General features: G+C 46.6%; 97 protein-coding genes and 3 tRNA genes (1 of these 100 only partly in view). 38 read left to right on the forward strand and 62 right to left on the reverse strand.

The features are described 5' to 3' along the window. From ABIE50_RS28490 to ABIE50_RS28510, 5 genes are all read left to right on the forward strand, one after another. Positions 1-756, forward strand: partial view of an ABC1 kinase family protein gene (locus ABIE50_RS28490; RefSeq protein WP_209861886.1) — the 3' portion only. It extends 576 nt beyond the left edge of the window; only the last 756 of its 1,332 coding nucleotides appear in the window; the start codon falls outside the window, past its left edge; the stop codon is at positions 754-756. A 120-nt stretch (positions 757-876) separates the two neighbouring features. Then, a complete protein-coding gene (locus tag ABIE50_RS28495; protein WP_209861889.1) occupies positions 877-1,917 on the forward strand; it encodes a sensor histidine kinase in 1,041 nt (346 codons plus the stop codon). Then, positions 1,917-2,627 carry a LytR/AlgR family response regulator transcription factor gene (locus ABIE50_RS28500; RefSeq protein ID WP_260607521.1) on the forward strand — a complete coding sequence of 237 codons (711 nt, stop codon included), beginning with the start codon at positions 1,917-1,919 and terminating at the stop codon, positions 2,625-2,627. Before ABIE50_RS28495 ends, ABIE50_RS28500 begins: the two co-directional genes overlap by 1 nt. Positions 2,628-2,725: 98 nt before the next feature. Further along, positions 2,726-5,275 (forward strand): TonB-dependent receptor, encoded by a 2,550-nt coding sequence (locus ABIE50_RS28505; protein ID WP_209861891.1) that lies wholly within the window; start codon positions 2,726-2,728, stop codon positions 5,273-5,275. A 128-nt stretch (positions 5,276-5,403) separates the two neighbouring features. Continuing rightward, the gene (locus ABIE50_RS28510; RefSeq protein WP_209861894.1) at positions 5,404-6,495 is read left to right on the forward strand and encodes a hypothetical protein; all 1,092 of its coding nucleotides are present in this window, start codon (positions 5,404-5,406) and stop codon (positions 6,493-6,495) included. 15 nt (positions 6,496-6,510) lie between these two features. Here the strand turns inward: ABIE50_RS28510 and ABIE50_RS28515 are convergent, their stop codons facing one another. The 26 genes from ABIE50_RS28515 to ABIE50_RS28640 form a co-directional block, all read right to left on the reverse strand. Next, the gene (locus ABIE50_RS28515) at positions 6,511-7,242 is read right to left on the reverse strand and encodes a metallophosphoesterase family protein (protein WP_209861898.1); all 732 of its coding nucleotides are present in this window, start codon (positions 7,240-7,242) and stop codon (positions 6,511-6,513) included. An 8-nt stretch (positions 7,243-7,250) separates the two neighbouring features. After that, complete coding sequence (locus ABIE50_RS28520) at positions 7,251-7,796, reverse strand: 2OG-Fe(II) oxygenase (RefSeq protein WP_209861900.1); 546 nt, start codon at positions 7,794-7,796, stop codon at positions 7,251-7,253. 4 nt (positions 7,797-7,800) lie between these two features. Beyond that, entirely contained in the window at positions 7,801-8,490 is a 690-nt protein-coding gene (locus tag ABIE50_RS28525) for an NUDIX hydrolase (RefSeq protein ID WP_209861913.1), read from the reverse strand. 246 nt (positions 8,491-8,736) lie between these two features. Beyond that, positions 8,737-9,402 carry a Rossmann-fold NAD(P)-binding domain-containing protein gene (locus ABIE50_RS28530; RefSeq protein ID WP_209861917.1) on the reverse strand — a complete coding sequence of 222 codons (666 nt, stop codon included), beginning with the start codon at positions 9,400-9,402 and terminating at the stop codon, positions 8,737-8,739. Positions 9,403-9,496: 94 nt separating this feature from the next. Next, the gene (locus tag ABIE50_RS28535) at positions 9,497-10,882 is read right to left on the reverse strand and encodes an undecaprenyl-phosphate glucose phosphotransferase (protein ID WP_142686445.1); all 1,386 of its coding nucleotides are present in this window, start codon (positions 10,880-10,882) and stop codon (positions 9,497-9,499) included. A gap of 30 nt (positions 10,883-10,912) precedes the next feature. Beyond that, complete coding sequence (locus ABIE50_RS28540) at positions 10,913-12,148, reverse strand: WcaI family glycosyltransferase (RefSeq protein WP_209861919.1); 1,236 nt, start codon at positions 12,146-12,148, stop codon at positions 10,913-10,915. A gap of 15 nt (positions 12,149-12,163) precedes the next feature. After that, positions 12,164-12,640, reverse strand: coding sequence for a hypothetical protein (locus ABIE50_RS28545; RefSeq protein ID WP_354028215.1), 477 nt, complete (start codon positions 12,638-12,640; stop codon positions 12,164-12,166). Next, entirely contained in the window at positions 12,612-13,598 is a 987-nt protein-coding gene (locus tag ABIE50_RS28550) for a capsule assembly Wzi family protein (protein ID WP_354028216.1), read from the reverse strand. Before ABIE50_RS28550 ends, ABIE50_RS28545 begins: the two co-directional genes overlap by 29 nt. Next, the gene (locus ABIE50_RS28555) at positions 13,595-14,176 is read right to left on the reverse strand and encodes a WcaF family extracellular polysaccharide biosynthesis acetyltransferase (RefSeq protein WP_209861926.1); all 582 of its coding nucleotides are present in this window, start codon (positions 14,174-14,176) and stop codon (positions 13,595-13,597) included. Before ABIE50_RS28555 ends, ABIE50_RS28550 begins: the two co-directional genes overlap by 4 nt. 6 nt (positions 14,177-14,182) lie before the next feature. Beyond that, entirely contained in the window at positions 14,183-15,088 is a 906-nt protein-coding gene (locus ABIE50_RS28560; protein ID WP_209861927.1) for a glycosyltransferase family 2 protein, read from the reverse strand. Then, positions 15,089-16,219, reverse strand: coding sequence for an XrtY-associated glycosyltransferase XYAG1 (locus ABIE50_RS28565; RefSeq protein WP_209861930.1), 1,131 nt, complete (start codon positions 16,217-16,219; stop codon positions 15,089-15,091). Between the two features lie 9 nt (positions 16,220-16,228). Continuing rightward, entirely contained in the window at positions 16,229-17,305 is a 1,077-nt protein-coding gene (locus ABIE50_RS28570) for a glycosyltransferase (protein WP_209861932.1), read from the reverse strand. Next, positions 17,302-18,660: a hypothetical protein gene (locus ABIE50_RS28575; protein WP_209861935.1), complete on the reverse strand. Its 1,359-nt coding sequence runs from the start codon at positions 18,658-18,660 to the stop codon at positions 17,302-17,304. Before ABIE50_RS28575 ends, ABIE50_RS28570 begins: the two co-directional genes overlap by 4 nt. 3 nt (positions 18,661-18,663) lie before the next feature. Beyond that, positions 18,664-19,590, reverse strand: a complete 927-nt coding sequence (locus ABIE50_RS28580; RefSeq protein WP_209861937.1) for a glycosyltransferase family protein — start codon at positions 19,588-19,590, stop codon at positions 18,664-18,666. Between the two features lie 11 nt (positions 19,591-19,601). After that, positions 19,602-20,747 carry a glycosyltransferase family 4 protein gene (locus ABIE50_RS28585; protein WP_209861940.1) on the reverse strand — a complete coding sequence of 382 codons (1,146 nt, stop codon included), beginning with the start codon at positions 20,745-20,747 and terminating at the stop codon, positions 19,602-19,604. 18 nt (positions 20,748-20,765) lie between these two features. After that, positions 20,766-22,031: an O-antigen ligase family protein gene (locus ABIE50_RS28590; RefSeq protein ID WP_142686435.1), complete on the reverse strand. Its 1,266-nt coding sequence runs from the start codon at positions 22,029-22,031 to the stop codon at positions 20,766-20,768. Then, positions 22,024-23,178, reverse strand: a complete 1,155-nt coding sequence (locus tag ABIE50_RS28595) for a glycosyltransferase family 4 protein (protein WP_209861942.1) — start codon at positions 23,176-23,178, stop codon at positions 22,024-22,026. Before ABIE50_RS28595 ends, ABIE50_RS28590 begins: the two co-directional genes overlap by 8 nt. A 3-nt stretch (positions 23,179-23,181) precedes the next feature. Then, a complete protein-coding gene (locus ABIE50_RS28600; RefSeq protein ID WP_209861946.1) occupies positions 23,182-24,735 on the reverse strand; it encodes a lipopolysaccharide biosynthesis protein in 1,554 nt (517 codons plus the stop codon). A 10-nt stretch (positions 24,736-24,745) separates the two neighbouring features. Further along, positions 24,746-25,843: a GDP-mannose 4,6-dehydratase gene (gene gmd / locus ABIE50_RS28605; protein ID WP_209861948.1), complete on the reverse strand. Its 1,098-nt coding sequence runs from the start codon at positions 25,841-25,843 to the stop codon at positions 24,746-24,748. Positions 25,844-25,873: 30 nt separating this feature from the next. Then, a complete protein-coding gene (locus ABIE50_RS28610; protein ID WP_209861951.1) occupies positions 25,874-27,220 on the reverse strand; it encodes a UDP-glucose dehydrogenase family protein in 1,347 nt (448 codons plus the stop codon). Positions 27,221-27,231: 11 nt separating this feature from the next. Then, on the reverse strand, positions 27,232-28,176 hold the full coding sequence (fcl, locus tag ABIE50_RS28615) for a GDP-L-fucose synthase (RefSeq protein WP_142686430.1): 945 nt from the start codon (positions 28,174-28,176) through the stop codon (positions 27,232-27,234). Between the two features lie 25 nt (positions 28,177-28,201). Next, positions 28,202-29,224 (reverse strand): mannose-1-phosphate guanylyltransferase, encoded by a 1,023-nt coding sequence (locus ABIE50_RS28620; protein WP_209861954.1) that lies wholly within the window; start codon positions 29,222-29,224, stop codon positions 28,202-28,204. A gap of 18 nt (positions 29,225-29,242) precedes the next feature. Then, positions 29,243-29,755 carry a transcription termination/antitermination NusG family protein gene (locus ABIE50_RS28625; protein WP_142686428.1) on the reverse strand — a complete coding sequence of 171 codons (513 nt, stop codon included), beginning with the start codon at positions 29,753-29,755 and terminating at the stop codon, positions 29,243-29,245. Between the two features lie 102 nt (positions 29,756-29,857). Beyond that, on the reverse strand, positions 29,858-32,209 hold the full coding sequence (locus tag ABIE50_RS28630; protein WP_209861957.1) for a GumC family protein: 2,352 nt from the start codon (positions 32,207-32,209) through the stop codon (positions 29,858-29,860). Between the two features lie 3 nt (positions 32,210-32,212). Beyond that, entirely contained in the window at positions 32,213-32,947 is a 735-nt protein-coding gene (locus tag ABIE50_RS28635) for a polysaccharide biosynthesis/export family protein (protein ID WP_354028217.1), read from the reverse strand. A 199-nt stretch (positions 32,948-33,146) separates the two neighbouring features. Continuing rightward, entirely contained in the window at positions 33,147-33,866 is a 720-nt protein-coding gene (locus ABIE50_RS28640) for a response regulator (protein ID WP_209861962.1), read from the reverse strand. A gap of 333 nt (positions 33,867-34,199) precedes the next feature. Here ABIE50_RS28640 and ABIE50_RS28645 point away from each other — a divergent pair, with 333 nt between their 5' ends. Further along, a complete protein-coding gene (locus ABIE50_RS28645; RefSeq protein WP_209861965.1) occupies positions 34,200-34,916 on the forward strand; it encodes a sensor histidine kinase in 717 nt (238 codons plus the stop codon). Here ABIE50_RS28645 and ABIE50_RS28650 read toward each other — a convergent pair. Continuing rightward, positions 34,913-36,013, reverse strand: coding sequence for a T9SS type B sorting domain-containing protein (locus ABIE50_RS28650; RefSeq protein WP_209861968.1), 1,101 nt, complete (start codon positions 36,011-36,013; stop codon positions 34,913-34,915). The two genes, ABIE50_RS28645 and ABIE50_RS28650, sit on opposite strands and share 4 nt — an antisense overlap. Before the next feature lie 175 nt (positions 36,014-36,188). Between ABIE50_RS28650 and ABIE50_RS28655 the strand changes: the two genes are divergently transcribed. Beyond that, a complete protein-coding gene (locus ABIE50_RS28655) occupies positions 36,189-37,139 on the forward strand; it encodes a DUF6845 domain-containing protein (protein WP_209861970.1) in 951 nt (316 codons plus the stop codon). A 63-nt stretch (positions 37,140-37,202) separates the two neighbouring features. Here the strand turns inward: ABIE50_RS28655 and ABIE50_RS28660 are convergent, their stop codons facing one another. Then, complete coding sequence (locus ABIE50_RS28660) at positions 37,203-38,147, reverse strand: DUF6607 family protein (protein ID WP_209861973.1); 945 nt, start codon at positions 38,145-38,147, stop codon at positions 37,203-37,205. Between the two features lie 263 nt (positions 38,148-38,410). On the opposite strand from ABIE50_RS28660, the gene ABIE50_RS28665 reads away from it, so the two are divergent. From ABIE50_RS28665 to ABIE50_RS28675, 3 genes are all read left to right on the forward strand, one after another. Then, the gene (locus ABIE50_RS28665; RefSeq protein ID WP_209861976.1) at positions 38,411-39,124 is read left to right on the forward strand and encodes a pirin family protein; all 714 of its coding nucleotides are present in this window, start codon (positions 38,411-38,413) and stop codon (positions 39,122-39,124) included. Between the two features lie 140 nt (positions 39,125-39,264). Then, positions 39,265-40,806 (forward strand): sensor histidine kinase, encoded by a 1,542-nt coding sequence (locus ABIE50_RS28670; protein ID WP_209861978.1) that lies wholly within the window; start codon positions 39,265-39,267, stop codon positions 40,804-40,806. Continuing rightward, positions 40,784-41,842 carry a response regulator gene (locus tag ABIE50_RS28675; protein ID WP_209861981.1) on the forward strand — a complete coding sequence of 353 codons (1,059 nt, stop codon included), beginning with the start codon at positions 40,784-40,786 and terminating at the stop codon, positions 41,840-41,842. The genes ABIE50_RS28670 and ABIE50_RS28675 overlap by 23 nt, the downstream gene beginning before the upstream one ends. 5 nt (positions 41,843-41,847) lie before the next feature. Here the strand turns inward: ABIE50_RS28675 and ABIE50_RS28680 are convergent, their stop codons facing one another. From ABIE50_RS28680 to ABIE50_RS28695, 4 genes are all read right to left on the reverse strand, one after another. Then, on the reverse strand, positions 41,848-42,228 hold the full coding sequence (locus ABIE50_RS28680) for a hypothetical protein (RefSeq protein WP_209861983.1): 381 nt from the start codon (positions 42,226-42,228) through the stop codon (positions 41,848-41,850). A gap of 11 nt (positions 42,229-42,239) precedes the next feature. Further along, positions 42,240-42,926 (reverse strand): hypothetical protein, encoded by a 687-nt coding sequence (locus ABIE50_RS28685; RefSeq protein ID WP_209861985.1) that lies wholly within the window; start codon positions 42,924-42,926, stop codon positions 42,240-42,242. A 183-nt stretch (positions 42,927-43,109) separates the two neighbouring features. Then, the gene (locus tag ABIE50_RS28690) at positions 43,110-44,633 is read right to left on the reverse strand and encodes an ArnT family glycosyltransferase (protein WP_209861987.1); all 1,524 of its coding nucleotides are present in this window, start codon (positions 44,631-44,633) and stop codon (positions 43,110-43,112) included. Between the two features lie 153 nt (positions 44,634-44,786). Next, positions 44,787-45,098: a hypothetical protein gene (locus ABIE50_RS28695; RefSeq protein WP_209861990.1), complete on the reverse strand. Its 312-nt coding sequence runs from the start codon at positions 45,096-45,098 to the stop codon at positions 44,787-44,789. A 184-nt stretch (positions 45,099-45,282) separates the two neighbouring features. Between ABIE50_RS28695 and ABIE50_RS28700 the strand changes: the two genes are divergently transcribed. The 3 genes from ABIE50_RS28700 to ABIE50_RS28710 are packed head-to-tail and all read left to right on the forward strand — an operon-like array spanning position 45,283 to position 50,080. Beyond that, on the forward strand, positions 45,283-47,784 hold the full coding sequence (locus ABIE50_RS28700; RefSeq protein ID WP_209861993.1) for a cation-translocating P-type ATPase: 2,502 nt from the start codon (positions 45,283-45,285) through the stop codon (positions 47,782-47,784). Between the two features lie 9 nt (positions 47,785-47,793). After that, a complete protein-coding gene (locus tag ABIE50_RS28705; RefSeq protein ID WP_209861995.1) occupies positions 47,794-48,768 on the forward strand; it encodes a 2-hydroxyacid dehydrogenase in 975 nt (324 codons plus the stop codon). A 49-nt stretch (positions 48,769-48,817) separates the two neighbouring features. Beyond that, positions 48,818-50,080 carry an acetyl-CoA C-acetyltransferase gene (locus ABIE50_RS28710; RefSeq protein ID WP_209861997.1) on the forward strand — a complete coding sequence of 421 codons (1,263 nt, stop codon included), beginning with the start codon at positions 48,818-48,820 and terminating at the stop codon, positions 50,078-50,080. A gap of 330 nt (positions 50,081-50,410) precedes the next feature. On the opposite strand, the gene ABIE50_RS28715 is transcribed toward ABIE50_RS28710, so the two are convergent. Further along, the gene (locus ABIE50_RS28715; protein WP_354028218.1) at positions 50,411-51,553 is read right to left on the reverse strand and encodes a redoxin domain-containing protein; all 1,143 of its coding nucleotides are present in this window, start codon (positions 51,551-51,553) and stop codon (positions 50,411-50,413) included. Positions 51,554-51,618: 65 nt separating this feature from the next. Here ABIE50_RS28715 and ABIE50_RS28720 point away from each other — a divergent pair, with 65 nt between their 5' ends. After that, positions 51,619-51,756, forward strand: coding sequence for a hypothetical protein (locus ABIE50_RS28720; protein WP_209861999.1), 138 nt, complete (start codon positions 51,619-51,621; stop codon positions 51,754-51,756). Between the two features lie 8 nt (positions 51,757-51,764). On the opposite strand, the gene ABIE50_RS28725 is transcribed toward ABIE50_RS28720, so the two are convergent. The 9 genes from ABIE50_RS28725 to lepB all read right to left on the reverse strand — a co-directional run bounded on the left by ABIE50_RS28725 (position 51,765) and on the right by lepB (position 66,307). After that, a complete protein-coding gene (locus ABIE50_RS28725; RefSeq protein ID WP_209862001.1) occupies positions 51,765-52,322 on the reverse strand; it encodes a DUF1543 domain-containing protein in 558 nt (185 codons plus the stop codon). Between the two features lie 164 nt (positions 52,323-52,486). Continuing rightward, complete coding sequence (locus tag ABIE50_RS28730) at positions 52,487-55,213, reverse strand: GH116 family glycosyl-hydrolase (protein ID WP_354028219.1); 2,727 nt, start codon at positions 55,211-55,213, stop codon at positions 52,487-52,489. 138 nt (positions 55,214-55,351) lie between these two features. After that, complete coding sequence (locus tag ABIE50_RS28735; protein ID WP_209862003.1) at positions 55,352-56,761, reverse strand: glycoside hydrolase family 30 protein; 1,410 nt, start codon at positions 56,759-56,761, stop codon at positions 55,352-55,354. Positions 56,762-56,897: 136 nt separating this feature from the next. Continuing rightward, positions 56,898-58,460, reverse strand: a complete 1,563-nt coding sequence (locus ABIE50_RS28740) for a RagB/SusD family nutrient uptake outer membrane protein (protein WP_209862005.1) — start codon at positions 58,458-58,460, stop codon at positions 56,898-56,900. A 20-nt stretch (positions 58,461-58,480) separates the two neighbouring features. After that, positions 58,481-61,834 (reverse strand): SusC/RagA family TonB-linked outer membrane protein, encoded by a 3,354-nt coding sequence (locus tag ABIE50_RS28745; protein ID WP_209862007.1) that lies wholly within the window; start codon positions 61,832-61,834, stop codon positions 58,481-58,483. 306 nt (positions 61,835-62,140) lie between these two features. Continuing rightward, positions 62,141-63,313 (reverse strand): FecR domain-containing protein, encoded by a 1,173-nt coding sequence (locus ABIE50_RS28750; protein WP_209862010.1) that lies wholly within the window; start codon positions 63,311-63,313, stop codon positions 62,141-62,143. Positions 63,314-63,396: 83 nt separating this feature from the next. Next, positions 63,397-63,987, reverse strand: a complete 591-nt coding sequence (locus ABIE50_RS28755; RefSeq protein ID WP_209862013.1) for an RNA polymerase sigma factor — start codon at positions 63,985-63,987, stop codon at positions 63,397-63,399. A gap of 100 nt (positions 63,988-64,087) precedes the next feature. Continuing rightward, positions 64,088-65,050 carry a YheT family hydrolase gene (locus ABIE50_RS28760; protein ID WP_209862018.1) on the reverse strand — a complete coding sequence of 321 codons (963 nt, stop codon included), beginning with the start codon at positions 65,048-65,050 and terminating at the stop codon, positions 64,088-64,090. Between the two features lie 69 nt (positions 65,051-65,119). Next, the gene (lepB, locus tag ABIE50_RS28765) at positions 65,120-66,307 is read right to left on the reverse strand and encodes a signal peptidase I (protein ID WP_209862021.1); all 1,188 of its coding nucleotides are present in this window, start codon (positions 66,305-66,307) and stop codon (positions 65,120-65,122) included. Between the two features lie 320 nt (positions 66,308-66,627). Between lepB and ABIE50_RS28770 the strand changes: the two genes are divergently transcribed. The 10 genes from ABIE50_RS28770 (at position 66,628) to ABIE50_RS28815 (ending at position 77,611) form a co-directional block, all read left to right on the forward strand. Beyond that, positions 66,628-67,605: a sugar phosphate isomerase/epimerase family protein gene (locus ABIE50_RS28770; protein WP_209862023.1), complete on the forward strand. Its 978-nt coding sequence runs from the start codon at positions 66,628-66,630 to the stop codon at positions 67,603-67,605. Between the two features lie 222 nt (positions 67,606-67,827). Next, positions 67,828-69,051, forward strand: coding sequence for a tetratricopeptide repeat protein (locus ABIE50_RS28775; RefSeq protein WP_209862026.1), 1,224 nt, complete (start codon positions 67,828-67,830; stop codon positions 69,049-69,051). Between the two features lie 139 nt (positions 69,052-69,190). Further along, on the forward strand, positions 69,191-69,826 hold the full coding sequence (locus tag ABIE50_RS28780; RefSeq protein WP_354028220.1) for a (2Fe-2S)-binding protein: 636 nt from the start codon (positions 69,191-69,193) through the stop codon (positions 69,824-69,826). Continuing rightward, positions 69,823-70,803, forward strand: a complete 981-nt coding sequence (locus ABIE50_RS28785; protein ID WP_209862029.1) for an FAD binding domain-containing protein — start codon at positions 69,823-69,825, stop codon at positions 70,801-70,803. The genes ABIE50_RS28780 and ABIE50_RS28785 overlap by 4 nt, the downstream gene beginning before the upstream one ends. Continuing rightward, on the forward strand, positions 70,800-73,037 hold the full coding sequence (locus ABIE50_RS28790) for a xanthine dehydrogenase family protein molybdopterin-binding subunit (RefSeq protein WP_209862032.1): 2,238 nt from the start codon (positions 70,800-70,802) through the stop codon (positions 73,035-73,037). Before ABIE50_RS28785 ends, ABIE50_RS28790 begins: the two co-directional genes overlap by 4 nt. Further along, positions 73,034-74,188, forward strand: coding sequence for an XdhC family protein (locus ABIE50_RS28795; protein ID WP_209862035.1), 1,155 nt, complete (start codon positions 73,034-73,036; stop codon positions 74,186-74,188). Before ABIE50_RS28790 ends, ABIE50_RS28795 begins: the two co-directional genes overlap by 4 nt. Next, positions 74,188-74,781, forward strand: a complete 594-nt coding sequence (locus ABIE50_RS28800; protein WP_209862038.1) for a nucleotidyltransferase family protein — start codon at positions 74,188-74,190, stop codon at positions 74,779-74,781. The genes ABIE50_RS28795 and ABIE50_RS28800 overlap by 1 nt, the downstream gene beginning before the upstream one ends. Positions 74,782-75,053: 272 nt before the next feature. Next, positions 75,054-75,947 carry a phytanoyl-CoA dioxygenase family protein gene (locus ABIE50_RS28805; protein WP_209862041.1) on the forward strand — a complete coding sequence of 298 codons (894 nt, stop codon included), beginning with the start codon at positions 75,054-75,056 and terminating at the stop codon, positions 75,945-75,947. A gap of 12 nt (positions 75,948-75,959) precedes the next feature. Then, the gene (locus ABIE50_RS28810; protein WP_209862043.1) at positions 75,960-76,772 is read left to right on the forward strand and encodes an SDR family NAD(P)-dependent oxidoreductase; all 813 of its coding nucleotides are present in this window, start codon (positions 75,960-75,962) and stop codon (positions 76,770-76,772) included. 98 nt (positions 76,773-76,870) lie between these two features. Further along, a complete protein-coding gene (locus tag ABIE50_RS28815) occupies positions 76,871-77,611 on the forward strand; it encodes a DUF72 domain-containing protein (protein ID WP_209862046.1) in 741 nt (246 codons plus the stop codon). 20 nt (positions 77,612-77,631) lie between these two features. Here the strand turns inward: ABIE50_RS28815 and ABIE50_RS28820 are convergent, their stop codons facing one another. Next, a complete protein-coding gene (locus tag ABIE50_RS28820; protein ID WP_209862049.1) occupies positions 77,632-78,411 on the reverse strand; it encodes an Fpg/Nei family DNA glycosylase in 780 nt (259 codons plus the stop codon). Between the two features lie 215 nt (positions 78,412-78,626). Between ABIE50_RS28820 and ABIE50_RS28825 the strand changes: the two genes are divergently transcribed. Then, complete coding sequence (locus ABIE50_RS28825) at positions 78,627-79,382, forward strand: murein L,D-transpeptidase catalytic domain family protein (protein ID WP_209862051.1); 756 nt, start codon at positions 78,627-78,629, stop codon at positions 79,380-79,382. A 1-nt stretch (position 79,383) separates the two neighbouring features. On the opposite strand, the gene ABIE50_RS28830 is transcribed toward ABIE50_RS28825, so the two are convergent. The 4 genes from ABIE50_RS28830 to ABIE50_RS28845 all read right to left on the reverse strand — a co-directional run bounded on the left by ABIE50_RS28830 (position 79,384) and on the right by ABIE50_RS28845 (position 85,318). Then, positions 79,384-80,943: a L,D-transpeptidase family protein gene (locus tag ABIE50_RS28830; RefSeq protein ID WP_209862054.1), complete on the reverse strand. Its 1,560-nt coding sequence runs from the start codon at positions 80,941-80,943 to the stop codon at positions 79,384-79,386. A gap of 225 nt (positions 80,944-81,168) precedes the next feature. After that, on the reverse strand, positions 81,169-81,750 hold the full coding sequence (locus tag ABIE50_RS28835; RefSeq protein ID WP_209862057.1) for a hypothetical protein: 582 nt from the start codon (positions 81,748-81,750) through the stop codon (positions 81,169-81,171). A gap of 416 nt (positions 81,751-82,166) precedes the next feature. Then, positions 82,167-84,704, reverse strand: coding sequence for a phosphocholine-specific phospholipase C (locus ABIE50_RS28840; protein ID WP_209862060.1), 2,538 nt, complete (start codon positions 84,702-84,704; stop codon positions 82,167-82,169). Between the two features lie 197 nt (positions 84,705-84,901). Further along, a complete protein-coding gene (locus tag ABIE50_RS28845) occupies positions 84,902-85,318 on the reverse strand; it encodes a hypothetical protein (protein ID WP_209862063.1) in 417 nt (138 codons plus the stop codon). 79 nt (positions 85,319-85,397) lie between these two features. Between ABIE50_RS28845 and ABIE50_RS28850 the strand changes: the two genes are divergently transcribed. Together ABIE50_RS28850 and ABIE50_RS28855 are read left to right on the forward strand one after the other, a co-directional pair. Then, positions 85,398-86,264, forward strand: coding sequence for a helix-turn-helix transcriptional regulator (locus tag ABIE50_RS28850; RefSeq protein WP_209862065.1), 867 nt, complete (start codon positions 85,398-85,400; stop codon positions 86,262-86,264). 62 nt (positions 86,265-86,326) lie between these two features. After that, entirely contained in the window at positions 86,327-87,196 is an 870-nt protein-coding gene (locus ABIE50_RS28855; protein WP_209862068.1) for a hypothetical protein, read from the forward strand. Positions 87,197-87,239: 43 nt separating this feature from the next. Here ABIE50_RS28855 and ABIE50_RS28860 read toward each other — a convergent pair whose 3' ends face one another. The 4 genes from ABIE50_RS28860 to ABIE50_RS28875 form a co-directional block, all read right to left on the reverse strand. Beyond that, on the reverse strand, positions 87,240-88,379 hold the full coding sequence (locus ABIE50_RS28860; RefSeq protein ID WP_209862070.1) for a hypothetical protein: 1,140 nt from the start codon (positions 88,377-88,379) through the stop codon (positions 87,240-87,242). 64 nt (positions 88,380-88,443) lie between these two features. Next, the gene (locus ABIE50_RS28865) at positions 88,444-90,252 is read right to left on the reverse strand and encodes an STN and carboxypeptidase regulatory-like domain-containing protein (protein WP_209862072.1); all 1,809 of its coding nucleotides are present in this window, start codon (positions 90,250-90,252) and stop codon (positions 88,444-88,446) included. A 15-nt stretch (positions 90,253-90,267) separates the two neighbouring features. Beyond that, a complete protein-coding gene (locus ABIE50_RS28870; RefSeq protein WP_209862075.1) occupies positions 90,268-91,245 on the reverse strand; it encodes a FecR family protein in 978 nt (325 codons plus the stop codon). Between the two features lie 10 nt (positions 91,246-91,255). Then, a complete protein-coding gene (locus tag ABIE50_RS28875) occupies positions 91,256-91,831 on the reverse strand; it encodes an RNA polymerase sigma-70 factor (RefSeq protein ID WP_209862078.1) in 576 nt (191 codons plus the stop codon). A gap of 429 nt (positions 91,832-92,260) precedes the next feature. Here ABIE50_RS28875 and ABIE50_RS28880 point away from each other — a divergent pair, with 429 nt between their 5' ends. Next, positions 92,261-92,710, forward strand: a complete 450-nt coding sequence (locus tag ABIE50_RS28880; protein ID WP_209862081.1) for an OmpH/Skp family outer membrane protein — start codon at positions 92,261-92,263, stop codon at positions 92,708-92,710. 139 nt (positions 92,711-92,849) lie between these two features. Here the strand turns inward: ABIE50_RS28880 and ABIE50_RS28885 are convergent, their stop codons facing one another. Continuing rightward, entirely contained in the window at positions 92,850-93,143 is a 294-nt protein-coding gene (locus tag ABIE50_RS28885; RefSeq protein WP_185937270.1) for a GNAT family N-acetyltransferase, read from the reverse strand. Positions 93,144-93,323: 180 nt separating this feature from the next. Continuing rightward, positions 93,324-94,196, reverse strand: coding sequence for an SMP-30/gluconolactonase/LRE family protein (locus ABIE50_RS28890; RefSeq protein ID WP_209862083.1), 873 nt, complete (start codon positions 94,194-94,196; stop codon positions 93,324-93,326). Positions 94,197-94,326: 130 nt separating this feature from the next. On the opposite strand from ABIE50_RS28890, the gene ABIE50_RS28895 reads away from it, so the two are divergent. Both ABIE50_RS28895 and ABIE50_RS28900 read left to right on the forward strand, forming a co-directional pair. Continuing rightward, entirely contained in the window at positions 94,327-95,307 is a 981-nt protein-coding gene (locus ABIE50_RS28895; RefSeq protein WP_209862087.1) for a DUF2157 domain-containing protein, read from the forward strand. After that, complete coding sequence (locus ABIE50_RS28900; RefSeq protein ID WP_209862090.1) at positions 95,294-96,466, forward strand: hypothetical protein; 1,173 nt, start codon at positions 95,294-95,296, stop codon at positions 96,464-96,466. Before ABIE50_RS28895 ends, ABIE50_RS28900 begins: the two co-directional genes overlap by 14 nt. 101 nt (positions 96,467-96,567) lie before the next feature. On the opposite strand, the gene ABIE50_RS28905 is transcribed toward ABIE50_RS28900, so the two are convergent. The 5 genes from ABIE50_RS28905 to ABIE50_RS28925 form a co-directional block, all read right to left on the reverse strand. Next, positions 96,568-96,640 (reverse strand) — tRNA-Gly (locus tag ABIE50_RS28905). A 27-nt stretch (positions 96,641-96,667) separates the two neighbouring features. Beyond that, positions 96,668-96,743 (reverse strand) — tRNA-Gly (locus tag ABIE50_RS28910). 227 nt (positions 96,744-96,970) lie between these two features. Further along, the gene (locus ABIE50_RS28915; RefSeq protein ID WP_209862093.1) at positions 96,971-98,197 is read right to left on the reverse strand and encodes a PepSY-associated TM helix domain-containing protein; all 1,227 of its coding nucleotides are present in this window, start codon (positions 98,195-98,197) and stop codon (positions 96,971-96,973) included. 163 nt (positions 98,198-98,360) lie between these two features. Further along, complete coding sequence (locus tag ABIE50_RS28920; protein WP_142686372.1) at positions 98,361-98,561, reverse strand: hypothetical protein; 201 nt, start codon at positions 98,559-98,561, stop codon at positions 98,361-98,363. A gap of 110 nt (positions 98,562-98,671) precedes the next feature. After that, complete coding sequence (locus ABIE50_RS28925) at positions 98,672-99,691, reverse strand: glycosyltransferase family 2 protein (protein WP_209862096.1); 1,020 nt, start codon at positions 99,689-99,691, stop codon at positions 98,672-98,674. A gap of 118 nt (positions 99,692-99,809) precedes the next feature. Between ABIE50_RS28925 and ABIE50_RS28930 the strand changes: the two genes are divergently transcribed. Both ABIE50_RS28930 and ABIE50_RS28935 read left to right on the forward strand, forming a co-directional pair. Continuing rightward, entirely contained in the window at positions 99,810-100,958 is a 1,149-nt protein-coding gene (locus tag ABIE50_RS28930; protein WP_209862099.1) for a sensor histidine kinase, read from the forward strand. Positions 100,959-101,039: 81 nt separating this feature from the next. Further along, positions 101,040-101,126 (forward strand) — tRNA-Leu (locus ABIE50_RS28935). Between the two features lie 371 nt (positions 101,127-101,497). Here the strand turns inward: ABIE50_RS28935 and ABIE50_RS28940 are convergent. Next, positions 101,498-102,661, reverse strand: a complete 1,164-nt coding sequence (locus ABIE50_RS28940) for an FAD-dependent oxidoreductase (RefSeq protein ID WP_209862101.1) — start codon at positions 102,659-102,661, stop codon at positions 101,498-101,500. A gap of 77 nt (positions 102,662-102,738) precedes the next feature. On the opposite strand from ABIE50_RS28940, the gene ABIE50_RS28945 reads away from it, so the two are divergent. Then, positions 102,739-103,698, forward strand: a complete 960-nt coding sequence (locus ABIE50_RS28945) for a helix-turn-helix transcriptional regulator (protein WP_209862103.1) — start codon at positions 102,739-102,741, stop codon at positions 103,696-103,698. Positions 103,699-103,771: 73 nt separating this feature from the next. Here the strand turns inward: ABIE50_RS28945 and ABIE50_RS28950 are convergent, their stop codons facing one another. Further along, the gene (locus ABIE50_RS28950) at positions 103,772-104,593 is read right to left on the reverse strand and encodes a DUF4249 domain-containing protein (protein ID WP_209862105.1); all 822 of its coding nucleotides are present in this window, start codon (positions 104,591-104,593) and stop codon (positions 103,772-103,774) included. Positions 104,594-104,609: 16 nt separating this feature from the next. After that, a complete protein-coding gene (locus ABIE50_RS28955; RefSeq protein ID WP_209862107.1) occupies positions 104,610-106,982 on the reverse strand; it encodes a TonB-dependent receptor in 2,373 nt (790 codons plus the stop codon). A 247-nt stretch (positions 106,983-107,229) separates the two neighbouring features. Between ABIE50_RS28955 and ABIE50_RS28960 the strand changes: the two genes are divergently transcribed. The 5 genes from ABIE50_RS28960 to ABIE50_RS28980 all read left to right on the forward strand — a co-directional run bounded on the left by ABIE50_RS28960 (position 107,230) and on the right by ABIE50_RS28980 (position 114,799). Continuing rightward, positions 107,230-108,237: a sensor histidine kinase gene (locus ABIE50_RS28960; RefSeq protein ID WP_209862110.1), complete on the forward strand. Its 1,008-nt coding sequence runs from the start codon at positions 107,230-107,232 to the stop codon at positions 108,235-108,237. 64 nt (positions 108,238-108,301) lie between these two features. After that, entirely contained in the window at positions 108,302-109,024 is a 723-nt protein-coding gene (locus tag ABIE50_RS28965; RefSeq protein WP_209862112.1) for a LytR/AlgR family response regulator transcription factor, read from the forward strand. A 251-nt stretch (positions 109,025-109,275) separates the two neighbouring features. Continuing rightward, a complete protein-coding gene (locus ABIE50_RS28970; protein ID WP_209862114.1) occupies positions 109,276-110,604 on the forward strand; it encodes a TolC family protein in 1,329 nt (442 codons plus the stop codon). A gap of 5 nt (positions 110,605-110,609) precedes the next feature. Continuing rightward, positions 110,610-111,674 (forward strand): efflux RND transporter periplasmic adaptor subunit, encoded by a 1,065-nt coding sequence (locus ABIE50_RS28975; protein WP_209862117.1) that lies wholly within the window; start codon positions 110,610-110,612, stop codon positions 111,672-111,674. Between the two features lie 5 nt (positions 111,675-111,679). After that, complete coding sequence (locus ABIE50_RS28980; RefSeq protein WP_209862120.1) at positions 111,680-114,799, forward strand: efflux RND transporter permease subunit; 3,120 nt, start codon at positions 111,680-111,682, stop codon at positions 114,797-114,799. A gap of 176 nt (positions 114,800-114,975) precedes the next feature. Here the strand turns inward: ABIE50_RS28980 and ABIE50_RS28985 are convergent, their stop codons facing one another. Then, on the reverse strand, positions 114,976-115,302 hold the full coding sequence (locus tag ABIE50_RS28985; RefSeq protein WP_142686357.1) for a DMT family transporter: 327 nt from the start codon (positions 115,300-115,302) through the stop codon (positions 114,976-114,978). Positions 115,303-115,343 lie beyond the last annotated feature (41 nt).

The raw sequence follows: 115,343 nt of genomic DNA on the forward strand, positions 1-115,343 counted from the left end.
GAGGAAACCGACTACCAGCTGGAGCTGCGCCGTTCCATGGACCTGTCCGGGGCATGCGCCCATATTCCCAACCTGAAATTTCCCGGGTACTACCCGGAAATGTCGTCGGACCGGATCATTACCATGGACTGGCTGGATGGGCAGCACCTGAAAGAGTTCCTGCTCACCAACCCTTCACAGGAAGTGCGGGATAAAATCGGCCAGGCCCTGTGGGATTTTTACCAGTTCCAGGTACATAGCCTGAAACAGGTACATGCAGATCCGCATCCCGGCAATTTCCTCATGCGCCCCGATGGCACAGTAGGTATCTTCGATTTTGGGTGCGTAAAGGAAATACCGGAAGATTTTTATGAAAATTATTTCCTGCTGGTAGATAAGGAAGTACTGAAAGATGAAAAACGCCGGCACCAGATCTATACCAACCTGGAAATGATCCACCCCACCGACAGTCCCAAAGAGGTGGAATTCTTTTCCGGCCTGTTCCAGCATATGATTGACCTGCTGACGCTCCCCTTCACACTGGATACCTTCGACTTCGGCAATGAGGCCTATTTTAACGAGATATATGCTTACATGGATGAGCTTTACAATATGAAAGAGATCCGTGATTCAAAGGTAGCACGCGGCTCCAGGCATAGTCTTTATATCAACCGAACCTATTTCGGGTTATACTCCATTCTCAGCGACCTGAAAGCAAATGTAATCACCGGCCCCGCCAGGATTCAGGAGCTGATGGCTGCAGGAAAAACTGCTTAACAGGCTTTCGGGGGCAAACCAGCCCCGGAAAGCGCTGTTTTTTCCGATGTTAGTCGTAGAATTACTGCAATTGGTCGCAACTCTTTCCCGATAATTACCCGATTGCCCTAATTTTGCGCCATGAAACAGGAATGGTACCAGCAGAAATGGGCAGTAGTAGCCAGGCATATCCTTGCATGGCTTATATTCTTCTCCCTTCCCTATTTGTTACATCCTACCAATGAAAAGTACGAGCAGGACCGCTTGAATGAAAAGCATGTCTGGTTACTGTATATGTATTTTTCCTACCTGGTGCTGGTGGTTTTCTTCTACCTGAACGCCTGGGTGCTGATTCCAAGACTCGTATATAAAAAGAAATTTTTCGACTATATCCTTTATATCGTCGGGATATTTATTTTCATGTGCAGCATGCGGTACGGGTTTGAAAAAACATTCCTGAAACCGCATGTCATAGATATAAAACCCGCCATCCTGTTCACCTTTTTTACCTTTTTCTTTGTGCTGTCTGCCAGCACCGCCTTCCAGATGATTGTGGATAAAATGAAGCTGGAGCGGCAAACCAGCGCCCGGGAAAACGAATTGCTGAAAACGGAATTATCACTTTTACGCTCGCAGGTAAGCCCGCATTTTATGTTCAATGTGCTCAATAACATGGTGGCGCTGGCACGTAAAAAATCGGATGTACTGGAGCCTTCCCTGATCAAGCTTTCCTCGCTGATGCGTTATATGCTGTACGAAGCTGATGAAGACAAAGTACCGCTGCAGAAGGAAACAGAGTACCTGCAAAGTTACATAGACCTGCAACAGCAACGGTTCGGGAAGAATGTCACCATCCTCGTATCCCTGGAAACAGCAGACTCCAGCTATGAAATCGAGCCCATGCTGCTGATCCCTTTTGTGGAAAATGCTTTTAAACACGGTACCGGCATGATTACGGACGCCACTATAGATATCCGGTTATACATAAGTTCAGGTATGCTGTTTTTCTCCGTGCGCAACCGGTTCAATAAAGATTCTTCCGAAATAAAGGATAAAACGAGCGGTATTGGCCTTACAAATGTAAAAAGGCGTTTAAATTTATTGTATGGAGATGATTATGTTTTGCACATCGATAAAAAAGATGACTGGTTTATAGTATCCTTACAATTAAATCTCCACTGATGATGAAATGTATTGCCATAGACGATGAACCGTTAGCGCTGGACCTGCTGGAAGATAATATCAGCATGGTGCCTTACCTGCAGCTCACCGGCAAATGCAACAACGCATTTGAGGCGATGGAGGTTTTGCGGCACCAGCAGGTAGACCTGATCTTCCTGGATATCCAGATGCCCGGACTTACAGGATTACAGTTCCTGGAATCGCTGCCCAACAAACCATTGGTGATACTTATTACCGCCTATGAAAAATATGCCCTTGAGGGTTTCAACCTGGCAGTAACGGATTATCTGGTAAAACCTGTATCGCTTGAGCGTTTCATCAAAGCCTGCAATAAAGCCCAGGAGCTTTTCCTGCTCAGAACCGGTGGAAAAACGGCGCGGGAAGAAGCTGATTTCTTTTTTGTAAATGTAGATTACAGCCTGCTGAAAGTGGTATTTTCCGACATCCGCTGGGTGGAAGGATTAAAAGATTATGTAAAAATTCACCTTAGCAGCAGCCCCAAACCGGTTATTACCCGTATGAGCATTAAAGGCCTGGAGGAGCAATTGCCCGGTTCCCGGTTTGTACGTGTGCATAAATCATATATTGTTTCCGTTGCCGCTATTACCACCATCCGAAAAAACAGTGTTTTCCTGGATACGCTGGAACTCCCTGTGGGCGATACATATCGTGATGCGGTATACGCCATTGCCGGTAAGGCCGGTCAGTGATCCCGACAGTTCGTAGCTGTTTTTTCCCCACTCATCTCATTTAATTCATTTTATCCATCTGGTGACTATACTTTTGCGTCATCTGAATTTATATTAAAATGCATAAGATTTATTTGTTTATCACCCTGTTTTTGCTTTCAATGAGTGCTGTAGCTCAACCGCCCGCAGGCGCCAAAATGCCGATGGGTATGGGTATGAGTGGCCATGTATATGGCAAAATTATTGACCCCGATGGAAAAGCTGTACCGTACGCATCTGTAATTATTCTCGGAAACCGGATGGACAGCGCCACAAAAAAAATGAAGGAGAAGCTGCTCAAAGGCGCACTTACCAAAGGTAATGGTGAGTTCAGCCTGGAAGACCTTCCCGGCAGAGGCCCGATGAAACTGCGGATCACCGCTACCGGGTACAAAACCATTGAGCAACCGGTCACCTTTCCTCCATTTGAAAAAGACCTGGGCAATATTAAGCTGGAAGTGAGCACCACCCAGCTCCAGGGCGTTACCGTAGCCGGTACCAAACCGCTGATGCAGATGGATATCGATAAAAAGGTGTTCAATGTGGAAAAAAACATCGTGAGCGCCGGTGGTACTGCGCTGGACGTGATGAAAAACGTGCCTTCCGTAAATGTGGATATTGACGGTAATGTAACCCTGCGTAACAGTGCCCCGCAACTGTACATCGACGGGCGACCCACTACCCTCACGCTGGAGCAGATTCCTGCGGATGCCATCGAAAATGTGGAAGTGATCACCAATCCTTCCGCCAAGTATGATGCTTCCGGTGGAAGCGCCGGTATCCTGAACATTGTGCTGAAAAAGAACCGCAAAACCGGTTACAACGGTAACATCCGTGCCGGCGTGGATAAACGCGGCGCTGTAAATGGCGGCGCAGACTTTAACCTGCGCCAGGATAAGGTAAATATTTCCGCCAGCGTAATGGGCAACCAGATGAAAGGACGTACCAATGGTACTACCGAGCGGAATAACTTTGCAGACGAACCACCTACCTTCATTAACCAATACAACGCCAATAAAACAGACGGAGGCTTCGTTTTTGGTAAACTTGGGCTCGACTGGTTTGTTACCAACCGTACTACTTTATCTGTTGCCGGTATTAAGGTGCATGGCTCCATGAATCCATCCGAAAGGATCGATATTAATACCGACACCCTGGATAAATCCGGTACCATACCGGCTTTCAGCCAGCGTAACTCCACTTCCCACAATAAGTTCAACGCAAACGGCGTGGTATTGGGGATGAAACACCTTTTCCCTAAAGAGGGAGAGGAACTGACGGCCGACTTTAACTACTTCGGTGGAAAGAGCGACAATAACTCCGACTACCGGACCGACCGGTACAACGGCAGCAATATCAGCGGCAGCGATATACAGCAGATCCTGGGTAATGGCTCCGTAAGCTTTATGACCATTCAAACGGATTATGTAAAACCATTTACAGGGAAACTAAAGCTGGAAACAGGTTTGAGAGCCTCTATCCGTAACACGAAGAGCAATTTCAACAACTATATACTGGACCAGGAAACACAGAAATATGTACTGATCCCGGCCGCCTCCAATAATTACAAGAACAGCGATAATGTATACGCAGCCTATGTTAGCGTATCCAATACCATTGGTAATTTCGGTTACAAGGTAGGCGTACGTGCTGAAAGCTCCAATTATACCGGCGATCTGCTGAACAACGGGCAGCACTTTTCAAATAAGTACCCGGTAAGCCTGTTCCCCTCCCTGTTTCTGAGCCAGAAGCTGAAACATGACCAGGAGCTGCAGCTGAGTTATACCCGTCGTATTAACCGGCCCAATTTCTTCCAGCTGATCCCTTTCACTGATTCTACCGACAAGCTGAATATCACGAAAGGTAACCCGGGCCTGGTACCGGAGTTCACTACTTCACTGGAAATGTCGTACCTGAAAACGCTGAAAGGTAACAATACTATATTGGCATCAATTTACTACAGGCATACCAACAACCTGATCACCCGTTACCTCATCAAGGAAACCGATCCGGTAAACGGCCAGGAGATGCTGGTAAATACATACATCAATGCGAATTCCAGCTATTCCGCCGGTGCGGAACTAACCGCTATGTATAATCTCACCAAATGGTGGAGCGCCACGGCCAATGTGAATGTGTATAATTCACAGATCAATACCGATAACGTTACACAGTCGCAGGATGCGCTCTGGAGCTGGTTTGGCAAGCTTAACAATACCTTTAAGCTGCCCGCTAATTTTGAAGTGCAGCTCACCGGCACCTACCAATCGAAAACCAACCTGCCGGTAAATGACAATAAAAACGTACAGGCCGGTCCGCCCATGCAGCAATCACAGAATGCGTCCCAGGGCTACATTGCTTCTTTTTATGGTGTAGATGCCGCTATCAAAAAGAGCTTCCTGAAAAACAATGCCGCTTCCGTGACGTTCAGCGTGAATGACATCTTCAGAACACGCTGGTCTGACCAGTATTCACAAAGCGATTATTTCACACAATATTATAGCCGCCTCCGCGACCCGCAGATGATGCGCCTGACCTTTGCTTACCGGTTTGGTAAAATTGACGCCAGCCTGTTTAAGAGAAAGAACATGGGCGCCGGTATGCAGGGAATGCAGGAAGTGATCCAGTAAGAGGTTGTCTTATAGTGTAAAGCACCGGAATGCGAGGGGGTACACCTGAGCGTTCCGGGCTTTTTTTTGTGTGAAATTTTTTACACCTTTGGATGATATTTGTAACCTGACTTTTATTATCCCTTATCATGAAAAGATTCTTTTTGTTAACTTCCTTTTGCTGTTTTACAACGATGATGAGTAATGCGCAGATCCTTAACCAGACTACATTACAGAGTGGTGCTAATTTTAATATAGATGGAATTGGCCGGGCGGGCATGTTCACGACTTCCCGTATAACCGGCGCCGGGCTTGGTTCAGGCCACTATATGTTAATGCAGAGCAATCTTTATCGGTGGGGCCTGGGAACCACCAATGTAGAAAGTGGCACTAACCTCCAGGGCAGTGATTTTGCATTATTTGCTTATAATAATGATGGGAGCCTCAAGACAAGGTATCTGACTGTTATGAGGAGTAATGGGTTTACAGGGGTTAATACAGCTTCTCCTACGGCTCAATTGCATGTTTCCGGTTTACCTGCCGCCGAAGGGGCCGAGCCAATACCACTGGCCAAATTTACTTACACTAATGTTGCTGAAACAGAAGCCGTACTCCGTTTTTCTAATGCCACTTATCAGACAGGCGCCTATATCCCGAGCATCATTGGCCGGTCCTATAGCCCTGGGAGGCCATATGGCATTTCTTTGAACGGAGAGGCTGAAGATGTTGCTCCTTCGGCATTGGAGCCATATTCCGCTGCTGTTATGTTAGATGGAAGAAGTAAAACCAATACAAAGCTTTCAAACGCCAACGTCTTTGCCATTAATTCTTACGGCACATCGTTACTTATGATCAAAGCCAATGGTAACGTAGGCATCGGCACCACTGCTCCCGGCACCAACAAGCTCGCTGTAGAAGGCACTATTGCAGCCAGAAGGGTTAAAGTAACACAAGCTACCACCTGGCCCGATTATGTTTTTGAGGAAAACTACCCATTGCTATCTCTCCAGAAAACCGAAGCTTTCATCCGGGAAAACAAACATTTACCGGAAGTTCCTTCCGCAAAAGAAGTGACTGAAAATGGCCAGGACCTGGGAGATATGAACGCTATACTCCTGAAAAAAGTGGAAGAGCTCACCTTACATCTGATCTCCATGCAAAAAGAAATAGCGGAGGTAAAAGCTACCAATAAAATATTGACAGATGAGTTAAAAACAGTTCGTACAGCTTTAGGCCAATAAATTAAAAGGCCGGGATCATGGATTCCGGCCATTCTCCCCCGGGTACAGCAAATACACCGCATCACTCTGCCACACCTCCTTTGTATCCACATTCATCGCGGAAATTTTGCCTCTAAAAGCGGCCCCGGTGTCGATATTATGTACGTTGCAGGCGATCATGGGGAGCTCCTGCCCATAATTAAGGCTGGGCGTATGACCAATATAGATCTCTTTAAACTGCAGCAGTCTTTTCGGGTAAAACTTTGAATCCCTGGGTATACTGCGATCCATCGCCAGGGCAAGTTCCCAGAGGCTCCGGTCCCAGTAAAGCATAGGCTCAAACCTTTCATGGGCAGGGCCATGCGTGGATGTAAAGCCTGCATGTATGTACAACCTGTTCTGGTCATCAATGTAGTACATAAGCATGCGGTTCAGGAACTGGCGATGGCATTCCAGCGCCTCAGGCGATAGTTTATTGAAGCTCTCCACGGTGGCTTTGCCACCGTTACGCTGCCAGGAAGCTTCCGGCATTATGCCATTCAGCCAGGACTCGCACCAGGCGTCGTGGTTTCCTTTGATAAAAATGCAGTGGTATTGCGATTCCAGTTCCATGAGCCAGGAAATCACTTCGGCTGACTCCGACCATCCATCCACATAGTCTCCTAAAAAAATCAATGTATCGGTTGTTTTCGGCGCGATACGCTCTACCAGCTGTTTCAAGGCCTTCAGCGCACCGTGTATGTCACCTATTACGTAGGTTGCGGGCATGTTTTGTTTTATTTGTACATAATATCTGTACGAAGCACATATTTCACACCGGCGGTAAGCAGGGAACCTTCATGCCGCAGCGGATGATGAAATACCAGGGCAGTACCGGTTTCTGGCCGGATAACCTCGCCGGAGGCAAAAATGGTTTCTCCGCCGGTATATGCTTCGTTCAGGTAAATCATAAAAGTATACTGGCTGGCTTCAAAACGGTTCCGCTCAAAACTGCCGTCCTTATGCATTTTAAAGCGCTGGCCCGTGCTGTATTTGTAAAAACGGAACAATTCATTTACTCCTGAGGCGTTCCTGTTATCTTTTCCTTCAGGGGCAAAATTTTTCAGCCTTTCCCAGATAAAGGTAGCATAAGCCTGGTCCTTATACAAGACCCGCTCATTATTCCGTACGCCTTTTATCATACGTTGTACGCCTCCGCCCACGTCTACAGTGGCTTCTTCATAACCTATTGCCTCGCTCTTTTCTATGAGGGCGGCGCATTCCTCTGTGCTGAAAAAATCTTTGATGATAAAGATCTCCGGGGCGTAGGTGATTTTTTCCATAACATCAGGTTTCGTTGGGAACATTGATCTGGAAACTATTTTTTTTCAGTTGTTTATTGAACTTATACAGTTCGGGATGCCTGTTCTTTAATCCCTCGCGTTTCAGACCAGTATTGATCACATAAGCGGCATCCAGTATTTTCCGGCGGAAATTGCGGCGGTCAATAGTGGTTTGCAGGATACATTCATAGAGCTCATGCAGCTCCGTAATGGTAAACAGCTCATCCAGCAGCTCAAATCCAACAGGATCATACTGTATCTTTGACCGCAGCCTCTGGAGCGCCTGCTTGAAAATATGTTTATGATCAAAACCCAGGGCAGGCATTTTCCTTACATTGAACCACTTTACGTCGTTGGCCATACTACCCGCTGCCACGCTGAATTTAGCAGGATTAATAAGCGCGTAATATCCTACTGCGATAACCCGCCCGCGTGGGTCCCTGCCTACCGCATCAAAAGAATAAAGCTGTTCCAGGAATACTTCTTTCATACCCAACTTGGTTTGCAGGATACGATAACAGGTATCCAGGAAGGTTTCTTCCATTTGCAGGAAACCGCCCGGTAAGGTCCAGCAGTCCTTAAAAGGCTCCTCCTTACGGTTCAGCAGCAATACCGACAGGGTATTGTCGTGGTAACCAAATACCACCAGGTCTATCGCCAGCGAAGGGTTCTTATACTCGTGGAACGGCTTCATATATTGTTTGCGTCAATTTAACGTGAAGTAAAGGATTTTTGGGGAGATAACCTAATAAAGTTGTCTTATGAGCAGATAAAACAAAAAGGCGGCGCCTGAGCACCGCCTTTTTTTATTTGGACCCGGGATAGGAATATTCCAGTCATCTCATAACCTACAACTGTTACACTGTTAAAGTAACAAGATGCAAATATACATCCCTTAGGCTATATAAAGTGAACTGCTATCCCCCAGGTTACCAGTATTTTACGGATGATGAGCCAAAGCCACAATATCCTTTACTTCCAATACTGTCCTGGGGTACCCATAACGGGTAACGTTGATCATGGCCTGTCCCACCTCCGCCAGGGTGCATACCCATTGTGGAAATACACGCCTGAAAAAAGGATAGGCCCAGCCTATATACTTGTAATATTTGCTGGTATTCTTCAATCCTTCCGTAGACCGCATAAAACCGGGTCTGAACATATACACCGCCTTAAACGGCTGTTTCTGCAAATCATTCTCCGTTTTACCTTTTACCCGCGCCCACATGATCCGTCCTTTCTCTGAGCTATCTGTACCCGCGCCGGATACAAAGCAAAAGGTCATATCTGAATTAAGGGCAGCCAGTGTACGGGCTACCTCCATCGTGATATCGTAAGTGACACGTTTATAGGCATCCTCTTTCATACCCACGGAAGAAACACCCAGGCAGAAGTAACAGGCGTTATAGCCATGCAGCTTCGTGGCGATGGGTAACATATCATTAAAGTTCTCATGAATGATTTCCTTCAACTTAGGATGTTGTACCCCGCAGGGCTTACGGTTAATGACCAGCACCTCCTTTACATCCGGATGCTGTAAACATTCATGTAACACCCCTTCCCCTACCATTCCGGTACTTCCTGTAATGATGGCTCTTATCTCCATAGGAATAATTTATATCAAGATAATCCTAATTTAGATCTTTGCCGGATATCTGCAAAATATCTACCAGGTTATCATTTACATAAACCATACCTGTTCAAAACGCATTTTCATCTCCTTTGATCGTATTCCGGATCGTTAAAAAAATAATCCTCAGATCAAGATATACCGACCAGTTTTCCATATACCAGATATCATGTTCTATCCTTCTGCGCAGATGCGATTCCTCTGTAATTTCCCCACGCAGGCCGCATACCTGCGCCCATCCCGTAATACCCGGCTTCAAAAAATGACGGATCATATACTGCTGGATTACCCTTGAAAATTCTTCGGTATGCCGGAGCATATGAGGCCGGGGACCTACTATAGACATATCGCCCATAAATACATTCAGAAATTGAGGCATTTCATCGAGATTGGTTTTCCGGAGGATACGCCCTATCCTTGTAAACCGGCTATCGTGCCGCGTGGCTTGCTTCGCATTCGCTTCATCGTTCACATACATGCTCCGTAGCTTCAGGCAGGGGAAATTCATATTATTCCGGCCCGTACGGTACTGTATAAAAAATACCGGCCCTTTGGATTCCAGCTTGATCAGCAGCGCCAGTAAAGGGATCAGCCAGGTAAGAATAAAAACAATCACAAGGCCGCTGAAAATAATATCAAACACCCGCTTACGGATGCGGTTGGCAATATCATCCAACGGTTCGGAGCGTAATGAAATAATAGGAATATTATTGAAGTAATCCACAAAGATCTGCCTGTTTACAAACAGTTTGAAATCCGGAACAAAACGGAAGTGGATCAAATTCAGCTCTGCTTCCCTTGCCAGTGTATACAGGTAAGGAAATTTTTCGGGAGATAATGTGGAATATATTTCACGGATGTTGTTAGACTGTGCATAGGGCACACAGGCTTCCAGGTTGCCGATCACCGGGTAGTAAGACAGCTCATGTACATTACTGTACTCCTCAAAATAGCCTTCAAATTTCAGGTTGCTGTTATCTTCTATCAACTGGTCGGCCAGTTGTTTGGAAAGATCGTTATACCCCAGGATCACCACTTTCTTTTCCACCCCGCTCCTTCGCAGGATGTGACGGGTCACCTTGTAAAAAAGCCAGCGCCCCAGCAATACCATGCAAAGAAAACTGGTACAATAACTCAGGATAAACAACCGGGAATATAACTGCTTTGTCAGGAACAACGACAATAACAGCAACAGCAGGTATAGCGCTATGCTCTGTATGGTTTTACGGGCAATACGGTCAAACGACAACTGCTGGCTGAGAAAATAGATACCGGTAGTGTACAGGGCGGCCAGCCAGGAAAGGTTTGATACCACAAGGAAAATATCCACATCAATGTCCTGCATACGGTCGTACCGCTGCAACCAGGAACTGGTTAAGAAAAACAATACATTCAGCCAGATAAAATCCAGCACAATCAACTGGATACTGCAAATTTTGAGATACCGGTTCAGCATAAAATAGAATATGGTTGATCAATAAAAACGCTACGCCACCTGTTCTTCAAAGCGCGTCATCACTCCTGAAATTGAAAGGTGGCCGGTGGCAAATTCGCGGGCATTTCTTGCAATGTCTGCTGTGTTTCCCCACACCGCCTTGCCTATGCCCGCCTGCAGGGCTTCCTGGTCTTCCGCATTTACCAGGATGCCCATTTGATAACGGCTAACCAGGTCATACAACCCGGTGCCTTCATTGGCCGTGATCAGGGCAATACCCCCCACTGCCAGTATGGTTGTTAACTTTGATGGCATCACAAGATCGCTGGCATGTGCCTTTTGTATAACGAGATGCACATCGGCCATGTTCAGGAAACGGTTAAACTCTGCAAGCGGTTGCAACGGGAAAAAGATCGTGTTCTTTAACTGCAGTTCCGCAGCGAGCTGCTCCAGCTTCTCTTTATAAGGCCCTGACCCGCAGATCAGGAATTTCATTTCCTTCCGGTGCTGCCATGCAGCGGCTGCGTGCAACAGGGCTTCCAGCCCCTGCTTTTCCCCGATAGCTCCTGAGTACAGCACAATTTTATCAGTAGGCGAAAAGCCAAACGACTGCTTTAACATATCCCTCTCCGTTAGTGGATGAAACTGCGTTACATCTACCCAGTTAGGAAAATAAAATACTTCCCTTCCGGCTTTGTCACTGATTTTCCGGATCATACCATCTGCAATACTGCTCACATGATCTGCCTGTCGCAGGATTATCTTCTCCAGCTTCAGCAGCCCGTTGATAAGCCCCCGGGAGCGGATCATTTGTAAGTCGCGCGCAGCTTCAATCTGCAGGTCCTGCACATGATACACAAAGCTGGCCCCTCTCAGCTTTTTATAAAGTACCGCCAGCAGCCCCAGGTGGAAGGGAGGCGCTACGGTAATAACAATATCATACTTCTTTTTCCACACCAGCTGCATTATCTTAATAAACGCAGCAGCAGCAAAAGAAGCATCCTGCAGCATCCTTTTTTTCCCGGAAGGCTCCGCCGGTACATACTGCGGACAACGGTACACAGTGAATGTTCCCTTTCCCTGCGGATGCACTTCCTTTTTGAACCAGTTCTTTGACCGTTCATAAGGCGGTTGCACCTGCCATTGCGGATAGTAAGGATAAGTTGTAACTACCGTACAGTCGTACCCGTTATTAGCCAGCCAACTGATCATCTCCCCGTTATACTTGCCTATACCCGTTGGCTCTGGTGAGAAATTGCCGCCTATCAGTAATATTCGTTTACCCATATACGTTATTTTTAATTATTTCCGCCAGTTCCATAATACACCCATCATAAACCCCACGTTATCGGACAATTGCCCCTGATCCACTGCCACTGAAGCTTTCAGGGACAGCCCCTGCGCGGTTACCTGGTACTGGAACTCCTGTAATGCATACCATTGCCGTTTCATGGGTTTAAAAAGTACGGTGTTGGTGTAGGTCCCATAATTCTGGGTGTAGGTAATTAATGTTCTGCCGGTAATTTTTTTGGGGAGATGATAAAGCGCCCCAATATGCACTCCCATGATACGGTTATTAATGATGTTTCCTCCTTTTGCCCGCAGTGAATCTTTTGGGGCATCCCAGTTGAATGGCTTCATGGAAGGGAAATAATGCTGCCCACGGTCCCTGTCAATAAACAGCGGTGTACCGATCACCCGCTCATGATAATCCCAACCTGTAAGATAAACCCCGTTATTGTAGTAGCTTTCACGCTGATGAAGCGGGAAAAAAATCATTCATTTGTTTGGTGTAGATAAACTCAGTTGTGATCTTTTGCAGCCAACCCCCTGTTTGCTTGTTAATATAAACAATGCCAAGGAGTCGGTCGATGTTACGGATATCTATTCCCTGCCCGGATTCAAACGGTGTTTGATTATACATACGAAGCAACAGCCGCTCATTCTCCCATTCAATACCTCCTTCTACTATACCCCGGTGATCGCCGGGCCTGTTAGGCTGTATATCAGTAGTGCCCACTGTACCATCATCTTTTGTTTTTACCAGCAGCACATCCATAAATCCCTGCCAGTCGGCGGTGATCCTGGGCAGGTCTTTCCTGTTCCCGCCCCATACGGCGTAATGCTGGATACCTCCAAATACCTTTAGTTTTCTTTTACCTATGCGGAGATAAAAATTCTTTTCGTGCAACCAGGCTTTTTTGATATACTGATCGTTTCCCATCCAACCATGGCTGATAAGCCCTTTAAACTGCAGCCACCCGTTTGTGTATGGAATATTGGTATAGTCTGTTACGGCAATACCAACTTTAGGTATAGGAAGCGCATTTCCACTGATACCCATAGAACCGCTGCTGAGATCTTTATCTGTTTCCCCTATGATCTCCTCATATCGCCCGGCCCTGATTTCCCAGTGCCGGTAACCGGCTTTCACATACCCTTGTTCGATAAATGTTTGATGGAACTGGTCATTGTTATAAACATCCAGACCATATCTTATATAGAAATCATCCTTCCATACGTGCCGGTTGCTGAAACCTATATGTGTGGATACATCGCCTTTCCGGTCGCTGATGGTACCAAAATGATTCGCCATGAGCCAGAGCGGTTGGTAGTCCTTTGATGCAATAGTACCGGTAAGGCCAGCGTGCACCTCCAGTGAATCCGCTATGTGGGTTTGTGCCCATGCGGTTGCACAACCACCTGTTAACGCGATATATAACCACCACTTTTTCATATAGCCGCCGTATTTAATAAGGTTACCGCATGCGCATTAATTTCCCGCTTGCGTACGGACATAGCAGGATTACCGGAATAAATCTGCCAGGGCTGCAAATCCTTTGAGGCTACACTGTTCACAGTAAGCACTGCATGGCTTCCACAGGTTACACCGGCGCAAACCACTGCCATGGCGCCAATCCATGCGCCGTTATCAATATGAATTGCACCCAGGCGATAGGGAAAGTCGGCCTGCTTATAGTCATGGTTACCTGTCAGCAGCAAGGCTCCCTGGGAGAGGCAAACATGATTGCCCAGCGTTACCGGGGCCAGGTTATCAATCCATACTGATTCTCCTATCCAGCAATGATCGCCTACGCTGAGTAACCAGGGGTACTTGATCCTCACCTTGGTCTTTATAACGAAGCCTTTACCTATACGGGCGCCAAACAGCCTCAGCAGCCTGCTTTTGAAGCCATAAGGCCAGGGAAAAGCACTGTTAAAAATATAATAGTTACAAAAGTACCATAACAGCACTTTCCACTTTGGGCCGGCATAATAATCGCCGGTATTAAATGCAGCAAGATTAGTGGTCATGTGACATCAGATATGAATGTTATAGTCTTGTTTCAACAACGCCATAATATCTTCCCTGCTTTCATTTCCATCCAGTTTCTGCTGGAATTCCTGCACGTTAACGTCTACGAGTAAACGATACCAGTATCCCTGCATAAAATGAAAAAGGAAACCCTTATACCCGTCAAGGAAACCCACCCGTACTACATAGCGGAACAGGAAATACAGCGAGGCGCGCATTCCCGGCGACATGGCCGCATAAACTTTTTCTTTCAGGAAGCGCTTGCGCTTTGCCTGCGTACCATTGGCCCGCAGCAGTCTTTCATCGGTTTGCCAGAAACCATAACGGATATTCAGCAGGTCTACCATTTCACGGATAGCGTAATTATTGTGTTTGTTTACCCACCAGTGAATGGAGTTCAGGTTATCATCTACAATATGCTCTTTAAACAGCATCGTAGCGCCGTTGGACAATACAATATGTTCATCCATCCAGCGCTGCTCGATGCTGCCTACCCCATTGCGCCATATCCGCAAAAGGGTATGCGGGTAGAAACCGCCGAAGCGGATCCATTTACCTTTGAATAACACCTTACGGCGTATATATATTCCCGTTATATCATCCGGCACTTTGTCTATACGTTGCTGGATCTCTTTTACCAGCCCGGGTTCCAGGTATTCATCCGCATCCATGCGCATTACCCACGGCGCTTCAATACCACAATGGTCCAACGCCCATTGAAACTGGTTGGCATAATTGATCCATTTCCGCTGAAAAACCTTTGCTCCATACTTCTCTGCTATTGCCACTGTATCATCTGTAGAAAAAGCATCGATTACATACAGCTCATCCGTTATTTGCCGGAGGTTATCCAGGCAGCGCGCCAGGTGCAACGATTCATTAAAAGTGAGTATAACTACCGCTATCTTCATCTAACTACATTTTTCATACAATGCTACATAAGACGATGCCAGTGTGGCATCATTGAAATCATTACGGATCTGTACAGGTGCAGAAGAGGTGATGCGTTGCCGTTGCTCCTTTTCCCGGTAAGCGGTGGTGAGCTTTGCTGCGATCATCTCCACACTATCAATTCCTGTGATCCAGCCCAGGCCATGCTGCTGCACATATGCCGCCAGTCCTACCTGGTCGCTGATCAGCACCGGCGTACCCGCGTACAGGGACTCAATCACCACGATGGCGAAATTTTCATTCCGCGAGGTAAGTGCAAAAAGGTCGGTGGCAGCGAGGAAATGAAATTTATCCTCACTGCCTTTCCAACCTACCCATTCGACGCTGTTATCCATATTAAGCGAAGCAATTAATTCCTTCAGTTCAGACACGTAAGCCGCATCGCCGCTACCTGCAATCTGCAGGCGATAAGGGAACGACACGTTAGCCAAAGCGCGGATCAGCAGGTCCAATCCCTTCTTTGGATCTACCCTTGAAAGAAAACTGATGGTAAACACTTCGTTCTCCTTCCGTATAAAACTTCCTTCCGGTAAATCCACCAGATTGAATACCTGCCCGCCTTCCCATTGACTGTTCACCTGCCGGCATTCCTTCCACTCCAGCTCCGACGATACATGGAGGTAAGTACTCTTTAATAACCGTTTACCCATTACCGTATGTAATAACTTCTTCTTCCTGTTGTTGCGTGCTGTAAGCACATAGTCACAGAACATACCATGTGGCGACAATACCGGTTTCAGGTTCTTCCATTTACAGATAAACGAAGCTCCCATTACAAGAAAATTCCACCAGGAATGTATGTGCACTTTATCAAACCGGCCGGCATTGGACCACACAGCCTTCCACAATGCAGGCGACACATGCGTATGATCACCGGTGATCCTTTTGAAATAGGTGACCTTTACCCCGTCTACCGTCACTGTGCTGTTAGCTGCTATATCCAGTTCCTTCACGCCGTTGGCCGTAGTGGTATACACTTCCACCTGGTGCCCCATTAACACCAGCTGCTCTGCCAGCCGTGCAATTACCACAATAGGGCCTCCATATACATAGGCCGGCTTGTAGGAAGGAACAATAAAAAGTATCTTCATAAACGAGCTTTATTTATTCATTGCATCCAAAGAGTGAAAAGCATTATCCACCATAGCCGTCATGGTAAGATGCGCTCCTACAAATTGTTTCGCATGTTGCCCAAGCCTGCTGATCTCCTCATCCGACAGCTGATCCAGCGTATACAAACACTCTTCCATGTTGTCGAAGATCAGTCCGTTGTAACCATCCCGGATATAGCTGTACTCCACACATTGCAACACTTCTTCACTCCGCTTAAATGTACATACCGGCTTGCCGTAAGCCATTGCTTCTACAACCGACAGGCCCACCCATCCCGGCTGGAAATACAGGTCGGCGATACCAAATAATTCCTGTTTGATAGTAGCGTCATACACAGCCCCGAAATCATGCACATGTGGATAACCACTGAAGTCGGGTTTATATTTACCGGCACCGATTATGATAAAGCCATACTGTTCAGGATCGGTTTCCTGCATCAGTTTTTCCAGCAGATCTATACGGCGACCGGTTTCATTAAACCTTGCACAATAGATCAACACACGTTTGGAACGGATCTTATACTTTTCACGAAGCGCTGCTTTATCGGGCACTTCCCGTTGTATAATCTTCTCTACTTCTGAAATAGTATTATTCAGGGCCACTGCTTTTAAGCCGGGCATTTCCTGTTGCCACAGGGCCATTTCCTTCGGCGTATAAAACCAGGTGGCATCTGCCAGCCGGATCATCCATTTCAACAGGCGACTGGGCCGCTGTTCTTCCTGTACATACCGCTTCACAGATATGCCATGGCCCCAGAGGATGATTTTCTGCCTCAGCAGGGGCTTCAGCAGCAGGATCATCCAGGTGGAAAGATGCGCGAAGTTGAGCATCAGCACCAGTATCTTATAATCCTTCCTGAAAAAGCGCAGCGGGTTATATAACACAAACGGGCCTACGTTAAAAGAAGGCAATTGCTTCACCACGGTATTACCCGCTGAAAGATTTTGTTGTTTAATGGCATCCGCCTGATCGTAGCAGTACAGATCGAAAGGCGCCTGCTCATGGAGCCGGTTAAAAAAATGCTCGCGGTAATGTGGTACCAATGGTTGCAGAATAGCAATCATACCAATACATTTTTATGTGCATGAATAATACTGCTCACATCATAACCGTAAATCATGCGCCGGCCTTCATGGATGGAATCAAATGCCACTACATTCCCGTCCCGCTTCCAGCGCGGATGCAGATCACAGTGCAGGCCACTGCGTGTAAAGGCCATCTGCTCCAGGGAAAAAGCTTTTAACACAGCCTCTTCCACACCGGCCAGCAAAGGATGCGACTGTTGCAGGTCTGGTTTATCATCGATCATTCGGTAAGTGCCGAGGTCAATTTTCTGCTGTGTGCTGAACTGGAAAAGAAACAATGTGCGTATTCCCTGCTGGTTGGGATAAGTATCACAGATCATCCAGTCGCGGTCTGCGGGGCAAAACATCGGATGCCCGTCTTCCGTAATAATATCTTTTGCCAGCATAGCCGGCGCCGCGTTATCCACATCTTCCAGTAACAACCAGTTAAAGGGCGCTACCGCTTTTGCACCTTTTTCCCTGGTATATAGCAATTTCTTCAGCATTTTCTTCCCACCGGCAATTAGCCCGGAAGGCATCATTTTATACAGGAGCGACCCACGCAATTTTTCAATGTTACTGCCGGTTCTGCCCCAGATGGCAATATGCGAATCATCCTTCCAGTCGAAATGGCTAAGAAATCCTGTAGCCAGACATTTCAGATCGCTGCCATCTATTCCTATGGTCATGAGCCGGGTAGTTTCTCCCCCGTCTTTCAACTTATAGCGATGGAGAAATGCAAGCCGCTGCTGAGAAGGATTCAACAAAAGGTGCGTAATATAATGATGCTGCCCCAACGCAGGATTCATTTTATAGTTGGCCGCAGCAGCGATAGACAGCAGCAAGGTTTGTTCACCTGTGTATACGTTGTGTTTTACAATACCGGAAGTATCCGGCGCGTGCATATGTGCATACTTATCAGGAAGACCGGTATATCCGTATCCACCTACGCGGTACAACCGCGCATAGTCGATGCCAAAGGCAATCCCATCATCCGTGATCACATGAGCCGGCTGATGCAATACGCTTACACATTTACCTGCATTCGCATCATAGATCCGTGAGCCCCATACCTCGTCTACACGGTCGTTCACGATAAAGGTATCCGTATCGCCGATCCATTGCTGCCGGGCGCCCTGCGGATAATTGTAGGCATAGGTATCCCCCATTTTCCTGAACTGTTGGGCTGCATCAAAATAGCCAACTCCGCAGGGAATACGGGGATCCGGAGGAACGGTGATATCGGGTGTTTGCAATGCAAGCAATTTATCACCTGCGGCATTCCAGGCTACCAGGTCATGAAAACCAAAAAAGAAATGCCCTGTTCCTGCTGATAAAATAAATTCCTGCTGCATATATTAATGTGTTGTGATGAAAGATGATTTACCCAGGCACTTTTCCTTTCTAAGTAAAAAAGCCTGATCATGAATTTTATTATCAATCCGCCTGATGACATCATCTTCAGATAAATAAAAACCTGTAACGCCCTGCAACATTTTCAGAAGCTCGGTTTTCACGATATCCCTGGCCATAAACTCAGCGCTGATGCGGTTACCGGAAAGACTTTTAATTTTTTGATGAAGAAAACTTTTACGGTAAAGTTTCACTTGTGTGGCATTGATGTTATACAACTGGATACCCGCCTGCCAGTCCATCCATTTGAATTCAGCCACGCCGCTGCCTTCCGTATATGGCGTAGACAAAATGAAACGGTGCCAGGGAACGCGCAGCGCATCAGCCAGGATAGCGCCGTGCATGGCTTCCGCAATCACATACTCTGATGCAGCAATTTCCTGTAGCGTATACTCCACCCCTTTTTCAGACCTCGGTGAGATATAGTTAAAACCCAGTTTTTTACAGAGTGCTTCCCAGTCGAAAAAGGGCACTGATTTAAAGTAAGGGATCACGCTCACCTTATGTTTCTTCGTCACCCTCGTGAACTTGTCGAACTCCGGCAACTGGCGGATGGCATAAGCAGCATCTGCGATATAGGGGAACTGGTTGTTAAAAGCATAAGCCGACAGCGGCCCACGGAGGAAACGGATATCCCAGCTGCTGTTAAGACTAAACGTTTGATAAGAAGGCCGTACACCTGTACCAAACACAATTTTGCTTTTATCCGGTATATCCCTGAATAACGGGGATCCGTCGAACAGGATAGAGCCAATACCCAGGAACACTTCCGGGTCGCTACTGCTGCCTTCTCCAAAAAGTTTGGGCCACAGCCATCCGTTCAGGTCATCGCCGAAATTTCCTTTTGGATCCTTGTAATAAACATAGTTCACGTTGTTGTCATTTACAGGTTAGCAATACGTAATAGTTTTACTGCATCATTACTGTTAATCCATGTTGTAAAATCAATGGCCCGTCGTTCCCAGCTGTGAGCTTCACTGTTCACTGTTCCCGGCTCCAGTCTTCCATTGGCCAGCTTGCTGATCAATACTGCCAGCGATGCCGGTGCGTTGTTATTGAAATAATATCCCTGCTCACCAAATATCTCCAGCGGCTCCCCGATAGCGCAGGTAAACACCGGTTTCTCAAATGGCAGGTACATATAAATTTTACTCGGGCAACGGGCCCAATCCTGCACGGTATCATTCAACGGGGAAATAAAGGCATCGGCAGCTGTAAACCAGGAGCTCAGCTCTTCTTCCGGCGCATAGCCCAGGAACTCTACCTGTGCCTCCAGCTGTTTCTCTTTTACATAAGCTTTTGCATCTGCCATATGACGTCCCTGACCCAGCAGCAGCAACACCACATCCTTTCTCTCCTTACTTACCATTTCCATTGCCTGCAACATGGTGAACAGGCCATAGTTACGGGTGAGCGTTCCCATGTAAATCAGCATTGTTTTACTATGATAGGTGTCCTGTATGTCCTGCAGGCGGATCCGGGGAGATTCGATCACCTCGTTGTTAAATGCATAGGGAGAGTATAACACCGGCAACTGCTTACGGAACAATTGCGCAGCTCTTTTCGCATAGGTGTTACAAAGATACCTGCTGGCACACAGCAATCCATCTGCATATAACACCGACCAATACTCCAGCGCCAGCATGGCCAGTTTACGCATCCCCTTATTATCAGGAATACCTGAAGGCAATTCAGAATGTTCTATAAGTATTTTAGGCTTTACTGTGAGTTTACTTTTGGAGATACGATTGCGGAAACTGAAGGAACAAAATAACACATAGTCCGGCGCCACCTGGTTTACCAGCTCTGTTTTAACGCGTACCTCTTCTGATGCAGTGCCTGGCTGATAATAATATACCTTCACCGCTTCACTGCATTCCATGGCTATACGCTTGCGGTTCTCTTCACTGTCCTGCGCAATAATGGACACTTCCCAACCCTGCGCCATGAGCGGTCCGGCCATGCCTATGGCCCTTTTCATAGTGGCAATGAACTTAATATCCCCTAGTGTGATGAAGCATATTTTCATAGCTGATGTTTTTACCGTTTATATTTTTCCTCCGGGAGATAGCATACCGGTTGTTTCCATAGTTTGGAGTGTAATTTCTTCTGTATCCACTTCTTCCTTAAAATCATAATACGCACGCAGCAATATTGCACCAATCGCAGGTATATTAAATCTTAGCTGCTGGATGGGAGAAAAGAGAAAGGTCCATATTACACCGATCGTCATCAATACCAGCACCGGGTATAAAGCAGTATCGGCGGCATTACGGATCATGTAAAAGCCCATTCTCAACAGGAGTATAAACACCATGAGCACCGCTGCAAACCCACCCACTCCGCAGTTTACCCAGGCGCCCAGCAGGATAGAGTGACTGGGGATCAGGTGATCTGTTGAAGTAGCCAGCTGCTCATTCATCTCTTCATTCTGGTATAGTAACAGGATACGGTAATACTTCAGGTTATCATCTTTTGCCCAGGAACCGTGGCCAAATAAGGGTTCATCACTGATGGCTGCCAGGGCTGCGAATGTTTCACCTCTTCCCGTCATTAGCAACGCCAGCGGATTATAAGGGTTATCGAGCCGGTCTATTTGTTCAGAAGCATGGTCTCCGCCAATCTCATGATTCATGACGGCATTTACATAACATACATAAGCAAACTGGAAAAGAACAGCGCCCGCAATACCAAACACCAGGAGCCTGTCGCGGGTAAGGTACATACCGCTGTTAAAGCAATAGATAATGATAGCGCCAATGAAAAAGACCATTCCTGTAGAACGGGAATCCCGCGCAAAGCACAAGAGGCTGTATCCTAACAGTAACGCCAGTACGGCTTTCCATTGCCCTCTCCTATATAACAGGAATGAACAGATGTACACTGCATATGAAAGGATGGGCACCATCTTAAATTTGAAATACGACATATCCGTGTCTGCATTCTCATCTGTCCAGATAATATTTTTAATAAGGGTCAGGCAAAGGAAAAAGAAGATCGCTTTATCATCTTCCAAAGTTTTAAACAGAAAAATAAAAGAGAGTATAGACATTACAATGGCTGCCCATCCGCGCATAAAATTCTCGGAAGAACTATGCACTACAAACAGATCAGTAACCGCCTGGCATACAAACAGCGCTACCAGTGCAAAAATGATCTTGCGGAACATGGGATAAGCTTTAAAATCCCGCAGGTCAAATACAAAGGGAGCAGATAGCAGCACCATGATCTCATTGAGCTTCAACTGTCCTACCATGGCTACATTTACGCCACTCAGCAATGTATACAGCGCTATTTTGATCCGGTTAAACATAGGCAGGCATTTTACCGCGCACAGCGTAATGAACAATTTGTTGTAACCGCTGCCGGTTTACATCCATGCTATATTCCTGCAAAAAATCCTCCCGTAACCGGGCGCCTTTATCTGTTTCGGGATCAAACCGAAGTAACGATTGCTTAAACGCCTGTGGTTCATCAGATACAATAAAGTGATGGCTTTTCACTCCTTCCACCCCTTTGCGGGTACTGATAATGGGCGTGCTGAGTGCCATGGCTTCCAGGCATTTGAGGCGTGTGCCGCTGCCATGTACCAGCGGAATGATCACCGCGCTCGCCACAGAAATATACCATTTCACATCGTCTACTTTTCCAAAGGCTACGATATTGCGATACTCTTCTTTACCGGTAAGCTGTTTCAGCGCTTCCTTTGATCCCCTGCCAACCAGCCACAGGTCGTACTTACTTGCCAGTTCGTCGTCCCATACATTTTCGATGAACCATTTCAAACCAGCAAAATTCATATATACGCCGAAGTTAGCCGTCATTACCAGCACCCGTTGCTGCTTTTTCCCGGAGAAGTGATAGTCTTTTTCATCAAGGAAGTTAGGAATGGTAAAAACTTTCTGCTTTGGCAGGAAGCGTGTATGATAGGCATTATCATCATCGCTAACTACCAGCACTGCAGCCGCTTTATTAAAGTACATGCGCTCATGCAGCTTTTCCATACTGAACAGCTGCCACTTACGCAGCTTATCTACCAGGCCCTTGGAAGGCAGCTGCCAAGTGATCATTGGTTGTGCATTGTGAGTGCCCAAAATAACCGGGATCTGCTTTTGCCGGAAATAGGAGATATAATGTCCAACATAGCCATAGTCCAATATTGCAGCTGCCAATGGATACTCCCGGCACACTTCTTCAAAAATGTTCATCACTGTGGCAGAGCGTTGAAAATATTGCTTACCGGTGATGCGGGTGAGCAGATCGAATGGTTTTGTTTCATAGGTATAAAAAGTAACATTTGGGAGATGGTATTTCTGTAAGTCTACCTTCTCCACGTTCCTCACCACGGCAATCACCTCATAGCCCAGCTGCGATAAAGCTTTGATCAGGTAATAGCTCCTGATCCTTTCTCCCCCGTTTTGCGGAAAAGGAGATATGTCTGTGAAGAAAAGAATGTTCATATGTTAATTCGCTTTTAATACCACCAGTCTCGCCTGTAGTTTTGTAAAAATCCTGTTGAGCAATTGTTCCACTTTTGCCGTTTCATCTGTTGTAAGCCCGATAAGCCGGATCAGGAACACAATACTTATAATACTTACCAATGTTGTTATACCCAGCCTTACAAACCCTTCCGCCATGAATAACTGCGGAATACAGGACAGTCCGGCTGCCAGCAGTACCGGCACTATTGCCTTAATGACCACCTGCCGTGTAAATACGGCCGGCGACAAACCCGTGATATTCTTCGCAGCCACCATACGGTAAACACCACTCACTACTTCTATTACGATAGCACTGATAAGCACTGATGATGCGGGATATCCTGCTTTCAGCAGCAGCCAGGCAATGGGTATATTGAACAGCACCATAGTGCTCACTATCACCTGGTACTTCCTTATTTTGCCCACCGACTGCACCGCCACCTGTATGCCCGATGATAACTGGTTGATCAATGTAGCGATGATGACAAGGCGGCACATCATTACCGTAAAAGCAGGTACTTGTTTTAACCAGCATTGCAATACAAAAGGCATTTCTATCATCATGGGGATAGCAAAGAAACTCAGCAGGTAGAAGGAAAACTTACTGGCAATCATGGCCAGGCGCAACATACGGGGACGGTCGCCACTGCCTTCACTTTTAATGATCTGCGGGTTCAACGCCCGCAGCATGGTAACAGAAAAGTAGCTGAGCTGTGCATTTACCTGGTTAGCGATGCCATAAGCGGCATTTACAATAGTGCCAAAGAAAATATTCAGCAAAAGGGCAAGCCCCTGGTTACGTGCTACAAAACTGCCCGCGCCAAACATATTCCATCCTGCATAGGCAAACATCTCTTTCAGCAGGTTGCGATCGAAATACTTCCGTATCCGGATACGGCTTTCTTCATATTTCACTGCACAGTACACCTGTTTGAATACGAGCAGTAATATAGTAAGCAGTGCCATCAGTCCCCCATACACAATCAGCCGGTCGTAAGAAGTATATTGCAGGCTGAGCGCAATGAGCAACTTGCCTACAGATTCTACAATACCCAATATAGCCACCATTACCATGTTCTCCTGTGCTATCAGCGTAGCATCATAAGGCACGGAAATGATGGTAAAGAAAGCGCTGACCACCATGAACTGGAAAATGAGTTTGGCTGCCGCTGTGCGGGATGCCGGGTAGTTAAGCACATGATCAAAAAGGTAACTCCCCATTACTTCAAACAACAGCACCAGGGCCAGTCCTAATACAAAGTGCAGCAATACGCTGGAATTAAACACCAGTCTCAGTTTATGCGCATCCCTGGTACCCAGGTGAAACGACATATACCGTTGCGTGCTGATAGTCATTGCCATGTTCAGGAAAGATAACATGGCAATGACCCCGCTGATCAGGTTAAACAATCCATAGTCTGCCGCGCCCAGGAGATTAAGTACCAGCCTGGTGGCGTACAGGGAAATAAAAACGGTGATCAGCATCCGTCCGTATAGCGCGCCTGTATTCAGTATAACCCTGTTTGCTACCTGCATGTTGCTTATATTATCCGATTAAATGTTCCAGTTGTGTAACTTCTTTTTTTGCAAACAATGCCACATCGCCGGCCATCATTTCCTTTACCAGTGCAGCCAGGTCGTAAGCGGGTTCCCATCCCAGCACTGTTTTGGACTTGGTGGGGTCGCCTATAAGCAGCTCTACTTCTGTAGGCCGGAAATAACGCGGATCAATAGCCACTACTTCCTTTCCTAACGGCAACGCATATACCTCATTTGTACAGGCCGTTACAGTGCCAATTTCTTCCACACCGGTACCGGAGAAAGTGATCTCAATACCCAATTCTGCAAAGGCCATGCGCACAAATTCCCTTACGGTGGTGGTGATGCCGGTGGCAATTACATAATCGTCCGGCGTTTCCTGCTGCAGGATACGCCACATTGCCTCCACATAGTCTTTCGCATGGCCCCAGTCGCGTTGTGCATCCAGGTTGCCCAGATACAGTTTATCCTGTAATCCCAGGGCAATAGCAGCCGCTCCCCTGGTGATTTTGCGGGTCACGAAAGTTTCGCCACGGAGGGGGCTCTCATGGTTAAAAAGGATCCCGTTGCAGGCATACATACCATATGCCTCGCGGTAGTTTACAGTGATCCAGTAGGCATATAATTTAGCAACGGCATAAGGGCTGCGGGGATAAAACGGCGTGGTTTCGCGTTGCGGTACTTCCTGTACCAGCCCGTATAACTCAGAGGTACTGGCCTGATAGATACGTGTTTTCTTTTCCATTTTCAGGATACGCAGCGCTTCCAGGAGCCGCAGGGTACCGATGCCGTCTGCGTTGGCAGTATATTCCGGCGTATCGAAGCTCACGCGCACATGGCTCATAGCCGCCAGGTTGTATATTTCGTCGGGTTGGGTTTCCTGTATAATGCGTATGAGGTTGGTGCTATCAGTCATATCGCCGTAATGCAAACGGAAACGCACATTCTCGCTGTGCATATCCTGGTAGAGATGATCAATTCTTTCTGTATTGATCAGTGAGGCGCGGCGTTTTACGCCATGTACCATATATCCTTTTCCCAGCAGCAGTTCTGCCAGATAAGCGCCATCCTGGCCGGTAATACCTGTTATCAGGGCTACTTTCATACGATTATTATTTTAGTGATAAAGAAATAGTTATTGCATGAGCGCATTTACTGCGGCAGCGGCATTATTACCGATACCATAATAGGTGAACCCGTGTTTTACCAGTTGTACATCATCATAGATATTCCTGCCATCGAACAGTAACGGCGTTTGCAGTAAACTGTGCAGGCGCGGCCAGTCGGGCATCCGGAAGGCATTCCATTCCGTTACCAGTAGTACAGCATCTGCACCTTCCGCCGCGGCATACATATCCTTTGCAAAGGTGACGCTGTTGCCCAGCAGCGGTAATGCTTCCTCCATGGCAACGGGATCGTATACACGAACCTGTGCGCCGGCATCCAGCAGGCTGTTGATCAGCACCAGGGATGGCGCTTCCCGCATATCGTCGGTATTGGGCTTAAACGACAACCCCCATATGGCAAATGTGCGGCCCCTGATATCCCCATCGAAATGACGGAGCACTTTATCTGATAATATTTTTTTCTGGTCTTCATTTACTGCTTCTACTGCTTCCAGGATACGAAGCTGGTAGCCATATTCGCGGCCGGTCTGGATCAGGGCTTTTACATCTTTAGGAAAACAGGAGCCTCCGTAACCAATACCCGGATACAGGAAATGTTTTCCTATACGGGGATCGCTGCCAATGCCTTTGCGCACCTGGTTCACATCTGCTCCAACCAGCGTGCATACATTGGCGATATCATTCATGTAGGAGATCCGCGTGGCCAACATGGCGTTGGCGGCATATTTGGTCATCTCTGCGGAAGCAATATCCATAAACAACAACGGGTGCCCGTTTAATACGAAAGGGCGGTATAGCTGCTCCAATACTTCACGGGCATGAGTGGTGCTCACACCGGCGACTATACGATCCGGTTTCAGGAAATCATTAACGGCTGCACCTTCCTTCAGGAATTCAGGGTTAGAAGCTACGTCGTATTCGATAAACTTTCCGCGGGCGGAAAGACTTTCCTTTACCGCGCGGTTCACACGGGCAGCGGTACCCACCGGCACCGTGCTTTTTGTGACCAGCAGCAGGTAATGCTCCATGTGCTGCCCTACTTCACGCGCCACCTGCAATACATATTTCAGATCAGCGCTGCCATCTTCTCCCGGCGGCGTTCCCACCGCGATGAATACCACTTCTGCACCGGGCAATGCACTGGCCAGTGAAGTAGTGAATGCAAGACGGCCGTCGGCCTGATTGCGCATCACCATTTCAGGCAAGCCTGGTTCGTAGATAGGCAATACCCCTTGCTGAAGCCTTGCTATCTTTCCTGCATCCACATCCACGCAGGTAACACTGGTTCCCACTTCGGCCAGGCATGCACCGGTAACCAGTCCTACATATCCTGTTCCTACAATGACTACTTTCATACCACTGGTTTTTAAGATTGTAATTTGAACTGATCCTGCTGCAGGAAATCGCGGTAAGCCATTACCAACCCTTCTTTCAGGCTGATACTGTGTTTCCATCCCAGGCGGTGCAGCTTCGATACATCCATGAGCTTACGGGGCGTGCCATCGGGTTTTGTGTCGTCAAAAATGATGTCTCCTTCGTAGCATACCACTTCCCGGATGTATTCTGCCAGTTGCCTGATAGTGATATCTTCTCCCTTCCCTATGTTCACCGGTTCTTTGTCGTTGTAATGCTGCATGAGATATACACAGGCATCTGCCAGGTCATCTGCAAAAAGAAATTCCCGTTTAGGCGTTCCCGTTCCCCATACGGTTACGGAAGGCTTCTGGTTTACTTTGGCTTCATGAAAGCGGCGGATCAGCGCCGGCAGCACATGTGCATTCTCCGGATGATAATTATCGCCGATACCAAACAGATTGGTAGGCATTACGCTGATAAAGTTGCAACCATACTGATCGCGGTAAGCTTCGCATAACTTGATGCCTGCGATCTTAGCGATGGCATAAGGCTCATTGGTTTGCTCCAGCAAACCTGTTAGCAGGAAGCTTTCCTTAATAGGCTGCGGGGCCATACGGGGATAGATGCAGGAACTCCCGAGGAACTGCAGCTTGGTAACATTATGTTTCCATGCTGCATGGATCACATTGGCGGCAATCATGAGGTTGTCGTAAAGGAACTCCGCACGATAGGTATTATTGGCATGGATACCACCTACTTTGGCGGCAGCCAGGAATACATACGCCGGTTTTTCCTTTGCAAAAAACTCGTCTACCGCAGCGGCATTCCTTAAATCCAGGCTGCCGGATGAGCGGGTGATAATGTGCTGGTAACCTAGTGTTTCCAGTCTTCTTTTAATAGCACTTCCTACCATTCCGCGGTGGCCGGCTACATATATAAGATCGTTTGCCTCCATACGTATTGATTGATTGTGTTTATGTTTAAAGCAATTCCGGGCGGTTTTCCCTTACCCATTGATGCAGTTGTTTAATATCCTGACCACTGCCTTTCTGCATGATGAGCAGTGCGCTTTCCGTGTTCACCACTACCATGTTCTCCACACCTACCAGGGCTACCAGTTTGTCTTTCCCGATCACCATGCTTTTGCGCGGATCGCTTTGAATAAATACTGCCTGGTGATTCCTGTACTGGTAATGATGTGAGAGGGCATCTGCCAGCGCTTCATAGCTGCCTACATCGCTCCAGTCCATTTTACTGGGCACTACTTTTACGATATCGCTTTTCTCCAATACGGCATAGTCGATGCTGTCAGCCGGTATGGCTTCCATGCTTTCCCTCGACAACACACCGGTCTGCTTCCATTCTTCCGCTGCAATGGCAGCAGCTTCATAAATGGCCGGTGCATGCTTTTGCAGTTCCTGCAGCATGATGCCTGCCTTACAACAGAAGATACCGCTGTTCCAGAGGAACCCGCCGGCCGCCAGCATAGCTTCCGCTACCGTGCGATCAGGTTTTTCCACGAAACGAAGTACATCGTGACCGGAATAACTGATGTAGCCGAACCCGGTATCAGGGCGCGTAGGCACCAGGCCAATGGTAACAATATGATTACCTGCAGCCAGCAGGCCGGCCGTTTCAATGGCCATGGCATATCTGTCTGGCGTACCAATAAGGTGATCTGCCGGTGTGATCAGCAATATGGTTTCCGGCGCCGTGGTAAAGGCTGCCAGGGCAATCGCTGCGGCGGTGTTACGGCCTACAGGTTCTGCCAGGCATACCGGGGCAGCCGCACCGGCCTGTTTCAGTTGTTCCTGCACAATGGCAGATTGTTGCTCATTAACAATTGCCATTACTTTACCACAGGCAAAACGGTTCCGCCGGAAGGCCAGCTGTAAAAGACTATAGCCATCAAACAGGGTAAGTAACTGCTTGGGCGTTTGCTGGTTAGACAATGGCCATAACCGCGTGCCGGAGCCACCGCAAAGGAGAATATGCTGCATCATGGAATGATTGGTTTATGGTCAGTAATGATGTCCGTTAACGGTTTTATGTCCTGTGATCACTGTCATTTCCCTGGATGGCACCGTTGCTACCAGCATGCAGCCCAGGGTGCTCAGTTCCACCTTTACACGATTGCGGCTGATCTGTAGTATTTTGGCTGAAGTGGCCGTACGTTGTTGCTGTTCTTCTTTCGCCTGTATGGGAAACTTCTCTACAGACACGTCTTCATAATCACGGATAAAATGACGGATCAGAGCTATTTCATGATCCGGTATCACTGCCGGTTGCCCCAGCCAGTACACAAAATTGATCACGTTGTCTGTTTCCTTTACCACCCAGCTCCTGCTTTCAGGAATATGCACAAATACGTAGGATGGAAAAAGAGGTTCCTGGATGATCTTACGGGCACGTACCACTGGTGTAGCGGGAACGTAGTGCTCCACCTTTTTTCGGGTGAAAAGGTCTGCCACTTTTTTTTCGCATTTGGGCCGGGTATATACCGCATACCAGACCGGAGGCTGTTCATTAAACATAGTAGCCGGTTTTAAGGTGATCGGATAGTTTTGTGGAGAATTTATAAAGGCAGGTGCAGGCAATGTATTGCCCTTTGGTTATTTTGAGTGATTACAGCGTTGTTATTTTACGCTGCGTCTGAATAATCCTGGTTTCTTTGTTACTTCCGTGTATCCGTATCCGTTAATATCTCCATATCCGGACCCATACCCGTATCCTGCCACTCCCTGCCGTTTGATACCGTTAAACACAATGTTCAGTTTTCCCAGTTCTTTATTCTGGTATAACTCCTCAATCAGTTTAAGGTAATTCTTCGGGGTACGCTGATGGCGCACCACATACAAGGTGGCATCACAATAGGGCGATATCAGGCGGGCATCGGTTACCAGCCCTACAGGGGCCGAGTCAATGATGATATAATCGAAACGTTCTTTCAGTTCATTCAGCAATCGTTCCAGCTCACCGTTGAGAATAAGCTCGCTGGGATTGGGCGGCATTATACCAGCAGACAGAAGATAGAGATACTCATTGTCTCCCACCGGCTGCAATATCTGCTGCAGGGTTGCCTTTCCAACAAGGTAGTTGCTGATGCCGGGGTCTGCACGCATGTTCAGCATTTTACTGACCATTGGCTTTCTCAGGTCAAACTCCAGCAATACTACTTTCTTTTTGGCAAGCGATAGGCTCATGGCCAGGTTAACGGATATAAAGCTCTTTCCCTCGCCTGATATGGAAGACGTGATCAGTAATGTTTTCCGGTCGCCGTTCAATCCTATGTAAGACAACGACGTTCTCAATGCCCTGAATTGTTCTGCCACAGCCGTTCTGCTGTTGTTGGACATTACTATCGCTTCTTTGCCGTCATGGTACATGATCTCTGATGCAATAGGCGCGGTTGTTACTTTCTCAATATCTGCACGGAACATTACTTCACGGTTCATCATATCTTTCACCGATACGCATCCTGCCACCAGTGCCAGTGCCAGTAGTACAGAGATGCCGACCACCATTGGTTTCTGCGGACTAAAAGCATATGCTGCCGCCTCCGCAGCATCTACCACACGGCTGTCTGATACTGCCGCTGCATATGCCAGTGCGGTTTCTTCTCTTTTCTCCAGCAGGAAGGTGTAGATATTATTTTTGATCACCTGCTGCCTGCTTACCTCCAGCAATGCTTTTTCTTTTCCCGGCACGCTGCGGATAATACCCATATTGCGGCTGTTCTCTGCCTGGAGGCGGGCCAGGCCAGCCTGAAGATTAGTGCGCAGGCTCCCGATATTCTCCATAATAGCGGGTTTCAGGCGATCTACCTGCCGGGTTAAACTTGCCAGCAACGGGCTGTTTTCACCGGTGGTTTTACGCAGCCTTTCCAGTTGCAGTTCCGTTTCAGAAAGCCTGCTTACCAGCTCCAGTAACACCGGATCAGATAAACCCAGTGTACCCGGAACAATATTACCACCGGGATTTTGGCTGGTAACGTATTTTTCAATGGCATCCAGTACAGATAGCTGCATATTGGCTTCACTGATCTTGCGGTCATTTTCCTGCACGCCGGCCAGGAATATTTTACTTTGCTCACTGATATCAACAATACCCTGCGCGGTTTTGAAATGCTCCACTTCTGTTTCCGCCTGCCCCAGCTCTGCACTGACAATGCGCAGGCGCTCTTCCACAAACCGCATGGTATTGGCGGAGGTCCTGTTCTTATCTTCCACAGCTGCCTGGCTATACACACGGATCAGTTCATTCACAATATCTTCTCCACGTTCCGGTGCGGCATCGGTATATTCAAGATCCACTACACTGCCGGCTTTTGCAGCAGGCATAATTTTCATGGTAGCGAGAATGATCTGCATCCACGTTTTTTCATTCATGATATGCAGTACATAACCGGCGGTCGTATCTGCATGTTTGCCCTGCGCTTTGATAAGCATTCTTCCCCAGCGCGTTTGTATGGTATCATTCAGCGGGTATTTCTTACCATCAATGGCTACACGTTTTTGCACAGGATCGTATGTAAAAGGCCAGTTGCCGGTAAATGCCAGCTGTATTGCTTCCGGCTCCAGGAAAATGAATTTCAGCGGACTATCTTTATAAAGAACCACATCTCTGATCTTTCCTTTTTCTATTACTTCTCCATAAAGATTAAGATTCCTTATCACTTCTTTTGTAAGGGTACGTGATTTTAGTATTTCAATTTCATTCTCCATTACCGTTTTGTTGCCACCCATAAGATCAAGCGATTGCAGCATATCACTGGCAGCAAGACCATTCGTAGCTTCCTGTACCAGGAGCACGCCGGAAATTTTATATAAAGGAGTAGCATAACGGATATAAAGAAAAGCAACTGCCAATGCTATTACTACCGCGCCTGCAAAGAAAGGCCAGTAAGGCAGATAGCGCGAGCGGATAATAGTAAGCAAACTCTGGGGAGTTTCCGCGTGCTGGATTTTATGTCCGTTAACTTTTTGCATAGCCTAATTATTAATAACCAACCGGTCGAGGATAATAACGAGTAAAGAGAGACTGCTGAGAATAATAGGCAGTATCTGCCGGGAACGGTCAGCCGTCGCTACTTTTGATTTATTGGGCTCCACATACAGGATATCATTTGGTTGCAGAAAGTAATAGGGAGAATTCAGGACACGCTTGTCGTTCAGATCTATGCGCCGTATAATCCGCTGCCCGTCTATCTCCCGGATCAACAGGATGTTATTGCGTTTACCAAACACTGTAATATCACCCGCCATTCCCAATGCTTCCAGCACTGATATTTTCTCGTTGGTTACATTTACCACGGTCGGTTTATTCACCTCGCCCAGTATAGTTACGCGATAGTTGAGAAACCGTATGCTCACCACCGGATCTACCAGGAGTTTTCGTTCAACGAGCTGATCATGCAGGTATACAGTGAGTGCTTTCTTTGTAAGGCCGGCTACTTTAACAGCGCCCAGTATCGGGTACTGTATATATCCCTGTTCGTCTACCAGGAAACCTCCCAGCATAGCGCCGGCTCCTGCATTTGCGCCACCTGCACCGGAAGCGGAGGTCATATTGGATACATTATAGATGATCACATCCTCCGGGTTCAGACTGCTTACATTGATCTGTAGTATATCGTTCTTCTGGATACGGGGGTCCAAACTGCTATCTGATGGTAATAGCACCGTATCTCTCACATCATTGAAATAAACAGCATTTTTGGTTGACACGCACGAAGTAAACAAACAACTTAAGCATAGCAATCCCAATCCCATCCAGGTTAAGCAGGTTTTCAATATCATCGTATGGCATTTAACATCATCACTTACACTGTCCGTTCACCGCAATACAATATTACTTCAGAAGCAGGTGGCATTCAATTACTCAACACAGTACAAATGAGGATGATCGGCATGACGTCCTTACTTATCAAAGTAAGTTAGCATCCACAGCCATGAACATATCAAATAAATTGAAATCTGAATAAATTGTTTGAAGTAAGATAAAAAAGAGAGTGGTGAATAAATTATTTGAAAGAATTTTTGATATTAATTCAGCTTTGGTTGAAACGTTTAGTTTAAAATACACTTTTTTCAGATGTTGGTTTACTGTAAACACGGTTACAAACAACTTGGCTGCCATTTCCTTATATGAGTAACCTTCCTTCAGAAGAGCCACCAATTCATATTCCCTGCGGGTAAGTTTGTCTTTGATACTTTCCAGCGGATCTTTATTAATATGAGTAATGAGTAAATGTGCAGCCCGTGGTGATAAAGAAGCGCCGCTTTGCACGGTATCCATCACCGACTGATAAATATCACTGAGGCGGCTGGATTTAATAACATAACCGCTGGCACCGTTCTTTATGGCTTCAATAATGTATTGCTGCTCTTCGTGACCCGACAATACAATCACCTTTGTATCAGGGTATAGCCGCTTTACTTCGCGGAGCCCTTCAATGCCCGATATCCCCGGCAGGGTAATATCAAGCAGGATTACTTTCACATCCGGATAAGTAATGGGCAAGGCCATAAATTCCTCTATTGATTTACAGGCAAACATCACCTTACATTCCTGGAAATCTTCCAGGAATTCACGGTAATTACTTAGCAGAAAATGGTTGTCTTCTATGATTCCAAGGTTGATCATGGCAAAAAGGGGATATGGTTCGAAATGATATGGCTTATTAAGATAATCTGATGGTAAATATAACTGTAAAAATGATAGCTAAACAGTATAAATTATTATTAATGTGTTTCGAGTTAGTAAACAATAAAGAACAGAACACAGGGTTCTCATCAATCAAATTATAAAATATCATATATACATAAATAAAGAGTCTATGTTAATTAAACAATACCAAATCATACTTTTTTAAAAATATAGATAAGTTTCGTATATTGTGTACATAACCAGTATTTGTCCGCTAACCCGATATCCTTCGAAATAGGAACCTTATTCAGAATCAACCAAAATAAAAGTATGCTGAACGATATCAACAGGCATGCAGAAGACCAGAGATCGTTACCCGAAATGCGATCGGACCTTATAGCAATGGCTACGCATGAATTTAAAACACCGATCACCGCCATCTCATCTTCCATAGAATTACTGGAAACGAAAATGCAGCGGGACGAGTTAATGCTACCGTTTTACGAGCGCAACCTATCCCGGATCAAGGAAGAAATAGGCATCCTGAGCAACATGGTAGACGATATACTTGCTACCGGCAGCATGGTGGCCGGCAACCAGGTAGCCCAACCGGAAGAAACAGATCTGCCCGTATTTGCTACCATGATCCGGCAACAATATTTCAGTCGCCGTGCCGATCAGCGGCAGCTTCGTATCAGGATATACGGGCGCCCCCGCACTATACTTATCGACAGAAGTCACCTCGCTGGCATTCTTACCAATCTCATTGGCAATGCTTTTAAATACTCTTCCGGTAATCCGTTACTCAGCATACATTACCGGAAAAATAACCTATGCATCAAAGTAAAAGACAATGGTATCGGTATACCGGAAGCGGATATACGTTTTTTATTCACACCTTACTTCCGTGCCGCAAATGCACGCAGTAAAGAAGGCACCGGCCTCGGGCTTGCCATTGTAAAATCCTATGTAGCAGCCAACAACGGGCATATTACGGTAAACAGCACTACTACCGGTTCTGTTTTCATAGTTACCTTTAATTATTAACGGATCAACGTTACTGTTCCTTTAAGCACATGCTGCCCACCCCGGCTGTCGGTATAGGTACATATATATACATAGGCCTGCACTCCTGCCGGCATTCCTTTATAACTTCCATCCCATCCTGCTTCAGGCGCCTCAGCTGAAAAGACCAGTGCCCCCCATCTGTCGTATACCCGTAACCGGTAGTCGTGTATGGCATCGTATACCTTTGGCCGGAATAAATCGTTTTGCCCGTCGCCGTTGGGACTGAATGCGCCGGGCATTACCACCATACAGTTTCTCCAGGGAGATTCCACTTTAATATTATCACCGGCGCTGTAATCATGCGCGTCTGCTATTTCCGCCATATGCATACCCGCTGCAAGCCCAGGGAAAGCGCTGTCCGTTTGCCATTGCCCGTTGTCCAGGCGATACCTGAATGGGGGCGCTCCCCCCGATACATGCAGCATGATCCGTCCGTCCGCCACATCACCACAACTGCATGGCTTCACACTGGCCTGTATCACCGGTGGTATGAGCGGATCAATAGCAGAAAGGTTGTCCATCAGCAGGGCAATACCATACATGCTTTTGTTACAGGGAGAAGTTGGATACGCCCAACAGGAAATATAAGCATAGTTATGATGTGGCCGGAGCACTGCATGGTACCGCCGCCAGTTTTCATGGGTAAAATTCCCCGACATCCATAACAGTTCCGCAGTATCACCAGGCGCATTACCTCCGAAAATGGCCATGTTGCCATAACAGGCCGGGTACAAATAATAAAGAGTATAGGCCAGATCCATGCTCAGTACATAGACGCTATCCTGCTTAAGCGGAACCGGTAATTGCTGTGCAATCCCCTCCAGGAAACCTTTCCCGCTATGCATACCTATATAACTGTTACCTGCTGAAGGAGCCAGCAGGATCTCAAAAACGCCCGGCTGCGTATCCGGCGTACCATCTGCCACCAGCCAGTGAGCCGGGATAAGGCCTTTCCCGGTACGGCCTTCCAGCGAAGGGTTATTCAAGGATATTCGCTGTGCCTCCGCAGGCACATACAACGCCAGAAACAGCCAGCAGCAAAGTATTCCGCCTATAATCGAGAGATCTGAAAACATGCCGCCTATTTACCACGATAAAATTACCGGTTATAAAAATGACAGCATATACTCATAAGAGTAGTTTGTTACCCTACTTTTTCTTTTGTTTTATGTGCCTGAAAAAATATCTTTGCCCACGTAAAAAACCCCGGCACGCCGTTGTGCCATTGTTTAATCCGAAAAAATCTTTATCATGAAAAGATCCGTACTGTATTTTGCCCTGGGAGTCTCCCTGCTCACCACTTTTGTGTCATGTAATGAAACCGGCAAAAAAGACGGTAACAGTGCTTACGCGGATAAATCCGCATCATCAGCAAATGACGTGATTGAGTACACCAACCTGATCGTAGACCTGTCGAACAAAAACTCCGATTATGTAGAGCGCCTCGTAAACAATGCCGACCGCGTTACCGAAATGTTATCAGGGAAAGGCAATCCTACATTTCTCAGCACTATTATCAAACCCGTAATGATCGGCATGATCAGTCATGGAAAGGTGAAAGTGGAAGAACCTGTAGATGCCTTAAATAAGGAAGATCAACAGTTCTTCAAAGAAAAAGTAGCCAGTTTTAAAGGCTCATTCGACAAATTAAAAACCACTTACACTCAGCTGGATGATTACCTGAGAGCACAGGACTATAAAGACGATAAAGGCGCAAAAGGCCTTGCACTGGCAGATTCTATCCGCAGCGGCGCCCAGGCGTTCTTCGAACAGAAAACCATCCTGATGAAAAGAGTGAGCGAAGTGGCAGACGCCAGTGAAGCCATCATCCTGAAAGACAGCCCTTTAAAAGATTATGTACTGGCCATGAAAGGTGATATGCAGGCAGTACGTGATTACATTAACCTGCTTGGAGAAAACGGTGCGGACTTTACAAAAATCAGCGACAAAGCACAGGCAGCCTATGATGCCCTGGAAAAAAATCAGGCTGCACATGCCGGACTCGATATGGCCAACGCTGCGAAAGAAAGCAAAGAAGGCTATTATAAGAGCTTCTACGACAGCTTCCACGACTTCCTCATCACTGCCAAAAGAATTATGCGCGATGCCAAAGAAAAAGGCCAGATGACGGACAGTCAGCTCGAAAGCCTTGACAGTGCGCTCGATAGTATGATCAGCAGGTATAACAGCTTTACTAAGTAAGTTTTCCGAAAAAATAAAAAACCGCAGCCAGGAATGGCTGCGGTGCTTTTCTTATCCACTCGTTTATCGTTGTAAACTCAACGCTGTATTATGCGAAAACTGTTGTAATGTAGCCGCTATGGTCTTTTCCAGTTCAGCGCCCGCCAGCTCTTTACGGAACGCTTTCTCCTCCAGTGCGGACATCACCTTATATAACGGTTCATTATTTACTTTCTTCTGCAGGTTAATTTCACTGCTCTCCCCATAGATCTTATCCCAGCCTTTACGTACTACTGCCCAGAAAGATTTATGTTGCTCCCACCACTCTTTCGCCTGCTGGCATCTGCTTTCACCGGTGCGGTTGTAGGTGTTCAACCCCTTTTCTCCTACTATCACCTTATCCACACCATTGGCGCGAACCACCTTTTTGTTGTCCTGCTCATGTATGGAGCCCGTAGTAGTAATTTCATGATGGTTTACCCGGTGCAACACGTTATAGTCTTTGCGGGTAGTGTACTCCCTGCGAGGCAATGGCGCATCGGATGCGGCTTCCCAGTAATGACGGCCATCAGTGTGTACCCAGGTGGCGGAACCCTCGTAGCGGGGCTCATCATCCACGCCATATACCTTCTGCGACCACTGACCTTTTACCTGTGCAGCGGGCAGCGTTATCTTCTTCCACTGGTTATCCTGTGCATAGGTCAGCAGTTGCTGGTTCTCGTACTGCCAGTCTTCCGTCCAGTGCTTGATTACAAAACTATCTGCAATGAGCAGATGCTGCAATACAATACGGTGCGGATCTTCTGCTGCTACTGTTACATATTCAATAGCGTCAACAATTTTATGATATCCTTTGGGTGTATAGCCGGTATCTGCCGGAAATGTTTCTGTATACTCAAAAGTCACTTCCTGGCAGCCACACATACTTTTGATGGCAGCTTTGTCCTGTGCCAGTTTATCCTCTCCTTTCTGGGCGGATACTGCCAGCGTTGTGAATGTAATGATGGTTAAAATGGAAATATGTTTCATAAAAAATAAATGAGTGGTTAGTTGAAATTACGTGTGCCGTTAGGCTGATAAGCAAACCTGAAATTATCATAGCGGGTGACAGAATTCTGGTCCGGTGCAGCCGGAGCGTCTTTATAATAGACGCAAAAGTACGTGCATAAAAACAAGCGCCCTTACCAATTTGGGAAAGTTATTTACGAGATCCGGAAATTTGCATTTAACTTAGTTAACCCGGAACACCACCGGTATGGAAATATTCTACATCAATACCTGATCATTAAATTATGAAAACAAAATACTTCCCTGCGGCCGACAGGGGCATTAAAGACATAGGCTGGCTGAAAAGTAATTTCTTTTTCAGTTTCAGCGATTTTTACGATCCCATGCGTAGTGCTTTCGGAACCCTGTTCGCTTTTAACGACGATTATGTGGAAGCCGGTAAAGGATTTGGTATCCATCCGCATGTAAATATGGAAATCATTTCCATTTTACTGAAAGGAAAGATGAACCATAAAGATACCATGGGATACAGTACCGAAATAACTGCGCCCGCCGTACAGATCATGAGCGCCGGCAGCGGGTTAAGGCATGAAGAGTATAATATAGGTACGGAAGAAGTGAACTTCCTCCAGATATGGATTGCTCCCAAACAACAAAACATTGCACCACGATACCAGCAGAGAAATTTCCCGCTGGAAAAAAGAAAGAACAAACTGGTAACGGTGGTATCGGGCGAGGAAGGAATGGAGCATTGCTGGATCAACCAGAATGCAAAACTGTCGCTGGGTTATTATGAACAGCCAAGCAGCATTACCTATACTTTTAACCCGGTAAATAAATGCCTGTTCATTTTCTCCATTTCCGGCGGACTGAGAATACAGGAACAGGTGCTGCAGCCCCGCGATGCATTTGGAGTATGGGAAACCGGTGAAGTGATACTGCAGTGCGGGGAAAAAACCGAGTTCCTGATCATCGAAACACCTGTCAATCAAAAGTAAACGTCTGCTTAATACATATTAATTACAAACATATTATTACTTTTATAAAATATAACATTCCTATTTTCTCATACAGGTAATTTATTCCGCCGGGAATCATTAAATTTATATAGCACCGCTCCAAAGGGTCAATTACCTGTATGATTAATATCTCTCAAAATAATTACATAGGTTTCGATGTACTCTTTAACCACGCCGCCACCAGTATACTGGTAGCTGACAACCAGCACCGCATCCTGATGGCCAACCCCTTCCTGCTTAACCAGTTTGGCTATACGAAAGAAGAATTAACGGGTCAGTTAGTAAGCCAGCTTCTCCCTCATAGCGGTAAAGAACAACAAGCCTTACGGAAAAACGGCAGCCAGTTCCCTGCGGAAATAAGCCAGTCGGAGCACGCTACACCGGAAGGAATACTAACTATTATCCACATTACCGATACTACAGATCGCCGCAATGCAGAAATGACATTACGGGAGCTGTCGCAGCAGCGGAAAGAAGCTGCCGTGAAAGACAGATCCCTTCAGCGGATGACCAGCTTCCTCAACAGTTTATGGACCAGTACCGGCGCTATGATCATCGTTATCAATAACGATGGCTTTATCAGGTGGTTCAATCCTGCTGCTGAAAGGATACTGGGATATAAAGCCAGCGAAGTGGTGGACGTATATACGCCCATGCTGTTCCATGATCCGGAAGAGGTGGCCCTCCGGGCAGAAGAATTTTCCGGACAGCTGAACCAGCCTGTTGCCCCAGGCATAGAAACCCTTATCATTAAAGCCAGGCTAAACCTGTGCAACGAATATGAATGGCAGTACATCCGGAAAGACGGCACCAGGCTGCCGGTATCTCTTACGGTATCCGCCATAAGCGATGCCAGCGATATTACCGGTTATATTGGTATAGCTATTGACCTTTCCCGCATTAAAATGGCGGAATCTGAACTGAGGAGCTCCCTGGAAAAAGAACGGGAGCTTAATGAACTCAAATCCAGGTTTGTATCCCTGGCCTCCCACGAATTCAGAACACCACTCAGCGCTATCCTGTCTTCCATTTACCTGGTATCCAAATATGAATCAGATGATGATGTAGCTAAACGAAGCAAACATATCCAACGCATTATTTCTTCAGTGAATATGCTGACAGATATACTGAACGACTTCCTGTCTGTAGGAAAAATAGAAGAAGGAAAGATACAGGTACGCCATAGTGTTTTCGACGCCGGGAAACATATCAGCAATATCCTCGGCGAAATGGACGGACTTAAAAAATCAAAACAGAATATTTACTATGCCCACCATGGCGCGGCCCAGGCCTGCATGGATCCTACACTGTTAAAGCACATTGTTATGAACCTCGTATCCAATGCCATCAAATTTTCCCCAGAGGGGGCCATTATTTCCATCCATTCACAATGCAGCGACGGCACATTCCGTTTGTCCGTAAAAGACAAAGGGATAGGTATCTCGGCAGAAGACCGCCAGCATCTTTTTGAGCGGTTCTTCCGCAGCCAGCACGTATCCAACATCCAGGGCACGGGGCTGGGATTACATATTGTAGCCAGGTATGCAGAACTTATGAACGGCTCAGTTTCCTGTGACAGCAGCCCTGAAAAGGGTACTGAATTTATTGTTACGGTTCCTTTCCCCAAAACTGATCATAATGGAAAAAATATTGCTGATTGAAGATAACCCGGCTATCTGCGAAAACGTAGCGGAAATCCTGGAACTGGCCAACTACCGGGTGCTTACCGCCACCAACGGTAAAGAAGGAGTGGCCATGGCGCTGGAACACCTTCCTGATCTGATCGTATGCGATATTATGATGCCCGTGCTGGATGGCTACGGCGTATTGCACATGCTGCATAAAAACAAAGCTTTGCAAAAAACGCCGTTCATCTTCCTTACAGCCAAAGCAGAAAGAACAGATATGCGGAAAGGAATGGAACTGGGGGCAGATGATTATATCACCAAGCCTTTTGAAGGCACAGAGTTACTCAGCGCTATTGAAAGCCGTCTGAAAAGATGCGCGGAGATCAGACAGGATACGGTAACCGGTTTGCATGGACTCCAGGTACTGCTGTCTGCCAGTACCGGCAAAGATCCGCTTACCATGCTCAGGGAAGACCGCAACACCAATCATTATAAGAAGAAACAAAGCATTTATGCGGCAGGCAACCGCCCGGACTACCTGTACTACCTGCTGCAGGGAAAAGTGAAAACATACAAACGTAACGATGATGGCAAGGAACTGATCATCGGTTTGTATAATAAAGGCGATTTCCTGGGATATAATGCCTTACTCGAAGGCGGTAACTACCAGGAATATGCCGAAGCCATGGAAGACACGCTGCTGGCGGTTATCCCGCAAAAAGACTTTGAACAGCTGATCAGCAGTAACCCCGAGGTGCTGGGTAAATTCATCCAGCTGTTATCCAAAGAAATGGCAGAGAAAGAACAGCAGCTGATAGGGCTGGCATATAATTCACTTCGCAAAAAAGTAGCAGAAGCATTACTGACGCTCGACAAGAAATATAACACTGAAGGCAATAAACATTTTACGATTGATATCAGCCGGGAGAACCTCGCCGCGGTGGCAGGGGTGGCAAAAGAGTCGCTGATACGGACATTGGGCGACTTCAGGGATGAGGAACTGATTACATTAAAAGAGGGACAAATTGCCGTGCTATCTGTCAAAAAGCTGGCAGCACTGGTTAATTAAGGGAGCTACACTTTTTCTGCCGCAATAAAAACAAGGAAGGCCACTCTCAACCGGTCATATTCCTGCATCATTCCTTCCATATCACTTTTCAGCACGGCATACAAGTGAGGGGAAGGCACTCCCGCCGGTTGCTTATTCAGCCATTCCAGCTGCTCCCCAACTTCGTGTCTTAACAGGATAAGCGATTCCTCCCTATCCAGCATGGTAAGCTGGAACTCTTCCGCCTCTTCAATAAATGACCGCCGCGTTGTTTCCTTCAACGCTGCCGCCAACCGGTTGATCAGCGAGGCATTATCTTCTCTTAAGGCTTTCAGTATCCTGATCCAGTTACTGCATGCTTCCTTGTAAGCGGCTATATCTGCTTCAGTCAGAGGTTCATAAGACATATTGATAATTGCTAGTTGTAATAGGTTTGCTGCATCTGCAGGCCCTTATCCGCACTCCATCTCTTCAACAGCTGACATAAATGTTGCTGATGATGGTTCATCTGGCGGATGCCGGACATTAAGCCCATTAAATGCCGGAGATACTGCTCACCCGGCAAATAATTCTCCCTCTTTGCAACATCTTCCAGCGCAACCATCATCGATTTACTTTGTAAAACAAATTCCCTTACTACTTTATATAACTTGTTAATATGTTCCTGCCCCGGTTCTGCAACAGGTTCCCTTTTCCTGGACCTTACAGACGGCTGCAATTCCTGTTTCATGTTACGCAGGATCACATTATGGTAAATGGACACTTCCCGGTAAAAATGAATGAGCAGATCACTGAAGTCGATATACAATCCCGGCAAATTACCTGAAGACGCCTGCACCTGTGTGTAAAAATCCTCCAGCATTTCCAGTACCCTGGCTGTTTCGGGCCCTGCTTTCTCCACAATACAACGCTGTATTTCCTCAGCATACCGGTCGTTGTTGCCCGGCATTCCCAGCTGCATATCCAATAATGTTTTCACACCGGCATGACGACCATATTGCCTGAAAATATAATTCCCATATTTACGCAAATGCCTGATGGGGAAAAAAAGAAAACCTTCACAAAATTTCCGCTGACGGGAGGTAGGAGTTAATCCGCTGAACATGATTTGCATTTTTTTAAGAGGTAAAAGTACCACCGCTGATAGAAACGATGATACCTTCTCAACAGCACATCTCACTTTTTGCTTACACCAGGGAATCCAGGTGGATGCCCAAATGTTATAACAAAACTAACCAAGGATCTGCTATTGAACAATGACGCGCATTACCCCTCCCGATGACTGTCATCATTTTTTAAGATGACGGGGATCATTCTCTCCCTGCGGAGGCTGGTAATCCATGCAGCGGTAAACAAGGAATTTCCTTACTACACGGCCATGCTGGGTAACAATAATAGGGGGCAGGGAATGGATGGCACTGAAATATGGCGTCAGTTCCTCTTCTACAAACTCCCGCTCATCCACATCATCATTTACATCGGTGAGCGAATTGATAAACAGTGCATTCTTTCCTTTTAAGGCATGTATATCAGTACCTATAAAATCGAACTGCAGGGCGTTTTCGCCGATGATATTGCGGGAATAAACCATCCTGCCCAGGTACAGGTTCAGCATTGCGCTGGTCTTATAATCATCTGCAGAAAAAATAAAATCATCAGGATATTCCCTTGCCAGTGTTTTTACGCCTGCTCCCAGCCCTTTCCACCCTATCATGGTATCATCGGAATGAATAGGCACCGGGTAAAAAACAATTTCCACCGCCAGCGCAAGATGTATTACTAATGAGCAGATCCACTGCCAGCGCACATATTTGAAAGTGATCCAGGTGCTTACCCATATAATGCCTGTAATATAAGCGGGCATCATCCAGTTGATCTTTACCCAGTAAATGGGAGAGATCAGCAGGAAAATGGCAAAAATGGGGATAAAGAAACATAACAGGAACAGCGACCGGGCAGAGATCCGGTGAATATGCCATCCGTATTTGCGTACCAGCCTGTACACGTAATACAACAACGCAAAAAATAACACCGGTAACAGGATAGCCGCCTGGTGACCAATTACTCCAAAGAAATCCAGGGGGCGGAATTCTATTCCGCCTACCCTTTCGGACGACTGGAACCTGAAAGAAGCGAAGTTGTTATTCACATTCCAGATCACTACCGGTAAAATAGTAATAAAGAAAAAGAGAATGCTGGCAAAGAACCAGGGCGACCATAAATACCGCCGGTGCTGCCCGGACAGCAACAGGAAGAGCACTGCGCCGGCTGGCAGGAAAACAGCCGTATATTTACTGTCGAAGGCCAGTCCCATGGCAATCCCTGCCCATATCCAATAAGCTTTACGCTGTTCAAACACTGCCCGGTACACTGCTATCAGCGATAGGGTCCAGAACAGCAGCAAAGGCACATCCGGTGTGGATACCAGCGATAAAATGGTGATCATCAGTGTGGCGCCCAACAGCAACAGGCCATTCCAGGCCCGCTCTTTAGGAAGGAAACAACGCGCCAGGGTATAAAAAGCCAGGAGCGTACCAATGGTTACCAGGGTATCTGCCAGTTTGATCACAAACACATGGCTGCCCAGCAGGTCTGTAAAAGCACGCAGGATCCATGCAATGGCCGGGGGATGATCGAAATACGACAAGGCAAAATGCTGCCCGTAAAAATAATAATAGGCATCCTGGGGCATGGCCCCCATAATGCCTATAAAGGAAAATCTCAGCAGTACGATGAACCCTATCGCAGCAGCCATCCGTTTATTTGCTGTGATATAGGCAACAAAATGCTTACTCCCCGATAGTTCCTGCATATTTAGGCTGACAGTTAGTTGTGACAGATGTTGTGACCAGATGCCCCCGTTTTCCGCAATCTCTGTGCCGCTTGGTAATTTTACCGGGCGGCTTAACTATAATTAACACAAGTACCCTCTTCCGGTTAAGTCTTAAATACACCGTTATAACAGCTATAAACCCGTAACCGTAAAGGCTTTGAAAAATGCACCGGCAACCGTTATTGCCGGCAGGTACCAGTTGAAATTGCCTGGCAGGTAATTCAACTGGTACCTGCGTTGGGGTAATACCAGGCTATGGATCACTGCTACCGGCGCAGGGAGGATCACCAGTTTGAGGAAATCCCCTGACAACAATGCCACAATTCTCTCCTTACTGGCAACCGATACCAATCTTGCGCGCCCATGCCACGTAAACGCATCAACGTTTTTACCAGCCAGGTTAGCGGGATCCGGGCGCCGCCCGCACAACAAACCAACCGGCATTTTATTTAGCCGCAGGAATACGACGTCCCGCCTCCTGGTATTACCCTGCGCTGACCTTATCAAAGACTATCTTTCAAAAACTCAAAAAAAAATCAATATAATCAGCACAATCATTGAGTCAGACAAAATCCGCGCTTTTAAAATTCGTAAATTTATTGCAGCACTCTCACCAAAACGACCATTCATGGCTGGACAGATCAATTTACCGGAGCATATCAAAGGTTTGGATGAAGCAGCTGTTACAGCTTCAAGACAACAATATGGCAGCAATACCCCACCGCAGCCCGCTACCAGTCCACTGATGGCCGTACTGAAAGAGATCATGGAAGAACCCATGCTGGTGCTGCTGATAGCGGTTACCGCCATTTATTTTGTGATGGGCGAACTTGGCGAGGCCTATTTCATGCTGGCTGCCATTGCACTGGTATCGGGCATCTCCTTCTACCAGGACAGCCGTAGCCGTAAAGCGCTGGAAGCACTGGAAGAAATGAATGAACCACTCAGCAAGGTTATCCGTAACGGGGAACTTGTCAGTATCCCAACCAGCGAAATTGTTAAGGGAGACATGATGCTGGTCTCTGAAGGGAATACGATCAATGCCGATGGGATTATTATACACAGCAACGATTTTTCGGTCAATGAATCCGCCCTTACCGGCGAGGCCTATGCTGTATTCAAACAGGCCGGCAACAATGATAGTAACGTATACAGTGGTACCGTGGTGGTATCCGGGCTTGCCATTTGTGAAGTGCAGGAAATCGGCGCGCAAACAAAGATCGGCAAACTGGGCACCGCTATGCTGAACATCAAAGAAGAAACCACTCCCCTGCAATTACAGATCCGACAGTTCGTAAAATGGATGGCCGTAGCCGGTATAATCGTTTTCCTGGCAGTATGGCTGTTCAACTATATCCGCAGCGGCAGCGTTACCGATAGTTTGCTGAAAGGCTTAACATTGGCCATGTCTATCCTGCCCGAAGAAATACCGGTGGCCTTTACCACTTTTATGGCACTGGGTTCCAGGCGACTGATGCAGATGGGCATTATTGTAAAAAAGATCCGGACTGTAGAAGCACTTGGCAGTGCCACGGTGATCTGCACCGATAAAACGGGCACCATTACTGAAAATAAAATGAGCCTGCAGGCGGTATATAACGGAACCGACTATACGCTATATGAAAAAGGACACTTTCCTCTTGCGCTGATCACTACCGCCATGTGGGCCAGCGAGCCGGTACCGTTTGACCCGATGGAGAAAACACTGCACCGGCTATACGAAGAAATGACACCGGCAGATGAACGGAGCAGTTATACAATGGTTCATGAATACCCGCTGGAAGGCAAGCCTCCGATGATGACGCATATTTTCGGCAATGCTGCCGGGAAACGCATCGTGGCAGCGAAAGGAGCGCCGGAAGCGATACTGCAGGTTTCCCATCTCCCGGAAAAAGAAAAACAGCAGATCCTTGACCAGGTAAATGAGCTCGCCGCAAAAGGATACCGGGTACTTGGCGTAGCTACTTCCGGCTTTACCGGCAACAACTACCCCGCCACACAACAGGAACTGCCCTTTGTTTTTACAGGTTTACTGGCCTTTTATGATCCGCCCAAAAGCAATATCGGCGAAGTATTCAGGCACTTCTACCAGGCAGGCATCAAGGTGAAGATCATTACAGGCGACAACGCCGTTACCACCCGCGCGATAGCCCGGCAGGCAGGATTAGAACAGGCAGATGAAGCAATAAACGGTGACACGCTGATGCAAATGGAAGAGAAAAAGATGCAGTATGCCCTGCGGTCCGTCAACATTTTTACGCGCATGTTCCCCGAAGCTAAACTTGCTGCCATCAATGCTTTGAAAGCAGATAATGAAGTAGTGGCCATGACCGGCGACGGCGTAAATGATGGCCCTGCGCTCAAAGCGGCCCATATAGGCATTGCGATGGGCAAAAAAGGAACGGAGATCGCCAAACAGGCGGCTGCGCTGATCCTTGTAAACGATGATCTCAGCGGTATGGTGGACGCCATTGCCATGGGACGCAGGATCTATACCAATATCAAAAAGGCCGTACAATATATTATCTCCATCCATATCCCTATCATACTCACGGTATCCCTCCCGCTGTTCCTGGGCTGGGTATACCCGGACATTTTCACACCGGTGCATGTTATTTTCCTGGAAGTGATCATGGGGCCCACCTGCTCCATTGTATATGAAAATGAGCCTATGGAAGAAAACGCCATGCAGCAGCCACCACGGCCTATCACACAAACTTTCCTGTCTTTCCGGGAAATGAATATCAGCATCCTGCAGGGGCTCATGATCACCGCAGGTGTAATGGCCGCTTACCAGTGGAGCGTAGCACGCGGAGCGGATGAAGTGCTCACCCGCAGTATGGTATTCACCACGCTGGTATTCGCCAATATTTTCCTTACCTTGGTTAACCGTTCATTCTATTATTCCTTTATACACAGCATGCGCAACCGGAATCAGCTGATGGTGGGCGTTATCGGCATCACCCTGCTGCTGCTGGCTGTTATGCTATATGCGCCCCCGGTGGCGCGATTCTTCAGTATTACCGGTCTTTCACCGTATGAGCTGCTGCTATGCACAGCTATCAGCGCAGCATCGGTATTATGGTTTGAAATATGGAAACTGGGGAAAAGAAGATTACAAGGCAATTAAACTGATGATATGAAGGTATTCACAACAAGGATCATCCCGGAAGAAGGATTACAACTGCTGCAACGTGCAGGCTTTACCGTTACTCAATGGCAGGAAGAAAAAGAAATGACGCCTGCACAGAGAGTGCAGTTCTGTAAAGAAAGTGACGCCATGCTTTTTGCCGGTGGCGAAAAACTGGACCGCACATTTTTAGAACAATGCAGGCACCTGAAAGTGATCAGTCTTTTATCTGTAGGATATGACAACGTAGACCTGAAAGCAGCAACAGAACTGGGATTGCAGATCACCAATACACCGGGCGTACTGAGCAACGCCACTGCTGATACCGCTTTTTTACTGATGCTGTCCGTAGCCCGCAAAGCATTCTTTCAGCACAAAAGGATTATAAAAGGTGAATGGGGGTTTTCCACACCCACTGCTAACCTGGGCATCGATATAGAAGGGAAAACGCTGGGGATATGGGGATTAGGTAATATAGGAACGGTGATGGCTAAACGCTGTAAAGCAGCTTTTGGTATGAAAATCATTTACTGCAACCGTCATCGCAATGAGGCAGCTGAAAAAGAACTGGATGCCACCTTTGTTGGTTTTGATGAACTGTTGCAACAAAGCGATGTTATCAGCATACATACCTCCCTTACCCCGGAAACAAAAGAAAAGTTTAATAAAGACGCCTTCCGGAAAATGAAGCCCACCGCTATTTTTATTAATGCGGCAAGGGGAGGCATCCACAACGAAACAGACCTCATTGCCGCACTGCAGGATGGCGAAATATGGGGCGCAGGCCTGGATGTTACCAACCCCGAGCCCATGCAGCCCAACAACCCGTTGCTGAACATGCCTACAGTAGCAGTGTTGCCGCATATCGGCTCGGCTACGCAGGAAACCAGGAACGCCATGTCCAGGATCGCGGCACAGAATGTAATTGCCGCATTAACCGGCGAACCGGTGCCCAACCCGGTAAATCATCTTTACAACCTGTAAAGGCTGCCGGTTAATACATATTCATTAACTTTAGTGAAAGCTCACCGGCATGAAAAAGGTCGCTATCATAGGCGGGTTACGCACCCCTTTCGTAAGGTCCTTTAAAGAGTACAATCATATCAGCAACCAGGAGATGCTGACCGCCGTACTGAATGCATTGGTCGATAAATACCAGCTATCAGGGAAACGGTTGGGAGAAGTGGCGCTGGGCGCATTGCTTAACCGTTCCACCGACTGGAACTTTGCAAGGGAATGCGTATTGGGCACTGCCCTGGACCCTCATACGCCCGCCTATAGTGTACTGAGGGCCTGCGGCACCAGCCTGGATACCACTATACAGCTGGGCCTGCGTATCGGCTGCGGGCAAATAGATACCGCCATCAGTGGGGGCAGCGATACCAACAGCGATATACCCCTTCTTTTCCAGCAACAGCTCGCGTGGAAACTAACCGATCTTCGTGCAGCCAAAACCTTTTCACAACGATTGAAAATACTGGCCTCCATTCGCCTCAAAGATCTGAAACCACTGTATCCCTCTATCGTGGAACCCAGAACAGGCTTGTCGATGGGACAGCATACCGAAAAGATGGTGAAGGAATGGGGCATTACACGCGAAGCACAGGACGCACTGGCCTACCAGAGTCATATGAATGCCGCAAAAGCATATACCGAAGGCTTCTTTGATGATCTTATTGTTCCCTGTAAAGGTGTTAAAAGAGATACCATTGTTCGTGCAGATACCACCCCGGAAAAACTGGCCGCACTGAAACCGGCTTTCGACTTCAGCGGCAACGGTTCTTTAACTGCCGGCAACAGTACGCTATACACCGATGGCGCCTCGGCCCTGCTGATGGCTTCTGAAGAATATGCGCAGCAACAGAACTGGCCGGTACTGGCCCACCTGGTGGATGCGGAAACCGCCGCTGTGGATTATGTTAACGGCGAAGGCCTGCTGATGGCCCCTACCTATGCCGTAGCCCGCATGCTGAAACGCAATCACCTGAAGCTGCAGGACTTTGATATTTACGAGATCCACGAAGCTTTCAGCGGGCAGGTACTCTGTACACTGAAAGCCTGGGAAGACCCTGTCTACTGCAAAAAACTGGGTTGGGATACGCCGCTGGGCAGCATCGACCGCAGCAAGTTGAATACAAAAGGCGGCAGCGTGGCCATCGGCCATCCGTTTGCCGCTACCGGCACCCGCATTGTGGCACAAACAGCCAAGATCCTGCAACAGCGAGGCAGCGGACGCGCCCTGATATCTATCTGCACTGCCGGTGGTATGGGCGTAACCGCCATACTGGAAAGATAAATACTATACACGCCAAAATATAATCCAGCAGTTTTTTGATTTTAAATCTCTTCGCTCATTCGCAGGCAACCTGGCCGGGAAATGGTTAATCGTTAATGTTACACGCATTTTTTCTCCCATAAAAAAACCGTCCCGGGAAACCGGGACGGTTGGTCCATTGTCATCCATTTCACCGAATAAATAATTCGTACCGCCTGTAACGCAGATACCATGCCGGAAATGATTCACCCGGGAGGCCTTCAGCGCGCCATGCGAATTTTATCTGGCCCGGTATACTATTTTTTACTCTTTGATGAAGGACAACGAGAATAATTTAATGGAACAGGAAACTTAATGCAGTACTTTCTCAAGTTCTTTCTCCAATGCTTCTCCTCTCAGGTTGGTAGCAATGATACGTCCCTGCGGATCGAGCAGGAAATTCTGAGGAATGGAATTGATCATGTATAATTTAGCGATATCACTTTTCCACCATTTCAGATCGCTTACATGATGCCAGGCAAGACCATCTTTTTCAATAGCAGCAGTCCACTTCGCAGCATCACCGGTTCTGTCGAGGGAAACACCCAGGATATCAAAGTTCCTATCCTTGAATTTATTGTATGCTTTTACCACATTGGGGTTCTCAGCGCGGCAGGGACCACACCAGCTGGCCCAGAAGTCGAGCAACACATATTTGCCCCGCAGATCGGACAACTTCATGGTTTTACCATCAGGAGTAGGCGCCGAAAAATCGGGAGCTACCTGGTTCTTACCGAGCAATGCAGATGCTTTCAGCAGCGCAGTAGCTTTTTGTCCAATACCGGACTGGCGTAAAGCCAGCGGAAATTTATCCAGCAATTGCTGCGTACCTTCAATATCTTCTACGCGGCCTCCCATATTTTCATAAAGCATAATAAGGCTTACATAATAATTGGTGTGCGACAGCATGAATTTTTCCTGCAATTCGTCCTTTTCTTTTGCCAGTTTCCTGTAAGCTACAACCATAGCGTAATAACCGGTGGTATCTTTGTTTTCCTGCATCATCATTTTCTGCGCCAGCATGTTGAGCGAATCCATACCTTTTGTAGCAGGCGCCAACGCAGCATCCATTTCAAGTTGCTGCCGGGTAAGTTCCGATCCTTTAATCACGGCACCAGACATGGCATTGGGTTCTCCGGGTGCCTTCAATGTAAAGGTCATCTTGTCGCCGGGCGTGATGAATAACGGCTGGTTGCCACGCAAAGGCTTATCTCCTTTGGTACTAAGCGACAACATGGCCTGCAGGGTATCCGTTACTTCATATTGCAGTTTAAAAGCGCCTTTCTCCACCAATGCGGAATCCAGTTTCTGGTACCCGTTTTCGGATGCACTGAAGAGATAGATATATTCGTTGTTAAAGGCAGCCGGTACTTTACCTGTGATGACCGACTTTTTTTGTGCAAATGCACCTGAAACAGCTACCGTTGCAAGGCAGCCGAGCATTAATTTTTTCATAATGATCAATGATTGGTTGGTTTTGCCCGAATGTATAAAAATGCAACAGCGCTTTCAAGTGCTTAATGACAGGCGGTCGTGGGGCGGTGACTACCGGCATGGCCACAGGAGAGCAGTACCGGCCTCCTCCGTCCACGCCGGGAATAAATGGCTCATCGCCACTGGTAAGAGAATGCCGCTTTGGCAATGGGCCCTACCCGTGACGACGCCCTCATAACTTATGCAGCTGAAAATATCCCAAATGAATCGGATCGGGTACTATATCCGTTACCGGTGCAATCTCCAGGGCGTATTTATCTTTCAGATGCGCCGGTAAAATATCCTTCACGGCATGCACATCATCCACATCCACACCGTATTTGTCATCCACGTGTGAACTGGCTTCTCCGAAACCTGTATGTTTAAAAAAAGTAGTTTGCTTTGATGCCCGTATAGATGCTCCTATATCCTTTTGCACACTGAGGATCTTGTAATGGAACTCTTCCATCTCATCCGGCTTATAACCACCCAGGTTCAGGAAAAATAACTGCGCGTCCTGTTGTAAAGGCGCTTTCTTTTCTACTACCCTGATCCGGTGGCCGTCTACGAAATTAACCTCCCGGTACCCGTCTACATGCAGTTTATCTTTGGCTTCCGGCCAGAAGGCTTTCATATCGGGAACCAGGTCGCGCAAATGTTGACCGATCCCGAAGAATACGTCGTGCTGCTCAGTATGACGCCCTTCCAGCGTACATCCCAGCACTACCATGAACAATTTTAACGTTGCCATCTTTTATTGTTTACAGTAAGAAAGATACAGCATTTTCAGTTCCTGCTTATGCTTTCCTGAGTTGTTGTTCTTTACCTGCGTTTACCGGTGCCTGCAATCCAGGCTCATTTAAAAAAGAATGGCAATATAACTGCCACGGTTATATGAAATATGTTTTCATAAAATTATACAATAGTAAGATGAAGCTGCTGACCTGCCTCCAGCTGCAGCGGTGCAGCCAGCTGAATAGTTACGTAACCATTTTCTTCATTGAAGGTGGCCGGCGTTTTCTTATCTCCCAGTAATACTTCTTTCACACCGGTATGCTGAAAACACAGTGTTTGCAGTTGTAACCGGCCATACTTCAGCTGCAGCGTATGGCTGCCGCCTTTTTGCGTATAGGTGCCCCATCCTTCGGCAGTAACAAAGGGCGCTTTAAAATTATCCTTGTTCATAGCCGGTGCAAAGGCAATAAAGCCGTTAGGACCATGATAGCGGAACCCGCTGGCAGTAATGAAAGTGCCATAGCTCGCCATTGCCCGTGCGTAGTGGTCGCTGCATTCTATTTCATTGAATGGGTTGCGCTTCGCCGCATGATAACGGTCGTGGATGGCGCGGGTAAGCGTGAGCGCTTCATCTGTCATGCCTTCTGCCATCATATGCGCCGCTACCTGATGCTCAAAGCCACTCATACATTCATTAAAGTAGCCCAGCTGCCATGCATCTTTCACACCAAAAGGAAATTCTTCATTGCGGGGGTTTGTATTCATGATCATGCCTCCTTCTCCTGCAAGGGCATAGGGCCGGCCGCCGGGATGCGCAGCAATATAAGGCCCTACATCCGGCATGAAATTGTATTTATACAATGCCTTTAAAGCCGACAACGTTTTTGCCTTGTCTAATACCCGGTCCATGCCTACCTGGAATGCCCAGCTCTGGCCATATACCTGGTCTATATGACAGGTATTGTAAGAGCCGATGACTGATCTTCCCTTTACCTTATCCGGCTGGTGAATAAAGTACTCGCCGTTGAACAGCTGTGTTTCCATGTTCCGTTTCCCTTTTTCCGTATAGTCGTTACAGATAGCTGCAAAGGCGGTATCATTTACTTCTGTTGCCATCAGGGCAGCGGCTTTAACAGCTGCAATGCACAGCCCTACGATCCACGCAATTTCCCCGTCCCATATGGCGTCCAGTGTATTTTCCATAGGCGTGTCTTCCATGCCGTCGTTGTTACGGTCCTGGCGAATGAGGAACAGCGTGGCCTTTTTAATATTAGGCCAGTTCTTTTGCAGGAAAGTACTGTCTTTACTCATCTGGTGCTCACGGTAAATACGCAGTATGGTGCCTGCCTGTCCGTCTATAGCCGGTCGTTTCTCAGCTTCTCCGCGGAACAGGATACCGCCGTCGGGCATCTGCCCGATTCCGAGATCCACACGTTGCCGGGTATCGCGCTCCAGTGCAGGGAAAATACGGCCTACGGCCTGTGCATACTGCCATACATGTGTGCAGGTTCCTTCGCAGGTACCTACGCCTTCCCAGGCATAGAAGCGGCCGGAGCGAAAACGATGAGCAGTGGTAGTAGCCAATGTGGAAATATTCAGGAAAGTGCGTTCCATAAACCACCATGGCAGCGATGCATCATACCAGGTGTTTTTCCAGAGACGGCTTTCATTACTCAGGCGGGCATAATTCTCCTGCACATATTTCATAACTGCTGAAGCATCGGCAAATTTATTGGCATAATAACGCCCTTCTCCCTGTATGTCTTTGAAATGCAGGTTAGCCGCATACCAGCTGATAGCAAAATCAGTACGTATAGTCTTACCCGGTAGTATGTTATGACGTGTGGCTACGGCGCCGGTCAGCTTCTCTTCCACGTTCCTTACCACCGGCCCGGCAGGCATCGGTGAAAAATGCGCAGCGGTTAGTTCTCCCCCAGGCATGGCGGGATTTAATATTACTTTATTGCCTGCGGCTGCAATACAGAAATTTCCGTAATCATACTGTTGCTGGAAGTCTTTACTGCTACCGTTCTTTGTACGCACGCTTTCATAAATACCCTGCCAGTTCTTTCCTTTCACGATCGTATTTACACGCTCGTGCGCATCTCCGGCAGAATAAATCGCTGTTTTATTTTCTAGCCACCCGAGTATCGTAGCGGTTACCGGTGTTGTACTTTTATTCTCTATTTTATAAGATAAAATAGTTACCGGCAAACCGGAATCATCTTCATTCAAAGGAATAAAGGGTGAAAATGCTTCCATGGTAATGGCTACCGGCAGTGCAGGATCGGTATAACGGATAGTGGCTATAGGATAAGTGGCCTCAAAGCTGATCTCCGGCCAGCTTTCCTCATCAAATCTGCGGATAATGGATTGCCCGTTCCAGGAAAGCTGTAAAGCAAATCCCTGGTCCAGTGGCCGGATATTTTTGGAGGGCTCAATATAACAGGCGCCATCACGGGAGCGTACTTTTTTTCCGCCATCCAGCACGTTGGCGCTGTAGTTAACCACCTTAGGCTCTATCCCTTCCTGGTTCTTATTGAAAATATCCCAGAGCCACAGGCGCCCGTCTCCACCAAGGTATACGGTACCACACATGATACCGCCCACCGGCATACCGATATACTGCAGTTCATTTTTGCTTTTCAGATAAGTGGTAACATTGCCCCGTTCATATAGGGAAGCGATCCATGCCGCATCCGGCCCGGGGGCAAGCGGCAACCGGCCGCCGCCTGCGAAGGCGCCGCCTAATACCGGCAGGCGCACTGTCAGCGCACCAGCCATTGCTAAGCCTACATTTCTTAAAAATTTTCTGCGTTCAATAGCCATAAAAAAGAGTTTTATTTCCAGGCAGCCGGCATTGGGATGGCAGGCGCAGGTATAATGCCTTAAAGGCATTACTATCATTGTTCAATGTTATATTTCTCTGAGAGATAATCATAACGAGTGGAACCAATATAGGTAACCTTTGGGGAAGGTTCACCCGCTATGTTAATGCAGTGCCATAAAATGTGAAGAATTCATTAGTGATTATACCTTTGGCAGTTACCAGACAAACGTAGCTACTTCCCCGCCCCGCAGGGATGCAGCAGCTACCCGGTTCTTTTCCCTGATCTGGAAATCCTGCGTAGCCGTATCGGTGTTTACCACTACCAGTACGGTTTTGCCAGCCGGTGTTAAAAACGCTACGTTGTCCAGCGGACCGGTTATACCGGAAGCGATCCTTACAGAGCCCGCAGGCACAAATTTGGATGCATGGCCTATCACGTAGTATGATGAATTGCGGGAAATTGCCTGGCCATCAATAGTAATGCCACCCAGGCACTGGGTGCATCCGCCCTGGTCGGTATGTGGGTTCCATTGTGCATCTGCAGCCAGGTTCCATTGCAATACGTTGCGGCTCCAGTTACGGGTAGCGCCTACAATCAGCTTGCTCACATTATTTGTTAGCTCACGGGAAAAACTGCCTTTACCGTCGGACCATTGCTCGGTGAAATAAAGATGCTTCTCCGGGAACTCATCATGTACCTTACTCAATGCATCAATGGTGCCTCCATACAGGTGAAAGGCGGAACCATCCACATAAGGATAGGCTGCTTTGTCTCTCAGGATGGTGAGCGGGTATTCCGGCTTATCACAGTTATGATCGTACAGGATGATCTTTGTTTTCACACCGGCCCTTTTAAATGCGGGGCCCAGATGGTCTTTGATGAACACGGCCTGGTCTTCCGCCAGCATCAGCATACTGGGATTATTTTTAGGATGCAGCGGTTCATTTTGTATGGTGATGGCATCAATGGTAATACCTTCGGCCTTCATGGCTTTTACATACTTCACAAAATATTGCGCATAAGCGCCATAGTATGCTGGTTCCAGGCTGCCGCCAATAAACGAGTTATTCGTTTTCATCCACGCCGGTGGTGTCCAGGGAGAGCCCAGTATTTTTATAGCGGGGTTCAACGCCACAATTTTTTTCAGTACAGGGATCAGGTCTTTCTTTTCTTCATCAATATTGAAATGCTTCAGCTCCGGATCTGTTTGCCCCCCGGGCATATCGTCATAGGTGAATACGGATGCGCTCAGGTCTGAAGCGCCAATACTGAGCCGCAGATAGCTGATGCCTATGCCATTACCTTTCGACAGGAACAATTCTTTCAGCAGCGCATCCTGCTGTGCGGCGGGCAACTGATGAATGAGGGTGGCACTACCGCCGGTAAGGGTAAAACCGAAACCGTCTATAGGCTGGAACTTCTTTGTGGCATCCACTTCAATGGTGGCAATACCTTTATCCTGCGTGGTAAAGAGCAATGCGGGCTGCTGTTGCAGTGCTGCAGATTTATCAGGAGATGTTAACCAGTAACTGATCCCGTTATTCTTTTTCTGCTGACCTTGGACAGTTTGTAAACCTCCCGCCAGTAAGGCAACACATAACAGTAGTCCGGTTCTCTTTATCATAGCAAAACGAATTATTAATCGGTAAAAATATCAAGGATTTCCCGGATTTTCATATGAAAGAACGGTTGTTACCGGCAATATTTTTCCGGGGAACAACCGTTCTTTATCAGCTAAACAGGAACGCCGGCATAAAGCCTTACTCCCACTCCTTGCTCTGCTTCAGACTTGTGTTTTGCAGCTCCAGTGCAGGAATAGGCAATATTTCATTTTTAGGTTTAAAGCTTCTTTTATCAATAGCATTCAGCACCGCCGATGCCTGCCCGGCTCTTACCAGGTCGAGGAAACGGTGTCCTTCTCCTGCCAGCTCAAGGCGTCTTTCTTTAAAAATATTATCGAAAGTAGCATCAATAGGCGTGAGCCCTACACGGGCACGCACGGCGTTGAGCAGCTGGTAGGCGCGACTGCCGCTGCCTCCTCCTTCACCTGCTTTTACACGGGCTTCTGCTTCCATCAGGTAAGTATCTGCCAGGCGGATCTCATACAGGTTTTGCGGGAAATTCAGTTCCATGTTGCCACCACCTTTGGAAATATTGGCAGTACGGCCCACAAACTTATTCAGGAAGAAACCGGTGTTGTCAAAACTTTCGGAATACGTTGCTTTACCCGCTGCTACAAGGCTTTTCATATCCAGTATGGTGGCGTTATAGCGCGGATCATTATGCATAACGCTTTCCAGTTCTTTGGATACAATGAGGAAGCCCCAGCCGGCCACATACTGTGAAGCTTCGCTGGTAGCGGGCGTTGCCACCAGGCTACGCGGACCGCAAAGAATGTTCAAAATATTGCCGTCGGTATTGGCAACACCCGAAGTCCAGTTGCCACCGGAAGTGGAAGTATAGGATATTTCAAAGATAGATTCGCTGTTGAACTTAATCACATCGTCTGATCTCCAGAGATCTGCGAAGTTAGGAATCAGGTTATAGTTGTATTTAGCGCTGGGCTGACCAGGCGTTTCCCCGTTTACTTCTTTCAACTCAGCAGCAGCTTCCGCCCATTTTTTTTCATACAGGTATACTTTCCCAAGCAAGGCATGGGCGGCGCCTTTACCCACACGGCCGCCTTCAGTAAGGCGCGGCGGTACATCAGGCAGGTTGGTTTCGGCGATCGCCTCTTTCAGATCCTGCTCAATCTGCTTATACACTTCTTCCGGTGCAACCTGTGTTACTTTCTTTATATCAGCAATAGGAAGCGGCGCCGTCATCAATGGCACATTCCTGAACAAACGCACCAGGTCGAAATAAAAATATGCCCGCAGCAATTTGGCTTCCGCAGCATACCTCTTCTTCAGATTTTCATCCATAGGTACTCCCGGCAGCTTGGACAAAAGGATATTGGCACGGCTAACGCCGGAGAAATTTCTCTTCCACAGCTCGTCCTGCGGCCCGGTAAGCGGGGTAAGCAGGTCTAACCGGGTCATTACCTGGAACACATTGATATCACCAGGTCCGGCGCCACCTGTCCAGTGATCGTCGGATGCGGCATCCATAGCGCCTACTTTGGTAGTATAGTTGCCCGCCTGGTAACCCACCATGTCGTAAATGGCCACCAGCCCGTTAAATGCTTCCTGCTGGTTGGAGTAATAAGTACTTTCCAGGAAACTGCCTTTGGGAGGAACAGTGATGAATTTATCACTGCAACTGCTCATCAACTGCATACCTGCCGCTATTGCGATAATATATTTTAAATTCCTTTTTTTCATTTTTGATCAGCTTTAAATTATCAGAAAGTAACATTCAACCCACCTATAAAAGAACGCGCCTGCGGGTATACGCCACGGTCTATACTCAGGGCGTTAGTACCGCCTATCTCAGGATCGAAGCCGGTATATTTAGTGATGGTGAACAGGTTTTCGCTCATTACATATACACGTATTTTCTGTAAACCGGTTCTCTTAACAACAGTTGACGGCAGTGAATAGCCAACCTGTAATGTTTTAACCCTGAAGTAGCTGCCGTTTTCCAGATAGAAGGAAGATGGCCTGCTGTAATTTTTATTGGGATCAGATACAGTGAGCCGTGGATAAGTAGTGGATGGATTTTCCGGTGTCCAGCGTTCCAGTGCTTTGGTTTGCCAGTTGGCTTTTGGAATATCCAGGCGGCGCAATCCCTGGAAGATCTGGTTGCCGTTAACGCCCTGGCCAAATACAATGATATCAAATCCCTTGTAAGCTGCATTGATGGTGATGCCATAGGTCCAGCTTGGAGTTGGGTTACCGATAAATGTCCGGTCCTTATCTGAAATACTGCCGTCTCCATCAAGGTCAGCGAACTGGAAGTCGCCCGGTTTGGCAGACGGTTGTATCTTACCCCCGGCTTTGTTGGTATAAGCATCTATTTGTTGCTGGTTCTGGAAAATACCCATTAATTCGTAACCATAGAAAGAGTTGAATGCATGCCCTACTTCTGTTCTTACAATTTCAGGCATGTTCTGGAATCTTTCTTCTTTATCATTCAAACGGGTTACGCCTTCGCCCAGGTAGGTAACTTTATTTCTCATGTAAGAAGCGTTACCATTGGCAGAAAATTCCACTTCGCCGATCTTCCCGCGATAGCCCAGTTCCAGTTCCATGCCACTGTTTTCCATGCTGCCTACATTGGCCGCGGAGTTGGCAATAGCGCCCACAAATAAAGGCAGACGGGGCTTCATCAGGATATCTTTTGTTTTCTTGTTGTACCAGTCGAAACTTAAGGTGATATTATGTAACAACGTGGCTTCAAAACCAATATTGGTCTGGCTGGTCGATTCCCATTTCAGGTTGGGATTGGCCGGTGCATTCGGACTGTATCCAACGGTATATCCCAGCGGGCCGAAATTATAATTCCTGCCACTGCCAATGGTGGAAGCAAACGCCTGGTCGTCGATCTCATCGCTACCCACCGTGCCATAGCCTCCGCGGAATTTCAGGAAATCCACCACTTTATTTTCCGGCCAGAAATTTTCTTTGGATGCTACCCATCCCAGTGAATAGGAAGGGAAGATACCATACTGGTGATTAGGGCCAAAGCGGGAGGAACCATCGCGGCGCAGGATACCTTCTACCAGGTATTTTTCGGCGTAGTTATAGTTGATACGTCCGAAGAGGGAAGACACCCGGTGATCAATATTTTCTTTACCATCGGAGATGCGGTTGGCCGCAGCCGATTTAAAGTTAAGGGAAGCCTCTTCAAAGGTGGTGGCTGGAATATCGTAGAACATTACATTCAGCTCTTTTAACCGGTTATCCATGTAAGCGCCCTGTCCTGCCAGCAACGTAATGTTGTGCTTATTAAAGCTGCGGGTATAGGAAACAATATTTTCTATGTTCCATGCATAGCTTTGGTGCTGGCCACGGTTAAAGGAAGTGCGGGTATTTTTGGAAGAGCTGTTCAGGTAATATACCGGTGTGAATGTTTCATCGCCCCAGAAGGAAATTTTTGCGCCCAGTGTGGAGCGGAATTTCAGTCCCTTCACAGGCTCCATTTCCAGGAAAGTGTTACCTACTATGTTGTGCGACCAGTCATAATTTCCAAGACGGGTACTGATATAAGCCAATGGGTTGGTAATTTCCTGTGCCACCTGGTCGGAGATACCATAAAACTGCCCTGCTGCATTTTTCCTGGCCCCTGTTTGTGTATACTGGCCTCCGGCAGATTCTGCAGGATCAGTGATCACGGGTTTGGTAAACGGATCCAGGTTGATCGCAGAGCTCAGCGGTCCACCGAATTCATTATTGGTGTTGCCTATGCCGGTTGATTTTTCATAAGAATAGCCAACATTTTCGCCCCAGGTGAGCCAGGGAGTAATTTTATGTGTGGAATTCAATCGGAAGTTAGCCCGTTCGTATTTAGAGATATCAGAAGCTATCACACCTTCCTGTTTCAGGTAACCAAAAGAGGAATAGAAGGTAGATTTTTCGCCGCCACCGCTGATACTTAATTCATGATTCTGCCGGATAGCGCTATTATTGAAAATTTCCGCCTGCCAGTCGGTACCCTTGCCATAGGAAGATGGATTGGCAAAAGGCGCAGTGCCGCCATCGTTGGTAACCGCTTCATTTCTTAATGTAGCGTATTGGGTGGCATCCAGCAGTTTCAGTTTATGCGCCGGTGCGGAAGTACCGAGGTAGCCATTATAGCTGACAGAAATTTTACCGCTCTTTCCTTTTTTGGTGGTTACCAGGATAACGCCGGCTGCAGCGCGTGCACCGTAAATAGCCTGGGAAGCAGCATCTTTCAATACTTCCACGGATTCAATATCGTATTGATTAAGGTAACCGATGCCTCCATTATCTACCACTACTCCATCTATTACCCACAGGGGATTATTGTTGTTGAAAGAAGTGATGCCTCTTACGCGCACAGATGATGCGGATCCCGGCTGACCGGAACTGGCGGCTATTGTTAAACCGGAAGTACGGCCCTGAAGTACCTGTTCTATGCGGGTTACCGGCTGCGATTCAATATCGGAAGCACGAACACTGGAAATGGCGCCGGTAACTACGCTTTTCTTCTGGATACCATATCCTACCACTACGGTTTCTGTAAGCGCAGTGTTGGAAGGTTTCAGGTGAATGCTGAGCGGACTGGCAGAAACGGCCACCACTTTGCTGTCGTACCCAATAAAGGATACTATCAGCAGGCTCCTGTTGCCGGGCACTTTAATACTGAATTTACCATCTGCATCAGCTGCTGTTCCGCTATTGGAGTTCTGCAGGCGGATGGTGGCCCCGGGAATAGGCTCGCCTGTTTCATTCAGCACCCTGCCGCTGACAGTGATACTGGAATCGGCAGCGCTTTTACCGGGAATTTTTACCAGCGTAATGCGCTTCCCTTCCATTACGTAAGCCAGTGGCTGATTTTTCAGGCAGATGTCCAGGGCTTCCTTTACAGATACATTGCTAACATTTACGTTAACAGGTGCAAATGAAGATAATAGGGCTTCGTCGTACACCACGGATACACCGGCCTGCCGGGCCACTTCTTTCAGCACTTTTTTCAGGGGCGCATTTTTTTCCGAGAGCGTAATCTGCTGCGACAATCCTTTTGCGCTGATATGCAGGCAAGCTGTAAGAAGCAAAAAGGCGGTCATTTTCATAACGCAGAACATTTTGGTTGATAGTAATTTCCGGGTACAGGAAATTATACCACTAAAGTTTAATTGCATACTTTTGTAGTGTTTGGGAATTCTTGTAATGAAGTTCTTTGATTAAGGGACTGAAACTCAAAGGAATGCCCAGGCCATACCGGGAGTGTTGCGAGCACTTCCGGTTTTTTTCGGACATACCTTTCCCGATTAACTTGTTCCGGTTGTTGTCATCTGTTTAAAATTTATCGGTTCTTTTACGTGGATCGCCGCAACGTGGAAGCAGCAATAACTGTGAATATTAAAAGTGTTGTCTTGTTACTTTATTACGGTTAATTTTCTTCCTTCCAGGTTAAACTTGGCACCACTGGCTTCCAGTAGTTTCAGCATTTCCGATAATGGCAGGTTCCTGTTGATCCTTCCGCCAAACAGCCTGTTGTCTGCATTTTTTGTATCTATTTCTATATCATACCAACGGGCTAACTGTCTCATGATTACATTTATATTAGCATTGTCAAATTCAAAAAATCCGGTTTTCCAGGCGGTTACCGCGGCTACATCCACCGGGTGTACCACCACAGCTCCCGTGCTGCTGCTGATCGCAGCCTGATCGCCGGGATGCAGCAATTTTTCCGCTTTGGCCGACTTCACCTTCACTGCACCGCTGATCAACGTAGTGTTTACTGCATCTTCATCAGGATAGGCCATGATATCGAAAGCGGTACCCAGTACCTGTATTTCTATCGCATTCACTTTTACCACGAAAGGGCGTTTCGCATTTTGCTTTACCTCAAAATATCCCTGTCCTTCCATTTCCACGGTACGGTTGTTACCGGTAAAAGCGGTCGGATAACGCAGGCTGGATGCGGAATTAAGCCAGGCAATGGTGCCATCCGGCAACTCAACGGTAAATTGCCCGCCCCGCGGTACTTTCAGCGTATTATATCCTACCGTTGCATTCCCTCCCGATACGGCGTATTCCAGTTTTCCATTCTGCTGCTTTACAACAGTAGCGCCCTGTTGTATCACCTGTTTGCCGGTGCTGTCAAGCGTTACCACCGTTCCATCGGCCAGTGTAAGTACCGCTTTGTTGGTTCCCGGCATTACATCTGCCACCTGCGCGGCAGCCGGCAAGGGAACTGCCGGCCTGCGCAGGGTGTAAAACAAAGTAATGCCGGATGCTACCAACAAGGCTATTGTTGCCGCTATCGTCCAGTTACGGCGGAAGGATACCCGCATCGGTACCGTTTCCTTCCTACTGGTATTGATAGACTGCAGCAACCTGCTTTCTATCCGGTTGCTCAATGCTTCAGGAACTACCGGCCGCTCCTTCATAATACGCTCAAAATCCTGCTGCATTACAGATAACAGCGGCCGATGCGCATCGGAGGTAAGCAGCCAGCTGTATAAGGTGGCTATTTCCTCCGGCGAGCATTGGCCATCGAGGTATTTTTGCAATAGTGCTTCCTGTTGTTCTTCCGGTAAGTTCATTATAATACCAGGCGCTTTAATACAGGCCCTGCATATAATATCCGGAAATAAAGAAAGAGGGTACCCCCGGGGAAAAATATTTTTCAGATAATAGTGGTAAGAAGATAGGTGGCTACCAGGATGTCGCCATGACGGAAGATATAATCCTGTATGAACCGCATACTGAGCACCATGTGCTTTTTAACGGTATCGCGGGAAATGCCCAGAATGGCGGCAGCTTCATCATAGGTTTTGCCTTCCTGCCGGCACAGGCGGAACACATTTAACCGCTGGCTGGTCATCCGGCTCAATGCTTCCTGGAAAAGGCGGTCGTATTCCCTTGACCGGATAGCAAGATCGGTTAACCCCGCATCATGCTGTGAAAGCTGCCGGAACAATTGCTCGCGCATCTGCTCATCTGTGGCCAGTTTGGCAATAGTCTTAAAAACGTGGTTACGGGCAATCCTGTAGAGGTAACCACTAAAAGAGAGCTGTGGGTTGATCCGCTCCCTGATCTCCCATATTTTCAGGAATACATCATGAACAAGGTCCTCCGCCAGGGAAGGCACTTTGCAAAAGCGTAACAGGTAGATATAGAGAGAAGAATGGTAGTGCCGGTAGATACTGGAAAAAGCCAATTCATCACCTCTTATCATCCTCAATAACACCTCTTCTTCAGATGGCATTCGCTCCATATGTGTTTTACTGATTTAAATGTTGCACACCGTTCCGCTGTAAATTATAAAAAACCACGGGAAATACAAATAACACTAAATTGACTGCCTGCAGGTGGGTTTACATCTGCTGTATAAAGGCCAGCGCCCTTTTTTCGGACCAGTAAAAATCTTCCCCGAATCTTACAAATCCAACATGACCGCCCTGGTGCGGGGTTTCCAGGAAAACATACTTGCTGCCGGCCGCTATTTCATAAGGATAGCATTCTTTCCCCAGGAATGGGTCATCTTTCGCATTGATCAACAGTACCGGTATACGGATATCCGGCAGCAATGGCCGGGAGCTGCATTGCTCCCAATAGGTAAGGGCATCTTTAAACCCATGCATGGGCGCAGTATAGCGGTCATCGAACTGCCGGAAAGACCGGACCTCCGCGTAGTGGTCAAGATTGATGCTCCCCGGGAATTGCAGTGCTTTCAGTCGCAGCTTCTCTCCCAGGTCCCTGATAAACCGCTGCATATATATAATATTATGCCTTTTCTCCAGCTCTGCGGAGCCGCTTTTCAGGTCGCAGGGCACAGATATGGCTACCGCCGATCTGATGGTCCCATCCACCGTTGCGCCCCTTTCTCCCAGGTACTTTAAAGTTACATTCCCGCCCAGGGAAAAGCCTACCAGATGAATAGCCGTATATTTCTTCAGCGATACCAGGTACCTGATCACAGCATGCAGATCTTCTGTTTCGCCACTGTGATAAAAGCGGAGATTCTTATTAGGCTCGCCGCTGCATCCCCGGAAATTCATGGATACGGTATCAAAACCGGCGCCATTAAAAATATGCACCATTCCCAGTACATACTTGCGGCTGGCATTACCTTCCAGTCCGTGCAGGATCACCACCAGGCGGCTGCTCCCCTTTTCACTGAAATCCAGGTCCAGGAAGTCCCCGTCGGGCGTAGTGATGCGTTCCCTCCTGTATGCCGCCGGCCGTATGCTGCGGAATAAGGAAGGATAGATGGTAAGCATATGGCGGTTCCGTAGTAAAAACGGCGCCTGGTAATCTGAGTTATGTAATACGGGCATCCCGCAAAAATACGAATTCAAACGCGAAGGTTGTCTGACTCAGGATTAAACTGAGTCAGACAACCTTCGCTACTTTATCGCCGAAAAAAGCCGTCCCCACCGGATACGGTTATGATGAATGCTCATCCAGATGATCCAGGCTTTCCCAACAATATGATCTTCCGGAACATAGCCCCAGAAGCGGGAATCCATCGATTCCCGGCGGTTATCCCCCATCATCCAGTAGTAATTCATTTTGAAGGTATAACTGTCTGTTTCCTGGTTATTGATATAGATTTTTCCGTTTACAACACGCAGTGTATTGTGCTCATAAGTAGCTATAATACGGCTGTAAAAAGGCAGGGTAAGCGTGTCCAGCTTTACTGTAGCGCCTTTACGGGGAATATACAGGGGGCCGAAGCAATCCTCGTTCCATTCATAATGCCTGGTATCAAAAGGGAACACCCTCGAGTCGGCAAACGCATCGTATACATACCGTTTTACGACGCCTCCCATGGCTTTCAGCGTATCAACGTTTGCAGTGGTAAGATTGTAGATGAACATACCTGAATCCCTGGTGGCACGCTGGATATGATCTGTTCCCAGTACATCGCGCATAGAGTCGCTGAGCTCTTTTTTATCCGGCATCGTTACATAATACCTGGCTTCAAAATGCTCGGGGGATGCCATGGCAGTATGATTGATATACACAATACCGTCAATGATCTGCAGGGTATCACCGGGAATGGCGACACAGCGTTTGATCCAGTTCTCTCTCTTATCTACCGGCCGGGTAACCGGCGGAGGATAATTTTTACGCACATACTCCGCCCCCAGTGAGCGCATATTTGTATAGTAATCCTCATCATCCCCGGCAATTGTTTTCAGCACCGTATCCCCGCAGGGATAATTGAATACCACCACGTCATTACGATGTACGCTGCTGAAACCGGGAAGCCTTGTATAAGGCCACTGAACAGCGGTAGAAAAGGGTTTGGTGTTTTTAGTAAGCGGGAGGGTATGATGGGTGAAAGGCCAGGCCAGCGGGGTAATAGGAACACGCGGGCCATAACTGATTTTGCTGACAAAAATAAAATCATTGATCAGCAGCGTTTTTTCCATTGAGGAACTGGGGATAACAAAAGCTTCAAAGATAAAGGTACGGATAAGGGTAGCGGCAACCACAGCAAAAAGAGCAGCTTCTATCCATTCTCTCAACTTCGACTTCTTCCCGGCGCCTTCTTCCGGCTGCTTTACATCGCTGAAAGAAAAATTCATTTTAAACGTGGTTTTGGATCAGTAACTACTAACAATTTAATTAATTATACCCATATCTTTTCAAAATTTATATAAGCTAAAAGCCCTGCTGTAGCGGCGCAGTAAGCAACGGGCAGAATTCCTTCCCCATTGTATCATTACTACTGCGATGAGGCATCACCGTTATAAAAATCAGTATTATTATACCTGATCCTGCAAAAAAGTATCATGCCTGGTTTTTCTTTTTAAAAATTTTCAGGAAGATAAAATCGTTTTATTAAATTGCTCTGCGTAACCACTTCGTTAGTTATACATTTACCCACGTTACAAACATATTTACCATGCATACGTCGAGACGTTCATTCATACAACAAACCGGGCTGATAGCCGCCGGTATGATGTTACCGGGCGCTTTGTCTGCCATGACCGGCAACAAAGCGCTGCCAAAGAAAATAGGTTTGCAGCTGTACACCCTGCGCGACCAGCTGGCTAAAGATCCTAAAGGCACACTGGCCAAAGTAGCCGGCATTGGCTACAGGGAAGTGGAAACCTTTTATGGCTTCCAGGGCACGGGCGACAAAGGCGAGTTCTGGGGATTGAAACCTGCGGAGCTAAACGCCGTACTGAAACAACACCAATTGAATACACCCAGCGGCCACTATCAGCTCAATGATTATCTGACCAAAGGCAATGGTAACGCCGATGCCCTGCAACCGCAAATCGACCTGGCAGCAGCACTCGGCCAGCAATACTTTATTGTACCCGTATTACCGCTCTCCCTGTGGGATAAAAAACTGGGAGCAGATGATTATAAGTTCATGGCAGAACAACTGAACAAAGCCGGTGAACAATGTAAAAAAGCAAATCTGAAGATCGGTTATCATAACCACTACTGGGAATTCAAACCACTGGCCGACAGCAACAGCACCGGATACGAAGTAATGCTGAAAGAAACAGACCCCTCACTGGTTACCTTTGAACTGGATCTTTTCTGGGCCGTAAAATCAGGTCGCGATCCCATCACCCTGTTTAAAGAAGCACCCGGCAGATTTGTAGCCTGGCATGTGAAAGACATGGATAAATCGAATACTGCCAGTCTTACCGCCACAGGCACTGAAAATAAAACCTCCATGGAGCTGCTCTCCGGCGTCACCTTCGCAGAAGTGGGAATCGGCAGCATCAACTTCTCAAAGATCTTTGCCCAGGCAAAACTTGCCGGCGTAAAACATCTTTTCGTAGAACAGGACAAAATCACCATCGAACCATTCGATAGCATCACCCAAAGCTATAAATACGTGAAGAACGTTTTGCTCAAATAACGGGATTTGTCTTGGAACACTGATTACGCTGATTTTGATGATTGCTTTGATTTTACTTTAAATGTTTTATAAAAAGCAGGGAGATATACGGGGATAAATTCGCCTATATCTCCCTTTATTATTTCAAAATTCAAAAAAACAAAATCAATGAAATCATCAAAATCAGCGTAATCAGTGTTCCAAGACAAAATTCGCGTAACTTGCGCCCAAAGCAAGTAACATATGGCGATGCATGAATTTGAGACACTGGTGGAACTGTCTGTTCTTTGCCTGGATAAAAGCCAGGAAGAAGGATTGGATCGCAGGAGCCTCTTTTTTAACCTGTACAAATTACAACAGCAATACGATACCGCGTTTACACATTTCCGGGTGATAGACGTGTTAATCAAACATCATTTCGTATATACTTTTCCCGTTAGCGCGCACCCGGCGTATGCCACCCATGCTGCCTGGTTCGATGCACTGGCTGCCAGCCGGAAATTCAGCTTCATATACCGCAATCCCATTGCGGAATGGGACCAGGAAAGCAATCCTGTAGCCGGTTACGCCAATTTTGATTTTGCTACCCAGTCTTACATTATGTACTGCGATGCCGGCTCCTTTCTCTGGGCTGATATGGTAGCCAATGGCACGCTTACCGGTGATGATGCCATAGCGCCGGAAAAAACGGATGTTTTCTCTCTTGCACATGAAGTGGCAGAAGCCGCAGGCGAACAAAAAGATAAAGACGTACTGGGCCTGTGGTACCAGCTGCTTCCTTACATGGTAATGGAAGCCGAGCAGGAAGGTGAGCTCATTCACTACAAAGCGCTTGAAGCCATCCTCGATCTGGTGGTAACCAACGATGCCATACCCAACGAAGGATTGCCGCCGGCAGATGAACTGCCCGTTGGTGGTGAACTGGGCAAATTCTGCCAGTGGTGGTACGCCCCCGCAGCAGATAAAATGCCTGCCACTGCACCGGAGCAGGCAGAAGAAGAAATAGACCTTGAAGCTGTGCCTTTTAAAGCACAGGTGGAAAAAAGCGCTGCATGGTACGAACAACAGGTAGTGGAAATTTTGCAGGAAGCTAATACCGCTATCACTGAAATGGAAGACAACGGCGCCAGCGAAGCTACAAGGCAAAGTGTTTTCAGCCGCCTGCAGGAAGGGCTGGCTTACGCTGATAAAGGATTGGAACTATCACCCAACGAGCCGGGATTACTGATGAATAAAGGCTCTATTCTCATGTTGCTGGAGCAGTACAACCAGGCGCTGGCTATTTACGATAAGGCGCTGGCGCTTGCCCCCGATAATGCCTATGTGCATCTGAACCGAGCAGTGCTTTTTTATCATATGGAACAGGTCCCTGAAGCCATCGCCTCATTTGAACGGCTGCTGCAGCTGGAACCCGGAAATGAATTTGCACAGCAATGGCTCTCACACCTGAAAAATGAGGGGCAATAAACAAGTACAACACTACCTTCTTTCGTGGATCAGCACCGGTAGTGGCAGTGGCGGCGCACGGTGAAGCGCCGCTCATCTATTTTAAAAACCAAATACCGGATTTATTTACTAACTTATTAGGGATTAAATCCGGTAGAAAATGCCACAGGAAAACGACCAACAACACTATCCGCCCGGAAAGGGCAAACATGAAGCCCGCCGCGACTTCCTGAAACAATCTTCCGCAGTGATGGCACTGGCGTTCACGCCGCCGCTGGTAATAAAAGCGGCTCAGCACGATGAAACCATCGCCGGCATCTTTGAGAAGATGCCGGTAAGTATGGAGATCAACGGAAAAAAAGTACAGGTTTCCGTAGAACCACGCGTTACATTATTGGACCTGCTCAGGGAACAGCTGCAGCTTACCGGCACAAAAAAAGGTTGTGATCATGGCCAATGCGGCGCCTGTACGGTGCATGCAGATGGCCGCCGCATCAACTCCTGTTTGACGCTGGCGGTAATGCAGGAAGGAAAAAAGATCACCACCATCGAGGGTCTTGCTAATGGTGAAGAGCTGCATCCCGTACAGGAGGCATTTATTAAACACGATGGCTTCCAGTGCGGCTATTGTACCCCGGGGCAAATCATGTCGGCTGTAGCCTGCATCCGTGAAGGCCATGCCGGTTCTCCTGAAGAAATAAGAGAGTTCATGAGCGGTAATATTTGCCGCTGCGGCGCTTATGATAATATTGTTCATGCCATTATGGACGTAAAACAGGGAGGGAAAACAGTATGAATCAATTCTCCTATGTACGGCCTTCCAGCCTGAAAGCCGCTGTAGATGCCGTGGCGAAAGACAATTCCGCCCGCTTTATTGCCGGCGGTACCAACCTGCTGGACCTGATGAAAAGCGGCGTGGTAATACCGGAAAAACTGGTAGATATTAACCGTTTACCATTGAAAGATATACAGCTGAATGGCAACACACTTCATATAGGCGCCCTGGCGCTCAACAGTGAACTGGCGGCACATGAACTGGTAACCACACATCACCCGTTACTGGCCCAGGCCCTGCTGGCAGGCGCCTCACAGCAGCTCCGCAATATGGCTACTGTAGGCGGCAATATGATGCAACGCACCCGCTGCACCTATTTTTACGATACTACCATGCCCTGCAATAAGCGCAGCCCCAATAGCGGCTGCGGCGCTATTGGCGGCATTAACCGTATGCACGCCATCTTCGGGGCCAGCGATAGCTGTATCGCGGTACATCCCAGCGACATGTGCGTGGCGCTGGCTGCGCTGGATGCCACCGTACTGGTAACCGGCCCTAAAGGTGACCGCCGCATCCCTTTTACGGATTTCCACCGCCTGCCGGGCAACACCCCGCAGCTGGATAACAACCTGGCAAAAGGAGAACTGATCACCGCCGTGGAAATTCCCGCTAACGCCTACACGAAAAATGTATATTATCTGAAAGTACGCGACCGCGCCTCTTATGCCTTTGCCCTGGTATCAGTGGCAGCAGCACTGGACATCAGCAATAACATGATCCGGAGCGCCCGCCTGGCCATGGGTGGGGTAGCGCATAAACCATGGCGACTGTATGAAGCAGAAAAAGCACTGGCAGGCAAAGCCCCCACGGAAGAAAATTTCCGCCAGGCTGCAGCTATCGCATTGCAATCTGCCAAAACATACCAGCACAACCAGTTTAAAACAGGTTTATCCGTAAACAGTATTCAAACCGCTTTACTAAAAGCCGCCAGCGTATGAAAAAGCAACAAACAGGACAGTCGATGGACCGTGTAGATGGCCGCCTGAAAGTAACCGGAGGAGCCAGGTATTTCGCAGACCATCACCTGCCGGACCTATTATATGCCGCACTGGTATGCAGCCCTATCAGCAGTGGCACCATTAAAAGCATTAACACCACTAAAGCATTAAAGGCCCCCGGTGTGGCAGATGTAGTATCCCACCTGAATGCACCACCTGTGCCGGGGTATAAAAATGCCGATCCCGGCGCAAAAGATGGTCTTAAAATATTTAAAGACAACCGCATCTATTCCAACGGACAACCCGTAGCCGTAGTACTGGCCAACACACTGGAACGCGCTGTGCATGCTGCTTCCCTGGTGGAAGTACAGTACAACCAGGAAACGCATTATACCGATATGAATGCCAGCATGGACAAAGCATTCCAGAATAACCGGATGAAAGACTATTTGCGCGGTGAAGCAGATGCCTGGAAAAAAGCAGCTGTTACCGTGGATGCCACTTACACCATTCCATTGGAAGTACATAACCCTATGGAACTGGCCGGTATCATTGCACATTGGGATACGCCGGATACACTGGTGCTCTACGCGAAAACACAGGGCGTAAAAAATGTGCAGGACACGGTGAAAAGGTTATTCCAGTTACCGGAACAGAATATCACCGTTCACTCCCGGTTTGTGGGCGGAGGGTTTGGTATGGCGCTGCGTGTATGGCCCATGGAAGTAGCCACCATACTGGCCGCTAAGAAAATACGCAAACCGGTGAAGCTCGTCATCACACGCGATCAGATGTTCACCCTGGTAGGCTACCGCCCCAGTGCCATACAAAAGCTGAGCCTTGGCGCTACCTCCGATGGTAAGCTCACAGGCATCACTCATGAAGCGGTAGCCGTTACCTCTCCTTATGAAGATTTTACAGAAGGCATTGTGGCCATGAGTAAATTCATGTATGCATGCCCCAATGTAAATACCCGTTACAAACTGGTACCGCTCAACCTGAGCACGCCCGTATGGATGCGTGGGCCCGGAGAAGCTACCGGCGCATTTGCGCTGGAATCAGCCATTGATGAGCTTTCTTACAAACTCAATATAGACCCGCTTCAGCTAAGGATACTGAACCATGCTGATACCGATCCTGAAAAAGACCTGCCTTTCTCCAGTAAATATCTGAAAGAAGCCTATGAGCTGGGCGCTGAAAAAATCGGGTGGACTAACCGGAAGGCAACTCCCCGCAGTATGCAGGAAGATGGAATGCTGGTAGGATATGGCATGAGCAGCGGTACTTTTGGCGCCTTCCGTGGCAGGGCTACGGTATCGGCTACACTAAAATCCGATGGGTCCCTTATCCTCCAGAGCGCCGCTGCTGATATTGGCCCGGGTACTGCTACTGCCATGGTGCAGATAGCGGCAGATGTAACCGGCATTGCTCCTTCAAAAATACAATTCATGCTCGGTGAATCTGCTTACCCTTTTGCACCGCAACAGGGAGGCTCTTCAACCGTGTCTACACTTGGCAGTGCTGTAACAGACGCCTGTAAAGCATTACAGCAAAAGCTGGCATCACTGGCGGTCAGTAATGTACCGGCATTTAAAAACGCAACACCGGAAACAATTGTTTTTGAAGATGGACAACTGCTGAAAGCCGGGGGACAGGAAAAAATCACCTACGAATCCCTCCTGCAACAACAGCAGTTACCGGAAGTAAATGTAGTGGCTACCTCGCAAAGCGGGGAAGAAAGGAAAAAGTACTCGATGTACTCTTTCTCCGTACACTTCACCAAAGTACATGTACATCCTCATACCGGTGTGGTGCGCATAAAACATATTGTGAGCGTGGCCGATGCAGGCACCATTGTAAACACAAAAACCGCGCGCAGCCAGATGATCGGCGGCGTGGTAGGCGGCATTGGCATGGCCCTCACAGAAGAAGCAATACTGGATCACCGCTTCGGTCGTTTTGTAAATAACAACTATGCCGATTACCACGTTCCCGTAAATGCAGATACACCACCCACCGACGTGTATTTTATCAATAAGAAAGATCCTTACATCAATCCCATGGGGTCTAAAGGCATGGGGGAAATAGCGCTGATCGGCTTTGCTGCGGCGGTTTCCAATGCCGTGTATCATGCAACCGGCAAACGCGTGCGCGATCTCCCCATCACCCCGGATAAGGTGCTGGATGAAAAAGCTGCACAGCAATGGAAAGTGGAAAATAAACTGAATACATGAAAGAACTGGAAGACATCGTAAAATCATATTACACTGCCTGCCGCCAGGGAATAAAAACGGCGCTGGCAACAGTAGTGCATGTAGAAGGCTCTGCTTACCGCCAGCCCGGCGCAAAAATGCTGGTAACGGAAAATGGTACGCTCACCGGCGCTATCAGCGGGGGCTGCCTGGAAGGCGACGCCCTGCGGAAAGCACAACTGGTAATGATGCAACAGCAACCTATGCTGGTAACCTACGACACCAATGATGAAGACGATGCCAAACTGGGCGTAGGACTTGGATGCAACGGCATTATCCATATATTGCTGGAGCCCGTGAATGCGGAAGATCCGCTCAACGCAGTAGCCATGCTGGAGGAAGTAATATCCCATCGCGCGCCTGCCGTACTGGTAACCCTGTTCACACTGCACCGGCGTAAAGGGCCACAACCCGGCACCTGCCTGGTGCTTACCGCAAATGGCAAAATGCATCAACGTATACCCGATCAGCATCTGCAGGATGCTATCATCACTGATGCAAATCATGCGCTGCAGTCACGCAGCTCTTTTACGAAAACATACCTCTCTACCGGTAACGATTATACGACGCATACCTCCTACATACCGCCAGCGCCGCAACTCCTGGTTGCCGGCGCCGGCAATGATGTGATCCCGCTGGTGAAAATGGCCGCCCTTCTCGGATGGCATACCATTGTTATTGATGGCCGTCCCGGTTACGCCACCACCATAAGGTTCCCGGAAGCCACGCAGGTACTCATGGCCAAACCCGCGCAGGCGCTTTCCCAGCTGCAAACAGACCAGTATACTGCCGCTCTGCTGATGACGCATAACTATAATTATGATCTCGCCCTGCTGGCACAACTGTTGCCATTGCCACTTGCGTATATTGGCGTACTGGGCCCCGTTAAAAAGCTGCAACGCATGCTGGACGAACTGGCGGAGAACAATATCTCTATTACCCAGCAGCAACGGGCACGCATACACGGTCCTGCAGGACTGGATCTTGGAGCAGAAACCGCAGCCGAAATTGCCCTGTCGGTGATCAGTGAAATAAAATCAGTGCTGTCTGCCGCCGCAGCCACTTCATTGCGGGAAAAAACAACATCCATCCATTCCCGCGAACAACAGATCATCCTTCAACAGCAACTATAATGAAAACAACCGGTATCATTATCCTGGCCGCAGGCGCCTCTAAACGACTTGGAACTCCCAAACAGCAACTCCCCTACCAGAACAAAAGCCTGCTGCAAAATGTAGTGCACACTGCCCATCACTGCGATATGCCCACCGTAGTAGTGCTTGGCGCCTTCGCCACACAGATCAGGGAGCAACTGGTAACCGAAAAAGTACACACCATTGTAAATCCTCACTGGCCGGCCGGTATGGGCGGTTCTATCCGTACGGGCTTACAACACCTGCTGCGCATTGCGCCCCACGTAAATAATGTATTGCTGTTATTATGCGACCAGCCCTTTATCACCCCTTCCCTGCTGGAGGAAATGATAACGTTGAAAAATACCTCCGGTAAAGCCATCGTTGCCTGCACCTATGGCGATGCCACCGGTACCCCTGCCCTCTTTGGAAAGCCATTCTTTCCACAGCTGCTGGCACTGAACGGACAGGAAGGCGCTAAAAAAATATTGCTGCAACACCCGGAGCAGGTGGCCACTGTGCACTTCCCGCAGGGAGCAATAGATATAGATACCACCGCCGACTATGAACAACTGCTCACCAGCGGGAAATGATCAACCCGGAAAATATTTTTTGGTAAATAAAATGACATGCTTATATTTGTCTACAAGATTGGTAGACTAATAAAATCGTATTCACCATGAACACAGATCAAAATCATCGAAATCCGCGCCTGTTAAGCGCATCAACCAACCGCCCCATAATAGCGGCGTCTTATTGTTGTTGTTAACACCCACCCCACCCTGCGGCCACTCCACCAATTGCCGCTGTAGCATTTACTATTTCAACAACTGTTTTATCACTGTCAACACAAAAAATTTTCGTCATGAAAACGACAAACCAACCCGTGTTCTCCCTCTCCGGGGGAGTAACTGCAGCACATCTTGCATGGTTCCGTACCTATGGTATCATACAGTTTAAAAGCTTCCTGGACAAAAACGCTCTCGCCGCCGTACACGAAGAAGTACAACGTGTACAGGAACTACTGATCCGGAATAATATTCAGAAAGTAAACGGCATTCCCCTGAAATTCGGTACAGACGTGGATGGCAGCCCATTGATCCAACGCATCGCTTTCGCCTCTCATTACAGCAACATGTTGCGTGAATTATTAAAAGACCAGAGACTTCAGTCACTCACTACTTTACTGGGCCCCTACTCCGGCAGGATAGGCGAAAACGAAAAAGACGGCCTGGTGGTAAATCATTATGTAAACACTACCGAGAGCCAGTTCAAACAACTGGGGTGGCATACGGATAGCCCGCGGGACCTGTTTCTCGGTTCACGTATCCTTCCCATGCTGAACGTGGGTATTCACCTCGACAACTGCCCGCTGGATAACGGCGGACTGAGAGTATTGCCCGGCACGCATGAGCAAGGCTTACTGAAACTCCTGTTCAGGAAAAAGTACTTCATCGATAATAATCCCGATGAGAAGGAAGTAGGTTTTGATATTGAGGCCGGCGACCTTACCGTTCACGATGGGCGCCTCTGGCACCGTGTGCAGCAATCGCCCTATACCGGCGAAAAAAGCCGCAGAAGAGTGATGTACATTCCAATTATCACCGGCGCTTACCAACCCAAAACAGCGAATAGCCCCACGCCTTTTTATCATAAACTGGCGCATCTCAAACAACATCTGTATGGCGGCAAACCGCAATGGGCGAATATAAAAGCCCGGCCCGAAAGCCTTGCAGAAGTAAACACTCCATCTCTCTAAAAATATAATCCGATGTCATACGCATTAATAACCGGCGCAGCCAAAGGAATAGGAAAAGCCATTGCTGCACAACTCGCGGAAAGAAACTATCATTTGCTGCTGGTAGATATAGATGCAAAAACACTATCTGCCACAGCGGAAGCAATTGCAGCACAGTATCACGTTAATGTACATACGCTGCACCAGGACCTGTCGGCCCCCGATGCCCTGCAAAACGTCACCGACTGGAGCAGTACCTGGCATGATTCGCTTTCCGTGGTGGTGAACAACGCCGGTTATGGCATCAACGGGCCTTTTGAGCAACTTACACTACAGGAGCAGTTCAATATCATTGATGTAAATATCAAGGCACAGGTGGGTTTGTCGTACGCCTATATACCGGTACTGCGGAAATTCCCCAAAGCATACCTGCTGAATCTGGCCAGTACTACTGCTTATCAAACGGTGCCTTATCTTAACATCTACGCATCTACGAAAGCCTTTGCACTTTCCTTTACCCGCGGGCTCCGGTATGAGCTCAGGCATTCGCCCATATCAGTGAGCGCACTGAGCCCCGGCAGTACCGACACCGATTTTGTAAACCGGGCGCGCATGGGCGATTATACCCGCAACGTGGCCAACCGTTTTAACATGACACCGGAAAGGGTAGCAAAAATAGCTGTGGAAGGGCTCTTCAAAGGCAGGGCCGAAATTGTACCTGGCTTTACCAATAAACTGAATGCCTGGTTGCCAAAATTCTTCCCGAAATTGTTCGTAGAAAAAATTGCGGCGGGCATTTATGAGCCCAAAGAAAAAGAGGCTGGCACTATTGCACTCACTACCTGATACACAGGACCCTGCTTAATGAGAAAGCGGCACCGGAAATGGTGCCGCTTTCTTATGTATTATGGGAATAACATTTGTAGTGCTGTTATAAAAAAGATATGGCAACTACAGGCATTCATATAGGCACATCGGGCTGGAGCTATAAACACTGGAGGGAAATATTTTATCCTGCCGGGCTGAAGCCTGCCGGCTACCTTTCTTTTTATGCAGAAAAATTCAAGGTCACAGAAATAAACACCAGCTTCTATCATCTCCCCAAACCATCTACTGTAGAAGGATGGATAGAAAAAGTACCGGCCCGTTTCTATTTCTGCCCTAAGATCAGCCGGTATATCACCCATGTAAAAAGGTTACTGGATCCCGAAGAATCGTTACCCAGATTCTTTGACATTTTTGATCCCTTTATAAAACACCTGGGGCCGGTGCTGATCCAGTTGCCTCCTTCTGCTGCGTTTGAAACAGAAAGGGTGGACCACTTTTTCAGAATACTTACCAAAACCTATCATGGCTATCATTTCGCACTGGAAGCACGGCATAAAAGCTGGCTCTCCGATGAAGCCATGGCAATGCTGCAGCAGTATAAGATCGCCTGGGTTATTGCCCTGTCGGGGCACCGGTGGCCGTTTGCAGAAGCCATTACCGCAAAGCATATTTACGTTCGTTTCCACGGGCCGGACGGCAGGTATGATAAACTATATCCTGAAAAAACGATGGATACCTACGCGGGAAAGTTCAGGGAATGGCAGCAGGACAAACATACTGTCTGGGCATTCTTTAACAACGACGGGCACGGCTATGCGCTTCAGAATGCAACACAGCTCATCACATTGCTCAAATAGTTCTCTGCCTGCCCATTATCTTATTCAAACAATTCCTGTTCGTCGGTATAATAGGTTTTCCGGCCTCCGCTGCTGTCTTTCTTAATAGGCGCTCCACCCGGGCTTTCGCTTAATTTGGCATTGTGTACCAGCATAAAATCGCGCACTTCACCGTTGATGATATCAGGATTACTTTTCAGGATCTTCTTTTCAGCGGCTTCCAGGATCTTCTTTACAGATTTCAAAAGTGCTTTGATTTTAGGTGCGGGTATTTTATTGGAGATGGAAAAAGGAGAGATCTTTGCATCCCACAGGATATCATCTGCATAAGCATTCCCGATTCCCAGCACATTGTGCTGATCCAGCAGGTATTTCTTAATGGTGATTTTTTTCTTTGCCAGTTGCTCTTTGAGATAATTCTCGTTGAAGTCGTCCGACAACGCATCAGGCGCTGTTTTTTCTTCCGGATCCAGTTGAACATTAGCAGCGGCCTGGAAGTCTGTTAATGCCAGCCCTGTGCCATCTGCAAACAACAACTCTACAATGGTATGCTTTTGTTCATTTTCCTTTTCAAATAAATACAGCTTTCCATGCAGCATTAAGTGCATTCCCAGCACGTGTTTGTTTTTGAATACAAAATGCAGCTCCTTGCCCACCCGTTGTATGTGCTCTAAAGACTGCCCCTCCAGTGCAGCTTTCAGGTCGGCTTCTTTAACACGCAGCTTCTTTGCATTCTTTACTGTAACGGATTTCAGCTTTTTATGCAACAGCGCCTTTTCCAGGTTATGACGGAAGGCTTGCAGATCGGGTAATTCAGGCATAACACTATTTTTTTAAGATAAATTAAGGATTATGGCGGAAATAACCACCTATACATATTTTTCATGTATGTGAACAACCTGTTAAAAGTAACTGTCCAGCGGCCTCAGACGGGACTTTTAGGGCATTTTCACTCCAAAAAAGGTTATCTTTGCTGTCTATGTTTTTTCTAAACCAGTTATATTTTCTCTAAACCAATAAACCACGGAGTGTGAACATGAAATTGAAGCAAGTGATCAGACCGTTGATTTTTATAATTACTATTAGTCTTTTCGTATTTCTATTTACAAATTTTACAAATCTGGGCCCCTCGAAATCCACAGCCACTGCGCAACCGTCTACTGCTGTTAAAACGGATTCCGTACAACGGGAAAGCCTCTACGATATTATGCGGCTGGATACCACCGGTCTTTCAAGAGACGCATTTGAAAATGCCATGACCGGCTACGAGCATCTGCAGGAAAACGGACGGATTAAAAACCCGGATGTATTGTCTATTATTGACTTCTCCCTGCCCAGTACCAAAAAGCGTTTGTTTGTAATAGACCTGAAGAATAAGCTGTTACTTTTTAACACGCTGGTATCCCATGGCCGGAATTCCGGTAAAGACATGGCCAATACTTTTTCAAACAAGATGAACAGCTTTAAAAGCAGTCTTGGTTTCTATATCACCGGCGACACCTATACCGGCGAGCACGGCTATTCCCTTCGCCTGGAAGGAGAAGAAGCCGGCATTAACGATAACGCCCTCAGCAGGGGTATTGTTATGCATAGCGCCGATTATGTAAATGACAAGCTCGGTAAATTACAAGGCTATATTGGCCGTAGCCTGGGATGTCCCGCCATTCCCGAAAATGTGCACCGTAAAGTGATCAGCAGCATCCGTAATGGTACCTGCCTGTTCCTTTACAGCCCCGACAAATATTATTCCGCACATACAAAGATCCTTGTGAAAGACAGCAGCGCGTCTTAAACTATTTAAACAGCTTTTGTTTAAATACCACATCATGCGCATACACATCGGAGGCAAAATGTAATTTGCCTCCTTCCATCCAGGTAGTGAAATAAGTAATGATCACTGGTACCGGATCTTTTACCGCCACAAATTTTTCTTTCCCGCTATTCATGGCACTGTCAATTCTTTCGTTGGTCCATTGAGGTGAGTCCTCCAAAACAAACTGCGCCATTTTTACAGGGTCTTTTAACCTGATACAACCATGACTGTAAGCCCTGTTATCCCGCTCAAAAAGCGCTTTCTCAGGCGTATCATGAAAGTAAATATTGTAACTATTGGGGAACAGGAACTTAACCCTGCCCAATGCATTATGCGCACCGGGCTTCTGGCGGATGACCGGCAAGCCATTGGCCTCCCCTGTTACTTCCATGTGTTTGGAAGCCAGGTAGCCCTTGTTACGCTGAACTGCAGGCAGGATCTCTTTCCGCACAATGCTGCGGGGAATATTCCAGTAAGGGCTGAACACTACCTGGTTCAGCATTCCGGAGAACATAGTAGTACTATGCCCTTCTTTTCCCACAACAATATCCATATCAAACAGGCGCTTATCTCCATCCGTCACATGCAATACAAAGGCCGGTATATTTACGAGGATCAGCTTTCCCTGCGGCTTTACAGGCATCCATTTCATGCGCTCCATATTCAGCAGCAGTTGTTGTAACCGTTCTTCAGCGGAAATATTCAGGGCGTTGATCACGGTATCGTTCAACACCCCGTTCGGCGTGTACCCGTTACTGTTACGGAAGGCATTGATAGCCGCTTCCAGTTCGTCGTTAAATACATCTGTACTGTCACCGGGCTTTAACTCGCCGGTGATCTGCAGCCGTTTTTTTATGGCGATGATTTCCGGAGCTGATTGTCCTTTCTTTAATCCCTTCTTTACTGGCTGCAAGGGCTGCCAGCCTCCTTTGCCGACATATTCCCGGTAGGCTTTGAGCGGTTCTTTCATGGGGGCTACTGCCGGGAATACTTTATCATTGGTTCGAAGCATGGAATCGGCCAGTTCCATCACCGGATAGCGCTGGGCCGGCACCATATGCTCAAGCTGACCAATACTGCCGCCGGTTTCCCGGAAATAATTGATAAGCCGCCAGGTAAGTTGCAGCTCTGTTTTAATGATCTCTTTATCAGAAGAGCTGATCTCCAGGCTGTCTTCATTCATAAGGTCATCCAGCCGCCTGTCAAGCGCACGGTTACTTATGCTGTCCCTGCTGTAATTATACAGGCTCCGGAATGCAGCAGCCTGTTCCACCGGTCCCCGGCTGTCGAACCATGCAAATTCAAAATTGCGGGCATTATAAAAGCTGCGGATCCTGTCGGCAATGGTGTCGTTCAGTTTTTGCGAAGTAATGAATGCCGCTATCGCTGTACTGTCCAGGAACAGGTCGTTATAGGCATTTTCGGGAGTAATCCCCGTATTGCGTGGGCTGATATGCTCATCAGAGGTAGCCGGCGCTGAAGGGGAACTACAACCATACAGCATGTATGCAAACAATGTGATCAACAGGAGCTTCTTCATACCCTGTTTCCTATCAAATTAAAAGCCGTTTACAGGAATAGGCCGCTATACAGGATCCACGCTCCAGCGGGCGTAGCCGCTGCGGAACAAACTGTGCATATACTGCAACAAAGAGGGTGTATCAAAGTATGATACACCCTCTTTTCAGTTACCGGATGGAGGCGGCAGCCGGTTAAAGCAAAACGCCTTCATTTATTTTTGATACCTCTTACCAGGCATACGTTGTTAATCTTTTAACCCCAGGTATTTTTGCACTGATTTATAATCTTTCCAATCTACTCCACCGCTGGCGCTGCGGGCAGCCACACCTCCCGGTACCAGCACATAGCGAAACTGCCGGATCACTTTTTCACCGGGGAAACTGCCCGAGCTGAGATCATGGCTCGAAAGAATGAGAATTCCACCCTCAGCCGCCTGGAAGCTCACAAACATGTAGGGATCCAGGTATGGCAAAGGCACAATGTAAGGTGCATCTGCAGAGTCGAGGTTAAAATAAACATTGACAACGCCCTTGGTCAGTATTTCTTTGGTAAGCTTTGGGATTTCAACGGCGCCAACAAAACCATCGCCGGTAGGCACCCCGTTCTGATCGCGGATACTGTCGAAGGCTACATCAAGCCAGTCAGAATAAATCACATTGGCGACACCGGTATCCCCTTTAGGGCCAGCAGGGCCAGCAGGACCACCGGGGCCGGCAGGACCAGGATTACCGGCAGGCCCCTGGGCTCCGTCTTTGGAGCAGGCAGCAAATGCCAGGATTACGGCAAACAGGAACATTAAAGGCAGGTGACGGGAAGAAAGTTTCATAAAGGACGATTTTGGATGATTTAATATAATTAATGATATGTGGAGTTTCGAGGCATCGGGATCTTTACACGTTAGTCAATATACAAAAAAACAAATAACAAAAATGTGATAATTTAGTTCGGACAGTTATCATATCATGAAACAAAATAATGCCCCTGTTGGTTAAATAAAACGTCCTCATTTTTTTAATCTTCTCCCTGTTGCAATTTACCGGTTACAAGTTGATGATGATGTTCCTACAGGTTAGACACATTTGTTTTCAGTTCCTGGATCATAACGGATGATATGGATACAGCTGGAAGCCGACAAAGAAATTACCCCTGGAGGTGGCAATGTAAAATACTGGTAACGGCAATAAAAAGGAAAGCGCTTCCTTTAAGGGGAAACGCCTTCTTTCCTGTCGTTGTGAATATAAATTATACTCTTCCCATTACCGGGTCGCTGATGCTTTCCTTACCTGTTTCCACCCTGCCGGCAAAACGCTGCGAGAAAAGGTCGCTGCCGGAAGTCTTTACTGAAAAGTCGTACCAACCCTGGCTCTTAGCCAGGTCTATTACCAGTGTGGCAGTGGTGCGCGCAGCCACCGTTTTCTTCAGCACACCTTTTTTATATCCCAGGTCGGCAATGATAAATGTAGCCGGTTGTGTACCATAATTTACCAGTTTCAGCTCCACGTTGCCGGTTAGTTTTTTACTGTTGGTAATACCGCGTTGATAATTGCATATTATCTCCACCTCAGGATCGGAGGCATCACCGGTAAATTCCCGGTAAAACCCGTTAGGGCCATATATCCTCAGGTGATAATGCGCGTCTTCAAAAGATGACAGCGGCCAGGTATCTTTCAGCTGATCACCTGCCTTTACGGCATAGGACCAGGTTCTTACAGGCTCCATGGTTTGTGTGTCTTCCTGCAAATATTTGCCTGGTGCATACACGTTGAAAGGAGCACCTGCCGCACGATCGCCAAACACTTTGTTGCCGGCTTCAAAACTGATCCCGAATGATTTTTTGCCGGCATCCAGTTTTCCTCCCACATACAGTTCATAAGGCAGTGCGTTGGAAGCACGGGTGCCCTTTTCCTGCTGCGGCATCCATTCTGCCGTAGCGGGGTTGGCATTGATCTTTGCAATTTCTTCTGCGGTAAGCAGCTTGAATTCATCCGGTAGTTTCTTGAACTTCGCGTTATAGATAGTTTCAATAAACTCGTTCCTTTCCGGGAAAGGAACTGAAATTTTTTCACCGTTAAAAGGCCGGAATACAGAAGTAAGATCGCTGCAAACAGTACGGCGCCATGCGGAGATATTGGTTTCCTTAATTGGCTTGCCGGTTTTATGTTGCAGGAAATGCTCCATCAGCTGCAGGATGGACGTATGGTCGCATACCTGTGAATTCACATAGCCACCACGGCTCCAGGGCGATGCTATGACCAGTGGAACACGGTATCCCAACCCGATAGGGCTTTCGCGGATCTCGTCTGCTTCCAGGTATTTCTTGGCCTGCTCTTCTTCGCGTGTTACATATTCCAGGCCGGTATCAATTCCTGCAGATACCTTGCCGGTACCAGGCTTATGCGGCGCGGTGAACGGAGGCACGTGGTCGAAATAACCGTCATTCTCATCATAACATAAAATAAAAATGGTTTTCTTCCATACCTCTTCCCTGCGGGTGAGGATATCCAATACTTCAGACACATACCAGGCGCCATACCATGGTGATCCCGGATGGTCTGAGAACTCACCCGGCGCTACCAGCCATGAAATGGTGGGCAGCTTGCCCTCATTTACATCTGTTCTGAACTGGTGCAGTATATCGCCTTTAGGCACCTGTACGGTTCTTTCTGTATCCCCATCCTTGTAGGTAAGGGTTTCCAGCTCGTGGTAGTCGGGGTCGGCAATGTTGGTAGTAAATGCTTTGTTATGGAGATTTTGTGCCCGCCGGGATAATTTGGCAAAGTTAGCTACGGTAAATTTTTCAGCATCCACCTTTGCCTGTTCCAGCGCTGCTTTCTGCCGCTCCAGTTTCTTTTGCAGTTTGGCGGCTTCTTCTCCTGAAGCGCTGCCCAGCTTTGATTCCAGGCTTCTTATTTCTTCCGGAAGTTCTTTTATTTTACGTTGCAGGTATTGAATATGACCGGCAGCAAAACGCACATTATAGGCGGCAAACCATTCTATGGGATTATCTGTAAAGTTAGCCAGCATCCCGTCCTTCTCCCCTTCCAGACCGGCTGCACTGATTTCATTCTGATAAATTTTCCAGGAAATGCCGTTGTCTTCCAACCGTTCGGGAAAACTGGTCCAATGCGCTTCACGTCCGTAATCTACATCCTCATTCCATACATTGGCTTTGGAATCTGCCTTTTGTTCGTCGCGCACGGTACCCGTCCACAGGTAAAGCCTGTTTGGTGTGGTACCGGTTAAGGAAGAACAGAAATTCTGATCGCACACTGTGAAAGCATCGGCCAGGGAATAATAGAACGGGATATCTTCCCGGTTATAATAACCCAGGGTGAGCGGCATAGGCGCCCATTCCTTATTGCCTGATTTCTTTACCAGCAGCCACTGATCGTATTTACCGTTGTTACGGGCATCTACCTGGTTGCCCCATGAATGCGGCAGGCTGCTCATCCAGGTGGCCTTTGTTTCCTTCATATTAAGCCGGAAGGGGGCATAAGTTTCATTCTTTGCATTACTCTGCAGCCATACCAGGTTCTTGTTGGGCAGTTGTATAGCACGTGGATCATTATAGCCCCGCACTCCCCGGAGCGTTCCATAACAGTGGTCAAACGACCGGTTTTCCTGCATCAGCACTACAATATGCTCTGCATCCAGGAAAGTGGTACCGGGCTTGGGATCAATGGCCATTGCCCGCTGAATAGAAGCTGGCAAGGCGCTGAAAACACCGGCAGCCCCGGATAGCAATGCTGCCTTTTTAATAAAATCTCTTCTGTTATCCATTAGTCGTTATAAATTTTCATGTACACTGTAAAGGGATCATACGAAAATGGAAAATAGTAAAATTCCCGTGGTATCTACTATTTACTGTGAAGAATGGTTGTTATCTTATTATTATGGTTCTGTAATAACGGGCATAAAAAAGGCTTCCGCTCAATACGGAAGCCTTTTTTTATATGTTGAGAAATGGTAAAGCCGGTTTATTGTGCTGAAGGCACCAATACAATTTTGATCCTTACCTTGGCAGCTGGCTTCTGTGAAGCAGCGCCATTCACACCTTTAATATCTACCTCTACGCTCTGATCATCGTGGATAACAAAATAGGATTGATTGTTATATACCTGCGGCAGTAATTCAAATGCCTGTGGTACCACTGTCGGATTTGCCGCACTATACCTGGCCATGGAAACAATTACGCCATCCAGCTGGTTTACGTTATTTAATTCCGATACGGGAATGGAATAAAAGAAGGTACCATCCGAATCCTGACCCCAGTCGTTTGGACTTATTTCGAACAAAATGGTTTGATTGGGAATAACTACTTCATTGGTGGTTTTGGTGCAACCGGGCAATATAAAACCCAGTAACAGCAGCGGCAGGTAGAACCATGTTTTCATATTGTGTTGCGTTTAACATCATTTCACCAAATACAATGCCATAAACATATAATTCCACGCTAATCCGTATTTTTATAGCATGTTACCACGATACCCAAAAGCTTTCGAAAATATCCCCGCCGTTCAGCTGCAACACGCCGGAAAGTCGGTAGTGGCCTGGTTCAGGCAATCAACCGAAGCCGGTAAAGAACAGGGCTTCCTTACAGAAAACTGCCTGGTGTTCATTCTCCGGGGTACCAAACAACTGCACTTCCAGGAAGGCGACCTGATTGCCCACGCGGGCGACCTCCTGCTGCTGAGAAGGGGGGTGTATTTTATGACTGATTTCATTACGGATGGCGCCGATTACCAATCGCTGATGATATGCATGGATGATACGCTCCTGCGCTCCTTTGCCAGTGAAGACGGCGCCCCCGGCCCTGCTATCAAAACAACACTGCCGGTAGTCATCCCTTGTAAAAATGAATTGTTACAGGTGCGCAACAGCATCCTGGGCTACCTGGAACATCCCCATATACATACCAACCGGCTGCTGGAATTAAAAATAAACGAGATCTTACTGCTGTTGCTCTGCGGCGAATACCGGCAGGAAGTCCGGGCTTTCCTGTCGCGCCTTTTTGACCACAGTGCGGAAAATATTTCCCTGGTCATCCGCAATAATCTCTTTCAGCCTTTTACCCTGGAAGAATATGCGAAAATGTGCGGCTTAAGCCTAAGCAGCTTTAAAAGAGAATTTGCCCGCCTTTATGATGCCCCTCCCAAAAAATGGATCAATGAAGAGCGCCTGAAACATGCCCGTGAACTGCTGCTGCATTCCAGCAACAATGTTAATGAAATTGCCTATGAATGCGGTTTTGAAAATGTATCTTACTTTATAAAACAATACCGGCAGCTTTATGGCATTACGCCAAAAAATGCACAACGAACCAAAAATGCTATTTTTTGAACGATTCCTGCTATTGCTTCATTCCCGGCAGTAATACCTTTGATAAAAAATAACAGATAACTATGAAACGTATACCCATGATGGCTTTCATCCTGATGGCCAGCCATACATTTGCACAGCAGCGGCTCAATAACGCATCCTTTATGCATGCCCCGGAAAGCGTGGCTACGGATAACAGCAGCTACTATATTGCCGATATAGGCGAAGGTGCAAATCCTACCAAAAAAGATGGTAACGGGATCATTTTCCGGATGAACAAAAAAGGGGATCACCAGGTGCTGGCCACGGGACTGGATGCCCCTAAAGGCGCATTCATCCTGCATCACACCCTTTTTGTAGCAGATATCGATAAAGTAAAGGGATATGATATTACTTCAGGTGCGCAACTATACAATATAGACCTTGCACCTGCCACTGCTTTTCTCAATGATATCACAGCTATTAACGATTCCACACTGGTGGCCTCTGCTACTGATGTAAATAAACTCTTCCTGGTACACCTGGGAAAAAATCCCCGCGCGGAAGAACTGGTATATACCCATCCTGTAAAAGGTACCAATGGCGTAGTATACGATGCGCAGAGCAAGAAGCTGTATGTATGCGGCTTTGGCAGCGATAATGCACCGAACGGGCAAATTGGTTATATTGATATGAACGCTGCAGAAAAAGTATCCACGCCACTTACAAACAGGTTAGGCTATTATGATGGCATTGCGCTCACGGATCACAATAAACAACTGGTCATATCCGACTGGGTAGCTTTCGAGAAGAAGGGAGTACTGCTTAAACTGGATCTGGCCAGTGGTCGTATTACCACACTAAACCAGGAACTGATTGCTGGTCCGGCCGATTTTACACTGGATGCCGCCAGCAACGCTATTGTACCCGCAATGCTGGAAGGAAATGTATTGAAATATACTATCTCAAAATAAAAAAAATTAGCGGAGGAAGCCCGTTTCCTCCGCTAAATAACAATTATATCCTTACCTGTACACCCGCTGTTCCGCCGATGTATCCTCCATGGAATTTATCGTTCCTCCTGTATTCCGACCAGATATAATGGTTACTTATTCCCTGCCCTACCCCATGTTCTGTTTGCACGAAATTAAAGGTAGGACCGGCAAATACTTCTACCCTGCTGCCAAAGCGATAGGCGGGAAATATGCCCAGCGATTGCCGGTGATAATATCCTTTTTTGAAATCAGTGAGCACCAGGGTGGTAGCTTCTGCGTTGATCCTGAAATGTGATAACAGCGGCCAATGCGCGCCGATACCAGCTTGCAGGGCATACAAAGGATTAGGGTTATCCTTTAAATTATATCCTGCCCCAAGGATACCGTACAATATTTTTCCACCTGATTTGAAAGAAGCAATTGTTGTAGCCGTTTCATCGATGCTTACACTCACCTGCATTTCTCCGCCCTTCACAATGTTCACCGCACCTATAGGGCATTCGCTGCTATCGGCAATGTTGATAAAACCTACCTGCACACCTTTTACCTTTTTTGCAATATTGATAAACCCTGCCACCTGAGAGTGTACGTTTTCCGATTTATTCATAAAGCCGGCTACCTGCACATTGGCGTCTTTTTTCGCCATGTTGGTGAACCCTGCTACCTGCAGCTGTGAATTATTAGCGGCCATATTCATAAAGCCGGCTACCTGCGTACCATCCACATTACGCGGCACGAGATTGGCAAAACCCGCCATCTGGAAACCATGCATACTGCCGGCTGTGTTCAGGAACCCCGCTACCATAGCACCGTTTCCACTGGTTTTTACCTGGTTCATAAAACCGGCCACGGTAACAGCGTGAAATGTTTTACCGATATGATTGGAAAAGCCAGCTACCTGTGCGCCGGTAGCGCTGTCTTTAACAATATTGGAAACACCGGCAATAGCTGCGCCGGTTTCAGCTTTGGATACACCGGCAATAATATGTAAGGAAAAATGATTGGTATAAGCTGCTGCATTTTTTCCATTGCTGCTCAACGGATACACCAAACCAATATGCGCAGGACTGGTCAGCGGCGTTTGCGCATACGCCGCAGTAGCAAAGAATAAAACGGAAACAGAAAAACAAATGATCCGGCTGCTGAAGTAAAATGTTCTCATGGTGTGTTAGTTATTTCGTACTGTATAACGACACGTTGAAGAACTTATACCCCTATGCAAAAACTTAAAAAAGACTGATGCCTGCCTGCCATCCCAGCCATCCGGTAACAGAATTGCCTATACTGAAAGAGGGATAGTGCGCGCCAAAATCGGTGGACTTATAACCCGGCATGGGCACTACTTTATCAGCAGTATAAATAGCAAGCGCAGGTCCTGCAAAAAAACTGATCCGTTTGGATAATTTTATATTGAGAGAAGGCTGTATACGGAAAATCTGTGCATCGTTTTCCCAGGCGCCCAGGAAAAGATTCTGCCCTGTAATTTCGGCGGCTAAAGACAACCTTTTATTGATTGGAATGATCTTTCCTACCCCGTAACCAAGTGACCATGCCCTGCTGTTTTTCTCAAAGTCGGCGCCGCCCAGCAGGATGCTATACAGCTCACTGCGACCGGATTTCCAGGCAATATTAAACGGCAGCACATCCGTGCTGAACAGTACTGCCTTCTTATAGCCCCTGCGCACAATACTGATGATACCGATGCTATACCCGTTTACCGTATCTGCAATATTCACCAGGCCAATCTGTACTCCATCCATTTGCTTTGCGTAGTTGAAAATGCTGGCGAGCTGCACACCTTTCATCACTCCGCGGTTGATATTGCCTACGCCCGCAATCTGGGCGCCGTGGGCATCTTCTCTGTTGTAATTGCCTATGCCGCTCAGTTGCAGCCCATCAAGATTTTTACCGTTATACGTGAATGCCCCTGCTACCTGCCAGCCCTGTGTATGGCCGCGGTTAATACCGCCAATCCCACTAACGGATACGCCCTCCATATTCTTACGCACCTGGCCAATAGCGCCGGTAAGTTGCACGCCTTCCATATTTCCCTCCGTAATATTGCTAACACCTGCTACCTGCAAGCCTTTCATGGAGTCAAGCACATTGTTGTGCAACCCTGCCAGCTGAACGCCCTTCGTTTTTCCACCCACTATATTTACCAGCCCCGACACCTGTACATGCTGCATATCATTTTTCACAATATTGAACACGGTGCCTATTTCCACACCATCTACCCCTGCGGCATAACCGCCCAGCATATTCATGGAAAACTTATTCACTACCTGCCCGCTCATCCGGCCATGCGTGCCCAGGCCTGGTGTAAGCGATACCTGGTAAGGCTTATCAGCCAGGAAGCCGCCAATATTCAAACTGGTTAATTTCTGACGGGAGGATAAAAACATATTTCCCAACCAGGTTTTTTCTACCCGTGTATGCCCGGTAATATCCACCACTTTCAGCTGGTACGTAGCAGGAGCAATGCTTACCGCTATCTCCTGGTCGTAGCCTGTGGTAAGCAGCAAAGAGGTATCTGCATACAGGTCCTTACTAACACTAATGGCTGCGGTAGGATATTTATCCCTTAACCGCAGCCTGAAGTAACCGTCGTTGTTTGTTAGCGTAGAAATGAGTTGCTGTCGTTCATACACACTCGCATTGGGTAGCCGTTGTCCCGTTTTCCGGTCCGTGACTACCCCGCTGATCAGGTAGTAAACCTGTCCCTGCGTTTTTCTCAGCAAGATGATATAGTTCCCTGATTCTTTATATACAAAATCACCGTTGAATAAAATATCGAGTACCTGTTTTACACTTTTATTTTTTACGGAGATGTTCACCAGGCTATCTTGCGGGAGTATAGTACTGAGATAGGAAAAATAAAAATCCCCCTGTTTGCTGATAGCGGTCAGTACTTCCGAAAGCGGCCGTTGCTTTGCTTCAATGCTAACCGTTTTATTAAGCAGCTGCTGTGCAGCCAGTGGTAATGAAAAACAACAAACGAATAAAAAGGTCAGCAAATGCTTAGGTGGTAACATACAGTACGAAGGCTATTATTTCAGTATAATTTGTGATCCCTGTTTTTCAACGGCAATCTCATAAGTAAGCCCGATCACTTTTAAAGTACTATCCAGCGAACTGTTGGTAAAGGTAGAATTAATCTGTAAATCGCGTTTGGCATTGTTGGCAATAACGATGTTTACACCATACGCTTCATTGAGGATCTCCACCAGCTTCCATAAAGGAGTATTGTTGCACACAAATGTTTGGGTGCGGTAATAGCTGTACAGCTCATCTGTATTGCTTTGCTTGCTGGGTGCTTCCTGCTGCTCGGTTACCACTGCTTTTTCATGTTGTTTCAGCTGTACACTGTTCTTGTTCTTGGTTACCTCCACGGCGCCGGTTTCCACAATTACTTCTGTTTTGCCGCGTGTACTTTTAACATTGAAGGAAGTGCCCAGTACCCGTACGGTCACATCATTTACCTTGATCACAAAGGGTTTGCCCGGATCCTGCGCCACGTTAAAAAATGCTTCTCCTTCCAGTTTTACCAGGCGTTGTTTATTATTGCCTGCGTAGGTGATAGTAGATTGTTTATTCAGCGTTACCTGTGAGCCGTCCGGCAACACATCCCGTTTAATTTGTTCGCCGGAGCTTACGATCAGCTGTGCGTTACGCTGGTTGGAAATAAACCATGCGCCGGCAACGCCTATCATGATAATGAGTACTGCTGCAATCCGGAGAACAGGTCGCCAGGCTAAGCCCGTATCCATTTTTACAATGCGGGTAGTATTTTCGTCGGCTCCTACCCGTTGCCGGAAGCGCGACCATGCGTCGTTTTCATTCACAGTGCTTACAGCAGCCAGTTTCCTGCTCTCTTCCCATATCAGGCGGAAATGTTCAAAGTAGCGCTGGTGCTCCGCTTTCTCTGCCAGCCATGCGGTTACAGCTGCCTTTTCGGATGGTGTGGTGATATCCAGCAGATGTTTTACCAGCAGGTCGTCATTTATATGTGTAGATGTATTTTTCACGGAAGCACTTTTACAGGTGGAGCAAAATTATTAACAAGGGCAGGAAATCCACCAGGTTGAGCCGTAGTAAGCGCAACGCTTTACCCATCTGGTTTTCCACAGTTTTTATAGAGATATCCAGGCGATCTGCTATTTCCTGGTATTTCAGTTCTTCAAAGCGGCTGAGCTGAAAAACGGTACGGCATTTCTCTGGCAACGCCATCAAAGCTGCTTCCAGCTTCTCTTCCAGTTCACGCAACATTACCTTGCCTGATGCGTTTCCAATATCCTGGTCGTTGCTCATCTGGTACTTTGTGTGCGCCTGGTGGGCTGCTTTTACTTTCTGATGCCGCAGGTAATTAATACATTCATGATATACCGCCCGGTACAGGTATCCCGAAACAGATTGCTTTATCTTTATATCACCTGATTTTTCCCACAGTTTACAAAAGACATTCTGTACCATCTCTTCTGCCATCACTTCGTCTTTTAATAATGTACATGCATAGGCATGCAAGCCTTTAAAATGAGTTTTAAAAACCTGTTCAAATGTTAATGAGTTTTCTATTACCGGTGCTGCAGCGTTAGCCGGATTTATAAATTCCATGCCCAGGGTTTGATATCTAACGTCAAATATAATTCCTTCTGCCAATTGAACTGATTTATTATACGACACCTTTCTATGCGTTTACCCCTACGCGGAAATTGTCCTGGAACGCTGATTTAGATGATTATGATGATTCCGTTGATATTTTTTTAAAACATATCGCAAAATTATATGTATAAAACAAACGTTATTAGATAACAATTGGTATTTATTAGTAATCAGTATCTTAAAGTAGCTTCAAAATAAAATCAGCGGAATCATCATAATCATCTAAATCAGTGTCCCAAGACAATTTCCCGCGTTACTTTAACATTACTTTATATTCGTGTTAAAGAATATTTCACAACTGGACTATTATCATTGTAGAAATTATCCCGGATGAAATATATCTGTACACTTTGCATTTTACTGTTAGGGAAAACTGTTCTTTTGGCCCAATCCAAAATGGGCTATATCAATTTTCAGCAAATGATTGCCATGATGCCGGAAAGTAAACTGGCAGGAGATTCTCTGAATATTTTACAGGATAAATTAAATACAGACGGGCAGCAGCTGGTAGCTGAGTACACGAGAAAAGTGACGGAATACGACAGCACGCATAACAAAATAAGCGAGACGCTGAAAGAAGTTAAGCTTAACGAGATCAAATCATTATCTGCCAATATCCAGAAATATAAAGAAATGTCCGAACAGGCCATGAGTAACAGGGAGCAGCAGTTGCTGGCACCTATCCTGGATAAGGCAAAAAAGATTTTAAAGGCGGTAGCTAACGAAAAGGGCTATACGCTGGTGATTGATAACTCCAGAGACGCGGTATTGGTATCCGCAGAAGCCGACGACCTGATGGGTGCAGTAAAGGCGAAGATGGGGATCAGGTAAGAGGACATTTGAATATTTAGTTATTTAGTTATTTGACTGGTATCTGTGTCTGATGAATCTTCCGCCATTCTTACTCTCTGATGATACAGACGGGCTGGCAAATAATTAAATAACTAAATGTCAAATGTAAAATAAAGAGCTATATATGTAAACCGTGCGCCAGCAGGGTTTTCCATTTAGGATTGCTGCGAACAAATTCTGCTACTTTTTTACTGGACGGCACCATGCGGATATTCTGTGCAGAAATTTCCTCCATAACCTTTCCCAGCATCATTGGTAACACACCTTGCTTTTCCAGCACCGGCGGCACTTCAGCCCCGGTCAGGAAAATACGGGTTCCATTCCTCTCATAAATTACTTTAGCCAGCTGTCCGGCAATATGCGCCTCAAACTGCCTGGCCTCTTTGTTGTCAATGATTTTAAAATCCTTCATGATCATAATTATTTTTTACATGATGTTTCTAGCGGTAGAATACTAAGGGAAGTATCTGCAAAGGGAAAGTCGAAATAAGATAGTACGAATGGTATTAAAATACCCTGAAAAAGCCGATTCCGTCTGCAAATATACTAATAATATAGCAGAAAACCGTGAAACAATAATATGTAAAAATAATTAATACCTAAAGTAGTTGGCTGGTAAGCCTTTAATTGGAAGTCTCACGTGAAACACACTACCACTAAGGGGATATTCAGCCACCTGTTCAGCAGTCATATGCTCCCGGGCGGTAGTGATCAGCATCTCATCCATTCCCGGACCACCGAAAGCGCAGGAAGATACATGTGGCGCCGGCACTTCCACCTTTCCCAGCAATTCACCTGTTACAGGATTCCAGTGATACACGCCATAGCCGCCCCAATGAGCAACCCATAGCATGCCTTCACTGTCTATAGCCATTCCATCCGGCCAGCCCAGTTCCTGCGGAATGCGTACTGCCACTCTTGTAAAGGCAATGGCGCCTGTTGATTCATCGTAACTGAATTCCTGTACTGTACGGGTATGCGTGTCGTTATAATACATTTTGTTTCCTGCCCATACCAGCCCATTGGAAATGGTAACACCGGCCAGTTTCAGCTCCGGTACGGCCTTTCCGCTGATACAATAAAGATTGCCTGTCCCTTCTTCGGGTGGCATCTGCATAGTACCAATCCACAACCGGCCTGCAGGATCACATTTGCCATCGTTGCAGCGCACCCCGCTGCGTTCTTCCAGTACAGCAATACGACTGCCCATTCCCTGCTCCGGCGAAAAAAAAGCAATGCCATCTTTTAATCCTGCCACCAGTTCATTCCTGCCGGCTACCGGCGCCAGCGTGGTTACATAACCGCCGGTGTCAAACCGTTGCTCAAAACCTTTTGCATCCCGTATATAAATAGTAAATCCGAGTATATCCACCCAGCACCAGCTGTTCCTTTCCTTCCACCAGCAGGCCCCTTCGCCTAATTCGCAGGTCAAAGCAGATAATATGGAAGCTTGGTATGTTTTCATATTTATATTGTTGATTTGATAAAAGCTGCGCTGCTGGTCATTTCCATATATCACAATATATAGTTTTGTGCGCTGATATTGTATATTGCAGCGTGTAATGATTGTTAATTCCAACTTCTTAACGCCATCTATGAATATTAAAGTATTTGAAAAACTCCGTGCAGCAGAACTGATAAATGACACGGAGCTTGCGGCAGTGAAAGCTGCGGAAGATCAGCGGCTATTCTCCCTCCACTGGGAAATCAAAACATTGCTTTACCTCGGCGTACTGTTGCTGAGCGGCGGCTTAGGTATCCTGATCTATAAAAATATCGATACCATTGGCCACCAGGTGATACTGCTGATCATTGGGGCTATCAGCGCCGGTTGTTTCAGCTATTGTATCCGGAAAAAAGCGCCCTTTTCATGGGAGAAAGTAAATTCGCCCAATGCCTTTTTCGATTATGCATTACTGTTAGGCTGTCTTACCTTTGTTACTTTTGTGGGTTACCTGCAGTTCCAGTATACTGCCTTTGGCACTGCTTATGGATTAGCTACCTTTATCCCGCTGGCCGTACTCACGGTAAGCGCTTATTATTTCGATCACCTGGGAGTACTGTCTATGGCCATCACCAACCTGGCAGCCTGGATGGGTATTGCAGTCACACCTTTCCAGGTGCTGTCGGCCAACGACTTTGGCAACGAGCGGCTTATCTATACCGGTGCCATACTTGGTGTGCTCCTGCTTTCGCTGGCGCTTATATCTGCCCGGAAAAATCTTAAAAAACATTTTGCCTTTACCTATCAGAATTTCGGTGCGCACATTATTTTCATTGCCTCTGTGGCAGGCATGATCGTGTTTGACACAGGCTGGATTGCCTGGTTTGCATTTATGGCGGTTGTTGCATACTTCCTGTACCAGGAAGCATTTAAAGAACGGTCTTTTTACTTCGTGCTCATCACCGTGCTGTATAGTTATGTGGCTATAAGCATTGCCGTAGTGCGCTTGCTTATTTTAACGAATGACATTGGCGGTATATACCTCGGACTGTTGTATTTCATTGGCTCCGCCATTGGTGTAATTGTGTTACTGATTAACCTCAACAAAAAAATCAAACATGCTCGCGTATAATTCCACAACACTCGATAATCTTGAAATAAAAGAAGAAGCAGAAAAAGCACTGCGCAAAAATTGTATAGAGCTATCTACCTACAGAGCCATTGAGGCTGCACACCCGGTAAATTTCTATACGCCTAACCCGGTGATCAAGATAGGGCTGTTTATACTTACCGTTGTTATCGTGTCCTTTTCGCTTGGCTTGTTATCGCTGATGATGCTTGATCTTCTCCGGAATGAAGATGGCTTCGCGGGGCTGTGTATCCTTGCCGGACTGATATGCTACGGAGTCCTGGAATTGTTTATCAGGGAGAAGAAATTATTTCGTGCAGGCGTAGACGATGCCTTGCTATGGGGAGCCGTTTTACTGATTTGCAGCAGCATGGCCATAGTTGATCATGTTTCTGCCAGCACCATCTGCTTTGTAGTATGCTTTGTTACCCTGCTGGCCACCTTACGCTTTGCGGATATGGTGATGGCTGGAGTATCCTATCTGGCTTTCCTGGGTTTTATATTTACGGTGGCCATGGAGCTGGGGCCAGTTGCCAAAATCATTATGCCTTTCCTTATCATGGTAATATCCTTTACCGTGTATGTTGCTGTAAAAAAAGTATCGGGATATCATTTCAGCAGGCACTATAAACACTGCCTCACGGTTATATCTGTGCTTTCTTTACTCACGCTTTACCTGGCTGGTAATTATTATGTGGTAAGAGAGCTGAGCAATGTTATGTTCGGCCTGCAGCTGCAGGACGGGCAAAACATTCCCGGCGCTTTGTTCTTCTGGGTCTATACAGCGGTTGTTCCGCTGGTATACCTGTGGCTGGGCATCCATAAAAAAGATGCAGTGTTACTGCGCACCGGGATGATATTGCTGGCTGCTATTGTATTTACCGTGAGATATTACCATAGCGTGCTTCCGCTGGAAACAGCCATGGTGCTGGGCGGACTTATACTTACCGTTGGCGCCTGGGCATTGATCCGCTACCTGAAAACGCCCAAACATGGGTTTACTTACGTGGAACCGGAAGATCCTTCCCTTGCAGATAAATTAAAGCTGGAATCCCTCATTATTGCACAAACTTATGTGCCGGGCGCCCAGCCTGCTACTACCAATGATATACAGTTTGGAGGCGGCACCGGTGGTGGCGGTGGCGCCAGCGGGGATTATTAATTGCGTTATAAAAGCAGGCCTCTTCTGTTGCGGGAGAGGCCAACGCCAGCCTCGTTTGCAGGCATAAAAAAAGCCCGGCTGAATGATCAGTCAGGCTTTAGAGCGAAAGACCGGGCTCGAACCGGCCACCCCGACCTTGGCAAGGTCGTGCTCTACCAAATGAGCTACTTTCGCAGATGTATTAAGAACTTTATAAAAAACTGGAGCGAAAGACCGGGCTCGAACCGGCCACCCCGACCTTGGCAAGGTCGTGCTCTACCAAATGAGCTACTTTCGCAGGTATTAAAAACTTTCTTATTTTAAGAACTTTTTCCATCGAAGCGCATTCTTTCGTTTGCTTTGCCCCACGGCATTTTCGTTGGGATTGCAAAGATAGGAAACGGACTGAAAACACAAAATTTTTTTTGGAGTTTTTATGGATTTTTTTTGCTCACCACTGTATAACAACTCGCTGGAACACAACAGGGAAAAGCATTTCACCAAAAAATAAGTAATACTTTTTATTTACATTGTGCTCGCTACCGGCGCTTTGCGGATCACTACCTGCTTCTTCTTCGACTTCTTCCGTTTACCCCACCATACATAAAAACCTGTTACAGGTAAAGACGCGCAGATCAGGCTGATAACAAATGCCAGGATCTTTCCGGGCAGGCCGCCAATAGCGCCCACATGGATATCGTAGTTCATTTCTATTAACCGCTCTCCGTTGTTCTTGTGCGAATCATTCCTTCTTCCGAGAAAAGCGCCACTGTACCGGTCAAACGTCAGCTGATCGCTTCCGTAGTAGGTTTCCACGCTTTTATTCCCGGTAACGGTGATCACTCCCTTCGGCCTTTCATCAGCATAAATATAAAAGCGCTTTGCCTCTTTCAGCATTGTCAGGGCCTTGCTGTAGGCAATGTCCAGCGGGTTACTGCCAGCAGGCGCCGGCGCTTGGACAGATTCATATTGCTTTACTTCGGGAGGCGAGGTGGTACCGGCGGCCACTACATATACCGTAGCCTCGAACCATTTAAACGCCCATACCATACCGGTAAATGCAATGACCAGGGCTATGAGCATCGCGTAAAAGCCCAGCACATTATGCAGGTCATAATTAACCCTTTTGAAACCGGCTTTCCATTTAATTTTAAAGCTCTTGTCGCGGTTGGCTTTATTCCACTTCTTAGGCCACCACATAATCAACCCCGTGATCAGCAGGATCACAAAAATGAAAGTGCTCCAGCCTACAACGGGCTGTCCGTATTTATCGTTCAGTAACAGGCTCCAATGGATACCTTTCACCACCGAAAAGAAATTATGCTTGTAATCAAGTCTTCCTGTCACCTGCCCGGTATAGGGATTGATCATTACAGATTCATAATACTCCAGGGTGCCGAAATAAGTAAGCGCGGTATCGTTGCCTTTATAGGCCATAAATTCCCAGGCCAGGTCGGGCTGCCGGTAAGTGGTAATGGATGACAGTGGTTTATTGGGCCCGAGTACAGCTTCAGCAGTCTTTTTTAGCTCGCTTACAGGATGTAAGGGGCTTTTTTCCGGGGTAACATATAATATTTTACGATAATAGAAATCATTCACTTCTTTCTGAAAAACAAACAAACAGCCGGTAATGCTTACAATAAGCACAATAATGCCCGCCCCCAGGCCGAGCCAGAGATGCAGTTTGTCCACAACTATCCTGAACAGCGACTTGTGCTGCTTCTTCTTTAACTTATCCGTCCGTTTAAACATACCAAACCACCGGTAGATATCATACCAGGATACAAAAGTCGATTCAAAAGAGCAAAAAAAAGGATCGGATCGGGAAATTCTTTTACGCAAAACGGAATCACCGCATAAAAAAACCTCCACCGGAATACCGGTGGAGGCTGGATAATTATGTTTAAGCGGCTGCTTACTTATATTTTGGATTGTACAGTGAACTTTCCTGCACCTTTACTTCCGGTTTGCCCTTGTATCTGTGTGCATAAAGTCCGTAGCTAACTCCCAGGATAAAGGCTACCAGACAAAACAATTGCACATAAAAGAGCCAGCGGGAACGGGAAACCTTGTCTATAGTGATGTCGTACTTGTTTTCTACTGTATTCTGTTCCATAATCAGTTTATTTCCGGTGCAAACCTACATAATGATTTTGAAATTTTCGAATTTTCGCGCTGGTAATTTTGGGAGATAAAAAGTTTTTCCGGGAGACAGATCAGCATTGATCAGATCAATTCAGAAAAATGTTTATGCCCCAGGAAGTAGTAACGCCAGATCATAATACCATGAAATACGCCGTTCATTTTCATCAGCTTCATCTCCGGCAGATCATCTTTCTTCACATACTTCCTGCGCCAGCGATAGTAATCCTTATAAGCGCGGTAAATGGCGGCCATATCCCTGGGTTTTCCTGCCACCAGGCTTTTTACGCCTGCCAGTATGTCCAGGAAAAACCGCTGCACCAGTACTATCCAGCGGTCTTCGCTATGCAGGTTCTTCCAGAGCATCATGAGGTTGTTCCTGAAGTTCAGGTACAGCTTACGGGGATTTCCCTGCGGCAGGCTGCCCCCTCCCACATGAAACACCCTGGAATCCGGGCAGTAGCAAATGCGGTAACCTGCCCGCTGTAAGCGCCAGCAAAGGTCCACTTCTTCCATATGTGCAAAAAAATCGCGGTCGAAGCCCCCTACCTGGTGATAACAGGCCGAACGGATAAACAATGCCGCCCCGGTGGCCCAGAAAATATCCTGTACATCGTCATACTGCCCGTTGTCTTTCTCGGTAGTATACAGGATCCGGCCCCTGCAAAAGGTATAACCCAGGATATCCATCCATCCCCCGGCGGCACCTGCGTACTCGAACTCCTCCGGGTCTTTGTAGGCCCTCATTTTAGGCTGGCAGGCGGCTATCCGCTTATCCTGTTCCATAAGGGCCACTACCGGCTCTATCCAACCCGGTTCCACCTCCACGTCCTGGTTCAGCAACACGTAAATATCGGCCTGCACATGCTGCAAGGCATCATTATACCCCCCGGCAAACCCATCATTATGCGGATTCCGGATAACCCGGATCTGCGGATAATGCGTTGTCACAAAAGCCACGCTGTCGTCTGTGGAGGCATTGTCGGCCAGCACCAGCTGCAGGTTGCCATAGGTTGAACGGCACACAGAGGGCAGGAACTTCTCCAGAAAAGATCTCCCATTCCAATTTAAAATCACAACTGCTACGGATGGCAATACGGACAATGAATATTACGTTTATGCGTGAACAATTATTTTTGAGATGCAAATATGCAACAAACGATCCTAATATTTGCGAATCATTACAGAATCAGGTAAGCTGAATAAGGCTTAAATTAGAAGTATGTTTAAACAGTATATCGGTTGGAAGTTTGTACTGGCCTCCATAGCAGTGCTGATCATTGGCACCACTATCTGGTTTGTAAGTAATTTATCCCGCAATATCCAGGAAGAAGAAAGAAAAAAAGTGGCCACCTGGGTGGAAGCCAACCGCGAGCTCCTGCGGGCAGGTTCTGAAGCTAACCTGAACCTTGCTGTCGACATTGTAACCAACAACACCACCATCCCGCTGATCTTAACAGACGAAACAGGTAAGATCCTGGACAGCCGTAACCTCGACTCCCTGCGCATTATACAGGACCCCAACTTCCTCCGCAACGAGCTGCAGGCTTTCAAAAAGCAACACCCGCCATTCATCATGGAAGTGGATTCCAGGCAAAAATTATATAACTACATCTACTACGGCGATTCGCTGATCCTCCGGCAGATCCGCTACTATCCGTACATCCAGCTGATAGTAGTGACCCTTTTCATTGCCATTGTGCTCTTTGCCCTGTCCAGTACCAACCGCGCCACCCAGAACCAGGTATGGGTAGGCCTGGCCAAAGAAACGGCCCACCAGTTGGGCACTCCCCTGTCGTCTATGGAAGCCTGGCTGGAAATACTGCGAGATAATGAGGCCAATGCCACCATTGTTACAGAGCTTTCAAAAGATGTGGACCGGCTTAAACTCATCACCGACCGCTTCTCCAAAATAGGAAGCGTTCCCAAACTGGAAGAGAAAGACATCGTGGCGCAGATAGAGAACATGGCCAACTATATCCGCAAAAGAGCGCCTCAGAAAATAGTGCTTACGGTTCACAGCGCAGAAGAAGAGCTCCCCGCCATGTTCTCCCCCCCGCTTTTCGACTGGGTGGTGGAAAATCTGTTAAAAAATGCCCTTGATGCGATGGAAGGAAAAGGAAAGATCGATATCACCATAGAAAATCACCCCACCTTTATCACAATAGATGTGGCCGATACTGGTAAAGGCATCCCGAAACTAAGCTTTGAAAAAGTGTTCAAACCCGGCTTCAGCACCAAAAAGCGGGGATGGGGATTAGGACTGTCGCTGGCCAAACGGATCATAGAAGAATACCACCGGGGCCGGCTGTATGTAAAATCGTCCGAAATAAATAAAGGCACCACTTTCCGGATCCTATTGCGGAAATAATTGCCTTTTTCATGAAAATATGAATAAATAAATTTGCTTATTTTAAAAAAGCCATTATTTTTGCACCCCATTCTACCAGATGCGAAGGTGGCGAAATTGGTAGACGCGCTACTTTGAGGTGGTAGTGCCTGAAAGGGCTTGGGAGTTCGAATCTCCTCCTTCGCACCAAACGAGACAAACAGGAATTTTCCCCGTTTGTCTCGTTTTTTTTGGCAGGAAACCACCCACATCCAGCGAATATCAGCTGACCTGTCGCCGCCCGTCCCCCCGGTTATAAATTACTTTATCCAGGTTAAGATCCTGATCAATTGGGAAGATTCCCATCGATGACTAACCAACAAAAACGATCTGACTTTTTTGGCTGTTTGATCTTCTACAGCATATCTGGTTAAAATATCATTTTGAAATTTAATGATAGCCGGATGCAGATCCATCAGTTCAGTGGCTTCGTCTGACAGACTATTTTTTCCTGCTGAATCGGTTTGTCTTGGTTAGTTGTCGTTTCTTTTTAGTTCGTTTGCCTCCAACGACTCATTTTTTTACGCCGTTATCCCTTTGAAAAACTCAACTATCCTGTCCTGCGCATTTTCGGCGTGCATCCATTCTATCATCTCAAATGATGTCGCTGCCTCTTGGGCGGCACGTTCACGCATAACTGTTTCATAAGCGGCAATGGCTGTTTGTATGTCTTTAAAATGCTCATTAGTGAGACATTCACTTAATTCAAGCGCATCAAGCATAGCCAAATTTACTCCTTCACCGGAAGGCGCCATGATGTGAGCCGCATCTCCAAGTAAAGTCAGGTTGGGTTTCGCCTCCCATGTTTGGTCTAAGGGAATGGAATATTGAGGTCGTATCAATACCGGCAGATCAGCATTATCGAATAGCTCAAACCATATGTCGCCCCATTCCGCAAACGTTGTTTTGAACCATTGCCTCACCAGTGTGCTGTCTGAAAAATTGATTCTGCTGTCGTTTGCCCAGGCTTCATCAATTTTAATGCTGACGTAGAAGTCTATGCTTCCATCTCCTTTCTCCGAAATGTGTAAATATTTCCCTGCGTTATGTACATATATTTTACCACCTCGCAACAATTCATCGATACGGGGCGCCTTCATTTTTGCGTGTTCAACATTTCCTTGCAGAATGGTAATGCCGGCATAGAACGGCTGGATTGGCGTGACAAACGGACGAACTTTAGAGTTGCCTCCATCGGCCCCAATGACGACATCTGCCCAAACCGTTGCGCCGTTCCTGAACTCAATTGCCCATTGTGCACCGGCCGGTGCCATACGCACGAATTGACTATTCCACACCACTGTATCTGGCGCAAGCGAATCCAATAAAAGGCTGCGCAAATCGCTTCTGTCGATTTCAGGTCTGGCATTAGGGCCGTCAAAATCAATTTCAGCCGATCCTTTTTCGTGTTCATCAAAAAGGATGTTACCCATCTTATCCACCACACGACCTTTCTCTGCACCTGGTCGGTACGCCCTTTTAAATTCATTGAGTAAATCCGCCGCTTTAATGGCCTTTAAGCCCGAATTTTCATGCAGGTCGAGTGTTGCGCCCTGACTCCGCACCTCTCTGTTCAAATCTCTTTCATAAACCTTTACGTCCATTCCTTTTTGTAGAAGCAATCGCGCTAATGTCAGCCCGCCAGGGCCACCTCCAATTATAGCGACTTTTTTTTTGTCGATCATGTTATTCGTTTTCCAATACAAAACTAATATTACATTTATGGATAAAATAGTCGCATTTGGTATTAAAATAGCCTAAAATGAAAATCTCTGTTATTGACAAAGGGTCGGGTATAGCAGCGCAATTTGCTCAGGCAATCGGTGCAGAGACAAGCGGGCGATTTATAAATATTCCCATAAGTAAAGGCAGCGGTTATATCACGGGCTTTTCCTGGGGAGGTGACTTGCGAATGATGATACGGAATTACTATCTGTTCGAGGATGTTTTTGTAGAGCGGACGAACGAACTGGCTGAGGGACAGGAAGACATCGTGGTGTTATTAAGCGGGATATTTCCGCCTTTGGTCCATGGCCAGGAGCAGCTATTACCTGAAAGAGCCAGAATCATGATCTGCAGGCATTTGGTGTCTACCATTATGGAAATGCCATCGAATACCAGTTTTGGAAGCGTTACAATTGCTATTTCACGCAAGTATCTTCACCAGCTATTTGGACATATAAATCATCCGGTCGTGGCAAATGTTTTGGAAGCGAAGGAAAATTTTGTAGTTGAAATGGAGGTATCGTCCGATATTATTGCAACAGCAAACCAAATGCTGGAGCCACCTTTGCCTGAAAGTTTAGAAGGTCTTTACTACAAACTGAAGTGCGAGGAACTGCTTTGTCACACCTTTGGTCTGCTTCTAAAACGGGAAGAGATGCCTGCTGTTGGTGTACATGTCGATGACATTAAAGCGATCTATGCCATCAAAGCACATTTGCAGGCGCATCTTAATGAACCACCCCATATTGCTGGCCTGGCTAAACAAGCAAAAATGAGTGAGCCGAAATTGCGCAAGTTATTTAAGCGAATTTTTGGGAGAGGAGTTTTTGAATTCTATCAGTTTTTACGAATGGAAATGGCCGTCAGGTTATTGAAAGACAAAAAACTTACCGTATCAGAAGTCGGTTACCAGTTAGGCTTTACGAACCTGAGCCATTTTTCAAGGGTTTTTGCAAGGTATCATGGAATGAAACCGAAACAATACAGCCAATCATAAATTTCGTAAGTGGTTGCTGAAAACTACCCTTAAACTTAAGATGCTTCAACATTCGCAAACCCCTATCGCTACCCTACTTTATTGTATAATCCCTCGTGTCTACTTCCGATAATCTGAAATATCCATAAGCGAAGTTTTCGAAATGCGTTTTATTGACAATATTTCCCCTCACCGAACCTGGCGTTGTTTGAAACGGGCCACTACCAGCCCCGGATGCTGCCAGCAATTTTCTGAAGTAATCATAATATCTCCTGGATATTCCATACAACCGGATATTTACCAGATCCCCGGCTTTCAGATCTTCATCAGAGAAATATTCCGGTATCAGGTTCCCCTGGCTGTTTTCATCGTCTTTGGCTTTATAATCCGGAAACGTAGATACGGGCGATTGAATACGATGCAGATAATAATTTTCTTCATTGCCATTATCCTGGTAGTAGTAGGTGATTTCCACCTCATCTCCTCCAAATCCACCCTTATCATTCTGTACAATATTATTCTCAATATCCGGCACACCTATACAGGTTTCGGTTGCGGTGTAAGTCTCCCCGTTTAAAACCACTTTTAACGCATAGGTTTCCCCGATAACCGGATGGAAGTTGGAGCAGATATATTCTCCCGTACCGGGATTTTCTATAAAACTAAAAACAGTATCTGCTGAATTCGTAATAACTATATTAGCCCCCGAAACTGTTGGAAACGTAGCACTGTAATAACCGGTTGTGGTGGAGAGTTTGATTTTCTGTTCCTTGCCTGTCGTACCCTTTACCCAATCAATCGATGCGTCAATTACCAATTTTGGTTCTGCCGTTTCTAAATCCACTTCCACTACTTTTGTGCAGGACAGAAGAAAAAGACAGCATAAAACAACCAGGTAGTTAAGTATATTCTTCATTTTTATATTATTAGAATTAAAACTTGAAATTGTAAGTCACGCCCGGAACAATACCGAAGATCGATATCCTCTTTGCTTCACTCAGCCCTGTTTCCCTGTTTTGCTCGAACATAATAGATGCGGCGTTGCCTCTGTTGTAAACATTGTAGATACTGAATACCCATTCACCTTTCCACCTTTTTTTGCTGTCGGGCTTTGGCGTGTAGGTTGCCGATAAATCCAGATGATGATAAGCAGGAAGCGAATTAAGATTTCGCTCTCCGTAGTTTCCAATCGTAATTCCCTGGTACTGATATTTACCGATGGGATAGGTGGCAGCCTTCCCGGTTTGGTAAGTAAAAATCCCACCAAAACTCCATTTCTTCGTCAGTTGATAAGCGCCTGTAAGCGAAAAGTTATGCGTTTTATCATAATTGGCACGATACCATTCGCCGTTGTTTATGCCAGGTTCCCCTGCGTTTCTTCCGGGTGTGCGCTGCTCTGCTTTGGAAAGTGTGTAGGAAAGCCAGCCTGTAAGTCTTTCCGCATTCTTCTTCAGCATCACCTCAAGCCCGTAGGCTCTTCCCTCCCCGTTTAGCAACACCTGTTCTATGGCTTTTTGGGCGATCAATTCGGCACCGTCAATATAATCCGCTTTGTTTTTGATCTTCTTGTAAAAGGCTTCTGTTTCCAAAGAGTATTTTCCATTGCTGAAATTTCTGAAATAGCCCAATGCAACCTGGTCAAGGATCTCAGGTTTCAGAAACTGGTCGCTCGGCGCCCAGATATCGAGTGGGGAGACGGAAGCCGTGTTGGAAATTAAATGGATATACTGGCTCATCCTGTTGTAACTCGCCTTAATGGACTGGTCGTCATTTAAAGCAAAAGAAACTGCGAAACGTGGTTCTAAGTTCCCAAAACCAGCAATCTTTTCGTTCTTATTATAATGTGTTGTACCGGAGGGTGTTCCTTCCTCATAAATTTGTAAATCAGGATTGAAAATCACTGCCTGGTTATTGGTATAATTATTTACGTTCTGTTCCCCCAATCGCATGAAATTGCTATATCGCAGTCCATAGTTTAACGATATCCTATCCGTGAGCTTTTGCTCGGCACTGATATACAATGCATTTTCCCATGCATATTTCTTTTCAAGCTGGTCGGCATTGATAGACGATTTATCGTCCATAGGTTTTATTGTGCCGGGATTGAATTGGTAGTAGATGGAATTGATACCATAATTCAAAACCAGCTTATCAGACAGATGATGGTTGAAATTGTATTTCAGATTATAATTACGGATATCCGATGCCCAATCAATGCCAACATATTTTATCTTCAGGCCATAGTCGTACTTACTGTAAATAATGGATGCATTGGAAAAGAATTTCTCGGAAAAGATATGATTCCAGCGAAGATTAAAGAATGAGTTCCCATAGTTGTTACTGAAAAAATTGCTGAAATCCATTTTATCTTTTCCAAAATATCCTGAAAGGAAAATCCTGTTATTATCATTTATGTTATAATTCAGCTTGGCGTTCAAATCATAAAAAGAAACAGAATTGGGGTTATCGGCCAGTTTCATAAATAATTGCGCATAAGAAGTACGGCCGGCAACCACAAATGAGCTTTTACCCTTTACAATAGGGCCTTCTACCAGTAACCTGCTCGAAATTGCTCCAATTCCACCCGTTACGTGATATTCCTGGTTGTTTCCTTCCTTTTGATAAATATCCAAAACAGAAGAAGTGCGCCCACCAAAATTGGCAGGGATTCCACCCTTATACAATTTCAGATCTTTGATCACATCAGCATTAAATACAGAGAAAAATCCGAACAGGTGTGAAGTGTTGTAAACAACGGCTTCATCCAACAATATCAAATTGCCGTCAACCGAGCCTCCCCTGACATTAAAACCCGTTGCTCCTTCCTGGGCAGTGGAAACTCCCGGAAGTTGCAGAATAGCTTTTAAAATATCAACCTCGCCCATAACTGCCGGCATCTTTTTGATAGTGGCGATAGAAAGTTTATTTACACTCATCTCCGGATTACGGATATTGTTTGTTGAGCTCCTGTCCTTTATCACTACCTCATTTAGGGTCCTGCTCTTTTCAAGCATCGAAAAATTTTTCTTGGTGTTTCCCGTCAGGGAAATATGTTCCTCAATATTCTCAAATCCTATGCAGCTGATAACGATGGTATATTCTCCTTTTGGCAGGGTGATAGAATAAAAGCCATACGCATTGGTAACCGATGAAGTTTTTGCTTCAGGAATGAAAACACTTGCACCGATGATTGTTTCGGTGTTTGCTTTCATGGTGACTGTTCCACTCAACGTGACTTTCTGTTGTGAATAAGCCCCGGATGAAATGACAATAAACAGCAGTGTATAAATGATCTGGTATCTCATCTTTTAAAAATCGATTTAACAGTTGTAATCCGGACACAAAACTATTCCTTTGGGTAACTGGCATTTTTTAATTATACCAAACGCGGTATCTTTTATAGCAAAGCATGCGGGGGCACTACAAAATATATTTCTTGTCTTATGCGTTTTTATAATGCGTCTCCATTTCGTATAAAAAGCACATACTTTCGTATAAAACCGGATCAAACCACAGCATTAATTGTTAAGTTTGTTCTATACAATTTTATAAATGAATGATTTAAACCATCAACAGCTTATTAGTGAAAACGTGCTGTTTCGTTTCCTGATTTCACCAGACCGCAGGATATTCCGTCATCTACTGCTCATTGTTTTTATAGGTAGTGTGTTGTACAACAGCGCTTCCGTAATCACCAACCCGATAGCGATATTTATATATTTTATTATATTATTCTATGTAAACATGTACGTGCTGGTACCCAGGCTTTTATTCAGGAATAAAAACATTAAATACTGCTTATCAGTGATCGGTATCCTTGTTGTACTGGCCGTTTGCGGACAATTTTTCAATCCTATCAATAACGAAAGTGCGCTGAATATCCCACTTTTCTCCTTCCTTACCGTGCTGCTGTTAGCGGCTTCATCTTCCATAAAACTGTTTCAGAAGGGGATGATGGACAGGCAATTGATCTATGAGTTGAAACAGTCGAAAACCTATGCAGAACTGGAACAATTGAAAAACCAGATCAATCCGCATTTTCTGTTTAATATGCTAAACAATGCGAATGTTCTGACAAAGAAAGATCCTGAAAAAGCCTCACAGGTTTTAATGAAGCTGAGCGATTTACTTCGCTACCAACTTTATGACAGTGCAAGAGACAAGGTGTTGCTAACTTCGGATATCCATTTCCTGGAAGATTTTTTAAATCTGGAAAAAGTAAGGCGGGATAGTTTTGATTTCCTGATCTCAAAAGAGGGAGATCTGAGCGGCGTGCAAATTCCTCCCCTGCTGTTCATTTCATTTGTGGAAAATGCGGTGAAACACAACAATGATGCAACAAAACCGTCTTATGTAAACCTGTATTTCAATGTTAGAAACAATGAACTTTTCTTTAAATGCATCAACTCCAAACCTATGCTTAAATCCGTTAGTAATACAGGCGGATTGGGGTTAACAAATATTAAACGAAGACTGGAGCTTTTATTCCCGGCAACGCATAGTTTAAATATAGAAGATGACCCGGAAAGATATTGCGTATCCTTAACCATAAAGCTATAATTTGCATTGTAATAATAAATATCACAGACGATTATTTCCGTTATATAAAAAGTAGTATAGCATTATGAACTGTATTATTATAGATGATGAACCATTGGCAAGAGAAGCCATAAAGATGTTGATTAATCAAACTGATGGTCTGGATTTGATCGGTTCGTTCAACAGCCCCGAAACCGTGACAAATTTTATTGAAAGCAATACAGTTGACCTGATCTTTCTCGACATACAAATGCCGGGGATCAGCGGAATCGAATTTGCCCGAACCATTCCCAAAGAAACATTTGTGATTTTTACAACCGCCTATTCTGAATTTGCTACCGACAGCTACGAAGTAGATGCGGTTGACTACCTGATAAAACCCGTAAAATTAGAGCGCTTTCAAAAGGCTGTTGAAAAGGCCCGCACCTACTCCAAATTATTCAAGGCAGATTACGCCAATAACAATATCGAACAGGTAGCCGACGATTTTTTCTTTGTAAAAGCAGACCGAAGAATTTTTAAAGTCTATTTTAATAACATACTTTTTATTCAAGGCTTAAAAGATTATGTCGTGATGCATAGCGAAAATCAAAAAGTAATTACGGCGATGAATATCAAAACTATCTACGATCAATTACCAAAAGATATGTTTGTAAGAGTAAGCAAATCCTATGTCATCAATGTTAAGCATATCGGTTCTGTAGATAATAACACGGTGTACATAGGTACAAACGAAATCCCCATCGGAAACACTTACAGGGATTTCTTTTTCAATGAATTTGTAACAAAAAAGATCGCGAACAGGTAATTCCAGTATTTTCCTGCTGTATCAAAAGGCGCCTTCTCAGAAGACGCCCTGATAAAATATTTATGTCCTCCCGTGTGCCCTCCTGATCAGAAATACGATAGATCCACCCAGCCCCATTGGTTATTATTATCTCCTTTTGTATAAAAACCAGCCGGTTTGGTATAAAATGAATTTTAGCCGTTCCCCTGTTGGCTATTTTAGCAGCATTGTATCAGAGATCCTTTTACAGACGAAGGAATAAGTTAGAATGTATGACTAAGATTTTTCTAATGCTGATCATCTTTTGCATATGTGCCAAAGCGGAAGCCCAGGAGGGATGGACATTGAAGCATTGTATAGAGTATGGTCTGCAAAATAACCGGAATGCCAGAATTTATGCTAATCAGAAGATAGCTGCCGATGCTAAAGCCAGGGAGGTGCTTGCAGATTATCTCCCCAAAGTGAGCCTTACTTCAATGTTGGATAATAATCTCAAATTGCAGCAAAATGTTATTCCAGCCGGAATTCTCGGGCCGAATGAGATCAAAGTGTCCCTTACACAAAAATTCAACTCGAATGTTGTTGCACAGCTTGACCAGGTATTATACGATCAGTCATTGCTAACAGGACTTAAAGCCAATAAGCTCAATAGGGAACTGGCGGACCTCAACACTCAACAAAGCCAGGAATCAATTATCTATAATATCAGCATTGCCTATTTTCAACTGCTGGTTTACCGGCAACAGATCCTACTACTGGAATTTAACAGCAAAACCTATGAACGGCAGATGGACATATACCGGTTGCAGGTAGCAAAGGGTATTGTATTACAGAAGGACCTGGACAAGGTGTCCGTGGATTTCAATAACACTATGTCGCAGATCAGGGTAGCCCGGAGTAATTTTCAATTAGCGGAAAATCAATTGAAATTCGAGATGGGATACCCCATTGATGATAAACTCCAGGTCAACCTGGTTCCTGCCATAGCGCCGCTGGCTGGTCCGGAGGATTCGCTGATGCGTTTTTCCCCGGCAGCCCGGATTGACTATCGGATATCCTCCACTAATATCAGATTGTTAGAAATAGAACAGGCTCGCATTAAAGCCGAGGGACTGCCCAAATTAACAGGATATGCGCGTTACGGCGCTGTTGGATTTGGCAACAAATTAAAAGGGGCCTATGACGAACTATTGCCATATTCAACAGTTGGTTTAAAACTCACTATTCCAATATTGGACTTTTATAAACGTAGTGCCAGACATAAGCAGGCCTCAGTAAACCTGGTCAATGCTGAGGAGGGCCTGAAGCTTTCCAAAAGTAAATTCAGCGTTGAATTTCAAAACGCTCAGACGAAAGTTGCCCAGGCCCAAGCCAATATGGAAAATGATAAACGAAATATGGACCTGGCCGAATCAGTATTTAAGGTAACCAATCTTCAGTTTCAGAAAGGCACTACTGATTTGAATGACTGGTTAATTACCCGGAATTCACTCCGGTCAGCACAAAATAATTATCTGAATTCCATCTATAGCTACTACCAGTCCCGGGTTGATCTTGAAAAAGCCGCGGGTACATTGAAAACATTTCTAAATTCTCTTTAACTGAGATGAAAAAAAGAATCGTACTGATACTGGTTATCCTTGCAATATTAATTGGCATTGCGCTCAGGCTGGCATACAATAAAAAGAAAATTGCAGAGAAAAAATTACCTGCTGAAACTGAACATATTCGTATACCTGTCACTACCTCCACTGTGAAGTGGGAGATTATGCTGGAACGCCTGGTTAAAACCGGCACACTGGCGCCATTAAGGGAATCCAGGGTGTTCTCTGCCTCCGGCGGGCAGTTACAGAAAGTGATGTTCAGCCTGGGAGACCATGTAAGGAAGGGACAGTTACTCGCTATTATTGATAGCAGATTACTTGCTCTTGACCTGCAAAAGGCCGGGACGAATGTGGCAAAGCTGGAACGGGATGTTAATAATTACAGGGAGCTGCTGGAAGGAAACGCCACCACCCTTGAAAAAGTGGAGAGTATACAACAAAGCTATAATGATGCAGTAAATCTTGTTCAACAAATACGAAAACAGATAGCCGATGCGAGTATCAAAGCACCGGATGATGGTGTTATTGCTTCCCGGCCAATTGAACAGGGGACATTCATAGCCGCCGGAACAGAAGTGGCTTCAATAGTGAATATGTCGTCAATGAAAGTACAGGTAAATCTGACCGAAGACGAAGTTTATAAAGTAGCCAAAGGCCAGAAAATTGATATCACCACAGATGTCTATCCGGGAAGGATCATCCCCGGGGTAGTGACTTTTATTAGTCCCCAGGCTAACCAGGCCTTCAACTATCAGGTTGAGATTACTGCACCTGATAACAGATCCATGCCTCTGCGCGCGGGCACATTTGTTAATGCCGATTTCTCAAAGAAAACGGAACGGAAAGCACTGCTTGTTTCGCGGGAAGCACTAATCGGAAGTACTACCAATGCGGTTGTTTATGTAGTAACAAATGGAAGGGCTATCCTGCGGAAAATCAGGGTAGGTACAAATTACGGAGATGAGCTGGAGGTACTGGATGGTTTGAAAGATGGGGATGAGGTTGTTGTTTCCGGCCAGGTGAACCTGAAAGACAGTGCCTTGATTAACGTTATTAGTAAAGAATAAGATGTATGTCAATTACTGAAATCGCCATAAAACGGCCACTACTGCTTATTGTGATCTTTACGGTACTGATCTTGTTTGGGATACAATCGTACCTGAGCTTAAATTACAATCTCCTGCCAAAAATTGATCTTCCTACGGTTTCTATCAGCACAATTTATCCGGGAGCTGCAGCTGCTGAAGTACAAACCAATGTTACAAAAAAAATTGAAGATGCGGTTTCCTCGGTTGAGGGATTGGATCAAATCAGTTCAACATCCCAGGAGAATCTTTCAATAATTACAATTTCTTTCAGGTCGGGAACCGATATCGATAAGGCAGAACGTGATGTTCAGCGAAAGGCTGATCAAATTATCAATGAATTACCACCTGACGCTGAAAAGCCAAGGATAAGTAAAGTTAACCTGGATGAAACGCCGGTTATTAAAGCCGGCGTTACGGGAAATATGCCTCCCCGGAAATTCTTTGACCTGGTCGATAACCAGTTACGCCCAATATTACAGAACGTTCCCGGGGTGGGACAGGTCAACATTATCGGGGGAGAAAAACGGGAGATCCAGGTAAATGTAAGGCAGGATAGACTTCTGGATTATGGGCTTTCCATTGGACAGGTAACAAATGCTATCAGCAATGCAAACCTTTCCTTTCCCGCGGGGAGCATTGAAACAACCAACAAACAGCTTTCCATCCGTTACGATGCAAATGTGGATTCGGTTGGGGAGTTGCGTAATCTGATCATTTTTCAACACCCAACCCAGGGCGCCATCAAACTAGGCGATATCGCTGATGTATCAGATGGGGCGGCAAAGTCTACCGCAATTAACCATATAGATGGGATTCCATCAATTGGTATTCAAATCATTAAACAGAGCGACGCAAATGCAGTGGCAGTAAGCGACCGGGTAAAGAAGTCTTTTCATGAGTTAGAAAAACAATACCCGGGGCAGCAACTGCGGTTTAATGTGTCCTCCGACCAGAGTGTATATACATTGCATGCAGCTAATGCAGTTATGTTCGACCTGTTTCTGGCGGTGGTGATTGTAGGTATTGTAATGCTGGCTTTTCTCCATAGTATAAGAAGTGCAACGTTTGTACTAATTGCTCTTCCATCTTCTATCATTCCTACATTTATTGCCATGTACCTCATGGGATTTTCCCTGAATTTAATGACGTTAATGGCCATGTCTTTGGTAGTGGGAATCCTGGTAGATGATTCAATTGTGGTTCTGGAAAACATTTATCGCCATATGGAGATGGGGGCTGATCGTCGGAAGGCAGCCCTGGAAGGGCGAAATGAGATTGGTTTTACGGCCTTATCCATCACACTGGTGGATGTGGTGGTGTTTCTGCCGTTAGCATTAGCAGGTGGGATGATTGGATCAATTTTACGGGAATTTTCTCTCGTCGTTGTCTTTTCAACACTCATGAGCCTTTTCGTATCGTTTACGATCACACCTATGCTGGCAAGCAGGTTTGGTAAACTGTCGCATCTGTCTGCCAAAAGTATTTGGGGAAGGATTAATTTGAAATTCGGGTACTTTATCGAAATGATAAAGGAAGAATATGGCAGGCTGTTAAGAGTAGTGTTGAAAAGAAAGAGATGGTTACTGCTACTTGTAATGTGTTTGATATTGGGATCAATTGCGCTGGTCCCGCTGGGGTTTATTGGCGCCGCATTTATTCCAAAGGCAGACCAGAGTGATCTGATCATAAATATGGAATTGGAGCCAACAGCGAGTATTTACAAGACTAATATGAAGGTTCAGCAGGCCGAGAAGATTATCCGGGAACAACCGGAGGTAAAGAGGATCTTCTCCAGCATAGGGTTTGTGAGTGGAAGCGTGGCCGGAGCATCATCAAGTGCCAACCTGGCTGAACTGACGATTGGCCTGGTCGATAAGAAACTGAGAAGCAAAAGTTCTGAGGAGCTCGGAACGTATCTGCAGGAAAAATTAAGTAGTGTCATAGAGGGTGTTAAGTTTACGGTACCCTCTACTTCAATAACCGGAAATGTAAGTAACGCACCGATACAGATAGCCATCAAAGGCGTTGACCTGGGAGCAGTCCGCCAGGTTGCCGGTGAGTATATGAAGGTTGTGGCAGATGTTCCCGGAACGCAGTTTGTAAAGCTGTCCGTAAAAGACAGGAAACCTGAAGTGGACATCAGGCTCAACAGGGAGAAAATGAGTCTCCTTGGGCTCAATGCAGGTGCAGTTGGGGCTGCGCTTCAGAATGCGTTCAGTGGAAATGATAAGAACCAGTTCAAACAAAACGGGAATGAGTATGATATCAGGATAGAGCTGGATCAGTTTAGCAAATCGGACGTCAGCAATATAAGCAACCTGCCGGTAGTAAACTCAGATGGTCAGACAATACTGCTGCGGCAATTCGCGGATGTTAAAGAAACGCTGGGAGAAACCACTCTTCAGCGTATCGACCGGCTCGGATCCATAACGGTGCAGGCAAACGTTTCCGGGCGGCCAACGGGTACTGTAGCTACTGAAATTAAAGATAAAACAAAATCTATAAAGGTACCTGAAGGGGTTAGTATTGAGTACCTGGGAGACTCGAAGAATCAGGCAGATGCCTTTGGAAGCCTTGCTCTGGCACTGATCACCGCAATCGTACTGGTATATCTTATTATGGTGGCGCTTTATGAAAACGCGGTGTATCCATTTGTGGTGCTGTTCTCAATACCAGTGGCGCTGATTGGTGCATTGCTGGCGCTGGCCCTGACTCTGGAAACATTAAACATCTTTACGATCATTGGGATGATTATGCTTTTGGGATTGGTCGCTAAAAATGCTATTCTCATTGTCGACTTTACAAATAAACTCAAAGAGGAGGAATATGGAACTGTGGAAGCGCTGATAGAAGCAGGCAGGGAAAGGCTTCGTCCAATTCTGATGACAACGCTCGCAATGATTTTTGGTATGTTGCCCATAGCAATGGCAAAAGGCGCCGCAGCAGAGATCAAAAACGGGATGGCCTGGGTAATCATTGGGGGGCTCACAAGTTCTATGATCCTCACGCTTTTTGTGGTGCCTGCAATGTACCTGATTGTAGATGGTATACTTGACCGTTTTTCCCGTCGTCGTAAGCGGACCTCCATCGGGTGTACCTCATAAGCAGCAGGAAGACTGAACATAAAACAGATTATATCTTCTGTTCACTTATGGGTAACAATTACACATACAGTGTAAACAGTTGTAGGTTAGGTAAACGGCCCCGATGTTTATCGGGGCTTAATTCCCTTCGGCACAAAACGCCTAATCCGTGTGTATATCGCTTCATCTTAAGATGATTAATGTGATGCCGCCTTCAACCCAACAATAGAGGCTATCAATGTTACAATAAAGAACATTCTCCAAAAATGGGCAGGTTCATTAAAAACGAAGATCCCCATCAGGGCAGTACCAACTGCGCCAATACCTGTCCACACAGCATAGGCGGTTCCCAGAGGCAGACTTTGAGTAGCCTTCATCAGTAAAAGCATACTGGCCACTAATGAAAACAGGAAAGCACCGTACCATAAATACATGGCTGTACCTGTTGATTCCTTTGCTTTTCCGAGGCTGGAGGTAAATGCTACCTCGAACAGGCCGGCGATAATTAAAATAATCCAGTTCATAATCATTAATTTTAGTGTAATAAGTTCGCACAATAAAAAGG

The sequence above is a fragment of the Chitinophaga sp. OAE865 genome (assembly GCF_040546735.1).
GTDB lineage: Bacteria > Bacteroidota > Bacteroidia > Chitinophagales > Chitinophagaceae > Chitinophaga > Chitinophaga polysaccharea_A.

What these genes read in the sequence shown, in the direction of transcription:
- ABIE50_RS28495 (WP_209861889.1), top strand. Translation starts at nt 877, where the DNA reads ATGAAACAGGAATGGTACCAGCAGAAATGGGCAGTAGTAGCCAGGCAT.
- ABIE50_RS28500 (WP_260607521.1), top strand. Translation starts at nt 1,917, where the DNA reads ATGATGAAATGTATTGCCATAGACGATGAACCGTTAGCGCTGGACCTG.
- ABIE50_RS28505 (WP_209861891.1), top strand. Translation starts at nt 2,726, where the DNA reads ATGCATAAGATTTATTTGTTTATCACCCTGTTTTTGCTTTCAATGAGT.
- ABIE50_RS28510 (WP_209861894.1), top strand. Translation starts at nt 5,404, where the DNA reads ATGAAAAGATTCTTTTTGTTAACTTCCTTTTGCTGTTTTACAACGATG.
- ABIE50_RS28515 (WP_209861898.1), bottom strand. Translation starts at nt 7,242, where the DNA reads ATGCCCGCAACCTACGTAATAGGTGACATACACGGTGCGCTGAAGGCC.
- ABIE50_RS28520 (WP_209861900.1), bottom strand. Translation starts at nt 7,796, where the DNA reads ATGGAAAAAATCACCTACGCCCCGGAGATCTTTATCATCAAAGATTTT.
- ABIE50_RS28525 (WP_209861913.1), bottom strand. Translation starts at nt 8,490, where the DNA reads ATGAAGCCGTTCCACGAGTATAAGAACCCTTCGCTGGCGATAGACCTG.
- ABIE50_RS28530 (WP_209861917.1), bottom strand. Translation starts at nt 9,402, where the DNA reads ATGGAGATAAGAGCCATCATTACAGGAAGTACCGGAATGGTAGGGGAA.
- ABIE50_RS28535 (WP_142686445.1), bottom strand. Translation starts at nt 10,882, where the DNA reads ATGCTGAACCGGTATCTCAAAATTTGCAGTATCCAGTTGATTGTGCTG.
- ABIE50_RS28540 (WP_209861919.1), bottom strand. Translation starts at nt 12,148, where the DNA reads ATGGGTAAACGAATATTACTGATAGGCGGCAATTTCTCACCAGAGCCA.
- ABIE50_RS28545 (WP_354028215.1), bottom strand. Translation starts at nt 12,640, where the DNA reads ATGATTTTTTTCCCGCTTCATCAGCGTGAAAGCTACTACAATAACGGG.
- ABIE50_RS28550 (WP_354028216.1), bottom strand. Translation starts at nt 13,598, where the DNA reads ATGAAAAAGTGGTGGTTATATATCGCGTTAACAGGTGGTTGTGCAACC.
- ABIE50_RS28555 (WP_209861926.1), bottom strand. Translation starts at nt 14,176, where the DNA reads ATGACCACTAATCTTGCTGCATTTAATACCGGCGATTATTATGCCGGC.
- ABIE50_RS28560 (WP_209861927.1), bottom strand. Translation starts at nt 15,088, where the DNA reads ATGAAGATAGCGGTAGTTATACTCACTTTTAATGAATCGTTGCACCTG.
- ABIE50_RS28565 (WP_209861930.1), bottom strand. Translation starts at nt 16,219, where the DNA reads ATGAAGATACTTTTTATTGTTCCTTCCTACAAGCCGGCCTATGTATAT.
- ABIE50_RS28570 (WP_209861932.1), bottom strand. Translation starts at nt 17,305, where the DNA reads ATGATTGCTATTCTGCAACCATTGGTACCACATTACCGCGAGCATTTT.
- ABIE50_RS28575 (WP_209861935.1), bottom strand. Translation starts at nt 18,660, where the DNA reads ATGCAGCAGGAATTTATTTTATCAGCAGGAACAGGGCATTTCTTTTTT.
- ABIE50_RS28585 (WP_209861940.1), bottom strand. Translation starts at nt 20,747, where the DNA reads ATGAAAATATGCTTCATCACACTAGGGGATATTAAGTTCATTGCCACT.
- ABIE50_RS28590 (WP_142686435.1), bottom strand. Translation starts at nt 22,031, where the DNA reads ATGTTTAACCGGATCAAAATAGCGCTGTATACATTGCTGAGTGGCGTA.
- ABIE50_RS28595 (WP_209861942.1), bottom strand. Translation starts at nt 23,178, where the DNA reads ATGAACATTCTTTTCTTCACAGACATATCTCCTTTTCCGCAAAACGGG.
- ABIE50_RS28600 (WP_209861946.1), bottom strand. Translation starts at nt 24,735, where the DNA reads ATGCAGGTAGCAAACAGGGTTATACTGAATACAGGCGCGCTATACGGA.
- gmd (WP_209861948.1), bottom strand. Translation starts at nt 25,843, where the DNA reads ATGAAAGTAGCCCTGATAACAGGTATTACCGGCCAGGATGGCGCTTAT.
- ABIE50_RS28610 (WP_209861951.1), bottom strand. Translation starts at nt 27,220, where the DNA reads ATGAAAGTAGTCATTGTAGGAACAGGATATGTAGGACTGGTTACCGGT.
- fcl (WP_142686430.1), bottom strand. Translation starts at nt 28,176, where the DNA reads ATGGAGGCAAACGATCTTATATATGTAGCCGGCCACCGCGGAATGGTA.
- ABIE50_RS28620 (WP_209861954.1), bottom strand. Translation starts at nt 29,224, where the DNA reads ATGATGCAGCATATTCTCCTTTGCGGTGGCTCCGGCACGCGGTTATGG.
- ABIE50_RS28625 (WP_142686428.1), bottom strand. Translation starts at nt 29,755, where the DNA reads ATGTTTAATGAACAGCCTCCGGTCTGGTATGCGGTATATACCCGGCCC.
- ABIE50_RS28630 (WP_209861957.1), bottom strand. Translation starts at nt 32,209, where the DNA reads ATGCAAAAAGTTAACGGACATAAAATCCAGCACGCGGAAACTCCCCAG.
- ABIE50_RS28640 (WP_209861962.1), bottom strand. Translation starts at nt 33,866, where the DNA reads ATGATCAACCTTGGAATCATAGAAGACAACCATTTTCTGCTAAGTAAT.
- ABIE50_RS28645 (WP_209861965.1), top strand. Translation starts at nt 34,200, where the DNA reads ATGCTGAACGATATCAACAGGCATGCAGAAGACCAGAGATCGTTACCC.
- ABIE50_RS28650 (WP_209861968.1), bottom strand. Translation starts at nt 36,013, where the DNA reads ATGTTTTCAGATCTCTCGATTATAGGCGGAATACTTTGCTGCTGGCTG.
- ABIE50_RS28655 (WP_209861970.1), top strand. Translation starts at nt 36,189, where the DNA reads ATGAAAAGATCCGTACTGTATTTTGCCCTGGGAGTCTCCCTGCTCACC.
- ABIE50_RS28660 (WP_209861973.1), bottom strand. Translation starts at nt 38,147, where the DNA reads ATGAAACATATTTCCATTTTAACCATCATTACATTCACAACGCTGGCA.
- ABIE50_RS28665 (WP_209861976.1), top strand. Translation starts at nt 38,411, where the DNA reads ATGAAAACAAAATACTTCCCTGCGGCCGACAGGGGCATTAAAGACATA.
- ABIE50_RS28670 (WP_209861978.1), top strand. Translation starts at nt 39,265, where the DNA reads ATGATTAATATCTCTCAAAATAATTACATAGGTTTCGATGTACTCTTT.
- ABIE50_RS28675 (WP_209861981.1), top strand. Translation starts at nt 40,784, where the DNA reads ATGGAAAAAATATTGCTGATTGAAGATAACCCGGCTATCTGCGAAAAC.
- ABIE50_RS28680 (WP_209861983.1), bottom strand. Translation starts at nt 42,228, where the DNA reads ATGTCTTATGAACCTCTGACTGAAGCAGATATAGCCGCTTACAAGGAA.
- ABIE50_RS28685 (WP_209861985.1), bottom strand. Translation starts at nt 42,926, where the DNA reads ATGTTCAGCGGATTAACTCCTACCTCCCGTCAGCGGAAATTTTGTGAA.
- ABIE50_RS28690 (WP_209861987.1), bottom strand. Translation starts at nt 44,633, where the DNA reads ATGCAGGAACTATCGGGGAGTAAGCATTTTGTTGCCTATATCACAGCA.
- ABIE50_RS28695 (WP_209861990.1), bottom strand. Translation starts at nt 45,098, where the DNA reads ATGCCGGTTGGTTTGTTGTGCGGGCGGCGCCCGGATCCCGCTAACCTG.
- ABIE50_RS28700 (WP_209861993.1), top strand. Translation starts at nt 45,283, where the DNA reads ATGGCTGGACAGATCAATTTACCGGAGCATATCAAAGGTTTGGATGAA.
- ABIE50_RS28705 (WP_209861995.1), top strand. Translation starts at nt 47,794, where the DNA reads ATGAAGGTATTCACAACAAGGATCATCCCGGAAGAAGGATTACAACTG.
- ABIE50_RS28710 (WP_209861997.1), top strand. Translation starts at nt 48,818, where the DNA reads ATGAAAAAGGTCGCTATCATAGGCGGGTTACGCACCCCTTTCGTAAGG.
- ABIE50_RS28715 (WP_354028218.1), bottom strand. Translation starts at nt 51,553, where the DNA reads ATGAAAAAATTAATGCTCGGCTGCCTTGCAACGGTAGCTGTTTCAGGT.
- ABIE50_RS28720 (WP_209861999.1), top strand. Translation starts at nt 51,619, where the DNA reads ATGACAGGCGGTCGTGGGGCGGTGACTACCGGCATGGCCACAGGAGAG.
- ABIE50_RS28725 (WP_209862001.1), bottom strand. Translation starts at nt 52,322, where the DNA reads ATGGCAACGTTAAAATTGTTCATGGTAGTGCTGGGATGTACGCTGGAA.
- ABIE50_RS28730 (WP_354028219.1), bottom strand. Translation starts at nt 55,213, where the DNA reads ATGATAGTAATGCCTTTAAGGCATTATACCTGCGCCTGCCATCCCAAT.
- ABIE50_RS28735 (WP_209862003.1), bottom strand. Translation starts at nt 56,761, where the DNA reads ATGATAAAGAGAACCGGACTACTGTTATGTGTTGCCTTACTGGCGGGA.
- ABIE50_RS28740 (WP_209862005.1), bottom strand. Translation starts at nt 58,460, where the DNA reads ATGAAAAAAAGGAATTTAAAATATATTATCGCAATAGCGGCAGGTATG.
- ABIE50_RS28745 (WP_209862007.1), bottom strand. Translation starts at nt 61,834, where the DNA reads ATGAAAATGACCGCCTTTTTGCTTCTTACAGCTTGCCTGCATATCAGC.
- ABIE50_RS28750 (WP_209862010.1), bottom strand. Translation starts at nt 63,313, where the DNA reads ATGAACTTACCGGAAGAACAACAGGAAGCACTATTGCAAAAATACCTC.
- ABIE50_RS28755 (WP_209862013.1), bottom strand. Translation starts at nt 63,987, where the DNA reads ATGGAGCGAATGCCATCTGAAGAAGAGGTGTTATTGAGGATGATAAGA.
- ABIE50_RS28760 (WP_209862018.1), bottom strand. Translation starts at nt 65,050, where the DNA reads ATGCCCGTATTACATAACTCAGATTACCAGGCGCCGTTTTTACTACGG.
- lepB (WP_209862021.1), bottom strand. Translation starts at nt 66,307, where the DNA reads ATGAATTTTTCTTTCAGCGATGTAAAGCAGCCGGAAGAAGGCGCCGGG.
- ABIE50_RS28770 (WP_209862023.1), top strand. Translation starts at nt 66,628, where the DNA reads ATGCATACGTCGAGACGTTCATTCATACAACAAACCGGGCTGATAGCC.
- ABIE50_RS28775 (WP_209862026.1), top strand. Translation starts at nt 67,828, where the DNA reads ATGGCGATGCATGAATTTGAGACACTGGTGGAACTGTCTGTTCTTTGC.
- ABIE50_RS28780 (WP_354028220.1), top strand. Translation starts at nt 69,191, where the DNA reads ATGCCACAGGAAAACGACCAACAACACTATCCGCCCGGAAAGGGCAAA.
- ABIE50_RS28785 (WP_209862029.1), top strand. Translation starts at nt 69,823, where the DNA reads ATGAATCAATTCTCCTATGTACGGCCTTCCAGCCTGAAAGCCGCTGTA.
- ABIE50_RS28790 (WP_209862032.1), top strand. Translation starts at nt 70,800, where the DNA reads ATGAAAAAGCAACAAACAGGACAGTCGATGGACCGTGTAGATGGCCGC.
- ABIE50_RS28795 (WP_209862035.1), top strand. Translation starts at nt 73,034, where the DNA reads ATGAAAGAACTGGAAGACATCGTAAAATCATATTACACTGCCTGCCGC.
- ABIE50_RS28800 (WP_209862038.1), top strand. Translation starts at nt 74,188, where the DNA reads ATGAAAACAACCGGTATCATTATCCTGGCCGCAGGCGCCTCTAAACGA.
- ABIE50_RS28805 (WP_209862041.1), top strand. Translation starts at nt 75,054, where the DNA reads ATGAAAACGACAAACCAACCCGTGTTCTCCCTCTCCGGGGGAGTAACT.
- ABIE50_RS28810 (WP_209862043.1), top strand. Translation starts at nt 75,960, where the DNA reads ATGTCATACGCATTAATAACCGGCGCAGCCAAAGGAATAGGAAAAGCC.
- ABIE50_RS28815 (WP_209862046.1), top strand. Translation starts at nt 76,871, where the DNA reads ATGGCAACTACAGGCATTCATATAGGCACATCGGGCTGGAGCTATAAA.
- ABIE50_RS28820 (WP_209862049.1), bottom strand. Translation starts at nt 78,411, where the DNA reads ATGCCTGAATTACCCGATCTGCAAGCCTTCCGTCATAACCTGGAAAAG.
- ABIE50_RS28825 (WP_209862051.1), top strand. Translation starts at nt 78,627, where the DNA reads ATGAAATTGAAGCAAGTGATCAGACCGTTGATTTTTATAATTACTATT.
- ABIE50_RS28830 (WP_209862054.1), bottom strand. Translation starts at nt 80,943, where the DNA reads ATGAAGAAGCTCCTGTTGATCACATTGTTTGCATACATGCTGTATGGT.
- ABIE50_RS28835 (WP_209862057.1), bottom strand. Translation starts at nt 81,750, where the DNA reads ATGAAACTTTCTTCCCGTCACCTGCCTTTAATGTTCCTGTTTGCCGTA.
- ABIE50_RS28840 (WP_209862060.1), bottom strand. Translation starts at nt 84,704, where the DNA reads ATGGATAACAGAAGAGATTTTATTAAAAAGGCAGCATTGCTATCCGGG.
- ABIE50_RS28845 (WP_209862063.1), bottom strand. Translation starts at nt 85,318, where the DNA reads ATGAAAACATGGTTCTACCTGCCGCTGCTGTTACTGGGTTTTATATTG.
- ABIE50_RS28850 (WP_209862065.1), top strand. Translation starts at nt 85,398, where the DNA reads ATGTTACCACGATACCCAAAAGCTTTCGAAAATATCCCCGCCGTTCAG.
- ABIE50_RS28855 (WP_209862068.1), top strand. Translation starts at nt 86,327, where the DNA reads ATGAAACGTATACCCATGATGGCTTTCATCCTGATGGCCAGCCATACA.
- ABIE50_RS28860 (WP_209862070.1), bottom strand. Translation starts at nt 88,379, where the DNA reads ATGAGAACATTTTACTTCAGCAGCCGGATCATTTGTTTTTCTGTTTCC.
- ABIE50_RS28865 (WP_209862072.1), bottom strand. Translation starts at nt 90,252, where the DNA reads ATGTTACCACCTAAGCATTTGCTGACCTTTTTATTCGTTTGTTGTTTT.
- ABIE50_RS28875 (WP_209862078.1), bottom strand. Translation starts at nt 91,831, where the DNA reads ATGGAATTTATAAATCCGGCTAACGCTGCAGCACCGGTAATAGAAAAC.
- ABIE50_RS28885 (WP_185937270.1), bottom strand. Translation starts at nt 93,143, where the DNA reads ATGAAGGATTTTAAAATCATTGACAACAAAGAGGCCAGGCAGTTTGAG.
- ABIE50_RS28890 (WP_209862083.1), bottom strand. Translation starts at nt 94,196, where the DNA reads ATGAAAACATACCAAGCTTCCATATTATCTGCTTTGACCTGCGAATTA.
- ABIE50_RS28895 (WP_209862087.1), top strand. Translation starts at nt 94,327, where the DNA reads ATGAATATTAAAGTATTTGAAAAACTCCGTGCAGCAGAACTGATAAAT.
- ABIE50_RS28900 (WP_209862090.1), top strand. Translation starts at nt 95,294, where the DNA reads ATGCTCGCGTATAATTCCACAACACTCGATAATCTTGAAATAAAAGAA.
- ABIE50_RS28915 (WP_209862093.1), bottom strand. Translation starts at nt 98,197, where the DNA reads ATGTTTAAACGGACGGATAAGTTAAAGAAGAAGCAGCACAAGTCGCTG.
- ABIE50_RS28920 (WP_142686372.1), bottom strand. Translation starts at nt 98,561, where the DNA reads ATGGAACAGAATACAGTAGAAAACAAGTACGACATCACTATAGACAAG.
- ABIE50_RS28930 (WP_209862099.1), top strand. Translation starts at nt 99,810, where the DNA reads ATGTTTAAACAGTATATCGGTTGGAAGTTTGTACTGGCCTCCATAGCA.
- ABIE50_RS28940 (WP_209862101.1), bottom strand. Translation starts at nt 102,661, where the DNA reads ATGATCGACAAAAAAAAAGTCGCTATAATTGGAGGTGGCCCTGGCGGG.
- ABIE50_RS28945 (WP_209862103.1), top strand. Translation starts at nt 102,739, where the DNA reads ATGAAAATCTCTGTTATTGACAAAGGGTCGGGTATAGCAGCGCAATTT.
- ABIE50_RS28950 (WP_209862105.1), bottom strand. Translation starts at nt 104,593, where the DNA reads ATGAAGAATATACTTAACTACCTGGTTGTTTTATGCTGTCTTTTTCTT.
- ABIE50_RS28955 (WP_209862107.1), bottom strand. Translation starts at nt 106,982, where the DNA reads ATGAGATACCAGATCATTTATACACTGCTGTTTATTGTCATTTCATCC.
- ABIE50_RS28960 (WP_209862110.1), top strand. Translation starts at nt 107,230, where the DNA reads ATGAATGATTTAAACCATCAACAGCTTATTAGTGAAAACGTGCTGTTT.
- ABIE50_RS28965 (WP_209862112.1), top strand. Translation starts at nt 108,302, where the DNA reads ATGAACTGTATTATTATAGATGATGAACCATTGGCAAGAGAAGCCATA.
- ABIE50_RS28970 (WP_209862114.1), top strand. Translation starts at nt 109,276, where the DNA reads ATGACTAAGATTTTTCTAATGCTGATCATCTTTTGCATATGTGCCAAA.
- ABIE50_RS28975 (WP_209862117.1), top strand. Translation starts at nt 110,610, where the DNA reads ATGAAAAAAAGAATCGTACTGATACTGGTTATCCTTGCAATATTAATT.
- ABIE50_RS28980 (WP_209862120.1), top strand. Translation starts at nt 111,680, where the DNA reads ATGTCAATTACTGAAATCGCCATAAAACGGCCACTACTGCTTATTGTG.
- ABIE50_RS28985 (WP_142686357.1), bottom strand. Translation starts at nt 115,302, where the DNA reads ATGAACTGGATTATTTTAATTATCGCCGGCCTGTTCGAGGTAGCATTT.